Source organism: Pseudomonas sp. NFIX49 (assembly GCF_900115915.1).
Classification (GTDB): domain Bacteria; phylum Pseudomonadota; class Gammaproteobacteria; order Pseudomonadales; family Pseudomonadaceae; genus Aquipseudomonas; species Aquipseudomonas pharyngis.
Genome location: NZ_FOYE01000010.1, coordinates 226,403 through 312,380 on the forward strand (window position 1 = coordinate 226,403; position 85,978 = coordinate 312,380).

The 85,978-nt window shown below is 60.5% G+C and carries 97 protein-coding genes and 1 pseudogene (1 of these 98 only partly in view); 40 read left to right on the forward strand and 58 right to left on the reverse strand.

The annotated features are described in order from the left end of the window. The 13 genes from eutC to BMZ46_RS26645 form a co-directional block, all read left to right on the forward strand. On the forward strand, positions 1-165 hold the final stretch of the coding sequence (gene eutC, locus BMZ46_RS26585) for an ethanolamine ammonia-lyase subunit EutC (RefSeq protein ID WP_371855620.1). 669 nt of this gene lie to the left of the window's left edge; the window shows 165 of its 834 coding nt (coding positions 670-834); the start codon falls outside the window, past its left edge; the stop codon is at positions 163-165. 116 nt (positions 166-281) lie between these two features. Further along, complete coding sequence (locus BMZ46_RS26590; RefSeq protein WP_074691599.1) at positions 282-743, forward strand: GNAT family N-acetyltransferase; 462 nt, start codon at positions 282-284, stop codon at positions 741-743. A gap of 227 nt (positions 744-970) precedes the next feature. Next, positions 971-1,621, forward strand: a complete 651-nt coding sequence (locus BMZ46_RS26595) for a DedA family protein (protein ID WP_074691601.1) — start codon at positions 971-973, stop codon at positions 1,619-1,621. A 4-nt stretch (positions 1,622-1,625) separates the two neighbouring features. Then, positions 1,626-2,438 carry a M90 family metallopeptidase gene (locus tag BMZ46_RS26600; RefSeq protein WP_074691603.1) on the forward strand — a complete coding sequence of 271 codons (813 nt, stop codon included), beginning with the start codon at positions 1,626-1,628 and terminating at the stop codon, positions 2,436-2,438. A gap of 114 nt (positions 2,439-2,552) precedes the next feature. After that, positions 2,553-3,080, forward strand: coding sequence for an inorganic diphosphatase (gene ppa, locus BMZ46_RS26605; protein ID WP_007990564.1), 528 nt, complete (start codon positions 2,553-2,555; stop codon positions 3,078-3,080). A gap of 221 nt (positions 3,081-3,301) precedes the next feature. Beyond that, on the forward strand, positions 3,302-4,042 hold the full coding sequence (locus BMZ46_RS26610; RefSeq protein ID WP_039771890.1) for a S24 family peptidase: 741 nt from the start codon (positions 3,302-3,304) through the stop codon (positions 4,040-4,042). Positions 4,043-4,495: 453 nt separating this feature from the next. After that, positions 4,496-4,927: a hypothetical protein gene (locus BMZ46_RS26615; protein WP_080770657.1), complete on the forward strand. Its 432-nt coding sequence runs from the start codon at positions 4,496-4,498 to the stop codon at positions 4,925-4,927. 130 nt (positions 4,928-5,057) lie between these two features. Continuing rightward, entirely contained in the window at positions 5,058-5,978 is a 921-nt protein-coding gene (locus tag BMZ46_RS26620; protein WP_074691605.1) for a restriction endonuclease, read from the forward strand. Between the two features lie 185 nt (positions 5,979-6,163). Next, a complete protein-coding gene (locus tag BMZ46_RS26625) occupies positions 6,164-6,745 on the forward strand; it encodes a DarT ssDNA thymidine ADP-ribosyltransferase family protein (RefSeq protein WP_074691607.1) in 582 nt (193 codons plus the stop codon). Further along, positions 6,742-7,386: a type II toxin-antitoxin system toxin DNA ADP-ribosyl transferase DarT gene (locus tag BMZ46_RS26630; protein ID WP_074691609.1), complete on the forward strand. Its 645-nt coding sequence runs from the start codon at positions 6,742-6,744 to the stop codon at positions 7,384-7,386. The genes BMZ46_RS26625 and BMZ46_RS26630 overlap by 4 nt, the downstream gene beginning before the upstream one ends. Further along, positions 7,383-8,468, forward strand: a complete 1,086-nt coding sequence (locus BMZ46_RS26635; RefSeq protein ID WP_039771896.1) for a type II toxin-antitoxin system antitoxin DNA ADP-ribosyl glycohydrolase DarG — start codon at positions 7,383-7,385, stop codon at positions 8,466-8,468. Before BMZ46_RS26630 ends, BMZ46_RS26635 begins: the two co-directional genes overlap by 4 nt. Positions 8,469-8,655: 187 nt before the next feature. Then, positions 8,656-9,216 (forward strand): hypothetical protein, encoded by a 561-nt coding sequence (locus BMZ46_RS26640; protein WP_074691611.1) that lies wholly within the window; start codon positions 8,656-8,658, stop codon positions 9,214-9,216. Positions 9,217-9,231: 15 nt separating this feature from the next. Beyond that, a complete protein-coding gene (locus BMZ46_RS26645) occupies positions 9,232-9,666 on the forward strand; it encodes a hypothetical protein (RefSeq protein ID WP_039772002.1) in 435 nt (144 codons plus the stop codon). 23 nt (positions 9,667-9,689) lie between these two features. On the opposite strand, the gene BMZ46_RS26650 is transcribed toward BMZ46_RS26645, so the two are convergent. The 6 genes from BMZ46_RS26650 to BMZ46_RS26675 are packed head-to-tail and all read right to left on the reverse strand — an operon-like array spanning position 9,690 to position 19,863. Beyond that, positions 9,690-10,502: a YfaP family protein gene (locus BMZ46_RS26650; protein WP_039771899.1), complete on the reverse strand. Its 813-nt coding sequence runs from the start codon at positions 10,500-10,502 to the stop codon at positions 9,690-9,692. A gap of 3 nt (positions 10,503-10,505) precedes the next feature. Then, on the reverse strand, positions 10,506-12,125 hold the full coding sequence (locus tag BMZ46_RS26655) for a DUF2300 domain-containing protein (protein WP_074691613.1): 1,620 nt from the start codon (positions 12,123-12,125) through the stop codon (positions 10,506-10,508). 1 nt (position 12,126) lies between these two features. After that, positions 12,127-16,692, reverse strand: a complete 4,566-nt coding sequence (locus tag BMZ46_RS26660) for an alpha-2-macroglobulin family protein (protein WP_074691615.1) — start codon at positions 16,690-16,692, stop codon at positions 12,127-12,129. Then, a complete protein-coding gene (locus BMZ46_RS26665; RefSeq protein ID WP_041475438.1) occupies positions 16,689-17,354 on the reverse strand; it encodes a DUF1175 domain-containing protein in 666 nt (221 codons plus the stop codon). The genes BMZ46_RS26660 and BMZ46_RS26665 overlap by 4 nt, the downstream gene beginning before the upstream one ends. Further along, a complete protein-coding gene (locus BMZ46_RS26670; RefSeq protein WP_074691617.1) occupies positions 17,324-19,036 on the reverse strand; it encodes a DUF2138 domain-containing protein in 1,713 nt (570 codons plus the stop codon). The genes BMZ46_RS26665 and BMZ46_RS26670 overlap by 31 nt, the downstream gene beginning before the upstream one ends. 35 nt (positions 19,037-19,071) lie before the next feature. After that, entirely contained in the window at positions 19,072-19,863 is a 792-nt protein-coding gene (locus BMZ46_RS26675; protein WP_039771904.1) for a YfaP family protein, read from the reverse strand. Positions 19,864-20,140: 277 nt separating this feature from the next. Here BMZ46_RS26675 and BMZ46_RS26680 point away from each other — a divergent pair, with 277 nt between their 5' ends. The 5 genes from BMZ46_RS26680 (at position 20,141) to BMZ46_RS26700 (ending at position 26,514) form a co-directional block, all read left to right on the forward strand. Beyond that, positions 20,141-21,286, forward strand: a complete 1,146-nt coding sequence (locus BMZ46_RS26680; protein ID WP_074691619.1) for a Fic family protein — start codon at positions 20,141-20,143, stop codon at positions 21,284-21,286. Between the two features lie 88 nt (positions 21,287-21,374). Beyond that, on the forward strand, positions 21,375-21,617 hold the full coding sequence (locus BMZ46_RS26685; protein ID WP_007894317.1) for an exodeoxyribonuclease VII small subunit: 243 nt from the start codon (positions 21,375-21,377) through the stop codon (positions 21,615-21,617). Further along, entirely contained in the window at positions 21,614-22,501 is an 888-nt protein-coding gene (ispA, locus tag BMZ46_RS26690) for a (2E,6E)-farnesyl diphosphate synthase (RefSeq protein ID WP_074691621.1), read from the forward strand. The genes BMZ46_RS26685 and ispA overlap by 4 nt, the downstream gene beginning before the upstream one ends. A 91-nt stretch (positions 22,502-22,592) precedes the next feature. Next, a complete protein-coding gene (gene dxs, locus BMZ46_RS26695; RefSeq protein ID WP_074691623.1) occupies positions 22,593-24,491 on the forward strand; it encodes a 1-deoxy-D-xylulose-5-phosphate synthase in 1,899 nt (632 codons plus the stop codon). 139 nt (positions 24,492-24,630) lie between these two features. After that, positions 24,631-26,514, forward strand: a complete 1,884-nt coding sequence (locus tag BMZ46_RS26700; protein ID WP_074691625.1) for a TonB-dependent receptor domain-containing protein — start codon at positions 24,631-24,633, stop codon at positions 26,512-26,514. On the opposite strand, the gene BMZ46_RS26705 is transcribed toward BMZ46_RS26700, so the two are convergent. From BMZ46_RS26705 to nrdR, 12 genes are all read right to left on the reverse strand, one after another. Then, positions 26,511-27,311, reverse strand: coding sequence for a cobalamin-binding protein (locus BMZ46_RS26705; RefSeq protein ID WP_074691627.1), 801 nt, complete (start codon positions 27,309-27,311; stop codon positions 26,511-26,513). The genes BMZ46_RS26700 and BMZ46_RS26705 overlap by 4 nt on opposite strands. Next, positions 27,311-27,730 carry a hypothetical protein gene (locus tag BMZ46_RS26710; RefSeq protein ID WP_011336131.1) on the reverse strand — a complete coding sequence of 140 codons (420 nt, stop codon included), beginning with the start codon at positions 27,728-27,730 and terminating at the stop codon, positions 27,311-27,313. Before BMZ46_RS26710 ends, BMZ46_RS26705 begins: the two co-directional genes overlap by 1 nt. After that, positions 27,727-28,344, reverse strand: coding sequence for a GTP cyclohydrolase II (gene ribA, locus BMZ46_RS26715; protein ID WP_007955551.1), 618 nt, complete (start codon positions 28,342-28,344; stop codon positions 27,727-27,729). The genes BMZ46_RS26710 and ribA overlap by 4 nt, the downstream gene beginning before the upstream one ends. A gap of 132 nt (positions 28,345-28,476) precedes the next feature. Then, on the reverse strand, positions 28,477-29,202 hold the full coding sequence (locus BMZ46_RS26720; protein ID WP_074691628.1) for a substrate-binding periplasmic protein: 726 nt from the start codon (positions 29,200-29,202) through the stop codon (positions 28,477-28,479). 28 nt (positions 29,203-29,230) lie between these two features. Further along, positions 29,231-29,734 (reverse strand): phosphatidylglycerophosphatase A family protein, encoded by a 504-nt coding sequence (locus BMZ46_RS26725; protein ID WP_007910933.1) that lies wholly within the window; start codon positions 29,732-29,734, stop codon positions 29,231-29,233. Next, the gene (thiL, locus tag BMZ46_RS26730) at positions 29,731-30,696 is read right to left on the reverse strand and encodes a thiamine-phosphate kinase (protein WP_074691630.1); all 966 of its coding nucleotides are present in this window, start codon (positions 30,694-30,696) and stop codon (positions 29,731-29,733) included. The genes BMZ46_RS26725 and thiL overlap by 4 nt, the downstream gene beginning before the upstream one ends. A gap of 27 nt (positions 30,697-30,723) precedes the next feature. Further along, a complete protein-coding gene (nusB, locus tag BMZ46_RS26735) occupies positions 30,724-31,224 on the reverse strand; it encodes a transcription antitermination factor NusB (RefSeq protein ID WP_024014489.1) in 501 nt (166 codons plus the stop codon). Next, a complete protein-coding gene (gene ribE, locus BMZ46_RS26740) occupies positions 31,221-31,697 on the reverse strand; it encodes a 6,7-dimethyl-8-ribityllumazine synthase (RefSeq protein WP_003228649.1) in 477 nt (158 codons plus the stop codon). Before ribE ends, nusB begins: the two co-directional genes overlap by 4 nt. A gap of 91 nt (positions 31,698-31,788) precedes the next feature. Then, positions 31,789-32,880 carry a bifunctional 3,4-dihydroxy-2-butanone-4-phosphate synthase/GTP cyclohydrolase II gene (ribBA, locus tag BMZ46_RS26745; protein WP_039771922.1) on the reverse strand — a complete coding sequence of 364 codons (1,092 nt, stop codon included), beginning with the start codon at positions 32,878-32,880 and terminating at the stop codon, positions 31,789-31,791. A 16-nt stretch (positions 32,881-32,896) separates the two neighbouring features. Beyond that, the gene (locus tag BMZ46_RS26750; RefSeq protein ID WP_039771924.1) at positions 32,897-33,559 is read right to left on the reverse strand and encodes a riboflavin synthase; all 663 of its coding nucleotides are present in this window, start codon (positions 33,557-33,559) and stop codon (positions 32,897-32,899) included. Positions 33,560-33,606: 47 nt separating this feature from the next. Then, positions 33,607-34,740 carry a bifunctional diaminohydroxyphosphoribosylaminopyrimidine deaminase/5-amino-6-(5-phosphoribosylamino)uracil reductase RibD gene (gene ribD, locus BMZ46_RS26755; RefSeq protein ID WP_074691632.1) on the reverse strand — a complete coding sequence of 378 codons (1,134 nt, stop codon included), beginning with the start codon at positions 34,738-34,740 and terminating at the stop codon, positions 33,607-33,609. Then, a complete protein-coding gene (gene nrdR / locus BMZ46_RS26760) occupies positions 34,737-35,201 on the reverse strand; it encodes a transcriptional regulator NrdR (protein WP_003228656.1) in 465 nt (154 codons plus the stop codon). The genes ribD and nrdR overlap by 4 nt, the downstream gene beginning before the upstream one ends. A gap of 128 nt (positions 35,202-35,329) precedes the next feature. Here nrdR and BMZ46_RS26765 point away from each other — a divergent pair, with 128 nt between their 5' ends. The 3 genes from BMZ46_RS26765 to trxA are packed head-to-tail and all read left to right on the forward strand — an operon-like array spanning position 35,330 to position 37,359. After that, positions 35,330-35,794: a YbaY family lipoprotein gene (locus BMZ46_RS26765; protein WP_011336139.1), complete on the forward strand. Its 465-nt coding sequence runs from the start codon at positions 35,330-35,332 to the stop codon at positions 35,792-35,794. Beyond that, complete coding sequence (locus tag BMZ46_RS26770) at positions 35,791-36,447, forward strand: class I SAM-dependent methyltransferase (protein WP_074691634.1); 657 nt, start codon at positions 35,791-35,793, stop codon at positions 36,445-36,447. Before BMZ46_RS26765 ends, BMZ46_RS26770 begins: the two co-directional genes overlap by 4 nt. A gap of 39 nt (positions 36,448-36,486) precedes the next feature. Next, a complete protein-coding gene (gene trxA, locus BMZ46_RS26775; protein WP_039771930.1) occupies positions 36,487-37,359 on the forward strand; it encodes a thioredoxin in 873 nt (290 codons plus the stop codon). Positions 37,360-37,364: 5 nt separating this feature from the next. Here trxA and BMZ46_RS26780 read toward each other — a convergent pair whose 3' ends face one another. Beyond that, positions 37,365-37,724: a hypothetical protein gene (locus BMZ46_RS26780; RefSeq protein WP_074691635.1), complete on the reverse strand. Its 360-nt coding sequence runs from the start codon at positions 37,722-37,724 to the stop codon at positions 37,365-37,367. A gap of 135 nt (positions 37,725-37,859) precedes the next feature. On the opposite strand from BMZ46_RS26780, the gene BMZ46_RS26785 reads away from it, so the two are divergent. The 5 genes from BMZ46_RS26785 (at position 37,860) to BMZ46_RS26805 (ending at position 41,829) form a co-directional block, all read left to right on the forward strand. Continuing rightward, positions 37,860-38,453 (forward strand): DUF2796 domain-containing protein, encoded by a 594-nt coding sequence (locus BMZ46_RS26785; protein WP_064599741.1) that lies wholly within the window; start codon positions 37,860-37,862, stop codon positions 38,451-38,453. 14 nt (positions 38,454-38,467) lie between these two features. After that, positions 38,468-39,178, forward strand: a complete 711-nt coding sequence (locus BMZ46_RS26790; RefSeq protein WP_064599743.1) for an ABC transporter ATP-binding protein — start codon at positions 38,468-38,470, stop codon at positions 39,176-39,178. Between the two features lies 1 nt (position 39,179). Continuing rightward, positions 39,180-40,445, forward strand: a complete 1,266-nt coding sequence (locus tag BMZ46_RS26795) for an ABC transporter permease (protein WP_074691637.1) — start codon at positions 39,180-39,182, stop codon at positions 40,443-40,445. 11 nt (positions 40,446-40,456) lie between these two features. After that, on the forward strand, positions 40,457-40,975 hold the full coding sequence (locus tag BMZ46_RS26800) for a DUF3299 domain-containing protein (RefSeq protein WP_039772003.1): 519 nt from the start codon (positions 40,457-40,459) through the stop codon (positions 40,973-40,975). Positions 40,976-41,130: 155 nt separating this feature from the next. Next, a complete protein-coding gene (locus tag BMZ46_RS26805) occupies positions 41,131-41,829 on the forward strand; it encodes an OmpW/AlkL family protein (protein WP_074691639.1) in 699 nt (232 codons plus the stop codon). Between the two features lie 177 nt (positions 41,830-42,006). Here BMZ46_RS26805 and BMZ46_RS26810 read toward each other — a convergent pair whose 3' ends face one another. Together BMZ46_RS26810 and BMZ46_RS26815 are read right to left on the reverse strand one after the other, a co-directional pair. Beyond that, a complete protein-coding gene (locus tag BMZ46_RS26810; RefSeq protein WP_074691642.1) occupies positions 42,007-42,936 on the reverse strand; it encodes an NAD-dependent epimerase/dehydratase family protein in 930 nt (309 codons plus the stop codon). Next, positions 42,929-43,813: a sugar nucleotide-binding protein gene (locus BMZ46_RS26815; protein ID WP_074691645.1), complete on the reverse strand. Its 885-nt coding sequence runs from the start codon at positions 43,811-43,813 to the stop codon at positions 42,929-42,931. The genes BMZ46_RS26810 and BMZ46_RS26815 overlap by 8 nt, the downstream gene beginning before the upstream one ends. Positions 43,814-43,991: 178 nt before the next feature. Here BMZ46_RS26815 and BMZ46_RS26820 point away from each other — a divergent pair, with 178 nt between their 5' ends. Then, entirely contained in the window at positions 43,992-48,287 is a 4,296-nt protein-coding gene (locus tag BMZ46_RS26820; RefSeq protein WP_074691648.1) for a DEAD/DEAH box helicase, read from the forward strand. Here BMZ46_RS26820 and BMZ46_RS26825 read toward each other — a convergent pair. After that, positions 48,281-50,386 carry a mechanosensitive ion channel family protein gene (locus tag BMZ46_RS26825; protein WP_074691651.1) on the reverse strand — a complete coding sequence of 702 codons (2,106 nt, stop codon included), beginning with the start codon at positions 50,384-50,386 and terminating at the stop codon, positions 48,281-48,283. The two genes, BMZ46_RS26820 and BMZ46_RS26825, sit on opposite strands and share 7 nt — an antisense overlap. 337 nt (positions 50,387-50,723) lie before the next feature. Between BMZ46_RS26825 and BMZ46_RS26830 the strand changes: the two genes are divergently transcribed. The 5 genes from BMZ46_RS26830 (at position 50,724) to BMZ46_RS26850 (ending at position 56,023) form a co-directional block, all read left to right on the forward strand. Beyond that, positions 50,724-51,935, forward strand: a complete 1,212-nt coding sequence (locus BMZ46_RS26830) for an MFS transporter (protein ID WP_074691654.1) — start codon at positions 50,724-50,726, stop codon at positions 51,933-51,935. Between the two features lie 101 nt (positions 51,936-52,036). Next, a complete protein-coding gene (locus BMZ46_RS26835) occupies positions 52,037-52,963 on the forward strand; it encodes a DUF72 domain-containing protein (protein ID WP_039771950.1) in 927 nt (308 codons plus the stop codon). Next, the gene (locus BMZ46_RS26840; protein ID WP_039771952.1) at positions 52,960-53,757 is read left to right on the forward strand and encodes an endonuclease/exonuclease/phosphatase family protein; all 798 of its coding nucleotides are present in this window, start codon (positions 52,960-52,962) and stop codon (positions 53,755-53,757) included. Before BMZ46_RS26835 ends, BMZ46_RS26840 begins: the two co-directional genes overlap by 4 nt. Beyond that, the gene (gene clsB / locus BMZ46_RS26845; RefSeq protein ID WP_074691657.1) at positions 53,754-55,040 is read left to right on the forward strand and encodes a cardiolipin synthase ClsB; all 1,287 of its coding nucleotides are present in this window, start codon (positions 53,754-53,756) and stop codon (positions 55,038-55,040) included. The genes BMZ46_RS26840 and clsB overlap by 4 nt, the downstream gene beginning before the upstream one ends. Then, complete coding sequence (locus tag BMZ46_RS26850) at positions 55,037-56,023, forward strand: lysylphosphatidylglycerol synthase domain-containing protein (protein WP_074691660.1); 987 nt, start codon at positions 55,037-55,039, stop codon at positions 56,021-56,023. The genes clsB and BMZ46_RS26850 overlap by 4 nt, the downstream gene beginning before the upstream one ends. A gap of 29 nt (positions 56,024-56,052) precedes the next feature. Here the strand turns inward: BMZ46_RS26850 and BMZ46_RS26855 are convergent, their stop codons facing one another. From BMZ46_RS26855 to BMZ46_RS26865, 3 genes are all read right to left on the reverse strand, one after another. Next, positions 56,053-56,811 (reverse strand): alpha/beta hydrolase family protein, encoded by a 759-nt coding sequence (locus tag BMZ46_RS26855; protein ID WP_074691663.1) that lies wholly within the window; start codon positions 56,809-56,811, stop codon positions 56,053-56,055. Next, a complete protein-coding gene (locus BMZ46_RS26860) occupies positions 56,801-57,907 on the reverse strand; it encodes a DUF3182 family protein (protein WP_074691665.1) in 1,107 nt (368 codons plus the stop codon). Before BMZ46_RS26860 ends, BMZ46_RS26855 begins: the two co-directional genes overlap by 11 nt. Before the next feature lie 178 nt (positions 57,908-58,085). Continuing rightward, positions 58,086-59,081 (reverse strand): GlxA family transcriptional regulator, encoded by a 996-nt coding sequence (locus BMZ46_RS26865; protein ID WP_074691667.1) that lies wholly within the window; start codon positions 59,079-59,081, stop codon positions 58,086-58,088. Between the two features lie 100 nt (positions 59,082-59,181). Between BMZ46_RS26865 and BMZ46_RS26870 the strand changes: the two genes are divergently transcribed. The 7 genes from BMZ46_RS26870 to BMZ46_RS26900 all read left to right on the forward strand — a co-directional run bounded on the left by BMZ46_RS26870 (position 59,182) and on the right by BMZ46_RS26900 (position 64,357). Further along, complete coding sequence (locus BMZ46_RS26870; RefSeq protein ID WP_039771964.1) at positions 59,182-59,736, forward strand: cysteine hydrolase family protein; 555 nt, start codon at positions 59,182-59,184, stop codon at positions 59,734-59,736. 153 nt (positions 59,737-59,889) lie between these two features. Next, positions 59,890-60,558, forward strand: coding sequence for a YjfI family protein (locus BMZ46_RS26875; RefSeq protein WP_007955624.1), 669 nt, complete (start codon positions 59,890-59,892; stop codon positions 60,556-60,558). Positions 60,559-60,575: 17 nt separating this feature from the next. Further along, positions 60,576-61,274, forward strand: a complete 699-nt coding sequence (locus BMZ46_RS26880) for a PspA/IM30 family protein (protein ID WP_064382239.1) — start codon at positions 60,576-60,578, stop codon at positions 61,272-61,274. A 123-nt stretch (positions 61,275-61,397) separates the two neighbouring features. Next, a complete protein-coding gene (locus BMZ46_RS26885; protein WP_074691671.1) occupies positions 61,398-62,048 on the forward strand; it encodes a DUF2491 family protein in 651 nt (216 codons plus the stop codon). Between the two features lie 13 nt (positions 62,049-62,061). Next, positions 62,062-62,487 carry a DUF350 domain-containing protein gene (locus tag BMZ46_RS26890; protein ID WP_074691674.1) on the forward strand — a complete coding sequence of 142 codons (426 nt, stop codon included), beginning with the start codon at positions 62,062-62,064 and terminating at the stop codon, positions 62,485-62,487. Positions 62,488-62,504: 17 nt separating this feature from the next. Further along, positions 62,505-63,197: a DUF1190 domain-containing protein gene (locus BMZ46_RS26895; RefSeq protein ID WP_039771974.1), complete on the forward strand. Its 693-nt coding sequence runs from the start codon at positions 62,505-62,507 to the stop codon at positions 63,195-63,197. A gap of 2 nt (positions 63,198-63,199) precedes the next feature. Then, the gene (locus BMZ46_RS26900; RefSeq protein WP_074691677.1) at positions 63,200-64,357 is read left to right on the forward strand and encodes a glutathionylspermidine synthase family protein; all 1,158 of its coding nucleotides are present in this window, start codon (positions 63,200-63,202) and stop codon (positions 64,355-64,357) included. 76 nt (positions 64,358-64,433) lie between these two features. Here the strand turns inward: BMZ46_RS26900 and BMZ46_RS26905 are convergent, their stop codons facing one another. Together BMZ46_RS26905 and BMZ46_RS26910 are read right to left on the reverse strand one after the other, a co-directional pair. Continuing rightward, a complete protein-coding gene (locus BMZ46_RS26905) occupies positions 64,434-64,952 on the reverse strand; it encodes a single-stranded DNA-binding protein (RefSeq protein ID WP_003228709.1) in 519 nt (172 codons plus the stop codon). Between the two features lie 9 nt (positions 64,953-64,961). Next, positions 64,962-66,359 carry an MFS transporter gene (locus BMZ46_RS26910; protein ID WP_039771979.1) on the reverse strand — a complete coding sequence of 466 codons (1,398 nt, stop codon included), beginning with the start codon at positions 66,357-66,359 and terminating at the stop codon, positions 64,962-64,964. Between the two features lie 191 nt (positions 66,360-66,550). Between BMZ46_RS26910 and uvrA the strand changes: the two genes are divergently transcribed. Continuing rightward, positions 66,551-69,385: an excinuclease ABC subunit UvrA gene (gene uvrA / locus BMZ46_RS26915; protein WP_074691680.1), complete on the forward strand. Its 2,835-nt coding sequence runs from the start codon at positions 66,551-66,553 to the stop codon at positions 69,383-69,385. Positions 69,386-69,450: 65 nt separating this feature from the next. On the opposite strand, the gene bfr is transcribed toward uvrA, so the two are convergent. The 31 genes and pseudogenes from bfr to BMZ46_RS27070 form a co-directional block, all read right to left on the reverse strand. Next, entirely contained in the window at positions 69,451-69,918 is a 468-nt protein-coding gene (gene bfr, locus BMZ46_RS26920) for a bacterioferritin (RefSeq protein ID WP_007955633.1), read from the reverse strand. Positions 69,919-70,067: 149 nt separating this feature from the next. Then, entirely contained in the window at positions 70,068-71,522 is a 1,455-nt protein-coding gene (locus tag BMZ46_RS26925) for a catalase (RefSeq protein WP_074691683.1), read from the reverse strand. Between the two features lie 238 nt (positions 71,523-71,760). After that, on the reverse strand, positions 71,761-72,147 hold the full coding sequence (gene rplQ / locus BMZ46_RS26930) for a 50S ribosomal protein L17 (protein ID WP_007955635.1): 387 nt from the start codon (positions 72,145-72,147) through the stop codon (positions 71,761-71,763). Between the two features lie 42 nt (positions 72,148-72,189). After that, positions 72,190-73,191 carry a DNA-directed RNA polymerase subunit alpha gene (rpoA, locus tag BMZ46_RS26935; RefSeq protein ID WP_003186012.1) on the reverse strand — a complete coding sequence of 334 codons (1,002 nt, stop codon included), beginning with the start codon at positions 73,189-73,191 and terminating at the stop codon, positions 72,190-72,192. A 26-nt stretch (positions 73,192-73,217) separates the two neighbouring features. Further along, on the reverse strand, positions 73,218-73,838 hold the full coding sequence (rpsD, locus tag BMZ46_RS26940; RefSeq protein WP_011336168.1) for a 30S ribosomal protein S4: 621 nt from the start codon (positions 73,836-73,838) through the stop codon (positions 73,218-73,220). An 18-nt stretch (positions 73,839-73,856) separates the two neighbouring features. Beyond that, positions 73,857-74,246, reverse strand: coding sequence for a 30S ribosomal protein S11 (gene rpsK / locus BMZ46_RS26945; RefSeq protein ID WP_002555466.1), 390 nt, complete (start codon positions 74,244-74,246; stop codon positions 73,857-73,859). 30 nt (positions 74,247-74,276) lie between these two features. After that, positions 74,277-74,633, reverse strand: a complete 357-nt coding sequence (gene rpsM / locus BMZ46_RS26950) for a 30S ribosomal protein S13 (RefSeq protein WP_009045849.1) — start codon at positions 74,631-74,633, stop codon at positions 74,277-74,279. Between the two features lie 130 nt (positions 74,634-74,763). Continuing rightward, positions 74,764-74,880, reverse strand: coding sequence for a 50S ribosomal protein L36 (gene rpmJ / locus BMZ46_RS26955; RefSeq protein ID WP_002555468.1), 117 nt, complete (start codon positions 74,878-74,880; stop codon positions 74,764-74,766). Between the two features lie 27 nt (positions 74,881-74,907). Further along, complete coding sequence (secY, locus tag BMZ46_RS26960; RefSeq protein ID WP_003228718.1) at positions 74,908-76,236, reverse strand: preprotein translocase subunit SecY; 1,329 nt, start codon at positions 76,234-76,236, stop codon at positions 74,908-74,910. Continuing rightward, positions 76,237-76,674 (reverse strand): 50S ribosomal protein L15, encoded by a 438-nt coding sequence (gene rplO / locus BMZ46_RS26965; RefSeq protein ID WP_003228720.1) that lies wholly within the window; start codon positions 76,672-76,674, stop codon positions 76,237-76,239. A gap of 3 nt (positions 76,675-76,677) precedes the next feature. Continuing rightward, entirely contained in the window at positions 76,678-76,854 is a 177-nt protein-coding gene (gene rpmD, locus BMZ46_RS26970; protein ID WP_003176408.1) for a 50S ribosomal protein L30, read from the reverse strand. 2 nt (positions 76,855-76,856) lie between these two features. Continuing rightward, complete coding sequence (rpsE, locus tag BMZ46_RS26975) at positions 76,857-77,357, reverse strand: 30S ribosomal protein S5 (RefSeq protein WP_039771985.1); 501 nt, start codon at positions 77,355-77,357, stop codon at positions 76,857-76,859. 3 nt (positions 77,358-77,360) lie between these two features. Beyond that, a complete protein-coding gene (gene rplR / locus BMZ46_RS26980) occupies positions 77,361-77,711 on the reverse strand; it encodes a 50S ribosomal protein L18 (protein WP_003186037.1) in 351 nt (116 codons plus the stop codon). Between the two features lie 10 nt (positions 77,712-77,721). Then, entirely contained in the window at positions 77,722-78,255 is a 534-nt protein-coding gene (gene rplF / locus BMZ46_RS26985) for a 50S ribosomal protein L6 (protein WP_011336170.1), read from the reverse strand. A 12-nt stretch (positions 78,256-78,267) separates the two neighbouring features. Beyond that, positions 78,268-78,660 (reverse strand): 30S ribosomal protein S8, encoded by a 393-nt coding sequence (gene rpsH, locus BMZ46_RS26990; RefSeq protein ID WP_003228724.1) that lies wholly within the window; start codon positions 78,658-78,660, stop codon positions 78,268-78,270. A 209-nt stretch (positions 78,661-78,869) separates the two neighbouring features. Then, entirely contained in the window at positions 78,870-79,175 is a 306-nt protein-coding gene (gene rpsN, locus BMZ46_RS26995; protein WP_007955639.1) for a 30S ribosomal protein S14, read from the reverse strand. A gap of 13 nt (positions 79,176-79,188) precedes the next feature. Then, positions 79,189-79,728, reverse strand: a complete 540-nt coding sequence (gene rplE / locus BMZ46_RS27000) for a 50S ribosomal protein L5 (protein WP_003210069.1) — start codon at positions 79,726-79,728, stop codon at positions 79,189-79,191. A 20-nt stretch (positions 79,729-79,748) separates the two neighbouring features. After that, the gene (rplX, locus tag BMZ46_RS27005) at positions 79,749-80,063 is read right to left on the reverse strand and encodes a 50S ribosomal protein L24 (RefSeq protein ID WP_003186046.1); all 315 of its coding nucleotides are present in this window, start codon (positions 80,061-80,063) and stop codon (positions 79,749-79,751) included. Between the two features lie 11 nt (positions 80,064-80,074). Then, the gene (gene rplN, locus BMZ46_RS27010) at positions 80,075-80,443 is read right to left on the reverse strand and encodes a 50S ribosomal protein L14 (protein WP_002555479.1); all 369 of its coding nucleotides are present in this window, start codon (positions 80,441-80,443) and stop codon (positions 80,075-80,077) included. Positions 80,444-80,466: 23 nt separating this feature from the next. Next, positions 80,467-80,733 (reverse strand): 30S ribosomal protein S17, encoded by a 267-nt coding sequence (gene rpsQ, locus BMZ46_RS27015; protein ID WP_003194644.1) that lies wholly within the window; start codon positions 80,731-80,733, stop codon positions 80,467-80,469. A 2-nt stretch (positions 80,734-80,735) separates the two neighbouring features. Next, positions 80,736-80,927 (reverse strand): 50S ribosomal protein L29, encoded by a 192-nt coding sequence (gene rpmC / locus BMZ46_RS27020; RefSeq protein ID WP_002555481.1) that lies wholly within the window; start codon positions 80,925-80,927, stop codon positions 80,736-80,738. Next, on the reverse strand, positions 80,927-81,340 hold the full coding sequence (gene rplP, locus BMZ46_RS27025; RefSeq protein ID WP_003228729.1) for a 50S ribosomal protein L16: 414 nt from the start codon (positions 81,338-81,340) through the stop codon (positions 80,927-80,929). Before rplP ends, rpmC begins: the two co-directional genes overlap by 1 nt. A gap of 12 nt (positions 81,341-81,352) precedes the next feature. Further along, entirely contained in the window at positions 81,353-82,039 is a 687-nt protein-coding gene (rpsC, locus tag BMZ46_RS27030) for a 30S ribosomal protein S3 (protein ID WP_003176422.1), read from the reverse strand. Positions 82,040-82,052: 13 nt separating this feature from the next. Continuing rightward, positions 82,053-82,385 (reverse strand): 50S ribosomal protein L22, encoded by a 333-nt coding sequence (gene rplV / locus BMZ46_RS27035; protein ID WP_003103908.1) that lies wholly within the window; start codon positions 82,383-82,385, stop codon positions 82,053-82,055. A gap of 11 nt (positions 82,386-82,396) precedes the next feature. Next, positions 82,397-82,672, reverse strand: coding sequence for a 30S ribosomal protein S19 (gene rpsS, locus BMZ46_RS27040; RefSeq protein WP_011336172.1), 276 nt, complete (start codon positions 82,670-82,672; stop codon positions 82,397-82,399). A gap of 16 nt (positions 82,673-82,688) precedes the next feature. Further along, on the reverse strand, positions 82,689-83,513 hold the full coding sequence (gene rplB, locus BMZ46_RS27045; protein WP_003186055.1) for a 50S ribosomal protein L2: 825 nt from the start codon (positions 83,511-83,513) through the stop codon (positions 82,689-82,691). A gap of 14 nt (positions 83,514-83,527) precedes the next feature. After that, a complete protein-coding gene (gene rplW, locus BMZ46_RS27050; protein WP_002555488.1) occupies positions 83,528-83,827 on the reverse strand; it encodes a 50S ribosomal protein L23 in 300 nt (99 codons plus the stop codon). Beyond that, positions 83,824-84,426, reverse strand: coding sequence for a 50S ribosomal protein L4 (rplD, locus tag BMZ46_RS27055; RefSeq protein ID WP_003228735.1), 603 nt, complete (start codon positions 84,424-84,426; stop codon positions 83,824-83,826). The genes rplW and rplD overlap by 4 nt, the downstream gene beginning before the upstream one ends. Positions 84,427-84,438: 12 nt before the next feature. Then, positions 84,439-85,074, reverse strand: coding sequence for a 50S ribosomal protein L3 (rplC, locus tag BMZ46_RS27060; RefSeq protein WP_007955641.1), 636 nt, complete (start codon positions 85,072-85,074; stop codon positions 84,439-84,441). An 80-nt stretch (positions 85,075-85,154) separates the two neighbouring features. Continuing rightward, the gene (gene rpsJ / locus BMZ46_RS27065; RefSeq protein ID WP_003186070.1) at positions 85,155-85,466 is read right to left on the reverse strand and encodes a 30S ribosomal protein S10; all 312 of its coding nucleotides are present in this window, start codon (positions 85,464-85,466) and stop codon (positions 85,155-85,157) included. Between the two features lie 157 nt (positions 85,467-85,623). Continuing rightward, positions 85,624-85,978, reverse strand: a pseudogene (locus BMZ46_RS27070) (elongation factor Tu); the annotation flags it as partial.

Here is an 85,978-nt window from a genome sequence, read left to right on the forward strand (position 1 = left end):
AGCTATGGCATGGCGGCGCATCGCTTGCTGTATCTGATGCGCGAAGCCTGTCGGCGCCAGCTGTCGGGCGTCAATCTGAAGGACGAGGCGCAGGTTCAGACGCTGGAATCGGAAGCCGGTGCAGACATGAAGAGTAATTTCCTACTCGATCCGCCCCCAGCCTGAACCGTTTCCGCATTGCCTTTCTGCGCCGGTTTCAGGCAGGATCGATGCACGGCCGCCCGGGTTTCCCATCGCCGTCAGAGCACGTGAAGACAGCCACTTGAAGGACGAGACCTACCATGCGGATTATCCAAGCGACCCTCGAACACCTGGATTTGCTGACCCCGTTGTTCGTTAAGTACCGCGAGTTTTACGGCTCCCTGCCCTATCCGGACTCGTCCCGGGCCTTTCTCGAAAAGCGCCTGCGACGCAAGGAATCGGTGATCTATCTGGCCCTGGCCGATGACGACGACAAGAAGCTCATGGGCTTCTGCCAGCTCTACCCGAGCTTTTCCTCGCTGTCGCTCAAGCGCGTGTGGATTCTCAACGACATCTATGTCGCCGAGGACGCCCGCCGCCAGTTGGTAGCCGACAACCTGATCCGCACCGCGAAGAAAATGGCCAAGGAAACCCAGGCCGTGCGCATGCGCGTCTCCACCAGCGCCGACAACGAAGTGGCGCAGAAAACCTACGAATCCATCGGGTTCAAGGAAGACACCGAGTTCAAGAACTACGTGCTGCCGATCAGCGAAGAACTCTGATCGCGGGGTGCCCTGCGGGGAGGGAGCAGACTCCCTCCTCAAAATGAATGCCAACCCGACATTTCTTCACACCGACATCCCCCGCTACAAAACCAACGCGCTTTTCACCCCTCTGCCCGTATAATCCCGATCTTTCCGGCTTGTAAGAAAAACTACACCCGCTTGTAGGCTTACACGAAGTCATCCGCACAGGTCTGCCGAGTCAGGCCGTCACCACAGGTGCCTCCATGGATTTCAACCCGCTCGATCTTGTCCTGCATCTCGACGTTTACCTCGACCTGCTGGTGAATAATTACGGGCCATGGATCTACGCCATCCTGTTTCTGGTGATCTTCTGCGAGACCGGCCTGGTGGTGATGCCATTCCTGCCGGGTGATTCGCTGCTGTTCATCGCCGGCGCGGTCGCTGCGGGCGGCGGCATGGACCCGGTATTGCTGGCGGGCTTGCTGATGCTCGCGGCGATTCTCGGCGACAGTACCAACTACGTGATCGGACGAACGGCGGGTGAAAAGCTGTTCAGCAACCCGAACTCAAAAATCTTCCGCCGCGACTATCTGCAACAGACCCACGATTTCTACGACAAGCACGGCGGCAAAACCGTGACCCTGGCGCGCTTCCTGCCAATCATCCGCACCTTCGCACCGTTCGTCGCCGGTGTCGCGAAGATGCCTTACCCGCGGTTCTTCGGCTTCAGCGTGTTCGGCACCGTTCTGTGGGTTGGCGGTCTGGTGACGCTGGGTTATTTCTTCGGCAACGTGCCGTTCATCAAGAAGAACCTGTCGCTGCTGGTGGTCGGCATCATCCTGCTGTCGCTGGTCCCGATGATTATCGGTGTAGTCCGCAGCCGCTTCGGCGGCACCAAAGCCCAATCGCACTAAGCCGATGTGGTCGCTGAGCGCCTGGCGCCGCCGGCGCATTCTGGCCAGGCACCCGATTGCCGACGAACTGTGGCAGCGGGTGCGCCATCACCTGAGTTTTCTCGATGGCATCACGCCCGCTGAAGACCAGTGGCTGCGTGAAGCCAGCGTGCTGTTCCTCGAAGACAAACACCTGACCGCCCTGCCCGGCGTCGAGCTGCACCAGGAACAACGCCTGCTGCTCGCCGCCCAGGCGCAATTGCCGCTTTTGCATCTTGGCGATCTGAACTGGTATCAGGGTTTCCACGAAATCGTCCTCTACCCCGACGATTTCCTCAGCCCCCAGCGCCATCGCGATGCCAGCGGCGTCGAGCATGAGTGGGACGGCGAACACAGCGGCGAAGCGTGGCAACAAGGGCCGATCATCCTCGCCTGGCCCGGCGTGATGGCCAGTGGTGGCTGGGAAGGCTACAACCTGGTGATCCATGAACTGGCGCACAAGCTGGACATGCTCAACGGTGACGCCAACGGCCTGCCGCCGCTGCACGCCGACATGCGGGTCAGCGACTGGGCCGAAGTGATGCAGGCAGCGTACGACGACCTCAATCGCCAGCTCGACCGCCATCCTGACGCCGAAACCGCCATCGACCCGTATGCCGCCGAGAACCCGGCCGAGTTCTTCGCCGTCACCAGCGAGTACTTCTTCAGCGCCCCGGATCTGCTGCACGACGCTTATCCACAGGTGTATGCGCAGCTGCAGCTTTTCTACCGCCAGGATCCGTTGACCCGCCTGAAGCAACTTCAGGCCAGCGACCCGGTCTATCAGGCTCACGAGTAAAGGTCTGCACGACTTCCGGTACATGGCGTCCACGACAGAATATGCCTATAATCGCCGCCACTTTTTGGTCAATCCGGCCAAGTGTTTTTGGTCAACTAACGGGGGCAACGCCCAATGAGCTACAGCAAGATTCCGGCTGGCAAAGACCTGCCGAACGACATCTACGTCGCGATCGAGATCCCGGCCAACCACGCGCCGATCAAATACGAAATCGACAAAGACAGCGATTGCCTGTTCGTTGACCGTTTCATGGCCACCCCGATGTTCTACCCGGCCAACTACGGTTACATCCCGAACACCCTGGCTGACGACGGTGATCCCCTGGACGTGCTGGTCGTGACCCCTTACCCGGTTGCTCCAGGTTCGGTGATCCGCGCGCGTCCGGTCGGCATCCTGAACATGACCGACGACGGCGGCGGCGATGCCAAAGTCATCGCAGTCCCACACGACAAGCTGTCCCAGCTGTACGTGGATGTGAAGGAATACACCGACCTGCCAGCCCTGCTGATCCAGCAGATCGAGCACTTCTTCGCGAACTACAAGGATCTCGAAAAAGGCAAGTGGGTGAAAATCGAAGGCTGGGCGGGCGCAGACGCCGCCCGCGAAGCGATCACCAAGTCGGTTGCTGCCTACAAAGGCTAAGCCTCACGACCTGCGACACGCTTGAAGAAGACCCCGGTTGATCCGGGGTTTTTTGTGCCTGCCCGAAAGGCGCTTAAACAGCTTGTTTATGTCGGCCTACAGAAAAGTTTTAGTGTGTGTAATTTCCCACAAGGACGTCTTACATCCCGTCGCAAAATTTGCCCTGATTTTGAACGCAAGGTTTATTCAAACCGCTCTAGGCCGGCCGTAGACTCGTGTTTATGAGAAAGAACACTAGCGGTCCAAGATTCAAGGCACTCCTGGAAGCTGCGAACATCACCACCACGGGATTCGCAAAGTTCTGGGGCACGGAAGCCCAAAACGTTCATAACTGGTACACCCGGGGCGTACCCGCGTACCGCCTGGAAGAGGTCGCACGCCTGCTGTCCGTCAACAGCCAATGGCTGAAGACCGGCGAAGGCCCGAAAGAGGCCCCGCACCTGCATACGGACTCGGGCGACATCCTCGATGCCCATGCCATTCGCGGCGTCTACACGGTGCTCGAAACCAACGACATCGAACTGCCTCTCTACAAGGAAGCCCCGACTGCTCCTGGCTCCGACAAGACCCACGTCATCAAGGACCCGGACCAAACCATTCGCCTGCCCCGCAGCCACCTCGAAGCCCTGGAAATCCGCCCCACCGATGCCATCTGTACCCAAATGATCGGCAACAGCATGGCCGAAAAAATCGAAGACGGCTCCACCCTCGCCATCGACCGCGGCCTCACCCAGGTGGTGGACGGCGAAATCTACGCCATCGAACATGACGGCATGCTGCGCATCAAATACCTGCACCGCATGCCCGGCAACGCCCTGCGCCTGCGCAGCCACAACAGCGCCGAATACCCGGACGAGATCTTCCGCGCGGCGCAAATTGAGGAACAGCGGATTCATGTATTGGGGTGGGTGTTCTGGTGGTCGACGCTGGGCAAGCGGCGGCCGGTGGTGCCGTTTCTCTGAGCCAGCTTCTGTCGTGAGGGGCAACCGGCCCGGATAGTCGGTACAAATACGGGATTTTTCCTGGATAGAACGCTCTATCCCGCACTTCGCACTGGGAATCCCCAACAAAACTCAGTATCCTGCGCCCCACATTCGCGCATCGACCCGCCAAGCGGCCCAGATGACGCCTGACGCGGCAGACCACTGTCTGACCAAGTCCCGCAGCCGGACGCAAGATCCGGATGTACGTTTTGAAGGCTGGCGCGGTTTACCAAAAATAAACCAAGCCAGTCCCCGAGAAGCCGGCCACAAGCCGGCTTTTTAATGCCTGCTGAAAAACCGGCCGGGGGTCGGTTTACGGGCAGAGCGCTGTGTAATGGTGCTTGCACAACTCATCGCATAACAGAGCCCCACCTGCTGGAAGCGACGGCAACTTAGATTGCTCAAGTCACCCCACAAGGACGTTCAACATTGATGCCCAAAACCATCACTTCAAACATGAAATCAGTTGGCCTGACAGCTGCCTCGTGCCTTTGTCTTTCAGGATGTGTTGGAGCAATCGTATCGCTCCCGGAAAAAACAACCGTCAAGACAGACGCTTACAAAGCGCAAAGCTATCGATCAATCACACCGCAAATCAGCAGAACGGTCACGTCGACGCCTACACGGGAATGGTGCGGGATCACCGTTTGGGCACTGATCATTCCGGTGCCATTGAAACTACCGGTGTGCACATCGTATTTCGAGCAGTCCTTCGGCAACGACGAGTTCGGAAACGAAGCCGTTCTGCTCGACTCGCAGCAAAAAGTCCCATCCCCTTTCTACGCTTGCGGCCCATTCATGATGTTGGGACCGATCGTTCATGGTTACCAAGGCAATGCGCTTTGCGGTGTTTTTGCGGATTGATGGTGAAACTGACATAGCGACTTACGCTTTCACCTGCAGACGCTTTAGTCGCGAAGCCCTCCATATCCACCGTTGATTTACAATCGCCATCCGATCGGCACGAAAACAATTTCAGCACAGGGATGCGCCCATGTCCGTTCCAACCTACGATCAGTTCATTGAGCCGATCCTTCGCTTTCTCGCCACAAAACCCGAGGGTGCAATCGCTCGGGACGCTCATGAATCAGCAGCAAAAATGCTGCAACTGAGTGAAGCTCAGCGCGAAGAACTGATCGCCAGTGGTCAGGCTACCTACAAGAACCGATCAGGCTGGGCGCACGATCGACTCAAGCGCGCAGGTCTTTCCAGCAGTGCCAAACGCGGTTATTGGAAGTTGACCGACGCAGGCGTGCAGTACGCCAAGGAGCATGCATTTCCACTGTCGACCACGGATGTGGAGCACATAGCAATCGGCTACATGAATGTGAAGCTGAAAGTCGCGCCTGACGCCGAGCCACTGGATGACCAACCAAATGTGGAGCCCGATCTAGCCTCCGCCACCGAGAGCCCCGACGACCGACTGGAGCGAGCGCTTAAGGAATTACGCGATGCCACGGCGGCCGACCTTTTGGACAACTTGCTGCAAGTAAGCCCTAACCGTTTTGAAGTAATCGTGCTGGATGTTCTTCATCGCTTGGGTTACGGCGCCAGTCGCAACGACTTGCAACGTGTCGGAGGTTCCGGTGATGCCGGCATCGACGGCATTATCTCGCTCGATAAATTGGGGTTGGAGAAGGTTTACGTACAGGCCAAGCGTTGGCAGAACACGGTTGGCCGACCTGAGTTACAGGCGTTCTATGGCGCGCTCGCAGGACAAAAGGCCAAGCGCGGTGTGTTCATTACCACCTCTGGTTTTACGGCGCGCGCCGTCGACTTCGCCAAATCGGTGGACGGTATTGTGCTGGTAGACGGGACGCGACTGGTGCATCTGATGATGGATCATGAGGTGGGCGTGACATCGCGTTTGTTGCGGTTGCCGACGCTGGATCGCGATTATTTTGATGAAGAGTGAGTTCGGGCGTGTTGCTGCTTGACCCTGCTAACCAATTTCCTTAGTGGGCTTGTGGCCAAAAGTGATGGCACACTAGAATCACAGCGATTGTTCTACCAACCCCTACGGATCGAGGGTTACATCAGCACGGGGCGAGGCCGGAACTGAATCCAGTTTAGGTTGATGTGCAGGTCAAGGAGACCACTATGGCGGACGTTAAAAGCATCAAGGATCAGAAGCTTCTCTACCATCTCACTTCAGTTGAAAACCTGGATGGAATTTTCAAGGATGGTTTGAAACCTCGCGCTGGCCTCTCGGGTTTCAAAGACGTCGCAGATGCTGAAATCCTGAAAAAGCGGCAGGCTCTGCAGCTCGACAATTACGTGTCCTTCCACTGGTTTGCGAAGAATCCATTTGACGGAAGCGTCCAGCGCAACAGGCCAGAGGCCCAATTTGTACTGATCTCGGTCTACAGATCAACGGCCAGGCAATACGGCTGGAAAATCATTCCACGCCACCCGTTAGCAGGCGACTCAATACAGCTACTTGATTACGAACAGGGTTTCGAAGCCATCGAGTGGGATGTCATGAGCAGTCGCGATTACCTGGACCCTCATTGCAAAAGCATCTGCATGGCCGAGTGCCTCGCACCGGGGGTTGTTAAACCTGAGGCCTTCTTCAAAATCTTTACCCCCAGCGAAGAAGTCGATGCACTTTGCGTAGCTAAATTGCAGGCAGCGGATGTTAATGTGCAGACCAGCGTGAATCAGAGAATGTTTTATCAATGAACTACACCAGCCTGAATCCAGAGAAAGCTCTGATTTGGCGTATCGTCCATCGCGATAACCTGCCCTGGATTCTGGACAACGGCCTGCATTGCGCAAACTCGGAAGTACAGGCACCTCATTACGTGAACATCGGCAACGTCGACTTGATCGACAAGCGCCGTTCCCGTCAGGTGCCTATCGCACCCGAAGGCGTCCTGGCCGACTACGTGCCCTTCTATTTCACGCCCTTCTCGGTGATGATGCAGAACATCCACTCCGGGTGGAGCGTGCAGCAACGCAGCAATGACGAGATCGTCATTCTGGTCTCAAGCCTCCATCGCGTTGAAGAGCTCGGCCTACCGTTTGTCTTTACAAACGCACATGCCTATCCGAGTTGGACAGACTATTACAGCGATCTGGCGAATCTCGACCAGATCGATTGGACTATCCTTCAACGGCGCGACTTCAAGCGCGATCCTGATGACCCTCGTAAAATAGAGCGTTATCAAGCGGAAGCGCTGATCCACCATCACTTACCGATTACGGGACTACTGGGCATCATGTGCCACACCGATGCAATGAAAGAACGCATAGAACAAGACGTCGCCGCTCGAGGCCTGACGTTGTCTGTCCATGCGCGTCCCAAATGGTATTTCCAATGATCAGATTTACCCAAGGCAACCTGCTGGAAGCCAAGACCGAAGCCCTCGTCAACACGGTGAACACCGTGGGCGTGATGGGAAAAGGCATCGCGCTGATGTTCAAAGAACGCTTTGCACAGAACTATCGCCTGTACGCAGCGGCGTGCAAGGCCAAGGAAGTTGAAACCGGCAAGATGCACGTGACCGCCACCAACGAACTTGAAGGACCTCGCTGGATCGTCAATTTCCCGACCAAACGTCACTGGCGTTCACCTTCGCAAATGGCCTGGATAACAGAAGGTCTGCACGACCTGCGTCGTTTTCTAATTGAGAATGACGTGAAATCCGTCGCTATCCCGCCACTGGGTGCTGGTAACGGTGGATTGAGTTGGCCTGAAGTCCGCGAACAGATCGTTGAGGTTTTGGGGGATCTGGATGTCGACGTGCTGGTGTTCGAGCCGACCAATCAATATCTGAATGTCGCCAAGCGCAACGGTGTAGAGACGCTCACGCCGGCCCGTGCCCTTATCGCTGAACTGGTTCGACGCTATTGGGTGTTGGGCATGGAATGCAGTCTGCTCGAGATTCAAAAACTGGCTTGGTTTCTTGAGCGGGCAATTGAAAAACTTCCAAGTACAGAGAACCCGCTAAACCTGAAATTTATCGCTCATAAATTCGGGCCATACGCCAATCGACTGGAGCATCTGCTCAACAATCTGGATGGTAGCTATCTACATTGCGACAAGCGTATCAGTGATGCGGAAATCACCGATGTGATTTGGTTTGATCAAGATCGCAAGGCTTTTTTGCAGACCTACCTAAAGACTGAAGCCAGGGAATATTCCCAAGCTTTAGAGCGCACAGCTGAATTAATCGATGGCTTTGAATCCCCCTTCGGAATGGAATTACTCGCGACCGTCGATTGGTTGCTGATTAAGGAAGGGGTTGTTCCGACCGTTTCTGCGGTACGTGAAGCACTGAGAAACTGGGACGGCGGGGGTGGAGCTGCGGTGCGCAAAAATAAACTATTCGATGATCAAGCTCTTGAAATTGCGATTAATCGCCTGATCTCCAGCAGTTTCAGCCCGAAAATAGCGGCCTGACGCAGACAATAAATGCGAGTTTGCCTGTCCGCTTGGCACGTGCAATGAGTAGACGGCTCAGGCGATTATTGAACCATCGCAATAAGCCATTAGCACATCCGCCCTAATTGCCGCTCACCCAACCTCGCCACTAAATTTCCATTCTGTTTTTGTGCATTGCAAAAGCACCAAGGAATGGAGCAACACCATGTCGTCGTTTTTCAAACTCAATCAATCCCTTGTTCTAGCAACCGCACTTCTGACCGCCACTACTTGCGCGCAGGCAGAAGAACCGAACCCCGTCGGTGACTGGTGGATCATTTACGGCAACGGCATTCCCAACAAGAACATCATGTATGTAGCCGACAGCACTTCAGTCGTGCCGTCGAACCATACCAAGGGTGCGAAATTGGTGGCCGTGACGCTGGTGTATGAAGAACCCGGCAAACAGATGATCGATGCCTACAACCTCGAAGTGCAGTGCTCCACGAACAAGGTCCGCTTTCTTAATGGGCAATCCATAGATCGCATTGCCTACATGATGCGGCACCTGAAAGTTAACGACCAATGGCAACAACCGAAGGAGTTCTGGGTACAGCGCGCCGCCGAGTTTGTTTGCTCCCCCGCTAAAAAGGACATGATCGCGCTGGGCAAGATGGAGCCCTTGCAGATGATTCAGGGCATGCAACAGATGTTCTTCAAGCTGGCACCGATTCAGGAGAAGGGGCAGATGATGGACAACCTGGATTCGATCCTCGGTAACAAGTAAGCGGCGGAACGCATGATGAATCAATGGACTAAAACGTTACTGGCGGTGCTGCTGACACCCACACTATTGCTGCTGCATGGCTGCCACCTGATTGCTCAGTCTCGCTGGGAAGGACGCGATGTCCAGGAAGCACTCGACCTGTTCGGCAAACCTGACTCGATGAAAAAACAGACCGGTGCCAACGGTGAGAATCTGGCGGTTCTCACCTGGTTCAAATCCTCCAGCTGGACCACTACAGAAGCGGCCGGGACTTCAATGAACCATACCGGCAACGGCATGGTTTACACCGAGTACTACGAGACGGTCGGTCACAGTTCGGATTGCAAACTGGAGGCCACCGTCAATAAGGCCAAGAAGATCGTGCTGTTCAGGATTGAAGACGGGAAGATCATTCACGGGAAGTGCATCAACGTCCCGTTCGTGCCCGGCTATATTCCGCCCGGCTTCTAATGCATCCCTGAGCAGGCTTCTGCTCAGGGATAACTAAACGACTTCACCAACGTCAATTCCCCCACCGCCCGCATCGGCACCAGGAACGTCTCCATCTTCTCGCTAGGCGTTCCTTCCTCGGTAATCACCGTCACCTGCGCGGTCGTCAGCGGCTGCACCGCCTCTTCCCCACCCTCATCATCCCCGCGATACCCACCACCAAAATAATTCACATACACCAGATACTGCCCCTTGATCGGCGCCGGCATGGCGAAGATTTCCGGGCCGTAGCCGGTGGTCACGTCGACGTCCAAAGCAGCGCCATTGGGGGCGACGCGGTCGCCGTACCAGATGTGCGCGCCGTCGGGTGTGATCAGGTGCAAATCGAGGTCCGTGCCGTCACTGTCCCACGCCAACAACACCCGCAGTTTCGCCGGAGTAGCGCCGCCGCTGGTGTTGAGAAATTGCGTGCGGTGCCGTTGCTGGCCGTCCGGGCTGCGGACTTCGACGCTGTTGCTGCCGTTGGGAAAGGAGAACGGGCGGTCGAAGCGGCCGCTGTCGTCGATTTTCAGCGGCATGCTGACGCCGTTGACGATCAGGCGGCCGGGCTCTTTGTTTTTTGGTGTGGCTTTGATTTCGCCGCTGATACGGGCGGTGTTGGCCTGGCCGATCGGTGTGTTCACCGAGGAGGCCGGGTAGTTGACGGTCTGGCGGAAGCTCTCGCCCTCGCCTTCGGGCGCGCCACTGCGCCAGCCGCCGACCGGGGTGTCGAGTTTGACGCTGTCGGCAGCCATCGCCATTGGCAATGCATTAAGCGCGCAGAGCAACAGCAAGACCTGTGGATAACGGAGTGTCATGGTCTATTCCAGCAAAAGGTGACGGGCGAGCCCTTCGATATAGGTTTCATCCTGGCCGTTGGGGTGAGCTTCAAAGGCCAGGTGCAGGTATTCGTGAGTCAGGTCCAGGCGATCCTGCAAGGACAGCACGCCGCGCACGTAGATGCGCTGGCGTTCGCGGTCGACGAAGGGGCGGCCGAAGGCGAGTTTGCAAACGGCGAAGGTGCTGACTTCGTTGTAGCCGGTTTCGCTTTCCAGCCTGGGACGCCAGCCGCGCCGCTGTTTTTGCAGCCAGTCCTGCGCGGCGGGCAGTGCTTCGCAGGACGCCACCGGGTTGTCCCAGCGGCTGAGGCTGGCGCGCGGGTAGGCGTGCAGCAGAATCGCGTCGTAGCGCTGGCCGGCATTGGCTTGTTCGACGGCTTGCTGCCAGGCGAGTTTGTCGGGGCCGGGTTGATCGGAGTGATAGGTGACGGTGCTGCCGGCCAACACCAGATCCGCCGTCCATGCGGCGATGTTGCGGGATTCGGCGGAAGCAGGACGCGGTGCAACACGCTGGCGAGTGCTGCTGTCGTCGATGCTCAAACATTCGCCATTGCGCGTGGCGTTTTGCAGCAGATACGTGCGGATCGCCACGGCTAACGCTTTCGCGGCTTCGGCCGGTTCAGGTTTGGCTTCACGCTCCAGCACACGGGCGACGTACTCCTCGCGATCCAGCCGGGCGACCAGTTTGTCGTTGAGCAGAAACAGTTCGCCGTCGCTGTGGATATCCAGCGCATTGCCGTTGGCGAATTCAACGCGGTAATCGCCCTGCAACGGGCCGGAGGTCACCGCTTGATTACCGGCCAGAACCCGCGAAACCGGATATCGCGAGAACAGTCCGACCTCAACACAACGCCCCGCTTCCGCCGGCCATGATGCGGGCAACACCGTAGCCAACGCAGCACCGTAATGCCGCAGAACCATCTGACTGGTGCCCCGGCCACCGGCCCAGATCGGTGAGCCATCCGCCGTCCATCCAGCGAACCCGCCCTGACGTGATTGCGGGTCCTGATCGCCAAGCCAGCTCCAGGTTTTCACCCGCAAGCGTCCGCCAAGTTCACCGACGACATTGCCGTCCGCCGCGTTCAGCACCACATCGAGCAGCACCCGACGCATCTGCTCCTGAGCCGGCAGCAAAGCCAGAACCTTCAGCAAGTCAGCCACGGAAACCCGAGTAGCCGGTTGCACCGATGGCAAATCCAGCAACCACGACGGCGCCTGTCGCGCCTGCCAATAGGTTTTCCATTCGCCAGCGGTCATGCCTAACCGCGCCGGCTCGAAATACAACCCGCAGGATTTCACCAGCGCCTGATCACGCTCGATCTTCCCGCCCGCCGTGCAGCAATAAACCTCTTCCTTCGACTGCCCACGACATTCATAAGCCGGTTCCCGCGCACCGGTATCCACCAGCCACGCATAAACGAACACCTTCCACAGACTGCCCAGCGGTGTCTCCAGCGAAGAAGGCAACGGCTCGCGAGCAGTCAGTTGTGTGGTGTTCAGCGACAGCAACTCACCCTTGTAGGCCACGCGCAACGGCTCATCCTGCGCCGTCGCCAGCGCAGGAATCACACACATCAGCAGCCAGACCAGCAGCCGGGTCATGTCAGTTGACCGTGACCTGACCGAGGGCCGCTTTCGCTTCGCGGGCTTGATGCTGCGGCGCGTAGACCTGAGTGAAACGCACCGGCGGCAGGTTGAACTGGCCTTTCTGCGAGAACCGCACCAGATGCCGCAGGCGCAATTCACCGCTCAGCGCATCCACCGGCACCGCGTAGGCCAGTTGACCCGGTTCGAACCGTGCTTTTTCCAGCGCAGTGGGCTCGGTGCCTTCCTTGCCCTGCAACTTGATGCCCCACGTGGTGCGCTCGACATCCGCGCCCGGCGGCAGCGGTACTTCGAGCATGCCGTAGCGCAGCGGTTTTGGTGCTTTGCTGGTGAGGATCACCTCGTCCAGATACAGGCTGTCGCTGGACAGCGGTTTAGTGCCGACCGGCTCCAGTTTGAAGGTGAAGGCTTCGTCACCCGGCACCAGACGCGACAGGCGACGAGTGATAGTGACGGCCATCGGATCGACCGCCGGTTGCTGGGTCTGGAAGCTCAGCGCGGCGCGCAACGGACGCTCCTGAGTGCCCGATACCGACAACACGCTCGGCACCGGCGTAGCACCCTGCCACGTCCAGTACATCTCGCCGGTCGCGCCATAGTTTTTCTTCCAGCCTTCGCCCGGTGCCAGCGCGATGGTCGGTGATGCCTGGGCGATGCTGCGTTGCAGCCAGGTCAGCGCCAGCGCACGTTCGAGGGTCGATTGCTGCGGCAACAGGCGTTGCAACAACGCTGTCGCACGAGCCTGATCGAACGGTTGCAGCGACAGGTTCAGCGCTTCGGCAAACGGCTGCGAACTGACGGACAAGCGCTGTTGCGCAGCGCCCAGCTGACGATTGAACGCGTCCGGCAAAGCGACTTTCGACTGGGTGGCCAACGATGCGGCCAAGACCCGCGCCGCCGCGAGACCGAGCGCCGAATCCGGATCGCCCATCACTAGACTGTCTTCACCATCGTCCATCAGGGTCTCGGCATTGCCTTCCCCGGCCTTGGCCAGATCGTCCATCAAGCCGCTGAGCAGCGTGTTGACCGGCAGATGCATCTGCTTGGCGAACGACAGGATCAGCGCCCGTTGCAGCAATGGCGTGTTCGGCGCCTGCTTGGCGTAGACCTCCAGCACCCGCTGCCAGTGCTCCGGCGGCAAGGTCAGATCCAGCACCTGGCTGGCGTTCCAGTCGGCGTAATAGGCGTAAGCGGTGAGGAACGCATCCGGCTCGCCATCGAAGCCCCACCAGGTGAAGCTCGCCGACGGCCCGGCCATTTGCACCAGACGCAGACGGCTGTTCTGCATGATCAGGCGCAAGCGGTCGCGGATCTGCGGGCTCGACGCCAGCGACGGATAGGCGATGCTCAGCGGCAGCAAGCGGCTGGCGGTCTGTTCGACGCCGCCGTACGGATAGCTGAGCAGGTCATCGAGGGCAGAACGGAACAGCGCTTGCGGACTGTCATCCAGACGCAGGCGAATATCGGTGGCGTCTGCCGGCAGGCTCAACGGCGTGTCGCCGCTGGCCACATCGAGGCTCTGGGTCTGCGTTACTTGCCAGCCTTCGCCGGTGGCGGTCAGGCGCACCGCGAGGGCGTCGGCGGTCTTGCCGTCCTGCACCAGTTCGGCGGTCCATTTGCCGGAGGCCAATGCGAAGGCCGGCAGCGGCAGGTAGTTGATGCCGTTGTTGAGGGTCACCGGCAGGCGCTGTTCGGTACCGGCGTAATGCGTCACCAGCTCAGCCTTGACCGGTTTCTCGGCCTGGCTGAAGGCGAACACGCCGAGTTGCGGCTGATCGCCCTTGCGGAATTTGCTCGGGCCGCTCCACTTCAGGTACAGCGGTTTTTCCGAACGCACGAACTGCTTCTTCTGCCCGACCTGACCGTCGTCAGCGATCGCCCGCGCGGTGATGCGCCAGCGGGTCAGCGAGTCCGGCATCTTGAAGGTGAAGCGGGTCTTGCCGTCGGCGTCGGTCAGCAGCTCCGGTTGCCATGCAGCGGTGTCGACGTCTTCGCGACGCGGCCGCTCCAGCACTTTCACCCCACGCTCGCTGCGGTTGGCCTTGCCAGGTGCGCCGGTGCTGCCCGGCAACGCCACGTCGTAGCTGATGAACGACAGGCTGGCGCTGGTGCGCACGTTGTTGCGGCGCGGGTGGTAGAAGAACTGGTCGATGGTCGGCGCGACTTCCGGTTGCAACGCATAAACCATTTCATCAACCACGCTGACCGTCAGGTGGGCCGGCACTGCCTTGCCGGCGAACTGCGTGGTCAGATCGACCGTCACGGTATCGCCCGGCTGATAGGTGTCTTTGTCGGTCTTGATCGCCACGTCGATCTGCGGCGCAACAACCTTGATCCCGGCGTTCTGGAAGCTGTACTGACCGCCCTTGGTGTAGAGCACCGAGAACGTCAGGTTCGGCGCGAAGTTGTCCTTCACCGGGATGCGTGCGCGGAATTGGGTGTCGCTGAGTTTTTCCAGTTTCAGCCAGTCGCCGCCCTTGGCCAGCAGCGCGGTGGCTTCGACTTTGTCGCGCTCCAGCGACAGCAGTGCATCGCTGACCGGTTCCGGGAAAGTGATCAGCGCCAGCGCTTCGTCGCCGGCCTTGTACTCGGGTTTGTCGAGGACGATTTCCACGGTGCCCGGCACAGCCTTGACGCCATCGCCGGTGACCGAATGACCGGTCGCACCCAGCACCCGGCCGTGCTGATCTTTCAGCGACAGGTTGTAGGTGCCCGGGCGATCGAAAGCGACGCTGAAGCCTTTGTCTTTCGCCGCCAGTTTGCCTTCGCCGGTGGTCTGGTCTTCGAGGCGCACCCAGCTGTAGCTGCTCGGCACAACGGCCTGCGCCTGTTCGCTGCCACCCTCGTTGGCGTAGCTGAACGCAACTTTGTCACCGACCGCGCTGAAACGCTGCGGCGCGCTCAGGCGGAAGCTGGCGGCGCCGCGGTCGATGAGGATTTCCTTGGTGGTCTTGACCCGATACGCCGCGCCGTCGCTGGCAAACACGGTGAGCATGTAGCGGCTCGGTTTGTCGGCGGCCGGCAGGTCGAGGGTCGCGTTACCCTTGCTGTCGGTGGTCAGTTCGGTGCTGGTCAGCTCCACCGGGAATTGCCCGAGGTATTGCAGCTCATTGTCGACCATCGACAGTTGCTGGGCACGCAGGCTCAGGGTCAGCTTGGCGTTGGCCACCGGTTTGCCGTCCGGATACAGCAGCACCAGGCTGCCCTTCACCGGCTCGCCCGTGCGGTAATCCTGCTTGGCCAGATTCAGCGAGATTTCAAAGTGCGGCTTGATGTACTCGGCCACACGGAACGCGCTGCTGTAGGCCTGATCCTTGTAGTTGAAACGCAGCTCGTAACCACCGGCCACGGCGTTGTCCGGCAACTGGAAACGGCCCTGGGTGCCGGCCTTGGAATCAAGTTTCAGATCGAGGCGCTGCAACTCGGTGCCGGTGGCATCGAGCACGCTGACATTGACGTCCGCCGCGCCCGGCAATACCGAATCCCGCGCGTTCTTGAATTCACGGCCGACGATTTTCAGCGACACCCAATCACCCGGACGATACAGCGGCCGATCGGTGAAGGCGTAGAGTTTGGTGTCGTAGATTTCGCTGTCGTAATAGAAGTTTTCCGAGACGAATACACCGCCCTCTTCGTCCTCGCCAATCACGAACGAACGCTCCGGGCTGACGTGTTTCAGGCGCAGCAGACCATCGGTATCGGTGGCGCCGCTGCTCATCACGCCGAGGCCGTCGGTCCACAGCACGTTGACCTTCGGCACCGAGCTGCCTTCGTGTTTGCGCGCGGCCCACACCAGCAATTCATCACCGGCAATCTTGCTCACCGCCACGGTGTTGGAAACGAAAACCATGGTGGTCGCGCGGTACTTGCCAATCAGCGCTTCGACCAGATACAGGCCCGGTTTCAGATTGCCCAACGGGATGTAGACGTTACCCGGCGCGACGCTGACGAACTCGCTGGAAGACCCGGCCAGATTGACGCCGGTCGGCGGCTGGATCGGCTTCGCTTGCCACAGCGGATAACGGAACTGGCTGACCACCGGCAGACCCGGAATCAGGGCGAACTGCGGTTGCGCGTCGTACGGCGTCGGCGCAGCGATGGCGTTGCCCATTTTCAGCTCCGGCACCTCTTCGGTGACTTGCTGGCGCGACTCGTAGGAGAACGCACGCTGCATCACCCGACGGGATTTGCGGTACCAGTTGTCCCACAGGTACGCCAGGGTGTTCGACAGGCCTTCGCCCTTGAACTGGCCGTCGCTGACCACGCGGTGCAGGTTCTTCTGGCGCTTGAGGAAGTCCAGCGGCTTGTCGATCTTGTACACCCGGATATCGGCGCCGCCGTACGGCTCCATACGGAAGCGACGATAGTCACGGCCCGGCGCTTCGAGGCGCACCACCGCCTGTTCGTCGGCGGCGAAACTGCTGTCGGCCAGCAGGAAAAAGCTTTCACCGGACACCGGCGTGTAGCCGCTTGGCTCCACGGTGTCTTCGGCATTCACGGCCGAAAACGGCAGGGTCAACAGCAACAGAAAAGGCAGTAAACGCAGCATGCGGGCACCGGTCATTGGGAGAGAAAATTCAGTCGATAGACGCCGATGAAGTTGGGGTTGGCTGCGTCGGGTATCCATCGGGTGTCCTTCCATGTCATGAGTTGCTGCAGGCTTGCCGAACGCATGCCGTTGTCGGTTGGGGTGGTCGTGCCGGTGTGATAGGCGATGTAGCGGCCCATCCAGATCATCAGGTGCTGGTCGTCGCCCTGATCGAAAAACATCAGATCGCCGGGCCGTGCCTGGGACACGTCGCGGCCAATCAGATGGCTGTTGAACTGAATCAGTTTGATCGCGTTGACGTAGGGCCCGACCTTGCCGCCGCCCTGCTGCCATTGCTGGGCGAGCTTGCGCTGATCGGCGCTCAGGTCCAGCTCCGGCGGCAGGTAGCGATTGGACACGCCATTGCTGCGCAGCCACTTGTCGTCATGGACTTTCAGCGCTTCGTTGGCGGCGAAACGCACCAGCCCCGCGCAGTCCTGCTGATACCAGCGCGGGCTCGGACCTTTGCTCAATTGTTCCTGGGCGATGCGCACGAACCAGGCGCGAAAGACCTGGGACTGCTGCGGATCGAGGGCCGGAGTCTCAACGGCTCGGGCACCGGCGCTGAGCAAAAGCGCCAGCAAGCCGAGGCTGCGAATCAGTCCGGTCACAGCGCTTTCCACTCCAGCGGCAGCCATTGCCAGTGCCCGTCAGGCTCGCTGCCTTCCGGCAAAGTCAGGGCGTATTTGCCCATGCCGCCGAGGGTGCGCAGTTTCGGGATCAGGTAGGTTTGCGCGGCGTTGTAGAACACCGGCTCCATGTCCTGCGGCAGGCTGTCGAGGGTTTCCTGCTGGATCAGTTGCGCCATCGAATCCGGGCCGAAGTAGATCGGCATCAGCACGTCTTTCGGCAGTACGTCGGCCATCGGCGGGAAGCGTTTGTCGAGGGTGCCGAGGGCCTTGTCGACCAGTTTGTCGTCGAGGGAAAACAGCAGCGTCGAACCGTGGCGCGCCAGGCTGACTTTCATGAACGCACGGCCGGTGATCGCGTCCGGATTCTCGGCATCCTTGGCCGCGTAAGGGCCGAAGTTGGAACTGACCTGACGCTGCCAGAGGTGGCTCTGGCCTTCCTGCTTCTCGACCACCGGGAACGCGTGTTCGTCGACCTTGCCTTCGTAGGCGCCGACCATCGAATCGAACAGCGTGCCGATATCTGCGTCGAGTTTGCCGTTGTCTTCGTCGTTCAGACTGGCCACCAGCAACGGCGTGTACAGCCGCGAATCGGCGTACCAGCACAGACCCGCCGCGCCGGCCACGTGTTCGGTGAGCTTTTGCGCCACGGCTTCTTCGGCGCCGAGTTTCACCAGCAACGGTTTTTGCGGTTCGGCGGCCACCGGCAAGGTCACGCAGGCGCTGGCGCCCAGCGGCATGGCTTGCCAGACCGGTTTGAAATCGAAGTCCGGCTGGTTCTCCAGTTCGTCCATGGCGAGATAGCTGTGCCAGCCCTTGTCATCCATGTCGAAACGCAGGCCGGCGAAGTTCGGAATGAAACGCTGATAACCCATGGCCAGGACACTGGAATTGACCGACAGGCGCTGTTTGGTTTCAGGCGTTTTGGCCGCGAGCCCGAACGCTTCGGGGAACAGTTTTTCGCCGTTGAGCAGCGCAGCCAGAGCTTGCGGCGAGACGTGGCCGGACTCTTCGGAAGCACCACCTTCCGGGTCGTAGAATTTGGTCGGGTTGGACAGCACCACCAGTTTGTCGCCACGGGAGGCGAACAGCAGGGATTTGCCGGCGTTGTAGGTCAGTTGATACAGCGGCACTTCATCGCCACCGATTTTCAGGGTGCTGAACACGCTCAGTTGCGAATCATCCAGCGCGACTTTCGCCAGCGGCTCCAGCAATTTGGCCAGTCCGCCGCGATCCATCACCAGCAGGAAATCCTTCAGGCGACCATCGGCGCCACGCCACAGCGCTACATCCGCCGGTTGATCGAAGAGTTGCTCGATCAGGCTGTCCTGCAGCTTCAGGTCATGCTCGTAGATGATCCGCCGCAGACTGCCGATCAGCCCGAGACGATCGGCGTGGGTTTCGTAATAGAAGACGAAGTCCTCGGTGAGCGTGGCCTTGAGGAACGGCACCGTCAGCAGATCCTTGGGCAACTGGCTCAGGGAGCGGGTTTCCAGCAGCGCGTCCGGGCGGCTCAGGCCGAGCTTGTCGCTGGCCAGTTCCGCCGGCGGCGCCTTCGGTTTGTGCATCAGCCAGCCGAGCCCGCCCGCCACGCCGGCGACAAGGCACAGCCCGACCGCCAGTAACGGCCAGCGCCGGGAAGGTTTGCCGACAGGTGTTACGGCGGCCGGTGCAGCAGTGTTATCGCTCATCTTTCCAGAACCCGAGTTCATCCGTGGCGGGATGCTTAATAGTTGAAAGTCTTGACCAGCAGCAGATCACCGATGGCCCGCAGGGGCACGATGAACGTTTCGCGTTTTTCGTCGACGGTGTTTTCGTTGAGCACCAGCGTGATCTGCGAGGTGATGACCTCGTTCTGGTTGCTGGTCTCCTCGAAGTTATAGCCGCCGTTACCGAAGTTGCCCCAATAGTTGACGTAAACCAGATAGGTGCCGTGCAGCGGCGCGGTCATGGTGAACATTTCCGGGCCGGGGCCGTCGACACCGTCCGGATCGAGGCCGCCGCCATTGCTCATCGCCGGGCGCGCCCAGAAGGCGTGCTGGCCGTCAGGCGTAATGACGTGCAGGTCAAGTTCGGCTTTAGGGTCGTCCCAACCGAGCACCACGCGGATCCGCGCCGGCGTGCGCAGGTTATTGGCTTCGTAGAATTGAACGCGCTTGAGCGACTGGCCGTCGGCGCTGATCACTTCGACGCTGTTGGAGCCGGCGCCGAACGCATACGGCCGGGCGAAACGGCCCTGGTCGTCGGTGTACAGATTAAGTGGATTGCCATTCACCGCCAGGCTGTGGGGCGGGCGCAGATGCCCGATCGCCTTGAGCTGACCCTGGATCATTGTGCGATTGCGCTGGATGCCGCGATCGATGGGCGGCGTGGGATAGGCGACCTGCGGGTTTTCCGTGCGATCGAGCAGCCCGTGATAGCGCCAGCCGCCCACCGGCTCCGACAGCTCCGCACTCGGCGCTGCCAGCAGCGCGGGCGCGCAGGCCAACCCGATCAGCAGCAAAAGAAGTGAACGCATGTGATGCCTCCTGCCATGCCTGAACGAAACCTTGCACCCGATCCTCGGTACTTCACAGCGGTGAAAACTGCGTTTCGTCTTAAAGACCCGTGACTGTCGGGTCGTAGAAGGCGCGAAGGTTAGCGATTCGGCAGTTTTTTAACAATCGGATACATCTGGATTTGCGGTAGGAATCACGGCGACCAGTGGACGATGAGCCGATTAGGCGTCATATTCGGCTCACGAAATGAGCCGAATAGCGTTTCCAATCGGCTCACGCACTCAGGATCAGCAATTAATGGCGACTCAATGGATCTGGCAGCAGCCTGATTGGCCCGACTTCAACTGGCAGGCGGAATGCCTGGCACCGTTGTTGCGCGAGTGTGTTCAGGCACAAGGTCAATTGATGGGCATGGCGGGATCGGTGAGCCATTCACTGAGCGCGCAGACAGAGCTGGACGCTTTGCTGCAAAACATCGTGACCTCCTCGGCCATCGAGGGTGAGCAGTTGAATGTCGGATCCGTGCGATCTTCGCTGGCACTGCGCCTGGGGCTGGAATTACCCGATGGCGACAAAGTCAGTCAACGCAGCGAGGGGCTGGCGCAGCTCATGCTTGATGCGACCCGGCGCTTCGCCGAACCGCTGACGCTGGAGCGTCTGCTGGAATGGCATTCGTGGCTGTTTCCAGAACAGGAAAACGGATTCTTCGCGCGCGCGATCAATGTCGGCGCTTTACGCGGCGATGAGTCGATGCAGGTGGTTTCAGGGCGAATCGACCGCCCGACCGTGCATTTCGAGGCGCCACCGCGACAAGGCCTCGAGCGACAACTCGACAGTTTTCTCAAATGGTTCGACGCCAGTCAGCATCAGGCAGGCCTCGATCCTTTGCTGCGAGCAGGCATCGCGCATTTCTGGTTCGTCACCTTGCACCCGTTCGATGACGGCAACGGGCGCCTGACTCGCACCCTCACCGATCTGGCATTGGCTCAGGGCGAAGCGCAGGCCATTCGTTTTTATGCGATGTCCGCCAGCATTCTCGATGATCGTGCGGGCTATTACCGGATTCTCGAATCCAGCCAGAAAGCCACGCTGGACATCACCGACTGGCTCGCATGGTTCCTGCAAACCCTGCTGCGCAGTCTGCAACAGGCCATCGCGCGGATTGAAAGTGTGTTGGGAAAATCACGCTTCTGGCAGGCGCACCGGGAATCCGGGCTGTCGGCGGAGCAGATCAAAGTGCTCAATCGTTTGCTCGACGGTGGTGAGCGCGGTTTCGAGCACAGTATCAGCGCAGCGCAATACCAGAGTGTGGCCAAGGTCTCCAAAGCCACGGCCACCCGACATCTGGCGGAACTGCTGGAAAAGGGCTGCCTGCAACGTCTTCCGGGCGGCGGACGCAGCACTCGGTATCAGATTCAATATCCTGGCGAATTGACCGACTGACACCCTTGTCCGTCGGCCCGCTCATTTGCCCATACCCCCCCTATCTGCTAGTGTCGCGCCGGTTTAACGTCAACCGGAATTAGCCGCCATGGCCCGCAAAAAAGCTGCACTGGATTTCGAACAGTCCCTCGCCGACCTGCAAACGCTGGTGGAGCGTCTGGAGAACGGTGAATTGTCGCTGGAAGACTCGCTGACCGCTTTCGAGCAGGGCATCGGCCTGACCCGTGACTGCCAGGCGGCGCTGGCCCAGGCCGAGCAGAAGGTCCAGGTGTTGCTGGAGCGCGATGGCGAACTCGCCGAGGAACCCTTCGACGCGGATCAGCCAGAATGATTGCAGCGTATTCGGCCACCAGCCAGGCACGGGTCAATGCGGCACTGGAAACCCTGTTCAACGCCCCGCTGCCAGAACTGGCGCGTCTCTATGAAGCCATGCGCTACAGCGTGATGAACGGTGGCAAACGCGTGCGTCCGCTTCTGGCTTACGCGGCGTGTGAAGCCCTTGGCGGCAAGGCTGAACAGGCCAACGGCGCGGCGTGTGCGGTTGAGCTGATTCACGCGTATTCGCTGGTGCACGACGATTTGCCAGCGATGGACGACGACGATCTGCGTCGCGGCCAGCCGACCACCCACAAGAAATTCGACGAAGCTTGCGCGATTCTGGCCGGCGACGGCTTGCAGAGCCTGGCGTTCAGCGCCCTGCTCGACCCGCGTCTGAGCGACCTGAGCGCGGACATCCGCCTGCAACAGGTTACGGCGCTGGCGCACGCGGCGGGCCCGGCGGGCATGGTCGGCGGTCAGGCCATCGACCTCGGTTCGGTCGGCCTCAAGCTCGACCAGAAAGCGCTGGAACAGATGCACCGGCACAAGACCGGCGCGCTGATCGAAGTCAGCGTCAAGCTTGGAGCCCTGGCCAGCGGCCATGCCGAGAAGGATGAACTCAAGTCCCTGCAGACTTATGCACAGGCCATCGGCCTGGCATTCCAGGTCCAGGACGACATCCTCGACGTCGAAAGCGATACCGAAACCCTCGGCAAGCGCCAGGGTGCCGATATCGCCCGCGACAAGCCGACCTACCCGGCCCTGCTCGGCCTCGACGCCGCCAAGACCTATGCGCTGGAGCTGCGCGATCAGGCCCTGCACGCGCTGCGACCGTTTGACGCGGCCGCCGAGCCGTTGCGCGATCTGGCCCGGTATATCGTCGATCGGCGTAACTGAAGGCTAATCAGCCAAAAAAGACCAACGCGTGGGCAGGGGGCGATGCATCAGGTAAACTGCCGCATCTTTTATACCTATAACGATTCGCCTGATGCCCACGACGTTTCATGAGATTCCCCGCAAGCGCCCGACCACGCCCCTGCTCGACCGCGCTAACACGCCGGACGGCCTGCGCCGGTTAGGCGAAGCCGAGCTGGAAACCCTGGCTGATGAGTTGCGCCTGGAATTGCTCTACACGGTCGGCCAGACCGGTGGGCATTTCGGTGCCGGCCTGGGCGTCATCGAGCTGACCATCGCGTTGCATTACGTCTTCGACACCCCGGACGACCGGCTGGTGTGGGACGTCGGTCATCAGGCTTATCCGCACAAGATCCTCACCGGTCGTCGCGAGCGCATGGAGTCTTTGCGCCAGAAGGACGGCATCGCTGCCTTCCCGCGCCGCTCCGAGAGCGAGTACGACACCTTCGGCGTCGGCCACTCCAGCACCTCGATCAGTGCCGCGCTGGGCATGGCCATCGCCGCCCGCCTGCAGAACAGTGATCGCAAGGCGATTGCGGTGATCGGCGACGGTGCACTGACCGCCGGCATGGCGTTCGAGGCGCTGAACCATGCGCCGGAAGTCGACGCCAACATGCTCGTGATCCTCAACGACAACGACATGTCGATCTCGCGCAACGTCGGCGGGCTGTCTAACTATCTGGCGAAAATCCTTTCCAGCCGCACTTACGCGAGCATGCGTGAAGGCAGCAAGAAAGTGCTGTCGCGCCTGCCCGGCGCCTGGGAAATCGCCCGTCGTACCGAAGAATACGCAAAAGGCATGCTGGTCCCCGGCACCCTGTTCGAAGAACTGGGCTGGAACTACATCGGCCCGATCGATGGCCACGACCTGCCGACCCTGATCGCCACCCTGCGCAACATGCGCGATCTGAAAGGCCCGCAGTTCCTGCACATCGTCACCAAGAAAGGCAAAGGCTTCGCCCCGGCGGAAGTCGACCCGATCGGTTACCACGCCATCACCAAACTCGAACCGCTGGACGCCCCGGCCGCTGCGCCGAAAAAGGCCGGCGGGCCGAAGTATTCCGGCGTGTTCGGTGAATGGCTGTGCGACATGGCCGCTGCCGACCCGCGTCTGGTGGGCATCACCCCGGCGATGAAGGAAGGCTCGGATCTGGTGGCGTTCAGCGAGCGTTTCCCGCTGCGCTACTTCGACGTGGCGATTGCCGAGCAACACGCCGTGACCCTCGCTGCCGGCATGGCCTGCGAAGGCGCGAAACCGGTGGTGGCGATCTACTCGACGTTCCTGCAACGCGGTTACGACCAGTTGGTGCATGACGTCGCGGTGCAGAACCTCGACGTGCTGTTCGCCATCGACCGCGCCGGTCTGGTGGGCGAAGACGGCCCGACCCACGCCGGCAGTTTCGATCTGTCGTTCCTGCGCTGCATCCCGGGCATGGTCATCATGACCCCGAGCGATGAAAACGAACTGCGCAAAATGCTCACCACCGGCCACCTGTACAACGGCCCGGCGGCGGTGCGTTACCCACGCGGCACCGGCCCGAACGCGACCATCGAAAAAGACCTCGAACCGATCGAGATCGGTAAGGGTGTGGTGCGTCGTCAGGGCAGCAAGGTCGCCCTGCTGGTGTTCGGCGTGCAAATGGCCGAAGCCCTGAAAGTCGCCGAGACGCTGGACGCGACCGTGGTCGACATGCGTTTCGTCAAGCCGATGGACGAAGCGCTGGTGCGCGAGATTGCCAACAGCCACGATCTGCTGGTAACCATCGAAGAAAACGCGATCATGGGCGGCGCTGGTGGCGCGGTCAGCGAATTCCTCGCCCGCGAGAACATCCTCAAGTCGGTGCTGCACCTGGGCTTGCCGGACGTTTACGTCGAGCACGCCAAGCCGGCGCAGATGCTGGCCGAGTGCGGGCTGGATGAGGCCGGGATCGAAGCGGCGGTGCGTGAGCGCCTGGAACTGCTTAACAAGTAAAACGCAATGCCCATGTGGGAGCGAGCCTGCTCGCGATAGCGCACTGTCAGTCACTTAAATGCCGATTGACACACCGCAATCGCGAGCAGGCTCGCTCCCACATTTGATTTGTGAACACCTCAAGTACCAACGGACTCCGATGAACCTCTCGCGTCTCGCCCTGCCCCTCCTGCTGCTGCCATCCGCCAACACCCTCGCCGACACCTTCGAACGCGACCAGGCCCTGAAGCTGCCGGACGTGCTGATCAGCGCCAACCGCCAGGTCGAAGCGCGCAACGACAGCAGCGCCGCCAACACCGTGTTCACCCGCGAAGACATCGAACGCCTGCAACCGCGCAGCGTCACCGACCTGCTGCAGCGGGTGCCGGGCGTGCAAGTGGCGCAAACCGGCGGGCGCGGCAGTCTGCCGGGGATCTACATTCGTGGCACGCAATCGGCGCAAAGCCTGGTGCTGGTCGACGGCCAGCGCATCGGCAACTCCACCTCCGGCGACAGCAACCTGCAACACCTGAACATCGAGCAGATCGAGCGCGTGGAAGTGCTGCGCGGTTCACGCTCGGTGATTTACGGCAGCGATGCGATTGGCGGGGTAATTCAGATCTTCACCCGGCGCGGCGGCGAACAGGGCTTGCAGCCGCGGATGCATGTGGGCTTCGGCAGCCACCAGACCTGGGAGCGCAGTGTCGGCCTCTCCGGCGGCGATGAGAAAACCCGCTTCAACCTCGGCGCCAGTCTCGATGAAACCGCCGGGATCGACCGCACCCACGAGTCCTATCCCAGCGACAGCGATCACGATGCCTACCGCAACAAATCCATCAGCCTGAGCCTCAGCCATGCGCTGACCGATGACATCGAAGTCGGCGCCAACCTGCTGGATAACCGTGGCAAAAGCGAGTTCGACAACCCGTTCGGCCGCTTCGACCCGGTGACTTTCGACTCCCTCCAGCAGCAGCCCTACAGCGATTTCACCGTCAGCAGTTTCAGCAGCTACATCGACGCTCGGCTCAACGAGCGCTGGAAGTCGCGCCTGGAACTCGGCCACAGCGAAAACCGCGAGAAGTCCTTCGACAAGCTCAGCGACGAACGCTCGGTGTTTAACACCTACCGCGACTCGGTGACCTGGCAGAACGACCTGACCCTCGATGCGCGCAACAGCCTGATCCTTGGCGGCGACTGGTACGAAGACCGGGTCAACAGCAGCACCGCGTTCGACGAAGACAGCCGCTGGAACCGCGCCGCGTTCATCCAGCATCGCTTCCAGGCCGACAGTTTCTCCACCGAACTGGGCCTGCGTCGTGATGACAACCAGCAGTTCGGCGGCCAGAACAGCTGGAGCGGCACGCTGACATTGCCGGTCAACCCGGACAACGATCTGCTGCTCAGCTACAGCGAAGGCTTCCGCGCGCCGACCTTCAACGATCTGTATTACCCGGACTTCAGCAACCCCGACCTGAAACCGGAAACCTCGAAAAGCTACGAGCTGCAATGGCGCAGCCAGTTGAGCGACAGCACTCGCCTCGAAGCCTCGCTGTACCGGACCGATCTGGAAGACGCGATCATCTTCGGCAGCAACTCACGCCCGGAAAACGTCGCCTCGGCGCGAATCAACGGCTTCGAAGCAGCGCTGAAACAGGAGCTGTTCGGCTGGCAGAGCAACCTCGGCGTGGCGATCATCGATCCCCGCGACCGCGACACCGGCCACACGTTGGCACGTCGAGCACGGCGGACATTGAGCTGGGATCTGGATCGACAGTTCGATCGCCTCGGCCTCGGCGCCAGTTGGCAGGCCGTCAGCAGCAGTTATGACGATCTGAACAATCAGCAGCCATTGGGCGGTTATGCACTGCTCGGACTGCGCAGCAGTTGGGCGCTGAACCGTGAGATCAAACTGGATTTCAAGGTCGATAACCTGCTGGACAAGGGTTACAGCCGGGCGCTGTACAGCCATGACGGCAGTCAGTATGGATATCGCGAGGAAGGTCGCGCGTTCTTGTTCGGCGTGACCTGGACGCCGCAGCTCTAACGATCTGGCGCAATCAGCTGGCAGAGCTTGGCAGTCGCCTCGATCATCTGCCCGCTCGGACGCTCAAGGCCTTTGTCGGTGACCAGCAGCAACTGCCCGTGCTTGACCGCTGTCACCTGTGGCCAGGCGTTCCACGCATCCAGTTGCGGCTGATCGCCAGCCAGAATCACTTCGGGATCACGCTGTAAAACCGCTTCGATGCTCACCTGTGGCGCTGGCAGGCTCAGGTCGGCGAACACATTGCGTGCGCCACACACTTCAAGCGCATCGCTGATGATCTGCCCGCCACCGACGGTGTACAGCGGCTTGTCCCAGACCTGGTAGAACACCCGCAGCGGTACTTCGCGGCGGTAGCGCTGGCGCAGCTTATCGAGTTTTTGCCGCAACTCGCTGGCCCGCGCGATCCCACGCTCAGGACGACCGAGCTGTATCGCGATGCCCTCAATCTGCGCAGTCAGCTGTTCGAGACTGTGAGGCTCGGCAACGAACGTCGGGATGTTCAGACGCTTGAGCTGATCCCGCTGGGCCGGGCCAACACTGCCGGGCCATAGCAGCAACAAGTCAGGTTTGAGGCTGAGCAGCCGTTCCATGTCGAGCTGGCCGTAACGGCCCACCGAAGGCACGTCCTTGATCGCGGAAGGACGCTCACCGGCATCCAGCACGCCGACCAGCAGATCGGCCGAATCCAGTTCAACCACGATTTCAGACAGGGATGGCGCGAGGCTGACCACCCGCAGGGCGGCCAGCGTTTCACCGCTGACGGCCAACAGCAGAACCGCCAGCCAGAGACGCCGCATCAAGCGAGTTGACGCGGGATACGGTAGAGGTAGAACAGCACCGCCGTGGACAGCGCCAGCAACATCAGCGGCACCGCTTCAAGGCCGACGAACACCGCCAGCGCGCCGATCCATGCCGGCAGCGCCGCGACCACGAATGCACTGCGAAGGCAGGCCGCCAGGGCGATCCAGGCAGCGGGTTCTTCAGGGGTATCGAGGGCTTTTTGCGTGGCGATCAGCGCATGTTTGTAGCGCCCGAAAAACTTCAGGCTGACAAACATCGACGCCACGCCAGCGATAAACAAAGGCATCGCCAAGACCGGCAGAATCGCCTCGCCCTGGCCGAACACTCCGTTGATCACGAACAGCGGCAACAGCGCCAGTGCCAGGTATTTCCACCAGGCGATCGACAGACGGCGCCGCACTTGCCCGCGGGTCACGCCCGGTCTACCTCGCCCTGATGCTCGTTGCCCATCATGTGGTCGAGCTTGCTGGCCTTGGTCGCCAGATAGAGTTTGTTGTGCGGATTGTGGCCGGTGTGCAGCGGCACGCGCTCGGCGACGACGATGCCCATGTCGGTCAAGGCTTTGACCTTGCGCGGGTTGTTGGTCATCAGACGCAGGGATTTGACGCCCAGATGCTCAAGCATCGGCAGGCACATGGCGTAGTCACGCTGGTCGGCGGCAAAGCCCAGACGCTCGTTGGCTTCAACGGTGTCGGCGCCGCCGTCCTGCAATTCGTAGGCACGGATCTTGTTCAAAAGACCGATGCCGCGCCCTTCCTGACGCAGGTACAGCAACACGCCACGGCCTTCGCGAGCGATGGCCTTGAGGGCGCCTTCGAGTTGCGAACCGCAGTCGCAACGCTGGCTGAACAAGGCATCGCCGGTCAGGCATTCGGAGTGCAGACGGCCGAGTACCGGGGCACCGTCGGCAATCTCGCCCAGGCTCAGCACGACGTGCTCGCGGCCGGTGGCTTCGTCGAGAAAACCGTGCATGGTGAATTGCGCAAAAGGCGTTGGCAGCTTGGAAGCGGCGACAAAAACGACAGGCACCGGTGTGCTCCTGATCTGAAAAGTCCGAGATTCGCTGGGCGGCATTGTAACAGCAGGTTCCCAGAGGCGCTTAGGCTGAATTATCGGGGATAACTATCAAAAAGTTTGATGACAGGCTCGTCGCTATCGCCTTTACTCGAACGGATACGGCTGCTTCCAGCGCTCGAAGATCGGCTTCAACTCGCCGCTTTTCACCAGTTGCTCCATGCGCTGGTCGTAGATCGACATCAGCGCCCGGCCTTGCGGGGTGTCGGCGAAGCCGAGGTACAGCGGCAACTCGGCCAGATGCGAATAACGGTATGGCGAAGGATCGGCGGCGTTTCGCAGCACCGCTTCGATTTCCGTCAGCGCATCGATGTAGTAATCCGCCCGCCCCTGCTTGAGCATCGACAGGATCCCGGTGCGGCGCTCGATCTGGTTGAAGCGTTTGACGTTCGGCAGATAGGTTTCGTAGCGATAGCCGCGCACCCAGGCCAGTCGGTACTTGCCCAGCGTTGCCTGGGTTGGCGGCGGATTGCTGGCCAGGCCGAGCGCGTAGATGTGGTCGGAATCGAAATTCCATTTCGGGTACAGCACCTGCTCGGCTTCGCCGCGATAGGAACCGACCAGTGCGTCGGCTTCCTTCAACTGCACCAGCCCGACCGAGCGCGTGTAGGGCACGGTGCGAATATCCAGGGTCACACCGGCCGGCTCGAAGACTTTGCGCAACACATCCCAGGCCAGGCCATGGCCGTCGGCGGCGGTGTAGTCTTCCCAATCTTCACTGGCCAGGTGAATGACCGACGGCGGTGCGTCCTGTGCCTGGGCCACGGCGCCAAGCAAGGTCAAAACCACTATCGCCAACCAGCGTCGAGTCATCCCTGTGCCCCTCATCCACGCCTGGAAATCAGGCGAAAATCCACACCAGTCCCTGCATCGCCAGCCAGGCAAACACGCCGGCCAGCACGTCGTCGAGCATGATGCCGACGCCGCCGTGAACATGCCGGTCGATCCAGCGGATCGGCCACGGCTTGAGAATGTCGAAGAAGCGGAACACCAGGAACCCGGCGAGCAACCAGTACCAGCCTTCCGGCACCAGCCACAGGGTGATCCACATCCCGACCATTTCGTCCCAGACGATGCCTTCGTGGTCGTGCACCCGCAGATCGTCCGCCACTTTGCCGCACAGCCAGAAGCCGAACAGCATGGTGATCCCGAGCATCAGCCAGTAACCCCAGTCCGGCAGCATTTGCCACAACGGAATAAAGGGTAGCGCAACTAACGAGCCCCAAGTGCCCGGCGCCTTGGGCAAGGTGCCCGAGCCGAAACCGAACGCGAGGAAATGCCAGGGATTGCGCCAGACCGACGGCGGAACGAATTCGGCCGGAACCTGTTTCGGGTGATCTGTCACGGTGACTCCTGAAAATGTTGATAACCCCTGATTTGCGGGGTGATGTCGTGCCCGTCGCGATCCAGCAGCACCACGCCCTGGCCCTGCGTCACACGACCGATCACATGGATCGACCAGCCATCGGCGAGCAGCGCCGGCAACTCGACGGCCGGCAGGGTGAAGGCCAGCACGTAGTCATCGCCACCGCTCAACGCCGCACGTTCGGCGCCGCGCTGACCGAGAAACGCCACCAGCGCCTCCGACAACGGAACGCGCTCGCGCTCGACTTCGAGGCGGACCTTCGAGGCCAATGCGATGTGACCGCAATCGGCGAGCAGCCCATCGGAGATGTCCAGCGCCGAAGTGGCCTTGCCACGCAGGGCCTGACCGAGAGCGAGTTGCGGTTGCGGCGACCAGTAATGATCAAGCAGCGGCTGGGCGATGTGAGGTTCGGCGTCTCGCTGACCCAGCACCAGCGGCAAGGCCCCGGCGGCATTGCCCAGCTCACCGCCGACACACAGCAGATCGCCCGGCTGCGCGCCGCTGCGGGTCAGCGCTTTGCCAGCCGGGACACGGCCGAACACGGTGACGGTCAGGCTCAACGGCCCGCGCGTCGTGTCGCCGCCCACCAGTGCCACGCCGCAGCCCTGCGCCATGCGGTTCAAACCGCGGGCATAGGCTTGCAGCCAATCGGCAGTCACCGTCGGCAGAGTCAGGGCAAGGGTAAAGGCGACGGGCGTGGCGCCCATGGCAGCGAGGTCGCTGACCGCCACGGCCAGCGAGCGCTGACCGAGCAGAAACGGATCGCAGGGGTCGGCGAAATGCACACCGGCCACCAGCGTATCGGTGGAAACCGCCAGCTGTTCCCCGGAAGGGACCGCCAGCAAGGCGCAGTCGTCACCGATCCCCAGTGCAACGCCTTCGCCGCCCTGCGCACAAGGCGCGGCGGCGAAGAAATTGCGGATCAGCTCAAACTCGCCCATGGCTGAGAAAAAGTATTCAAGCGCCGATCAGCGCTTGAACGCCTTCACTTCAGCTTCACGCAGGCGCGGAGCCAGCTTGTCGAGCACGCCGTTGACGAACTTGTGGCCGTCGGTCGAACCGAACACCTTGGCCAGCTCGATACCTTCGTTGATCACAACGCGGTACGGCACGTCGACGCGCTTGAGCAGTTCCCAGGTGGACAGGCGCAGAACCGCCAGTTCAACCGGGTCCAGCTCTTCGATCGCCAGGTCCAGGCAAGGCGTGAGCGCGGTGTCGATTTCAGTCTTGAACTGCGGAACCCCGTGGAGGATTTCGCGGAAGTAAGCCCCGTCGACATCGGTGAAATCGTTATCGACCCGGAACTGCGCTTCGATCTCGTTCAACGACTGCCGAGCCATGTGCCACTGATACAGGGCCTGGGTCGCGAGCTGACGGGCTTCGCGGCGCTTGGCGCTTTTCGATGGCTTGCCGGCATCCGCAGGTTTCGGATCGCGCGGGTTGAAACGATCGCTTTCGTCGCTAATCACTTGGCCTCCAACTGCGCCAGCAGGCTGACCATTTCCAGAGCGGACAGGGCAGCTTCAGCACCTTTGTTGCCGGCCTTGGTGCCGGAACGTTCGATGGCTTGCTCGATGGAATCAACGGTCAGGACGCCGAAAGCGACCGGTACGCCGAATTCCATGGACACCTGGGCCAGGCCCTTGGTGCACTCGCCCGCCACGTATTCGAAGTGCGGAGTACCGCCACGAATGACCGCGCCCAGGGCGATGATTGCTGCGAACTCGCCTTTCTGGGCGACTTTCTGCGCAACCAGCGGGATTTCGAAGGCGCCAGGTGCGCGGATGATGGTGATGTCGCTTTCGCTCACGCCGTGGCGAACCAGGGCATCAACTGCACCGCTGACCAGGCTTTCAACCACGAAGCTGTTGAAGCGGCCCACTACCAAAGCGTAGCGGCCTTTAGGGGCGATGAAGGTACCTTCGATGGTCTTCAGGGTCATTCGTCAGATCTCTTAAAGAGCCGGGACGCGTCTGTTTCGCGTCCCTCAGTGATTTATTTGCCGCGAATACAGGGCCGGAAACAACCGGTCATTATTCGGAGGGCACGTATTCTACAACTTCCAGATCGAAACCGGATATCGCATTGAACTTCATCGGTGCCGACATCAAGCGCATTTTGCGCACACCGAGGTCACGCAGGATCTGCGAACCGGCACCGACAATGCTGTAGGTGGTCGGTTTTTTCGGTGCGGCCTGATCGCCGGTTTCGCGGATGTGCGCCAGCAACACATCGCCATCCAGTGGGTGACCGAGCAACAGCACCACACCGCTGCCGGCCTCGGCAACCGCGGCCATGGCGGCGCGCAGGCTCCAGCGGCCCGGTTGCTTGACCATCAGCAGGTCGCGCAGCGGGTCCATGTTGTGCACGCGAACCAGGGTCGGTTCTTCGGCGCAAACGGTGCCCAGGGTGAGTGCCATGTGCACGTCGCCTTCCACGGAGTCACGATAGGTCACCAGGTTGAATTGGCCCAGTTCGCTGTCCAGCGGCTGCTCGGCAATCCGCTGAACGGTACGTTCGTGGATCATCCGGTAGTGAATCAGGTCGGCGATGGTACCGATCTTGATGTTGTGTTCAGCGGCGAAGGCTTCCAGCTCGGCGCGACGGGACATGGTGCCGTCATCGTTCATCACTTCGCAGATCACGCCGCTCGGCTCGAAACCGGCCATGCGCGCCAGGTCGCAGGCGGCTTCGGTGTGGCCAGCGCGCGCCAGGGTGCCACCGGCCTGGGCCATCAGCGGAAAAATGTGGCCCGGGCTGACGATGTCTTCGGCCTTGGCGTCTTTCGCGGCGGCCGCTTGCACGGTGCGCGCACGGTCAGCGGCGGAAATGCCGGTGGTCACGCCTTCGGCCGCTTCGATCGAGACGGTGAACTTGGTGCCGAAACCGGAACCGTTGCGCGGAGCCATCAGCGGCAGCTTCAGGGTTTCGCAGCGCTCGCGGCTCATCGGCATGCAGATCAGGCCACGGGCGTATTTGGCCATGAAGTTGATGTGCTCGGCCTTGCAGCATTCGGCGGCCATGATCAGGTCGCCTTCGTTCTCGCGGTCTTCGTCATCCATGAGAATGACCATCTTGCCTTGGCGGATGTCTTCAACCAGTTCTTCGATGCTATTGAGCGCCACAAGGCACCCCCTTCAGTCAGGATTTGAGGTAGCCGTTGGCGGCCAGAAAGCTTTCAGTGATGCCGCCGGACGTTGGCTCTGAAGCCTTGTCGCCCAACAGCAGACGCTCCAGATAACGCGCCAGCAGGTCGACTTCCAGGTTCACCCGGCGACCTGGCTTGTAGGACGCCATGATGGTTTCGCTCAGGGTGTGCGGAATGATCGTCAGCAGGAATTCGGCGCCATCGACCGCGTTCACGGTCAGGCTGGTGCCGTCGACGGTGATAGAGCCTTTATGGGCGATGTACTTGGCCAGCTCTTTCGGCGCGCGGATGCGAAATTCAACGGCGCGGGCATTGTCGCTGCGCGAAACCACTTCGCCGACACCGTCGACGTGACCGCTGACCAGATGACCGCCGAGACGGGTGGTCGGGGTCAGGGCTTTTTCCAGGTTGACCGGGCTGCCGCTTTTCAGGTCATTCATGGCGGTGCAGTCGAGGGTTTCGCGACTGACGTCGGCGGCGAAGCCGTTGCCCGGCAGTTCAACCGCGGTCAGGCACACGCCGTTGACCGCGATGCTGTCGCCGAGTTTGACGTCGCTCAGGTCGAGCTTGCCGGTTTCGACATGCACCCGCACATCACCGCCCTTTGGGGTCAGTGCGCGGATACTGCCGATGGATTCGATGATGCCGGTAAACATGGGGTTCTCCTTGAGAACGAAGCCAGCGCTAACGCGATGGCCGGGAATTATACGCTCGCCGATGGGACAGGGATGGCAGTGACTCGCCAGTCATCGCCAACCGCGCGAATTTCAGTGATTTTCAGCTCCGGCGCATCCTTCATACAGGCCAGCGGCCAGTCCAGAAGCGGACGCGCCGTGGAGCCGAGGAACTTGCCGGCAATGAAGATCACGAACTCGTCGACCAGACCAAGCTGGGCAAATGCGCCGGCCAGTCGCGGACCGGCCTCGACCAGCACTTCGTTGACGCCACGGTTGGCCAGTTCGATCAGCAGTTGATGCAGATCGACCTGACCGTCATCGCCCGGCACGATCAGGCATTCCGGACCGTGGGCGTACTGTTCTTCGATGGCCACGCAGGTGGCGACCAGCGCCGGGCCGGCCTTGAAGAACGGCGCATCCAGCGGCACCCGCAGACGACCATCGATCAACACCCGCAGCGGCGGACGGCTCAGGGCCAGCGCGGTTTGTTCGGCATCCAGCCCCAGCTCATCGCCGCGAACGGTCAGGCGTGCACCATCGGCCAGCACCGTGTCGGCGCCGGTCAGCACCACGCTGGCTTGGGCGCGCAGACGCTGCACCGCCGAACGCGCGGCAGGGCCGGTGATCCATTGGCTCTCACCGCTTTCCATCGCTGTACGGCCATCGAGGCTCATGGCCAACTTGACCCGCACGAACGGCAAGCCGTGTTCCATGCGCTTCAGAAAACCTTGATTGAGCTTGCGCGCCTCAGCTTCCAGCACACCGCTTTCGGTGGCGATGCCGGCATCGGTCAAGCGCTGCAGGCCGCGTCCGGCGACTTGAGGATTCGGATCACGCATCGCCGCAACCACCCGGCCAATACCGGCATTCACCAGCGCATCGGCGCACGGCGGCGTACGGCCGTGGTGGCTGCAAGGTTCGAGGGTGACGTAAGCCGTGGCGCCCCGGGCCAGTTCACCGGCGGCGCGCAGGGCGTGGACTTCGGCGTGGGATTCGCCGGCGCGCTCATGCCAGCCTTCGCCGACAATCTGCCCGTCGCGCACGATCACGCAGCCGACCCGTGGATTGGGGTGAGTCGTGTAATGCCCCTTGCGCGCCAGCTCCAGGGCCCGGGCCATGAAGTGAGCGTCGAGAATGGCCTGCTCGGCGGCGGTGGTCATTCTTTCACCGGCTCACGGGCGAGGCGGTCGATCTCTTCGCGGAACTCGTTGAGGTCCTGGAAGCGGCGGTACACGGAAGCGAAACGGATGTAGGCGACTTCATCGAGCTTTTGCAGCTCGGCCATCACCAGTTCGCCGACCACGAGGGATTTGACCTCGCGCTCGCCGGTGGCGCGCAGCTTGTGCTTGATATGGACCAGCGAGGATTCAAGGCGCTCGACGCTCACCGGACGTTTCTCCAGGGCGCGTTGCATGCCGGCGCGGAGTTTTTCTTCGTCGAACGGTTGGCGGCTGCCGTCGGTTTTGATCAGGCGCGGTAACACCAGTTCGGCCGTCTCGAACGTCGTGAAACGTTCGCCGCAGGCCAGGCATTCACGCCGGCGGCGCACCTGTTCGCCCTCGGCGACCAGACGCGAGTCGATGACCTTGGTGTCGTTGGCACCGCAGAAGGGACAGTGCATGGTGGCTGGCAACAAAAAAAGGGAGGGCCATGGTAGCGCATCCCGGTGGCAAGACAAGCCATAGGCTTTGCGGTATACAGACTGCCATGATCGATTGATCCATGGATTTCATTTTGCTGGAGCCACCAATGTCCCTACGACCGCTCGTTTTGCTCAGTGTTTTCAGCCTGCTGGTGGCCTGTGGCAGCGACGCGCCCAAGCCTCAGCCGCCTACGCCGGGCCCGGCGCCGCAACAGGCGCAGAAAAAAGCCCGGGAAGCCGCCGACCTCGGCCCGCTGCCGGCCTATCAGCGCGAACTGAGCGGCACCCTGCAAGGCGTGCCGGCCGGCGCCGAAGTCGAACTGGCGCTGCTGGTGATCGACGAAAAGGATCGCCCGCAACAATTGCTCGCCAGTTCCAGCCTGATCGGCAACAACCAGATTCTGCCGTTTCACTTGCGCTTCAACCCCGAATCCTTCCCGGTTGGCGCGCGGGTTGAATTGCGCGGCCGCGCCAGCCAGTCCGGCCAGTTGATCCTGCACCTGCCGTCGCAGACCATCACTCAGCCAACCACCCAGGCGTTGGGCCAGCTGCAATTTGTCAAAGCCCCATGAATGCCCCGTCAGACCTGCAACAGTCGCTGGGCGAGTTGCTCGGCGACGCTCGACTGAAAGCCTGTACGTTGCCGGACACCGATTTGCAGCTGTGGCTGATCGATGGCGACAACATGGCCCGCGAATTCAGCCAGGAAGAAACCCAACGCATCCTGCATGAACCGCCCTACTGGAGTTTCTGCTGGGCCAGCGGTCTGGCGGTGGCGCGCTATCTCGCGCAATTCCCCGAGTGGGTCCGGGGCAAACGGGTGCTGGATTTCGGCGCCGGTTCCGGAATCGCCGGCATCGCAGCGGTGAAAGCCGGGGCGCTGGAAGTGGTGGCCTGCGACCTCGACCCGCTGGCGATTGCCGCCTGTCGGGCGAATGCCGAACTCAATGATGTGCAGATGAGCTATTCCACGGATTTCTTCGCCGAGGCCGATCGCTACGATCTGATCCTGGTGGCCGACGTTCTCTACGACCGGGAAAACCTGCCGCTGCTCGACGCCTTCCTGAGCCGTGGCCGCGAAGCGCTGGTGGCGGATTCGCGGGTTCGGGATTTCCGTCATCCGTTGTACCGGCGCATCGAAATGCTGGAAGCCATGACCCTGCCGGATCTGGCCGAACCGGAAGAGTTTCGCCATGTCAGCCTCTACCACGCGGCCCGCGCCTGACCGTATAGTTGCCCCATTCACGCTTTTACGAGATACCCCATGAGTCAGCAAACGCCGTACATCTTCGACGCCACGACGGCCGACTTCGACCAGTCGGTGATCGAGGCTTCCTTTCAAAAACCGGTGCTGGTGGATTTCTGGGCCGAATGGTGCGCGCCGTGCAAGGCGCTGATGCCGATGCTGCAAGGGATCGCCGAGAGCTATCAGGGCGAGTTACTGCTGGCCAAAGTCAATTGCGATATCGAGCAGGACATCGTCGCCCGTTTCGGCATCCGCAGCCTGCCGACTGTGGTGCTGTTCAAGGACGGTCAACCGGTAGACGGCTTTGCCGGAGCGCAACCGGAATCCGCCGTGCGCGCCCTGCTCGAACCCCATGTGCAGATGCCGGCGCCGTCCGCCGCCGATCCGTTCGAACAGGCTCAGGCACTGTTTGACGAGGGCCGTTACGCCGACGCGGAAGCAAAGCTGGTCGTGCTGTTGGGCGAGGACAATACCAACGCCAAGGCGCTGATTCTTTACGCTCGTTGCCTGACCGAACGCGGTGAGCTGGGCGAAGCGCAAACCGTGCTCGACGCGGTCAAGAGCGACGAACACAAGGCTGCACTCGCCGGTGCCAAGGCGCAGATCAAGTTCCTCGGCCTGGCCCGTGACCTGCCGGACCCCGCCGACCTGAAGAGCCGTCTGGCGCAAAACCCGCAGGACGATGAAGCGGTGTATCAACTGGCGATCCAGCAACTGGCCCGCCAGCAATACGAAGCGGCGCTGGACGCACTGCTCAAGCTGTTCATCCGCAACCGCAGCTACGGCGAAGGTCTGCCGCACAAGACCTTGCTGCAAGTGTTCGAACTGCTGGGCAACGATCACCCGCTGGTGACCGCTTACCGGCGCAAGGTGTTTGCCGCGCTGTACTAACCCCCTTACTCGATCCAGCTGTAGAGCGGCGTATCCCCGCCGCTCGCCACTTTCACGTCGGATGAATGACGCAGGCGCACCAGCAAGCGCTTGCCCGCCGCTGCGCTGCCGGTCAGCCCTTCGAGCTGATCCAGCAGATCCGGGCCGCTGAGCTGCCCGGCCTTGCGCAAAAGATCCCTCGCGACCTGCCACAACGCATCGTCCTGACTCACCGGTTTCGCCATCGGCGCCGCCGCTGCTGCCTGCGGCTGGGCCGTCTGCACCTGCACGCCAAACTGCGCACCGAGCCGCGCCCAGTCGCTTTCATCCAGTTCCAGGGTCAAATCCACCGGCAACTCGCCGACGGTTCCGCGTATCCGCAACATAAGCTTCGCTCCCGCACATTTCTGACCTGCATGCTCCCATGGGACTTGTGTAACGCCAAGCGGGCGGGCAAACTCTGCGCACTTTCGTTATAAGATTACATAACAAACTCTTCACTTTACTTCCCGGAGACCATCATGCGTCGTCTGCTGCTCGCTTTGCCGTTTGCCCTGTTGCCGCTGGCCATCGCCCAGGCTGCCGATGAGCATGATCACGACCATGAGCACGGCAGCCTCGCTGCCCACGAACATGGCGTTGGACGCCTGAACGCCGCGCTCGACGGCCAGACCCTGGAGCTGGAGCTGGAAAGCCCGGCGATGAACCTTGTGGGTTTTGAACACGTCGCCACCAGCGATGCCGACAAGGCCAAGGTCGCCGCCGCCCGCGCGCAACTGGAAAAACCGCAGGCTCTGTTCAGTCTGCCGGCCGCCGCCGGTTGCAAAGTCACCAGCCAGGAGCTGGAAAGCCCGCTGTTCGGCGACAAGCCGGATGCCGACGACCACGACGAAGAGGAGGCCGGCAAGGACGGTCACGAGCATCATCACGACCACAGCGAAATCCACGCCCACTACCAGTTCAGCTGCGCGGCGCCGGGCGCGTTGAAAACCCTGGATCTGGCGAACCTGTTCACTACCTTCCCGGCCACCCAGAAAATTCAGGTACAACTGATCGGCCCGAGCGGCCAGCAAGGCACGGAAGTGACGGCCAAGGCCGCCGCCCTGAAGTTCTGACACGAAACGGCGCCATGACCCAAGCACTCATCGAACTGTCCGACCTGGGCTTCAACTGGCCCGGTCACCCGCCGCTGCTGGACATCCCGGCGTTTCGCCTGGAAGCCGGCGAAACCCTGTTCCTCAAGGGCCCCAGCGGCAGCGGCAAGACCACCCTGCTCGGACTGCTTGGCGGGGTGCAGAAACCCGGTCGCGGCAGCATTCGCCTGCTCGGCCAGGAACTGACCGAACTGGGTGCCGGCGCCCGGGATCGCTTTCGGGTCGACCACACCGGCTACATTTTCCAGCAGTTCAACCTGTTGCCCTTTCTCTCGGTGCGCGAGAACGTCGAGCTGCCGTGCCACTTTTCGAAGCTGCGGGCCGAGCGAGCGAAACAGCGTCACGGCAGCGTTGATCAGGCCGCCGCCACCCTGCTCGCCCACCTGGGTTTGAAGGACGAAAGCCTCCTGAGTCGCCGCGCCGATTCGCTGTCGATCGGTCAGCAGCAACGGGTCGCCGCTGCCCGCGCCTTGATCGGGCAACCGGAACTGGTGATCGCCGACGAACCGACCTCGGCACTGGATTACGACGCCCGGGAAAACTTCATTCGTCTGCTGTTCGCCGAATGCCGCGAAGCCGGGTCGAGCCTGTTGTTCGTCAGCCACGACCAGAGCCTCGCGCCCCTGTTCGACCGTCACCTGTCCCTGGCCGAACTCAATCGCGCCGCCACGTCTGCCGAGGTCTGAGATGTATCTGTTCCGTCTGGCCATGGCCAGCCTCGCCAACCGGCGTTTCACCGCCCTGCTCACTGCTTTCGCCATTGCCCTTTCTGTCTGCCTGCTGCTGGCAGTCGAGCGGGTGCGAACTGAAGCCAAAGCCAGTTTTGCCAGCACTATCAGCGGCACCGACCTGATCGTCGGCGCCCGCTCGGGCTCGGTGAACCTGTTGCTGTATTCGGTGTTCCGCATCGGCAACGCCACCAACAACATTCGCTGGGACAGCTTCGAACACTTCGCCAGCAACCCGAAGGTGAAGTGGGCGATTCCGATGTCCCTCGGTGACTCCCATCGCGGCTACCGGGTGATGGGCACCACCGAAGCCTATTTCGAGCATTACCAGTACGGTCGCCAGCAGCATCTGGAACTGGCCGACGGCCGCGCCTTCGCCACCGATCCGTTCGAAGTGGTGCTCGGTGCCGAAGTGGCCGAGGCGCTGCATTACAAGCTCGGCGACAAACTGGTGCTGGCCCACGGCGTGGCGGCGATCAGTCTGGTCAAGCACGACGACAAACCGTTCACCGTGGTCGGGATTCTCAAGCGCACCGGCACCCCGGTGGACCGCACGCTGCACATCAGCCTCGGCGGCATGGAGGCGATCCACATCGACTGGCACAACGGCGTGCCGGCCCGTGGCAACGGACGGATCAGCGCCGATCAGGCGCGCAACATGGACCTGACGCCGCAAGCGATCACCGCGTTCATGCTCGGCCTCAACAGCAAGATTTCGACCTTCGCCCTGCAACGGGAAATCAACGAATTCCGTGGCGAGCCGATGCTGGCGATCCTGCCGGGCGTGGCCTTGCAGGAGTTGTGGAGCCTGATGAGCACCGCTGAAAAAGCGCTGTTCGTGGTCTCGCTGTTTGTGGTGCTGACCGGGTTGATCGGCATGCTCACGGCAATTCTCACCAGCCTCAACGAGCGTCGCCGCGAAATGGCGATCCTGCGTTCGGTGGGCGCGCGACCGTGGCACATCGCAAGCCTGCTGGTGCTGGAAGCGTTCGCTCTGGCGCTGACCGGGGTGATCGCCGGGCTGGCATTGCTGTACCTCGGCATCGCCGCTGCTCAGGGTTATGTGCAGGCCAATTACGGGCTGTATCTGCCGCTGGCCTGGCCAAGCGAGTATGAATGGACGCTGCTCGGTGGCATTCTGGCGGCCGCGCTGCTGATGGGCAGCGTGCCGGCCTGGCGCGCGTATCGCCAATCTCTGGCCGACGGCCTGTCGATACGTTTATGAGGATGTTCACCATGCCCCGCGCCGTGCTTGCGCTGTTGTTGCTGGTCGCCCTGCCCGTGTGGGCGGCGGCGCCGAAAGACCTGACCTGGTCGGAAATGATCCCGCCGGACGCCGCGCCCGAAGTGCCGAACATGACGCCGCTGCATGACCTGTCGAAGATGGGCGATGCGCTTTCCGCCGAGTCCGCGCCGGCCGCCAAACAGGACATGCCCAACGCCCCCGTGGTGCAAAGCCTCGACGGCCAGAACATCCGCCTGCCGGGCTACATCGTGCCGCTGGAAGTGAGCGAAGAGGGCCGCACCACGGACTTCCTGCTGGTGCCGTATTTCGGCGCCTGCATCCACGTGCCGCCACCGCCATCGAACCAGATCGTGCACGTGAAAAGCGAACTCGGCGTGAAGCTCGACGAACTGTATCAGCCGTACTGGGTGGAAGGGCCGTTGCAGGTCAAGCAGTCCACCAGCGAACTGGCCGATGCCGGGTATCAGATGGAAGCTGACAAGATTTATGTGTACGAACTGCCGGAGTAAATCTGCTGGTTCTTTATTGCTTGTCAGCGATGAGGCCATGAAAGTTCCACAAAAATCCGGGGCATCACTGTTTCATTGAGCTGAGTCAAAAGACCGTATCAGACGGATTCGTACCATAGGACATCAAACATTTTTAACGTCCTTTGGGAGCTTCCATGAACAAGTCCTTGCTCAGCGCCTCGCTGTTTGCCCTCGCGCTCGCAGCCCCGCTCGCCCACGCCCACGAAGCCGGCGACATCATCGTTCGTGCCGGTGCGATCACCGTCAACCCGAAGGCCGACAGCTCCAGCGTCAAGGTCGATCAGGGTCCGCTGAGCGGCACCAACCTGGGCGGCAAGGCGACCATGAGCAGCGACACCCAACTGGGCCTGAACTTCGCCTACATGCTGACCAACAACATCGGTATCGAGCTGTTGGCCGCCTCGCCCTTCGAACATGACGTGAAGCTCAAGGGCACTGCCCTGCCAGCCGCCAACGGCAAGCTCGGCACCCTCAAACACCTGCCGCCGACCCTGAGCGTCGTCTACTACCCCCTGGACGCGAAGTCGCCGTTCCAGCCGTACATCGGCGGCGGCATCAACTACACCTGGATCTACGACGAGCACGTCGGCAGCGAAGCCCAGTCCAACGGTTTCAGCAACTTCAAGGCGAAAAACTCCTGGGGCCTGGCCTGGCAGGTCGGCGCCGACTACATGCTGACCGACAACATCATGCTCAACGCCCAGGTGCGCTACATCGACATCGATACCCGCGCCACCGTCGAGAACAACGCCGTGGCCCCGGGCACCCGTGCACGGGTGAATGTGGACGTTGATCCCTTCATCTACATGGTTGGTCTAGGCTACAAGTTCTAAAGAACGTTCACGTGGTGGTGAATGAGGCTTGGTGGCGGGCAGCTCAGAACTGACGGCGATGTTACGCCATCGACCGGGGAGCAAGCTCCCTCGCTACAGGAAACCGGTTTGAAAGCCGAATTCCGGCCGTGAAAAAGGCGCCTGTCAAAAGGCGCCTTTTTCATGTCTGCAAGAAGCTCAGCGGCCGAGCAGACGGGCCAGGCCGACGCTCATCGGCGTTGGCGTCGGGCACTTGAATCGCTCCAGCAACCGGCTGTTGTTCGCCCGCGAGTGGCGGATGTCACCGGAGCGCGCCGGGCCATAGCTGACGGGCGGCAACTCGCCGACCACCGCTTCGAGCGCGGCCAGCATCTGCTTGAGGTTGGTCGCCTGATTCCAGCCGACGTTCACCGCACCGACGTCCACTTGCGGCGTCTCGATCGCCTGCACCAGCACATCGACCAGGTCTTCGACGTACATGAAATCCCGGGTCTGCTCGCCATCGCCGAACACGGTGATCGGCAGGCCTTTCTGCGCGCGTTCGCTGAAGATGCTGATCACCCCGGAGTACGGCGAGGACGGATCCTGGCGCGGGCCGAAGATGTTGAAGAAACGGAAGATCGCCGGTTCCAGACCGTGCTGGCGGCGGTAGAAATCGAAGTACTGCTCGCCGGCCAGTTTGTCCGACGCGTAAGGCGTCAACGGTGCCTTGGGCGTGTCTTCGTCAATCGACTCGCCTTCGCCATTGTTGCCGTAGACGGCCGCGCTGGAAGCATACAGCACGCGTTTGACGCCGGCCTCGCGCATGGCTTCGCAGACGTTCAGCGTGCCGATGAAATTGCTCTGGTGGGTTTTCACCGGATCGTCCACCGATGCCTGCACCGAAGCGACGGCGGCGAGGTGTGCGACCGCGCTGCAACCCTGCATTGCCTGTGCGACCAATGCGGCATCGGCCACATCGCCGACGATCAGTTCGACCCTGGGATTATCCAGCGGCAGATTGCTGCGCTTGCCGGTCGACAGGTCATCGAGGATCCGCACCGAATGGCCCTTGGCAAGCAGCGCGTCAGTCAGGTGCGAGCCGATGAAACCGGCACCGCCGGTGATGAGAACAGGGCCTTCAGCCATGACGATAAAACCTATCCAGTAAGCCCGGGAGTGCGGCACGCCAGGCGCGCGGCTTGATCCCGAAAGTGTGCAGAATTTTCTTGCAGGCGAGTACCGCGTGTTGCGGTTCTTCAGCCGCATCCGGCCGCGCGGCGTGGGCCTGGGCGGTCGGCGCTTCGATGGCCAGCGGGTGCAGGCTGCGCGCTTCGGAGAGAATCGCCTGGCCCAGCGCCAGCGGCGTGGTCGCCTCGTGGCCGGCGTAGTGGTACGTGCCCCACAGCGGCGCGGCGCAATCGAGTTGTTTGAGCACCGAAATGATCACCCGTGCCGCATCGTCGACCGGCGTCGGATTGCCACGCCGGTCATCGGCCAGCAGCAGTTCTTCCGGCTGTTCGGCACGGGCCAGGAAGCGCCCGAGGATCCCCTCCGGGCTGTCGTCGAGCAACCAGCCAAAGCGCAGCAGCACATGTTGCGGGCAAGTGGCGCGAACGCTCTGTTCGATCCGCCACAACGCCTGACCGCGCAGGCCCAATGGCACCGGTTCGTCCTTTTCGCTGTAGGCAGTGGCGCGGGAACCGTCGAACACCCGATAACTGGACGGCTGCACCAGCACGATGTTGTGGTGCTGGCACAGTTCGGCCAGGCGTTCGATGGCGCGTTCCTGCCCGGCCAGACGGCTTTCACTGACGACCTCGGCCTGGAACCAGTCGAAATAGTAGGCAAGGTTGATCAATGCATCGGGACGGGTGTCGTCGAGCAATTGGGTCAGGCTCGCGGCATCCCAGCCGTCTTCGGGCGGGCGGGGGGCGAGGAAACCGATGTCTTCCTCCGCACCGAGGCGAATCAGCGCCTGCCCAAGGGCATTTCCGCCGCCCAGTAACATAAGGCGCATTCGCATAGAGTCAGCAGGCCCAGTCTGATTGGAACGATGGCTTTGGCGACGATGCTTGTGACACCGTCGTCGATAATTGCCGGAATCGTTGCATTTTGCGGGTTTAGTGCGCAACCGTCACCCGTAAAGTGTAGATCCCGAGCGGTACTTGCAACTTCGCCCACCCACCCGCATAACTGGAGCCATGAATCTGCCCCTTCCCACGGACGCGGCGCTGGCAGGCTTTCACCCCGCCGTCAGCGCCTGGTTCAGCAGCACCTTCCCGACGGTAACCGCCGCCCAGGCCCGCGCATGGCCGTTGATCCGCCAGCGCCGTTCGACGCTGATCGCCGCGCCCACCGGTTCCGGCAAGACCCTCACCGCGTTCCTTGCCGTGCTCGACGAACTGGTCCACCGCGGCCTGGAAACGCCTGACGGCCTGCCGGACGAAACCCTGGTGGTCTACGTTTCGCCGCTCAAGGCACTGTCCAACGACATCCGCATCAATCTGCAGAACCCGCTGGCCGGGATTACCGAGCAGTTACGCCAGATGGACCTGCCGGCGCTGGAAATCACCACCGCCGTGCGCACCGGCGACACCCCGCAGAAAGACCGCGCCGCCATGCGCAAGAGCGCGCCGCACATTCTGGTGACCACCCCGGAATCGCTCTACGTGCTGCTCGGCTCCGAGTCCGGGCGCAAAATGCTCGGCACCACGCGCACGGTGATCGTCGATGAAATCCACGCCATCGCCGCCGGCAAACGCGGCAGTCACCTGGCCTTGAGTCTCGAACGCTTGCAGGCGCTGTGCGCCGAACCACTGACCCGCATCGGTCTGTCGGCCACGCAAAAACCGATCGATGCCGTCGCGCGGTTTCTGGTCGGCCATGGGCGCCCGTGCGAAATCATCGACATCGGCCACGCGCGCCCACGGGATCTGGGCATTGAAGTACCGCCGGTGCCGTTGTCGGCGGTGATGGCCAATGACGTCTGGGAACTGGTCTACGACCGCCTCGCGGCACTGGCCCGTGAACACCGCACCACGCTGATTTTCGTCAACACCCGACGTCTGGCCGAGCGCCTGAGTCGACACCTCAGCGAACGCCTCGGAAAAGACGCCGTGGCCGCGCACCACGGCAGTCTGGCCAAGGAGTTTCGCCTCGACGCCGAACAACGGCTCAAGCGTGGCGAGCTGCAAGTGCTGATCGCCACCGCCTCGCTGGAGCTGGGCATCGATATCGGCGAAGTCGACCTCGTCTGTCAGATCGCTTCACCGCGCTCGATTGCCGGTTTTCTGCAAAGAGTCGGCCGCTCCGGGCACCAGGTCGGCGGCACGCCCAAGGGCCGCCTGTTCGCCACCACCCGCGACGATTTGATCGAGTGCGCCGCCCTGCTCGACTGCGTGCGCCGGGGCGAACTCGATACGCTGCACATCCCCAAGGCGCCGCTGGATGTGCTGGCGCAGCAGATCATCGCCGAGGTCAGTTGCCAGGAATGGGCCGAAGACGATTTGCTCGCGCTGTTCCGCCGGGCCGAGCCCTACGCCCGCCTCGACGAAAAACATTATCAGGCGCTGCTGGGCATGCTCGCCGAAGGCTACAACGGCCGTCAGGGCATCCGCAGCGCCTACCTGCACCGCGACGCCGTGAGCCGAACCCTGCGCGGACGACGCGGCGCACGGCTGACCGCAGTCACCAGCGGCGGCACCATCCCCGACAATGCCGACTACAGCGTCTTGCTCGAACCCCAAGGGCTGAACATCGGCAGCGTCAACGAAGACTTCGCCGTGGAAAGCATTGCCGGCGACGTGTTCCAGCTCGGCAACGCCTCTTATCGGATCCTGCGGGTGGACTCCGGCAAGGTGCGGGTCGAAGACGCCCAGGGCCTGCCGCCGACCATTCCGTTCTGGCTCGGTGAGGCGCCGGGACGCAGCGATGAACTGTCGGCGGCCGTGGCGCGCCTGCACGCGCAACTCGATCAACTGTTCAGCGCCAGCCCCGGCAACCTGCAACCGGCGCTCGATTGGCTGACCGACACCCTCGGCCTGAACCTGGCCAGCGCCGAACAACTGGTGGATTACCTGGCCCGCGCCCGCCTCGCCCTCGGCGCCTTGCCGTCGCGCGACACGCTGCTGATGGAGCGGTTTTTCGACGAGTCCGGCGGCACCCAGCTGATCATTCACTCGCCGTTCGGCAGTCGTATCAACCGCGCCTGGGGCCTGGCCCTGCGCAAGCGTTTCTGCCGCACCTTCAACTTCGAATTGCAGGCCGCCGCCAGCGAAGACGCGATCGTGCTGTCGCTGTCCACCAGCCACAGTTTCGAACTCGATGAAGTCTGGCGTTACCTGAACAGCAACAGCGCCGAGCACATCCTGATTCAAGCGGTGCTGGATGCGCCTCTGTTCGGTGTGCGCTGGCGCTGGAATGCCGGCGTGGCGCTGGCCTTGCCGCGCTACACCGGCGGGCGCAAGGTCGCGCCGCAATTGCAGCGGATGAAAAGCGAAGACCTGATCGCCAGCGTGTTTCCCGATCAGATCGCCTGCCTGGAAAACCTCGCCGGTGAACGGGAAATTCCCCAGCATCCGCTGGTGGAACAGACCCTCGACGACTGCCTGCACGAGGCGATGGACAGCGAAGGCTGGCTCGAACTCCTGCGGCGCATGGAGCGCGGCGAAGTGCGGCTGATCGCCCGCGACCTGCCGGCGCCCTCGCCGCTGGCGGCGGAAATCCTCAGCGCCCGGCCCTACACCTTTCTCGACGATGCGCCGTTGGAGGAACGTCGCACCCAGGCCGTGCTCAACCGCCGCTGGAGCGATCCCCAATCCACCGATGACCTCGGCGCGCTGGACGCCGACGCGATCAACGCCGTGCGCGAAGAGGCCTGGCCGACGCCGAACAGCGCCGATGAAATGCACGAAGCATTGATGAGCCTGGCCTGCATCAGCGACCGCGAAGTCGAGGCAAATCCGCAGTGGCGCGATTGGCTGAATACCCTGGCAGAAACCGGACGAGCCTGCCGATTGCAGATCGATCCCGAGCACTCACTGTGGCTGGCGAGAGAACGCCTGACCTGTCTGCAAGCGCTTTATCCAAAGGCGCATTCTGAACTGGCCGCGTTGCCCGGTTTCGACGAAGCATGGACCGCCGATGAGGCACTGATCGAAGTGATCCGCGCGCGGCTCGGCGCATTCGGCCCGCTACCGCTGGTGGCGATTGCCGAGCCGCTGGCCCTGATGCCGGCCGCTGTTCATCAAGCCCTCGCTCATCTGGAGCGTGAAGGTTATTTACTGCGCGGCCGCTTCACGCCGGGATCGACCGTTGAAGAATGGTGCGAACGGCATCTGCTGGCGCGAATTCACCGCTACACCGTCAAGCGTCTGCGCCGGGAAATCGAGCCGGTGGCGTTGCAGGATTTCATGCGGTTTCTGTTCGACTGGCAGCATGTGTCCCCGTCCACCCGTGGTCAGGGCAACGCCGTATTGCCGGTGATTGTCGGCCAGTTCGAAGGCTACCCGGCCGCCGCTTCGGCCTGGGACAGCGACATTCTTCCGGCGCGGCTCAAGGATTATTCACCGAGCTGGCTGGATGATCTGTGCCGCAGCGGCAAGGTGGTATGGACGCGCCTCAGCGCCCGGCAAAACAGCAGTGGCACGGCATTGCGCAGCACCCCCATCGTGTTGCTGCCGCGCAGTCAGGTCGGCTTGTGGAGTGCGCTGGCCGAGCAGACGCTAATCAGTGAACTGTCGCCCAAAACCCGCAAGGTGTTCGACGCACTGAGCCAGCACGGCGCGTTGTTTTTCGATGAGCTGATTCATGAAGCACACCTGCTGCGCACCGAGCTGGAAATCGCCTTGCAGGAACTAGTCGGCGCCGGGCTGGTGAATGCCGACAGCTTTGCCGGATTGCGGGCGCTGATCACCCCGGCGAGCAAGCGCCAGCAGCGCAGCAGTCGACGCGGGCGCGGGGCGTTTGTCGGTGGCATGGACGATGCCGGGCGCTGGGCGCTTTTGCGTCGCGGGCCGGTGGTGGAAAACCGTCAAACGGCGTCGCCCGAAACCCTCGAACACATCGCCATGACCCTGTTACGCCGCTATGGCGTGGTGTTCTGGCGCCTGCTGGAACGCGAGGCCGATTGGCTGCCGAGCTGGCGCGAACTCCTGCGCACGTTCCATCGACTGGAAGCGCGGGGCGAGATTCGTGGCGGGCGCTTTGTCAGCGGTCTGGCCGGCGAGCAATTCGCCCTGCCCGAGGCGATTCCGTTGCTGCGCGAAGTCCGCCGTCGCCCCCATGACGGCAGCCTGATCGCGGTGTGCGGCGTCGATCCGCTGAACCTCGCCGGCACCTTGTTGCCGGGGGCGAAAGTGCCGGCACTGGCGAGCAATCGGTTGGTGTATCGCGACGGATTGCCGGTCGCTGCCGAGGTCGCGGGCAAGCCGCAATTCTGGGTGGAACTGGACTCCGCCGCCATGAGCGAAATCCGCAACAGGCTCACCCGTCACTGAGTGCGCGCCTGCTCCGGCAACACCACCGACGAATGCGCCGGCGCCACCTCTTCTTCCTGGCGCTTGGGCAGCAAAACCTGCTGTGGATAAGTCTGGGCGAAATGCACCCACGGGCTGTTATCCACAAGCTTTTTCAGACGCTGATTGAACGCGCGGCTCACCGCATACTGCCCGCCCGACACCGTGCGGAATTGCGCGGTCAGCACCACGCCGTTCAGGTCCATCCTGTCCACCCCGAACACATCCAGCGGCCCTTGCAGGTTGTACTTGAGGAACGGGTCTTCGCGAATCGAATCCCCCGCCTCGCGGATCAGCTCAATGGCCTTGTCGACATCAGTGTCATAGGTGAACTGCACCGAGAAAAAGGCGAACGCAAACTGCCGCGATTGGTTGGTCACGGCCTTGATCTGGCCAAACGGCACCGAATGCACGAAGCCCTTGCCATCGCGCAGGCGCAGGGTGCGAATGGTCAGGCCTTCGACCGTGCCGGCATGCCCGGAATCGAGCACCACCCAGTCGCCGATCGACAGGGTGTCTTCGATGATGATGAACAGCCCGGTGATCACGTCCTGCACCAGTTGCTGCGAGCCGAAACCGATGGCCAGGCCGACTACCCCGGCACCGGCCAGCAGCGGCGCGACGTTGATCCCGAGATTGGCCATGGTGGTGATCGCGCAGATCACCACCAGGATGATTTTGATCGCATTGCGCAGCAGCGGCAGGATGGTTTTCACCCGGGTGCTGGGCTGACGCGCCGAGCGTTTGCTGACCGGTGGCTTCAACGCTTCCTGAATCGCCGTGTCGAGCACCACCCACAACAGCCACGTCACGAGGAAGATCAGACCGATGCTGCTCAGGGCATTGCTGATCGCCCGACCGACCGTGCTGCTTTGCGCAAAATCGAGCAGCGACACACCCCAGATCCGCCCGAGAATATCGATGAACACAATCGCAATGACGATCCGCAGCAAGGCGTGCAACAGGCTGAGAAAGCGTTCCTTGTAGGCACTGCTGCGCTGGATCGCCTCGGCCCTGCGCGACTTGAACAGGTGTTGCAGCACTGTGCTGAGAAACACCGTACCGATCAACAGCACCGTGGTGAACAACGCGCAGCGCAGGGCCTTTTGATTGTCCTCGCCAATGCCGATCAGATTGACCGCCGAGACCAGCACCATCAGCACGATCGGCCAGTACCAGAGCCCGGAAAAAATCCTCAGGGACTCCTGCAGCGACGGTTGCTTCAGGCGCTGGGCCAGCGGGCGATTGCGGATCAGGTGCGCCACCGGCCGACGCAGGCGAATCACCAGCAGACCGAAGATGATCGACGCCAGCAGACCGGTGAACACCGCGATGCTGCTGGTGATGTTGCCGCCCAGTTGCCGGGCGATCTGCGGGCTGGTCAGGGCGTCACTCAACGCGGCGAGAAAGCCGATCAGGAACAGCGGTTTCGGGCAGTAGTCGCGGATGATCTGCACGGCGCGGCGCTTGTGGCCGACATTGAACATCACCACCACGCACAACAGCATCGACGTGGAAAATATCCCGCTGCTGGTGGCGTAGGCAAAACACAGCGCCAGCGCTCGCCCCACCGAGGCCGACAGAAAATGGCTGACGTACAGGGTCAGCGGCAGGCAGATCAGCGCGGGCAGCGTGTAGGGCAACAGGTAACCGAGCAAATCCTGGCTGCGCTGGCGAGTGCGCAGCCAGCGCCCTTCCCGCAGTCGCTTGCCCAGCACACTGCCGAGTACCGTCAACACGGCAAACGTGCCCAGCCACACGCCGGACAGCATCATGAAATCCCCCGCCACGCTCCAGCCCGAGCGGTTCGAAGGTTGATTGACCAGCCTGTCGACTTCATCCGCCGCCCGATCGGCGCGCAGGCGCCAGGCGTCGACCAGATGTTCGTTGAGGTCGAGCTTGTCCTGCACGTCGTCGATGCTGGAACTGATGGCGCCGAGCAGTCCGCCCTGCACGATGGGCTCCGGTTTGGCCGGCTCTTCACTGGCCGCCGCAACGCCCGGCAGGCTGGCGGCTTGCACTGCATGGCCGCCGAACAACAGCAATGCCCCCAATAGAATCGCGATCCTGAACCTGGTCAAAACGCAGAGCTCCCTTGGTTGAACCTGTAAGGAACTGATCGGTTTTGGCCCGGCAAGTTCGGTTTTTGCGGTTGATCGTTCCCAAGCTCCACTCCCCTCGTTGATCGTTCCCACGCTCCGCGTGGGAATGCAGCCAGAGACGCTCCGCGTCTCGAAGAGCGGACGCAGAGCGTCCACGGAGGCATTCCCACGCAGAGCGTGGGAACGATCACCTTGCGATCACCTTAGGGGCTGATATTTGCGTCGCACGCAAATATCAAATGCCCACCCCTGTATTTTTCCACCCCCACCAAACCCTGACACTGCGCTCCATTCAATCCTCAACCGGAGTGCCGTCATGCCCATTGCCCTGCTCGCGCTGACCCTCAGCGCTTTCGCCATCGGGACGACCGAGTTCGTCATCGTTGGCCTGCTTCCCACCATCGGCGCCGATCTCGGCGTCAGCCTGCCGTCCGCCGGTCTGCTGGTCAGTCTGTATGCCCTCGGCGTAGCCATCGGTGCGCCGGTGCTGACCGCCCTCACCGGCAAGGTCCCGCGCAAACTGTTGCTGCTGTCGCTGATGGTGCTGTTCACCCTCGGCAACCTGCTGGCCTGGCTGGCGCCGAGTTATGAATCGCTGGTATTGGCGCGGATCGTCACGGGTCTGGCCCATGGCGTGTTCTTTTCGATCGGCTCGACCATCGCCACCAGCCTGGTGCCCAAGGAGAAAGCCGCCAGTGCGATTGCGATCATGTTCACCGGCCTGACCGTGGCGCTGGTCACCGGCGTGCCGCTGGGCACGTTCATCGGTCAGCATTTCGGCTGGCGTGAAACCTTCCTCGCCGTGTCAGCACTGGGCGTGATCGCGTTTATCGGCAGCCTGCTGTATGTGCCGAACAACATTGCCCACAGCAAACCGGCGTCGCTGTTGCAGCAATTGCAGGTGCTCAGGCAACCACGCCTGTTGCTGGTGTACGCCATGACCGCCATTGGCTACGGCGGCTCGTTCATCGCCTTCACGTTCCTGGCGCCGATCCTCCAGGACATCTCCGGTTTCAGCGCCGGCACCGTCAGCCTGGTGTTGCTGGTGTACGGCGTGTCGGTGGCGGTCGGCAACCTCTGGGGCGGCAAACTGGCCGACAAACGCGGGCCGATCAGCGCGCTGAAAATCATCTTCGCCCTGCTCGCCGCCGTGCTGTTCGTGCTCACCTTCACCGCCGCCAACCCGTGGCTGGCACTGGCCACCGTGCTGGTCTGGGGCGCGGTCGCCTTCGGCAACGTGCCGGGCTTGCAGGTGTACGTGGTGCGTCAGGCTGAACATCACACTCCGCACGCCGTGGACGTGGCCTCGGGGCTGAACATTGCCGCGTTCAACCTCGGAATTGCCGGTGGCGCGTGGGGTGGTGGTCTGATCGTCGAGCACATCGGCCTGATTCACACCGCGTGGATCGGCGGCCTGGTGGTGCTGGTCGCGTTGGCCCTGACGGCATGGAGCGGTCGCCTCGATCGCCTGGGCCCGGTGTACGCCGAACCCGCCAAAGGCTCGGCCCGGATCGTCACCGGGCACTGATCAAGCCAGCCCGACCGTCCGTAATCCCGTCGAAACTTTCCGCGACCGCCCGCAGTCATCCACAGACAGAGGCCGTATGGGGACTTTCGACGGGAGGCGGCATGGCTACGATTCATATCGGCATTTCAGGCTGGCGTTACGCCCCGTGGCGCGGGGACTTTTACCCGAAGGGGCTGGCGCAGAAACGCGAATTGCAGTTCGCCTCACGGGCGGTCAACAGCATCGAAATCAACGGATCGTTCTATGCCCTGCAACGGCCGGAACGCTACGCCCAGTGGTACGCCGAAACGCCGGACGATTTCGTGTTCAGCATCAAGGCACCCCGTTTCATCACCCACATCCGCCGTCTGCGCGATATCGAAAAACCCCTGGCCAATTTCTTCGCCTCCGGGGTGCTGGAACTGAAGGAAAAACTCGGGCCGGTCCTTTGGCAATTCCCGCCCAACTTCACTTTCGACCCCGAGCGTTTCGAAGCCTTTCTCGACCAGTTGCCCCACGACACCCAGGCCGCTGCCGCCCTCGCCCGTCAGCACGACTCACACCTGCACGGCCACGCGAGCCTGAAGGCCTACGGCAAAAAAACGCTGCGCCATGCCGTGGAAATCCGCAACGACAGTTTCATCGATCCCGACTTCGTGCGCCTGCTCAAGCGCTACAACACTGCGCTGGTGATCGCCGACACCGCCGGGAAATGGCCGTACCGCGAAGACCTGACCAGCGATTTCGTCTACCTGCGCCTGCACGGTGCCGAAGAGCTCTATGCCAGCGGTTACACCCGCGCCGCGCTGCAACGCTGGGCCGAACGGATCGACGCCTGGCACCACGGCAGGCAACCGCGCGACGCCCATTTGATCGCGCCGCGCCTGAAGCCTCGGGCCCGTAAATCCCGCGAGGTTTTCTGCTACTTCGACAACGACATCAAGGTTCGCGCGCCTTTCGATGCCCGCAGCCTGTTGCAGCGTTTCGATCTGGATAAAAACCTTGAAACCGTGCCCGGTGAGCCAGCCGCCGAAGGGGTACTCGCATGAGCATTCCCGAGCCGCTCGGCTTCACCGACGAGCAGTCCACGGTCATCACCACCGAGCGCCGTTTCACTGTGCTGACGGTAAACACCCACAAGGGTTTCACCGCCCTGAACCGGCGCTTCATCCTGCCGGAATTGCGCGAAGCGGTGCGCAGCGTGTCCGCCGACGTGGTGTTTCTTCAGGAAGTTCACGGCACCCACGAACATCATCCCAAGCGCTACAACAATTGGCCGACGATGCCGCAGTACGAATTTCTCGCCGACAGTCTCTGGCCACAGTTCGCGTACGGCCGCAACGCCGTGTACCCGGAGGGCGATCATGGCAATGCGGTGCTGTCGAAATTCCAGATCGTGCGCCATGACAACCTCGACGTGTCGATCAGCGGCCACGAAAACCGCGGGCTGCTGCATTGCGTGCTGCGCCTGCCGGGAGACGACCGTGAGGTGCACGCGATCTGCGTCCATCTGGGCCTGCGCGAAAGCCATCGCAACGATCAGTTGGCTCTGCTGAAAAAGCGCCTGGCCGAACTGCCTGAGGATGCGCCGGTGATCGTCGCCGGCGATTTCAACGACTGGCGCCAGCGCGCCGATGCCTTGCTTGAACCCTGTGGCCTGCGTGAAGTGTTTGCGGCGCATCACGGCAAACCGGCGCGCAGTTTTCCGGCCCGCATGCCGTTGCTGCGCCTGGACCGGATCTACGTGCGCAACCTCAAAGCCAGCCAGCCCAAAGTGCTGGCGAACCGTCCCTGGTCACACCTTTCCGACCACGCACCGCTATCGGTGGAGATTGAACTATGAGCAGTGCACCGTTGGAGAAATCCGCCGTAGAGCCGGTCAGCATCAACCCACCCGTGCGCCAGCCCGGCACCGTCGATGTCGAGTATCGCTGGCAGGGTAACAACCGCGTCGAGTTGCTGGAAAACGGCGAAGAGTATTTCCCCCGGGTGTTCGAAGCGATGCGCGCAGCAAAAAGCGAAATCCTGCTGGAGACCTTCATCGTCTTCGAAGACAAGGTCGGGAAAGAGTTGCAGGAAATTCTGATCGATGCCGCCCGCCGTGGCGTGCGCACCACCGTCAGCCTCGACGGCTTCGGTTGCGGCGAATTGAGCACCGGTTATCTGGCCGCGCTGAGCGAAGCCGGCGTCCACCTGCAGATCTTCGATCCGGCCCCCAAGCATCTGGGTATTCGCACCAACTGGTTCCGCCGTTTGCACCGCAAGATTGTGGTGGTCGACGGGCTGGTTGCGTTCATCGGCGGGATCAATTTTTCCGGCGATCATCTGGCCGATTTCGGTCCTGAAGCGAAGCAGGATTACTCGGTGGAGATTCAGGGCCCGGCGGTGACCGACATCCATCATTTCGCCCTGCTGCAAAGCGGCCGTCCGGGACGCGCAAGGTTCTGGTGGCAACGGCGCCGGCAGCGTCGCGCCGAGATGGCGTTTGACGATCACGACGGTCAGGTACGTCTGGTGTTCCGCGACAACGATCGCCACCCCACCGATATCGAAGATGTCTATTTGCAGGTACTGCGCCGCGCCCAACGGCGGGTGGTGATTGCCAACGCCTACTTCTTTCCCGGCTATCGCCTGCTGCGCGAAATCCGTAACGCTGCCCGGCGCGGGGTCGAGGTGCGGCTGATTCTGCAGGGGCAGCCGGACATGCTGGTGGCCAAACTCGCCGCGCGCATGACCTACGACTACCTGCTCAAGGCCGGGGTGCAGATTCACGAATATTGCGAGCGGCCGTTGCACGGTAAAGTGGCGCTGGTGGACGAGGAATGGAGCACCGTCGGCTCAAGCAATCTTGATCCGCTGAGCCTGTCGCTGAACCTGGAAGCCAACGTGCTGATCCGCGACCGCGCCTTCAATCGCCACCTGTTCGAACGCCTCGAAGACCTCAGCCACAACCACTGCAAGGCGATGGACGCCGCGAAGTCGCCGCGCGGGCGGATCTGGCACATGACCGTGGGCTTTCTGGTGTTTCACTTCCTGCGGCATTTCCCGGCGATGGCCGGCTGGCTGCCGGCGCACAAGCCACGGCTCAAACCCTTTTCCCATGCCGCCGGGAGCGATCCTTCATGAGCCATTCCGAAGCCCACGCAGCCGTGCATCCGGCACCGGCGAGCAAGTCCCGCTGGAGTCGCTGGAAACGTCCGCTGACCCTGTTGTTCTTTCTGGCGCTGATCGTTTTGCTGACGATGTTCGCCAGTCGCATCGAATGGGCCGAAGTGCTGCAAACCCTCGCCGACTTCAAGGTGCGCACGCTGATCATCGCCTCCAGCCTGACCTTGCTGAGCTTTCTGGTGTACGCCAGTTTCGACCTGATCGGCCGCACTTACATTCGTCAGGACCTGACGTGGAAACAGATCCTGCCGGTGGGCGTCATCAGCTATGCATTCAACCTCAACCTCAGTGCATGGGTCGGCGGGATCGCCATGCGTTATCGGTTGTACTCGCGGCTCGGGGTGAGCAAAAGCAACATCGCCAAGATCCTCGGCCTGAGCCTGGCGACCAACTGGTTCGGCTACATGACCATCGCCGGCGTGGTGTTTGCCAGTGGACTGGTGCGCATGCCACCGGGCTGGAAGGTCAGCAGCGGCGCGTTGCAGGGCATTGGCGTGTTGCTGCTGTTGGTCAGTGTCGGTTATCTGGTTGCCTGCCAGTTTTCCCGGCGTCGCGAGTGGTCGATTCGTGGGGTGGAAATCAACCTGCCATCGCTGCGCATGGCGGTTCTGCAATTGCTGCTCGGGGCGCTCAACTGGTCGTTGATGGCGGCGGTGATTTTCACCTTGCTGCCGAGCAAGCTCGACTATCCGCTGGTGCTCGGGGTGCTGCTGATCAGTGCGATTGCCGGGGTCATCACCCACATTCCCGCCGGGCTGGGCGTGCTGGAGGCAGTGTTCGTGGCGCTGCTGCAACACGAGGCCTCACGCGGCAGTCTGGTGGCGGGGCTGCTGGCGTATCGGGCGATTTATTTCCTGCTGCCGCTGCTGATCACCGTGGTCATGTATCTGGTGGTAGAAGCCAAGGCCAAGGCGTTGCGGATCGAGAAGAAACCCAAGTGATCCTTAGCGCCTGACCGGCCGACGCGAACTCATGTGGACTGAATGATGCTCAACCGCTCACCCACCACCATCTCGGTGATCCAGTCGACCAGGATTGAGGTGTAGGCCTGCTGAGAGGTCGGATCGCTCAGGGCATGGTCGGCGCCGTCGATGATGCGGTGGGTCAGCGAATGGGTCTGCTGGCACGCGGCGCGGTAACTCATGATGGTCGCGTGGGGCACGTACTCATCGGTTTCCGACTGCACCAGCAGCACGTCGCCAGTAAATTGCGAGCAGGCGTGCAAGGCGCGGTTACTGTCGGCGCGGATCAGCGTGCTGCGATAATCGCGCAGATCGGCCTTGTCCAGATCGCGCTTGGGCGTGTGCCATTGCTCGTCGCGGTACAGCGCCGGCACCCGCAGCGCCAGCCAGCGCACCGGGCGCAGCGAGGTGAGAATCGAGGCGAGGTAACCGCCATAGCTGGTGCCCACCACCGCGATGGCCGAAGTATCCAGCGCCGGGTGGGCGAGCAGCCGGTCGTAGGCCGCCAGCAAGTCACGCAGGTTGTCTTCGCGGGTGACCCGGCTCAGCGGAATGCCGGTGCCGCCGGTGTGCCCGCGCAGGTCGAACGTCAGGCACACACAACCCAGGCCGGCGATGCCTTTGGCCCGTTCCAGATCCCGCTCCTGACTGCCGCCCCAGCCGTGCACGAACAACACGCCGGGGACTTTCGATTTGGGACTGAGAAACGTCCCGCTCATCTGTTCATCATCAATGTCGATTTGAATGCTTTCGCTTCTAGCCGTCATAGGATTTGACCGTTACGTATTTGAGGAGAAAGTCGCTGTTCTCTGCCGGCCCGCGATACACCTCGATGGCATCCGCCGGCAGGTCCTGATCGGTATAGGTTTCCACCGACGACACGCGGATCGCGCGCATCGAGGGATCGTTGACGAAACTTTGCAGCGCCGCCACTTCCGCGCTGCTGGCGCCGCCCATGCGCCAGGACTGCTCGAGCACGCCACTGCGCGGCCGGCCTTCGCTGTCCAGGCCCTGGGCGATGTCGTAATTGCGCCGCGAGGCATAGAAATGCGGATAGGCTTCGTCCGCCGCCCGGTCGAACACCTGCGCCTGCTGGATCGCCAGACGCACGTCGTCGGGCAGATCCAGCGTCAGCAGATCCTCGTAACCGCCCTGCACCACCAGCAGGTTCGAGCCGCCGTACACCTCTTCGCCGTGGGCGTCCTTGGTCAAGTATTGATCACCGCAGTAACTCAGCACCCTGCCGCCGATGAACGACTGACCGACGCTATGGGTAACCACCTGACTCAAGTCCTGCTCCAGCACCACGCCATCGCTGAACAGTTCTCCGGCCTCGGGTCGGGCGAGAATTTCGTCGAACGCATCCAGGCTCTTGATCACTTCCTGCCCACGCCCGGCACAGGCGTGAATCGGCTTGATCCGGATCGGTCCGCTGTACAACAGATGTTCGGCGGCGGGCCGCGCATCCTCCAGCGCAAAGACGCTGAGCCCGTCCAGCACCACGGTGCGCACCCGCTCGGAAAACAGCGGCGACCAGCCTTGCGGCGCATGGGCCTGATGGCTGCGCAAACCGTGGCTGATGGCTTTGGTGCAGATGAAATCGTGCTCGACGAAACCGCCCCACAGATCGTCCGGGCCACTCACACCCAGTTCGCGGGCCGCCGCGCCGACGAGGGTCTGGGTCGGCAGCAGATAAATATCCCGGCCGCGATGTTTTTCGGCGTCGTAACTGCCGCCGAACTTGAGGCCGAGGATCTGCGCCAGCCATCGCGCGAGGGCCTTGTTGGTCTGCACTTCATGCTGTGGCGCGCCGGGTCGAACCGAGTGGGCGACGACCACTTTCCTACGGGATGTCGGGGTCATGCGTCCCCCTTCCAACGGCGGGTTGAATGTAGGTCAGAGGGTGCAGAGATCAGGCCAACCGGGGCTCGCCTGAAACGCCCTGAAAATCAGCGACTTGAAAAACCCGTGCTGGCACCGCGCCTGTTTCAATCTGCACGACTGCGCTCTGGGCTCCGGCATTTTGCACGACGGGTGCGTATTACTTCGCCACGGCCGGTGGCGGACTCACGCCAAATCGCGTGCGGTATTCACTCGGCGCCAGCCCGGTGATTTTCTTGAACGTCGCGCGAAAGGCGCCCGGATCCTGATAGCCCACCGTCCACGCGATGTGATCGATGGTGCCGTTGGTGAACTCGAGCATTTCCCGGGCCTTGCCGACCCGCAGGTGCTGGCAGTATTCGGTGGGTTTCAGGCCGGTCGCCGCGCGGAACCGGCGCAGAAATGTTCGCTCCTCCAGACCCGCACGTTCGGCCATTGCCGTCAGCGAGACATCGGTCGCGCCGGTGCCCTGCAGCCAATGCTGAACCTGAAGAATCGGCCCGTCGCCATGATTGAGGATCGGCGCAAAATTGCTGCCGCACGCACTGGCGCTGTCGCTGTGCTCCACCACCAGAAACCGCGCGGTGCTGCTGGCGATGCTCGGCCCGAGCAATCGGTCCACCAGACGCAAACCAAGCTCTGACCAGGCCATCAGCCCCGCCGTCGTTATCAGGTCACCGTCGTCGACAATCGGCGTGTCGGCCTTGAGCCTGATCTTCGGGTAACACTCGGCGAAGGCCTTGGCCGAAGTCCAGTGCGTGGTAGCGCTGCGACCATCGAGCAACCCGCTCTCCGCCAGCAGCCACGAGCCGACACAAACCCCGCCAAGCGTCGCGCCACGAGCATGTTGTTCACGCAGCCAGGGCAGCAGCCCGGCCGGCATCTGTGCCGCGGAAAAACCGGCAATCGACGGCGGGATCAACACCGCCAGCAAACCGTAGTCGGCTCCGGGATGACTGTCGTAAACCCGCACGGGCGGGCGGTCGTCATCGACCTGCCAGTGGCTGATCCGCAGCAGCGGCAATTGCGTGGCCTGGTGTTCGGCGGCGATCCGGTTGGCGACCCCGAACAGGTCGGTCAGGCCATGCACCGCCGCCATCTGCGCCCCGGGATACATCAGCACGCCCAGTTCCGCGACGGTCCTTTCTGCACCCATTGTCAGTTTTCCCCTGTGTATTGTCGGTGCGGCCAATCCTCGAAACCGTGGCCAGCGCCAATACTGAACCCACGCCAACCCACACTTCGAGGACACACCCATGGCCAAGCAAGCGCTCATCGTAGTCGATATCCAGAACGACTACTTCCCCCAAGGCAAGTGGCCGCTGGTCGGTGCCGACGCCGCCGCCGACAACGCCGCCCGGCTGATCGCGGCCTTCCGTGAAGCCGGTGATTCGGTGGTGCACATCCGCCACGAATTCACCTCGCCCGAGGCACCGTTTTTCACCCCGGGCTCCGAAGGCGCGAAACTGCATCCGAAAGTGCTCAACCGCACCGACGAGCCGGTGGTGCTCAAGCACTTCGTCAACTCGTTCCGCGAAACCGAGCTGCAATCGATCCTCGACGAACAAGGCATCAACGAGTTGGTGGTGGTCGGCAGCATGAGCCACATGTGCGTCGACGGCATCACCCGTGCGGCGGCCGATCTGGGTTACACCGTTACGGTGATCCACGATGCTTGCGCCAGCCGTGACCTGGAATTCAACGGTCTGACCGTGCCCGCCGCCCACGTGCATGCGGCGTTCATGTCGGCGCTGGGGTTTGCCTACGCCAGCGTGGTGTCCACCGACGAGTTCCTCGCCGCCAGCCGCTGAGCTCTGCTCTGATACAACTGGAAATACCTGCGCCCGCCTCGCTGCGGGCGTTTTTTTGTGGCTCAAGAAAATCTCACGCGTGAGCCATTGATGGCATTTTGATTTGGTTGTAGTGTGGCTCACGCGTGAGATGTTCATAACGGAGTCATCGCCATGAAAAGCCGCTCCCCTGCCACCAAGTCAGAGAGCCCAAAGGGAGTGCGCTCGACACCGTCCGCGAAAAAACCGTCGAGCTTCTACATGAAGCAGATGCGCGCGGGCCTGGCTGCCGCCGGTTATGTGAAACACGAAACTTGGGTGCTTCCGGAAAACCGAAGCTTGCTCAAGCAAATGGAGCAACAGCTACGCCAACCGATTCTGGCTGGCTCTTTCATGTCGGAGAATTACATGAGCGCAGGCAACAACTGGAACATCGATAGCCTCTACAACGCTTTCAAGGCGCTGGACGAGGTGGCTTCGCAAGAGATCACGCTGTCTCTGATCCAGAGCTCCGAACCCAGCCTCAAGCTGGAAATGAACGAATTCGGCGGTCTGCCGATTCACATCGCCCTCGCCGGTCAGCAGATCATCGTCGACACCGTGCTGGTGGACATCGATTCGATCACCGATGTGCGCGCCTTCAACGACGCGGTACTGCGCAGCCGGGAAATGTTCCCGCTGTCGTCGATCGGCATCGAGACCATGCCCAACGGCCAGACCGTCTACAACATGTTCGGTGCACTGAGTGCCGACTCGAGCCTGACCAACGTGGTCACCGAGGTGAAAACCCTGGTCGACAACGTGCAGCGCGCCAGCGAAGCCTTCGAACACTTCTTCAAGTAATCAACAGGGAATATCCAATGACTCAGTCCATCTGGAGCAAGTTGTTCACCGCGCTGCGCGGCGGCGCCAACGAAGTCGGCGAAGCGATCGCCGACCAACAGGCCCTGCGCATCCTCGATCAGGAAATCCGTGACGCCGACAGCGCGCTGTCCAATGCCCGTCGCGAACTGGTCACCATCATGGCCAAGCACAAACTCTCCGCCGACCGCGTGAGCGAGTACGAAGCCAAGATCAGGGACCTGGAAGCCAAGGCCGTTTCCGCCCTGAACGCCGGCCGTGAAGACCTGGCGCTGGAAGTGGCCGAAGCGATCTCGACCCTGACCAACGACCTGGGCGTCGAGAAAAAGCAGACCGACGAATTCGGCACCTACGCCGACAACATGCGCAAGGACATCAACAAGGCCGAAGCGCGGATCAAGAGCCTGCGCCAGCAAGTGGACATGGCCAAGGCCCGTGAGAGCGTGCAGAAAGCGCAGGTCAGCGCCTCGATCGCCAGCGGCGGCGCCAACGGCAAGCTGGAAACCGCCGTCGGTACCCTGAACCGCCTGCAAGCCAAACAGCAGCAACGCGCTGCCGAGCTGAGCGCTGCCGACGAACTGGCCGATGCGTCGACCGGCAACGACCTGGATCGCAAGCTGCGCGAAGCCGGCATCACGCCGAACGAAGGCAGCGCCAACGCCATCCTCGAGCGTCTGAAGCAGAAGTCCGCCCAGTAACGGCGGCGAGAAAACAGAAGGGCACCGGGTGCCCTTCTTTTTTGCCTGCTCGTTTGTCACGAGGCCGGTACACTAGCGGCGTTTTGCCAACGAATACCTCCACCCGCTTCAAGGAATGTACCCATGGGATGGTTCAAAGATTTGCTCGGCACCAGCAACTGGCAGTCGGCCGCGCCAGCGTCCGAGTCTGCCGGCGGCCCGCTCGGACTGGCGCAGGGCAAGGCGATTCGCTTCGACACGACCCTCGGCCTGTTGCTCGACGGCAGCACTTCAGTGCGGGTTCCCGACGCCCAGGCCATCTGGAGCGCCGGCTGGATCGACCTCGGTCAGTCGAACAAACTGCATCGCTACTATCTGAACGATGAAGAATTCTGGGTACAGATCCATGTCACCGGTGATGACCAGATCGAGTCGGTGACGCTGTTCAACTACGTTAGCTACGTGACGGTCAACAGTGACGCCGAATTGCAGCGTCTGGCCGGCCCGAACAGCCTGATCGGCCTACCGACCTATCGCCACGAAGGCGTCGAATACACCCGTGAGTGGGGCACCGAATGCGGTCAGACCGAACTGGTGCCGCTGACCGAACAGGTGATCAACCCGGACGAGTCCTACACCATCAACCATCACTCGATGCTCTACGCCCGGGAGACCGGCCTGACCGATCGCCGCGAACTCTTGCTGTTCTCCGTCGAACAGGACGAAGAAGGCACCGTCAGCCTGAGCACTTCGCTGGGCATCTCGCTGTACACCACCGATTTGAGCACCATTTAAAAGGAAGTTTTCCATGCTGGAAGCGTTGTCCATTTCCCTGAACAAAGCCGCGCTGGTCGGTTTCGTTGCCTACCTGATCGGCGCCGTGCTGCTGTTCATGCTGTTTCAGTTCGTCTACACCCGCGTCACGCCGCACAAGGAATTCGAGCTGATCCGTTCCGGCAACGTCGCCGCCGCCATTGCCCTGTCCGGCGCGATCATCGGTTTCGCGATTCCGGCCAGCAACGTGATCGCTCATTCGATCAACGTCCTCGACTTCGTCCTCTGGGCGGTGATCGCGGCCGCGGTGCAATTGCTGGCGTTCCTGGCGACCGGGTTGGTGCTCAAGGGCACGTCCCAACGCATCGCCAACGGTGAAATCGCCGCGGGCATCTATGTGGCGGCGGTGGCGATCAGCGTCGGCATGCTCAACGCCGCGTGCATGACCCCGTCCTACTGATCGGCAGGAAGCCTGAGATGAAACGAAGCAAGTACGTTCAACTGTCGCTGGCCGCTTCGGTGGCTCTGGCGATTTCTGGTGAAGTGGCCGCCCAGGAACAGCAACGCAACTTCCAGAGCGTCGAACAATGCGTCGATGCCGAAGTGGCGCCGGATGTCTGCTCGAATGCCTACGTCGCCGCCCTGGCCGAACACCGGCGGATCTCCCCGGCCTACGACGACAAGGCTGCCTGCGACGCGGACTTTGCCGCCGACTGGTGTCAGAAAAATTCCGCCGGCCGTTTTGTGCCAAAACTCGGCGGCTTCAAGGTGCCGCAGGACGGTGAGCCGGCGCAAAACCTCGATGCGATCGCCAATGCCCAGATGCCCGCCGGCGACGCGGCCGCCGTGCAGAGCAATCAGACCAGCACTTCGCACTCGTCCAGCGGTGCAGGCAATGGCTGGCTCACCGGATGGCTGATCGGCAATGCCATGAGCAACAACCGCGCGATCGACTCGCGGCCGGTTTATCGTGAGCGCAATACCCGCCAGACCTACGACACCTCGACGCTGAACCGTCGCATCGAATCGGCGCCGAGCCGCAGCCAGCGGGACTACGACAGCGATTACCGCAAACCGGTCAACGTCGCTGCGTCCACCTCCCGTGGCGGCTTCGGCAGCCAGTCCAGCGCCCGCAGCGGTTGGGGCGGCTGGGGCCGTTCGAGCAGCTGACCATGAAGAAGATCCACTGCGCCGAGCGCCACGACTGGAAGCAGACCGCCGAAAGCCTCGGCTTTCTGTTTCACACCATCGACGACGAGCCGTACTGGGACGAGCGCGCCTACTATCAGTTCACGCTCGCGCAGATCGAAAACGATCTGGAGGATCCGACCACTGAACTGCACGAGATGTGCATGGACCTGGTCGACCGCGTCGTACACAGCGAAGAACTGCTGGATCGCCTGAGCATTCCGGCGCCGTACTACGACATGATCCGAACGTCCTGGCTGGAAGGTCATCCGCATCTGTACGGGCGCATGGACTTCTCCTACAGCGGCAACGGCCCGGCGAAGCTGCTCGAACTCAACTACGACACGCCCACCAGTCTTTACGAAGCGGCGGCGTTCCAGTGGGGCTGGCTGGAGCAGTGCATCGAGCGCGGGCTGCTGCCGCGCCATGCCGACCAGTTCAACAGCATCGACACCCGGCTGCACGAAGCCTTTGCCCATCTGAAACTCACGCGGCCGTTTTACTTCGCCTCGATGAAAGACTCGGTCGAAGACAAGGGCACCACGGATTACCTGCGGCTGATCGCAGAAAAGGTCGGCATCGAATCGCGGCACATCGACATCGAAGACATCGGCCTGAGCGCTGACGGTCGTTTCGTGGATCTCGAAGATCGCTGGATTCCGCACCTGTTCAAGCTGCACGCCTGGGAGTTCATCTTCCACGAACCGTTCGGCGCGGCGATTGCCGAGTGCGACACCCAGTTTTTCGAACCGGCGTGGAAGTCGATCCTATCCAACAAGGGCGCCCTGCCCCTGCTATGGGAGTTTCATAAAGGCCACCCGAATCTGCTGGCTGCTCACCTCGATCCGAACCCGGGCAGTGCGGTGCCCAAGGGCTGGGTGCGCAAACCGTACTTCTCCCGGGAAGGCGCCAATATCGAGTTGCAGACCGCTGAAGGCTTGATCGTCAAAGAGGATGGGCCCTACACCGATGCGCCCTTCATCCTGCAGGAATTTGCCCCTTTGCCGAAGTTCGACGACAGCTACACGCTGATCGGCTCCTGGGTGATCGGCGATCAGGCGGCGGGGATTGGCGTGCGCGAAGACAACAGTCTTATCACCAAGGATTCGAGCCGGTTTTTGCCACATCTGATTCTTGATTAAAAAACCTGCGCGCATGAAAAAGGCCCGTCGTGTTCAGCGACGGGCCTTTTTTATTTAGCGCAGATACAGCAGCGAATCAGAACGGAATGTCGTCATCGAAGCTGTCGAAATCCGGAGCCGGTTGCGGTGCGGCCTGCTGTGGAGCCGGGGCCGAACGCTGCTGAGGTGCCGACTGCTGCGGACGCGGAGCCTGTTGGCGTGGCGCCTGCTGCTGATAGTTGTTGCCACCGCCTTGTTGGTCGCCTTGTTGTGGACGGCCGCCGAGCAGTTGCATGGTGCCTTGCATGTCGACCACGATCTCGGTGGTGTAACGCTTGATACCGTCTTTTTCCCACTCACGGGTCTGCAGCTTGCCTTCGATGTAGACCTGCGAACCTTTGCGCAGGTATTCGCCGGCGATTTCGGCAACCTTGCCGAACATCGATACGCGGTGCCACTCGGTCTTCTCGACCTTCTGACCGGTCTGCTTGTCGGTCCACTGCTCGCTGGTCGCCAGACTCAGGTTGGTCACGGCGTTACCGTTGGGCAGGTAGCGTACTTCGGGATCCTGGCCGCAAGTACCGACCAGAATGACTTTGTTAACCCCACGGGCCATAACGTTCTCCTAGGCTTCGCACGCAGTCTGCGCCGGGTTGTTCACCAGGCGTTCGAGAGTGGTGCGATCCATTAATTCGGTGTCCAGTTTGATGTAGATCGCCGCTTCATCAGCGACTATCACTGCATCAGTTACCCCTACGAGGGCCTTGAGACGCTCGACCAGACCCGCTTCGCGGATCGCTTCGGGCGACAACGGCAGGCGCAGGCTCGTCACGTAGGGAGGTTCGCGCATGGTAACAGCAAAGGCCAGCCAAAGTGCAGCCAGCCCGGCACATCCGAGGAACACAACCGACAGACCGCCATGCTGGAACATCCAGCCGCCGAGAATACCGCCGAGTGCCGAACCGAGGAACTGACTGGTGGAGTACACGCCCATGGCCGTGCCCTTGCCACCTGCCGGTGAAACCTTGCTGATCAGCGACGGCAGCGATGCCTCCAGCAGATTGAACGCGGTGAAGAACACCACCGTCCCGATCACCAGAGCCCGCAGGCTGTCGCCGAACTGCCAGAAGAATAGCTCAGTCAGCATCAGCGTCATCACGGCGCCGAGCAGAACTCGTTTCATTTTGCGTCTCTTCTCGCCGTAGATGATGAACGGAATCATGGCGAAGAAGGAAATCAGCAGTGCGGTGAGGTACACCCACCAGTGCTGCTCCTTGGGCAGACCGGCCTTTTCGACCAGCGCCAGGGGCAGTGCGACGAAGCTCGACATCAACATCGCATGTAACACAAAAATGCCCAGGTCCAGCCGCAGCAGGTCCGGGTGCTTGAGCGTCGGCATCAACGCCTGGCGTGCAACGCCGGACTCGCGATGACTCAGCGGCCCGGTGGACTTCGGCACCATGAACATCACGATCACGATCCCGACCAGGGCCATGCCGCCGGTGGCGAGAAACAGGCCGGACAGGCCGAACGCACGGGTCAGCAGCGGGCCGACCACCATGGCCACGGCGAACGACAGGCCGATGGTCATGCCGATCATGGCCATGGCTTTGGTGCGGTGCTGTTCGCGGGTCAGGTCGGAGAGCAGGGCCATGACCGCCGCAGAAATCGCCCCGGCGCCCTGCAGAATCCGCCCGGCGATCACACCCCAGATCGAATCGGCCTGAGCCGCCAGCACACTGCCGAGGGCGAAGACGATCAGCCCCAGGTAAATCACCGGACGCCGGCCGATGCGGTCGGAAATGATCCCGAACGGAATCTGGAAAATCGCCTGGGTCAGGCCGTAAGCGCCGATCGCCAGCCCGATCAGGGCCGGGGTCGCTCCCGCCAGATCCATGCCGTAGGTCGCCAGTACCGGCAACACCATGAACATGCCAAGCATACGGAAGGCGAACACCAGGGCCAGACCGCTCGCCGCGCGGGTCTCGCTGCCACTCATGCGTTCGCTGTGGGGATCGTGCATGGAAAAACCTCGTGTGAACCGGCGGCGATTCTACCAGTCCCATCGAGAGACGGGGTATATCGCGACGCTTTGACGCGTACAGATGAAACTCTCTTCATGTAAGGCAAAAAACCCTTCACTTGATAGTGTGCATCCATCCAGTATTTGGCCGTATACTCCTGTGTTTTCGACGCCCGCCGAGCGAGGCCATTTTGGACAAGATCCTGATTCGTGGGGCCCGCACCCACAACCTGAAGAACATCGACCTGACCCTGCCACGGGACAAACTGATCGTCATCACCGGCCTGTCCGGATCCGGCAAGTCTTCCCTGGCTTTCGACACGCTGTACGCCGAAGGTCAGCGCCGCTATGTCGAATCCCTGTCGGCCTATGCCCGGCAGTTCCTGTCGATGATGGAAAAACCCGACGTCGACACCATCGAAGGCCTGTCGCCGGCGATCTCCATCGAACAGAAGTCGACCTCGCACAACCCGCGTTCCACGGTCGGCACGATCACCGAAATCTACGACTACCTGCGTCTGCTCTATGCCCGCGTCGGTACGCCACGCTGCCCGGATCACGACATTCCGCTGGAAGCGCAGACTGTAAGCCAGATGGTCGACCTGGTACTCGCCCAGCCGGAAGGCAGCAAGCTGATGCTGCTGGCGCCGGTGATCCGCGAGCGCAAGGGCGAGCACCTGTCGGTGTTCGAAGAACTGCGTGCCCAGGGCTTCGTCCGGGCCCGGGTCAACGGCCGGCTCTGTGAGCTGGACGAACTGCCGAAACTGGATAAACAGAAGAAGCATACGATTGAAGTCGTTGTCGACCGTTTCAAGGTACGCGCCGACCTGCAGCAGCGTCTGGCGGAATCCTTCGAAACCGCACTGAAGCTGGCCGACGGCATCGCCCTGGTGGCGCCGATGGACGACGAGCCGGGCGAAGAGATGATCTTCTCCGCGCGCTTCGCCTGCCCGATCTGCGGCCACGCAATCAGCGAGCTGGAACCCAAGCTGTTTTCCTTCAACAACCCGGCCGGCGCCTGCCCGACCTGCGACGGTCTGGGGGTGAAGCAGTTTTTCGACATCAAGCGACTGGTCAACGGTGATTTGACCCTGGCCGAAGGCGCGATCCGTGGCTGGGACAGGCGTAACGTCTATTACTTCCAGATGCTCGGATCACTGGCCGCGCATTACGGCTTCAGCCTGGAGCAGCCGTTCAACGAGCTGCCGGCCGATCAGCAGAAGTTCATCCTGCACGGCAGCGGTTCGCAGAACGTCGATTTCAAATACCTCAACGACCGGGGCGACATCGTCAAACGCTCGCACCCGTTCGAAGGCATCGTGCCGAACCTTGAGCGCCGCTACCGCGAAACCGAATCGGCCAGTGTGCGTGAAGAGCTGGCGAAGTTCCTCAGCACCCAGTCGTGCCCGGATTGCCGTGGTACCCGCCTGCGTCGCGAAGCGCGACACGTGTGGGTCGGCGAGAAAACCCTGCCGGCGGTAACCAACCTGCCGATCGGCGACGCCTGCGATTACTTCGGCGCGCTGAAGATGACCGGCCGCCGTGGCGAAATCGCCGACAAGATTCTCAAGGAAATCCGCGAGCGCCTGCAGTTTCTGGTCAACGTCGGCCTGGACTATCTGTCCCTGGATCGCAGTGCCGATACGTTGTCTGGCGGCGAGGCGCAGCGGATTCGTCTGGCCAGTCAGATCGGCGCGGGCCTGGTGGGTGTTCTGTACATCCTCGATGAGCCGTCGATTGGTCTGCACCAGCGCGACAACGATCGGCTGCTCGGCACCCTCAAGCACCTGCGCGACATCGGCAACACGGTGATTGTGGTCGAGCACGACGAAGATGCGATTCGACTGGCCGACTACGTAGTGGATATCGGCCCGGGCGCCGGTGTTCATGGCGGACAGATCGTCGCCGAAGGCACGCCGGCCGAAGTCATGGCGCACCCGGATTCGTTGACCGGTAAATACCTGTCGGGCCGGGTCAAGATCGAAGTGCCGGCCAAGCGCACGCCACGCAACAAGAAGCAGGTGCTGTCGCTCAAGGGCGCGCGGGGTAACAACCTGCGCAACGTCGACCTGGAAATCCCGATCGGCCTGCTGACCTGCGTGACCGGCGTCTCCGGCTCCGGCAAATCGACGCTGATCAACAACACGCTGTTCCCGCTGAGCGCCACGGCACTCAATGGCGCGACCACCCTGGAAGCGGCAGCCCACGACAGCATCAAGGGCCTGGAACATCTGGACAAGGTCGTCGACATCGACCAGAGCCCGATCGGCCGCACGCCGCGCTCCAACCCGGCGACCTACACCGGCCTGTTCACGCCGATTCGCGAACTGTTCGCCGGCGTGCCCGAGTCCCGCTCCCGTGGTTACGGGCCGGGGCGTTTCTCGTTCAACGTCAAGGGCGGGCGTTGCGAGGCCTGCCAGGGCGACGGTTTGATCAAGGTGGAAATGCATTTCCTGCCGGACATCTACGTTCCGTGTGACGTGTGCAAGAGCAAGCGCTACAACCGCGAAACCCTGGAGATCAAATACAAGGGCAAGAGCATCCACGAAACCCTCGAGATGACTATCGAGGAAGCGCGGGAGTTCTTCGACGCGGTGCCGGCGCTGGCGCGCAAGCTGCAAACGCTGATGGATGTGGGCCTGTCGTACATCAAGCTCGGGCAGTCGGCCACGACGCTGTCGGGTGGTGAGGCCCAGCGGGTCAAGTTGTCCCGCGAACTGTCCAAGCGCGATACCGGCAAAACCCTGTACATCCTCGATGAGCCGACCACCGGTCTGCACTTCGCGGATATCCAGCAACTGCTCGACGTACTGCATCGCCTGCGCGACCACGGCAACACCGTGGTGGTGATCGAGCACAACCTCGACGTGATCAAGACCGCCGACTGGCTGGTGGATCTCGGCCCCGAGGGCGGTTCGAAAGGTGGCCAGATCATCGCCACCGGTACGCCGGAGGAAGTGGCCGAGATGAAGCAGTCTCACACCGGGCATTACCTCAAGCCGCTGTTGATCCGCGATCGGGCCTGATCGCCGGGCATGAAAAAGCCCCTGTCACTTCATCAGTGACAGGGGCTTTTTTGTACCGGCTGCAATCAGGACGCGTGGGACTGCAGGTAGTTCTGGATACCGATCAGTTTGATCAGGCCCAACTGCTTCTCAAGCCAGTAGGTGTGATCTTCTTCGGTGTCATGCAACTGAAGCTTGAGGATATCGCGGCTTACATAGTCGCCATTCTTTTCACACAGCTCGATGCCTTTGCACAGTGCAGCACGAACCTTGTACTCAAGGCGCAGATCCGCTTCGAGCATGGTCTCTACCGTGGTACCGACATCCAGGTCATCCGGGCGCATGCGCGGAGTGCCTTCGAGCATCAGAATCCGGCGCATCAGCGCATCGGCGTGACCGGCCTCTTCTTCCATCTCGTGGTTGATTCGTTCGTAGAGCTTGGTGAATCCCCAGTCCTCATACATCCGCGAGTGAACGAAATATTGGTCACGCGCGGCCAGTTCGCCGGTCAGCAACGTGTTGAGGTAATCGATAACGTCTGGGTGGCCTTGCATCGCCCTACATCTCCCTGCTTGAAAGTCTGTAGTTTGAACCAACCTGACTGGAAGGTCACTCACTTCGCGCAATAAAAGCGAAGATATTCTGAGAAAAGCAGCCTAAATAACGCAAAAACCGCCCAAATGAGGGCGGTTCTGCTTCTCGTTTAGACTTCGTTAAGCTGTACGTTGAGCAGCTTTGCGATTGCTTCTCCGTACGCCGGATCGGCCTTGTAGAAATGCTGCAGCTGACGATCGACGACGTCACTCGACACCCCCGCCATCGCCCCGGCGATGTTGCTGACCAGCAACGCTTTCTGTTCGTCGCTCATCAAGCGGAACAGCGCGCCAGCGTGGCTGTAGTAGTCGGTGTCTTCGCGGTGATCGTAGCGATCAGCCGCGCCGTTCAGGGCCAGTGCAGGCTCGGCATAGTGCGGCGCTTGTTTCGGCGACTCTACGTAGCTGTTCGGCTCATAGTTCGGCGCTGCGCCACCGTTACTGCCAAATGCCATCGAACCGTCGCGCTGGTAAGTATTCACCGGGCTGCGTGGGGCGTTCACTGGCAGTTGCTGGTGATTGGTACCTACGCGGTAGCGGTGGGCATCGGCGTACGCGAATACCCGACCTTGCAGCATGCGATCTGGCGACAGACCTACGCCAGGCACCATGTTGCTCGGGCCGAACGCGGCTTGCTCGACTTCGGCAAAGTAGTTGAGCGGGTTACGGTTCAGTTCCAGTTCACCCACTTCGATCAGTGGAAACTCCTTTTGCGACCAGGTCTTGGTCACGTCGAACGGATTCTCATAGTGCGCAGCGGCCTGGGCTTCGGTCATGATCTGGATGCATACGCTCCATTTCGGGAAGTCACCACGCTCGATGGCTTCGAACAGGTCACGCTGTGCGTAATCCGGATCAGTGCCCGCCAGGCGTGCAGCGTCTGCCGGCGCAAGGTTCTTGATCCCTTGCTTGGTCTTGTAGTGCCACTTCACCCAGTGACGCTCGCCCTGAGCACTGATCAGGCTGTAGGTGTGGCTGCCGAAACCGTGCATATGGCGATATCCGTCCGGAATACCGCGATCAGAGAACAGAATCGTGACCTGGTGCAGCGCTTCAGGCGAATGCGACCAGAAGTCCCACATCATCTGCGCGCTTTTCAGGTTGCTTTGCGGCAGTCGCTTCTGGGTGTGGATAAAGTCAGGGAATTTCAGTGGATCACGGATGAAGAACACCGGGGTGTTGTTGCCAACGATGTCCCAGTTGCCTTCTTCGGTATAGAACTTGAGGGCGAAACCACGCGGATCGCGCTCGGTGTCAGCCGAGCCACGCTCACCACCGACGGTGGAGAAGCGCAGGAATGTCGGGGTTTGCTTGCCGACGGCAGAAAACAGTTTGGCGCTGGTGTACTGAGTAATGTCACGGGTAACGGTGAAAGTGCCGTAGGCACCCGACCCCTTGGCGTGTACACGACGCTCAGGAATGTTTTCCCGGTTGAAGTGGGCAAGCTTCTCGATCAAGTGGAAGTCATCGAGCAGCAACGGGCCACGAGGGCCAGCGGAGCGAGAGTTCTGGTTATCGGCGACAGGTGCGCCACTGGCGGTCGTAAGCGTCTTGTTCTGGCTCATGCGATCTTCATCCTCTATCGGTCTTGAACTGCCGGCTAATCGGCTTGTTGGGGAGTATCGATCATCAGTATGACAGCCACAAATTCATTAACTTATGGTCATCAATAGAGAAAAACTAACACCGAATCCCCGCACATAGTGCAGACCCAAACAGGGTAGAAGCTTGTACGAACAGCGCATTTCTTACAGGCACAAAAAACCGGGCACTAGGCCCGGTTCCTTGTTTAAGACTGACGTCTTACTCAGCGGATACAGCTTCACCGCCGACAGCACGATCAACCAGTTCGACGTACGCCATAGGCGCGTTGTCGCCAGCGCGGAAACCGCACTTGAGGATGCGCAGGTAGCCACCCTCACGGGTAGCGTAACGCTTGCCCAGGTCGTTGAAGAGCTTACCAACGATAGCTTTCGAACGAGTACGGTCGAAAGCCAGACGACGGTTAGCAACGCTGTCTGTCTTGGCCAGAGTGATCAGCGGCTCGGCAACGCGGCGCAGTTCTTTGGCTTTTGGCAGAGTAGTTTTGATCAGCTCGTGCTCGAACAGCGACACCGCCATGTTTTGGAACATGGCCTTGCGGTGCGAGCTGGTGCGGCTCAGGTGACGCCCACTTTTACGATGACGCATGGTTCATTCCTTACCAAACACTACGTTCGGTGATTACGACGATCAGGCAGTCGCCTTGTCGTCCTTCTTAAGACTTGCAGGCGGCCAGTTGTCGAGGCGCATGCCGAGGGACAGACCGCGGGAGGCCAGAACGTCCTTGATTTCAGTCAAGGATTTCTTGCCCAGGTTCGGAGTCTTCAACAGCTCTACTTCGGTACGCTGAATCAGGTCGCCGATGTAGTAGATGTTTTCCGCCTTAAGGCAGTTAGCCGAACGTACAGTCAGTTCCAGATCGTCAACCGGGCGAAGCAGGATCGGATCGATCTCGTCTTCCTGCTCGACAACCACTGGCTCACTGTCACCTTTGAGGTCGACGAACGCAGCCAACTGCTGTTGCAGGATGGTTGCAGCGCGGCGGATAGCCTCTTCAGGATCCAGGGTACCGTTGGTTTCCAGATCAATAACCAGCTTGTCCAGGTTGGTACGCTGCTCGACACGGGCGTTTTCCACCACGTATGCGATACGGCGAACCGGGCTGAACGAAGAGTCAAGCTGCAAGCGACCGATGCTGCGGCTTTCGTCTTCATCGCTCTGACGCGAGTCGGCTGGTTCATAACCACGACCACGAGCTACAGTGAGCTTCATGTTCAGGGCGCCGTTAGACGCCAGGTTAGCGATTACGTGATCGGGATTAACGATCTCGACATCATGATCCAGCTGAATATCGGCAGCGGTAACCACCCCCGAACCCTTCTTCGACAAGGTCAGCGTAACTTCGTCACGACCGTGCAGCTTGATGGCCAGACCTTTAAGGTTCAACAGGATTTCAATTACGTCTTCCTGTACACCTTCGATGGCGCTGTACTCGTGGAGCACACCGTCAATCTCGGCCTCGACTACTGCGCAGCCGGGCATTGAGGACAACAGGATGCGGCGCAGCGCGTTGCCCAGGGTGTGGCCAAAACCACGCTCGAGAGGCTCGAGAGTGATCTTGGCGCGGGTTGGACTGACAACCTGCACATCAATGTGGCGGGGTGTCAGGAACTCATTTACCGAAATCTGCATGGATGCACCTATTTTCTAGCCCTTACTTACTTGGAGTAGAGCTCGACAATCAGGCTTTCGTTGATGTCGGCGGACAGATCACTGCGAGCAGGAACGTTCTTGAAAACGCCCGACTTCTTCTCAGCATCTACCTCTACCCATTCTACGCGACCACGTTGGGCGCACAGCTCGAGAGCTTGGACAATGCGAAGTTGGTTCTTTGCCTTCTCGCGAACAGCAACCACGTCACCAGCACGAACCTGGTAGGACGGAACGTTTACGGTCTGGCCGTTAACGCTGATCGACTTGTGCGATACCAGCTGACGGGATTCGGCACGAGTCGAACCGAAGCCCATACGGTATACAACGTTGTCCAGACGGCATTCGAGCAGTTGCAGCAGGTTTTCACCAGTTGCACCTTTCTTGCTGGCAGCAGCTTTGTAGTAGCCGCTGAACTGACGCTCGAGAACGCCGTAAATACGACGGACCTTCTGCTTTTCGCGCAGTTGGGTGCCGTAATCGGACTGGCGACCGCGGCGTTGGCCGTGGATACCAGGTGCTGCTTCAATGTTGCACTTCGATTCGATCGCGCGCACGCCGCTCTTCAGGAAGAGATCGGTGCCTTCGCGACGAGCGAGTTTGCATTTTGGACCAATGTAACGAGCCATTCTTTACAATCTCCTGGATTACACGCGGCGCTTCTTCGGCGGACGGCACCCGTTGTGCGGGATTGGCGTCACGTCGGTGATGCTGGCGATCTTGTAGCCACAGCCGTTCAAAGCGCGGACTGCGGATTCACGACCTGGACCTGGGCCCTTGACATTCACGTCGAGGTTTTTCAGGCCGTATTCCAGCGCAGCTTGACCAGCACGCTCAGCAGCTACTTGAGCAGCGAACGGGGTGGACTTGCGGGAACCGCGGAAACCCGAACCACCGGAGGTAGCCCAGGAAAGAGCGTTACCTTGACGGTCGGTGATGGTCACGATGGTGTTGTTAAAAGAGGCATGGATGTGGGCGATGCCATCAACCACTGTCTTTTTAACTTTTTTACGAGGACGAGCAGCAGGTTTTGCCATGATTAAATTCCTGTCGATTCGCTGGGGCGATTACTTGCGGATCGGCTTACGCGGACCTTTACGGGTACGCGCGTTGGTCTTGGTACGCTGACCGCGTACTGGCAGACCACGACGATGACGCAGACCGCGATAGCAACCGAGGTCCATCAAGCGCTTGATTTTCATGTTGATTTCGCGACGCAGGTCACCTTCAGTGGTGAACTTCGCCACTTCGCCACGCAGCTGTTCAATCTGCTCGTCGCTCAGATCCTTGATCTTTGCGGCTGGGTTTACCCCAGTCTCTGCACAGATCTTCTGTGCAGTAGTGCGACCAACACCATAGATGTAGGTCAGCGAGATAACAGTATGCTTGTTATCTGGAATGTTAACGCCTGCAATACGGGCCATTCAGTGGGACTCCAATTGACAGCTACCTACGCCCCGGAAGCCAAGAAATAGGGCGCGAGATAATATCGCTGTAATAACAAATAATCAACCCGGTAGCGCACTAGCTACCGGGCTTGAAGCACAATCACACTCAGCCTTGGCGCTGTTTGTGACGCGGTTCCGCGCTGCAAATTACTCGAACAACACCTTCGCGGCGAATAATCTTGCAGTTACGGCACAGCTTTTTCACCGATGCACGAACTTTCATCACCAACTCCTCGAACCTTATGGGTACTCAGCGCAACATGCCGCTGCCGTAACCCTTCAGGTTGGCTTTCTTCATCAGGGATTCGTACTGGTGCGAAACGAGGTGCGATTGTACTTGGGACATGAAGTCCATCACAACCACGACCACGATCAGCAACGAGGTCCCGCCAAGGTAGAACGGAACGTTTGCTGCAACCACCAGGAACTGGGGCAACAAGCACACGGCCGTCATGTAAAGAGCACCGAACATGGTCAAGCGAGTCAGAACGCCATCAATATAGCGTGCGGACTGCTCACCTGGACGGATGCCCGGAATAAAGGCACCGGACTTCTTCAGGTTTTCCGCTACGTCTTTCGGATTGAACATCAACGCCGTATAGAAGAAGCAGAAGAAAATAATCCCTGCACTAAACAGCAGAATATTCAACGGCTGACCAGGAGCGATCGACTGCGAGATGTCCTGCAACCAGCCCATACCTTCAGACTGACCAAACCAGGCACCCAACGAAGCCGGGAACAGCAAAATGCTGCTCGCGAAAATAGCCGGAATAACACCGGCCATGTTCACCTTCAGCGGCAAGTGGCTTGTCTGCGCAGCAAAAACCTTGCGGCCCTGCTGACGCTTGGCGTAGTGAACAGCGATACGACGCTGACCACGCTCAATGAACACCACGAAACCGATAATCGCTACTGCCAGCAAACCGATGGCAACCAAGGCGAAGATGTTGATATCGCCCTGACGCGCAGACTCAAAAGACTGCCCGATTGCTCTCGGAAGACCGGCGACGATACCCGAAAAAATCAACATCGAGATACCGTTGCCTACACCACGCTCAGTAATCTGCTCACCCAGCCACATCATGAACATCGCGCCAGCCACAAACGTGGAGACCGCGACGAAATGGAAGCCAAAGTCACCAGTGAACGCAACGCCCTGCCCTGCCAGACCAATGGACATGCCAATGGCCTGAACGAGAGCGAGGACGACGGTGCCGTAGCGGGTGTACTGGCTGATCTTGCGACGGCCAGCTTCACCTTCCTTCTTCAACTGCTCCAGCTGCGGGCTGACGGCGGTCATCAGTTGCATGATGATCGATGCCGAAATATACGGCATGATCCCCAGTGCAAAGATGCTCATCCGCTCCAGCGCGCCGCCGGAAAACATGTTGAACAAGCTAAGAATGGTCCCCTCATTCTGTCGAAACAGGTCTGCGAGTCGGTCCGGGTTGATACCTGGAACCGGGATGTGTGCGCCTATTCGGTAGACGATAATCGCCAGGAACAGAAAACGCAGACGAGCCCAAAGTTCAGACATACCGCCTTTGCCGAGCGCAGAGAGAGCACCTTGCTTAGCCATTTATTCCTCGAACTTGCCGCCAGCTGCTTCGATAGCCGCACGCGCACCTTTGGTGGCGCCGATTCCCTTGCCGATAGTGACAGCGCGAGTCACTTCACCGGACAGCATGATTTTCACACGCTGTACGTTGACGTTGATCACGTTGGCATCTTTCAGGGACTGCACGGTGACGATATCGCCTTCCACTTTAGCCAGCTCGGACAGACGCACTTCTGCGCGGTCCATGGCTTTCAGGGAAACGAAACCGAACTTCGGCAGGCGACGATGCAGCGGCTGTTGACCGCCTTCAAAGCCTGGAGCAATGGTGCCACCGGAGCGGGAAGTCTGACCTTTGTGACCACGGCCACCAGTCTTACCCAAACCACTACCGATACCACGGCCCGGACGATGCTTTTCGCGACGGGAACCCGGCGCTGGACTCAGATCATTGAGTTTCATCGATTAACCCTCGACACGCAGCATGTAGTAAGCCTTGTTGATCATCCCGCGATTCTCGGGAGTATCCTGGACTTCTACAGTGTGACCGATGCGACGCAGACCCAGACCCTTAACGCACAGTTTGTGGTTAGGGATGCGGCCGGTCATGCTTTTGATCAGCGTAACTTTAACGGTAGCCATGATTACTTGATCTCCGATACAGACAGGCCACGCTTGGCAGCGATGGACTCAGGAGATTGCATAGCCTTCAGACCCTTGAAAGTGGCGTGAACCACGTTTACAGGGTTAGTCGAGCCGTAGCACTTGGCCAGAACGTTCTGAACGCCAGCAACTTCGAGGACAGCACGCATAGCGCCGCCAGCGATGATACCGGTACCTTCAGAAGCAGGCTGCATGTACACCTTCGAAGCGCCATGGGCGGACTTCATTGCGTACTGCAGAGTGGTGCCGTTCAGATCAACCTGGATCATGTTGCGGCGAGCAGCTTCCATTGCCTTCTGGATCGCAGCAGGCACTTCACGCGACTTGCCACGGCCGAAGCCAACACGCCCTTTACCATCACCAACCACGGTCAACGCGGTGAAAGTGAAGATACGGCCGCCTTTAACGGTTTTGGCTACGCGGTTAACTTGAACCAGCTTCTCGATGTAGCCTTCGTCGCGCTTTTGGTCGTTATTTGACATAACTTAGAACTCCAGCCCAGCTTCACGAGCAGCATCAGCCAGCGCTTTCACGCGGCCATGGTACTTGAAGCCAGAGCGGTCGAAAGCCACCTGCGAGACGCCAGCGGCCTTAGCACGCGTAGCGACCAGCTGGCCAACCTTAGTGGCCGCGTCGATGTTGCCAGTGGCGCCATCACGCAGTTCTTTATCCAAAGTCGAGGCGCTTGCCAGGACTTTGTTGCCGTCGGCCGAAATGACCTGGGCGTAGATGTGCTGCGAAGAGCGGAACACGCAGAGACGCACGACTTCGAGTTCGTGCATTTTCAGGCGTGCTTTGCGAGCGCGACGCAGTCGAGTAACTTTTTTGTCGGTCATTTGCTATGCCCTACTTCTTCTTGGCTTCTTTACGACGGACGACTTCGTCCGCGTAGCGCACACCTTTGCCTTTGTACGGCTCTGGTGGACGGAAGTCGCGGATCTCGGCGGCCACTTGACCTACCAGCTGCTTGTCGATGCCCTTGATCAGGATATCGGTCTGGCTAGGAGTCTCAGCGGTGATGCCTTCCGGCAGTTCGTAATCCACTGGGTGCGAGAAGCCAAGAGCCAGGTTCAGCACCTGACCTTTTGCTTGCGCTTTGTAACCAACACCGACCAGCTGGAGCTTGCGCTCGAAGCCTTGGCTTACGCCCTGGACCATGTTGTTTACCAACGCACGAGTGGTACCGGCCATTGCGCGAGTCTGTTGATCGCCATTGCGAGCAGCAAAACGCAGCTCACCAGCTTCTTCAACGACTTCAACGGACGAATGGACGTTCAGTTCAAGAGTACCCTTGGCACCCTTCACCGAAAGCTGTTGGCCTGCGAATTTTACTTCGACACCGGCTGGCAGCTTAACGGGGTTCTTAGCGACGCGAGACATGCTTATCCCCCCTTAGAACACAGTGCAAAGAACTTCGCCGCCGACACCGGCAGCGCGCGCAGCACGATCAGTCATCACACCTTTGTTGGTGGAGACGATAGACACACCGAGACCACCACGTACCTTTGGCAGATCTTCGACGGACTTGTACTGACGCAGGCCTGGACGGCTAACGCGCTTCACTTCTTCGATGACCGGACGGCCTTCGAAGTATTTCAGCTCGATGGACAGCAGCGGCTTGGTTTCGCTGCTGATCTGATAACCCGCGATGTAACCTTCGTCCTTCAGGACTTTTGCTACAGCCACCTTCAACGTGGAAGACGGCATGCTTACGACGGACTTTTCAGCCATCTGGGCATTACGGATTCGAGTTAGCATGTCCGCTAACGGGTCCTGCATACTCATGGGCTAGACGCTCCTAATACAGAAAAATTAGCCTTGCGGCTACTACTTGTCGCCGAGGAATTCCGGGCGTAAAAAACACGGGCTCAGGCGAGCCGGTCATTCTAGACACACCCCAGAAATGAATCAAGCCCCAAAAGGGGCTTGATTCAAGTTCAAGGCCACCGATGGTCAGGTTCTTGCGACCCCGACCATCAAGGCTTTGACAGCAATTACCAGCTGGCTTTAACCAGGCCTGGTACGTCACCACGCATTGCCGCTTCACGCAGTTTGTTACGGCCGAGGCCGAACTTGCGGTAAACGCCGTGCGGACGACCGGTCAGACGGCAACGGTTACGCATGCGCGAGGCGCTTGCGTCACGCGGTTGCTTCTGCAGAGCTACGGTAGCTTCCCAACGCGCTTCTGGACTTGCGTTCAGATCGACGATGATAGCTTTCAGCGCTGCACGCTTGACGGCGTATTTAGCAACGGTGAGCTGACGCTTCAGCTCACGGTTTTTCATGCTCTTCTTGGCCATTTTCCTACTCCAATCAGTTGCGGAACGGGAATTTGAAAGCACGCAGCAGAGCGCGGCCTTCGTCATCGTTCTTAGCAGTGGTGGTCAGGGTAATGTCCAGACCGCGGAGAGCATCGATCTTGTCGTAGTCGATTTCCGGGAAAATGATCTGCTCTTTCACGCCCATGCTGTAGTTGCCACGACCATCAAAGGACTTGGCATTCAGGCCGCGGAAGTCGCGAACCCGAGGCAGGGAGATCGACAGCAGACGATCCAGGAACTCGTACATACGCTCACGGCGCAGGGTCACTTTGACGCCGATCGGCCAACCTTCACGGACTTTAAAGCCAGCGATGGATTTGCGAGCGTAGGTCACAACGACTTTCTGGCCGGTGATCTTTTCCAGGTCAGCAACAGCGTGCTCGATGACTTTTTTGTCGCCGATCGCTTCGCCCAGACCCATGTTCAGGGTGATCTTGGTAACGCGCGGAACTTCCATCACGTTCGAAAGCTTAAGTTCTTCCTTAAGTTTCGGAGCGATTTCCTTCCGGTAAATCTCTTTTAGTCGTGCCATGGTCTTCTACCTAGCAGTGTTCAAGCATCAACCGCTTTTTGGGTCGACTTGAAGACACGAATTTTCTTACCGTCTTCTACTTTGAAACCAACGCGGTCAGCCTTGTTGGTTTCGCCGTTGAAGATGGCGACGTTGGAAGCGTGCAGTGGCGCTTCTTTCTCGACGATACCGCCCTGTACGCCCGACATCGGGTTAGGCTTGGTATGACGCTTGACCAGGTTCAGACCACCAACAACCAGACGGTTGTCAGCAAGAACCTTCAGCACCTTACCGCGCTTACCTTTGTCTTTGCCGGCGATCACGATGATCTCGTCGTCACGACGAATCTTTTGCATGTCGGATCTCCTTACAGCACTTCTGGGGCGAGCGAGACGATCTTCATGAACTTCTCAGTACGAAGTTCACGGGTCACTGGCCCAAAGATACGGGTGCCGATCGGCTCTTGCTTGTTGTTCAGAAGAACAGCAGCGTTGCCATCAAAGCGGATAATGGAGCCATCAGCACGACGTACGCCGTGACGAGTGCGGACTACAACAGCAGTCATCACTTGGCCTTTTTTCACCTTACCGCGAGGAATTGCTTCCTTCACGGTAACTTTGATGATGTCACCGATACCAGCGTAACGACGATGGGAGCCACCCAGCACCTTGATGCACATAACACGGCGAGCGCCGCTGTTATCGGCCACATCGAGCATGGATTGAGTCTGAATCATATAATTTCTCCGACCCCTAGCCCTTAGACTTCCACAGCGCGTTCGAGAACATCAACCAGCGCCCAAGACTTGGTCTTGGCCATCGGACGAGTTTCACGAATAGTGACTTTGTCGCCGATGTGGCACTGATTGGTTTCGTCGTGCGCGTGCAGCTTAGTCGAACGCTTAACGTATTTACCGTAGATCGGGTGCTTAACGCGACGCTCGATCAGAACGGTGATGGTTTTGTCCATCTTGTCGCTGACAACACGGCCAGTCAGCGTACGGACAGTTTTTTCGGCTTCAGCCATGATCACTTACCTGCCTGCTGGTTGAGCACAGTCTTCACGCGAGCGATGTCACGCTTAACTTGCGAGAGCAGATGAGACTGCCCCAACTGGCCAGTTGCTTTCTGCATACGCAGATTGAACTGGTCGCGCAGCAAGCCGAGCAGTTGCTCGTTCAGCTGCTGTGCGGATTTTTCACGAAGTTCATTCGCTTTCATCACATCACCGTCCGTTTAACAAAGGAGGTGGCGAGCGGCAGCTTTGCAGCAGCCAGGGCGAAAGCCTCACGCGCCAGCTCTTCAGAAACACCCTCGATTTCATACAGGACTTTGCCTGGCTGAATCTGGGCAACCCAGTACTCCACGTTACCCTTACCTTTACCCATACGAACCTCGAGAGGCTTCTTGGAGATCGGCTTGTCCGGGAATACACGGATCCAGATCTTGCCGCCACGTTTTACGTGACGGGTCAGTGCACGACGCGCTGACTCGATCTGACGAGCGGTGAGACGACCACGAGCTACAGACTTCAGCGCGAACTCGCCGAAGCTGACTTTGCTACCGCGCAGTGCCAGACCACGGTTGTGGCCGGTCATCTGCTTACGGAACTTCGTACGCTTAGGTTGCAACATTTGGCGTACCCCTTACTTAGCAGCTTTTTTACGAGGCGCTGGTGCTTGTGGCTTCAGCTCTTCTTGGCGACCACCAATTACTTCGCCTTTGAAGATCCAAACCTTTACACCGATCACACCGTAAGTGGTGTGAGCTTCGTAGTTGGCATAGTCGATGTCGGCACGCAGGGTGTGCAGTGGCACACGACCTTCGCGATACCATTCAGTACGTGCGATTTCAGCACCGCCGAGACGACCGCTCACTTGGATTTTGATGCCTTTGGCACCAATGCGCATGGCGTTCTGTACAGCGCGCTTCATGGCGCGACGGAACATTACACGACGCTCCAGCTGCTGAGCTACGCTCTGCGCAACCAGCATACCGTCGAGCTCCGGCTTGCGGATCTCTTCGATATTGATGTGCACAGGCACACCCATTTGCTTGGTCAGGTCCTGACGCAGTTTCTCAACATCTTCACCTTTCTTCCCGATAACAATACCTGGACGAGCGGTGTGGATGGTGATGCGTGCAGTTTGAGCCGGACGATGGATATCGATACGGCTTACGGACGCGCTTTTTAGTTTGTCTTGGAGGTATTCACGCACCTTCAGATCAGCGAACAAGTAGTCCGCATAAGTCCGACCGTCTGCGTACCAGACGGAGGTGTGCTCCTTGACGATTCCCAGGCGAATGCCAATGGGATGTACTTTCTGACCCATCTCTTCGACTCCGTTACTTGTCAGCAACCTTGACAGTGATATGGCAAGACCGCTTGACGATGCGATCAGCACGGCCTTTGGCACGTGGCATGATGCGCTTCAGCGAACGCCCTTCGTTGACGAAAACGGTGCTGACCTTCAGGTCATCAACGTCTGCGCCTTCGTTATGCTCGGCGTTGGCTACGGCCGACTCCAGCACTTTTTTCATGATCTCGGCGGCTTTCTTACTGCTGAAAGCCAACAGGTTGAGCGCTTCGCCCACCTTCTTCCCGCGGATCTGGTCGGCGACCAAGCGGGCTTTCTGGGCGGAGATTCGAGCGCCCGACAACTTAGCGGCTACTTCCATTTCCTTACCCCTTAACGCTTGGCTTTCTTGTCTGCCACGTGCCCGCGATAGTTGCGGGTACCGGCGAACTCGCCCAGTTTGTGGCCGACCATGTCTTCGTTAACGAGAACTGGGACGTGCTGACGACCGTTGTGTACTGCGATGGTCAGACCGACCATTTGTGGCAGGATCATCGAACGACGCGACCAAGTCTTAATTGGTTTGCGATCGTTCTTTTCCGCCGCCACTTCGATCTTCTTCAGTAGGTGAAGATCAATAAAAGGACCTTTTTTCAGAGAACGTGGCACTGTCGTATCCCTCTATTTACTTGCGACGACGGACGATCATTTTGTCGGTACGCTTATTACCACGAGTCTTCGCGCCCTTAGTCGGGAAGCCCCATGGCGATACCGGATGACGACCACCAGAGGTACGACCTTCACCACCACCATGTGGGTGGTCAACCGGGTTCATGGCAACACCACGAACGGTTGGGCGAACGCCACGCCAGCGCTTGGCACCAGCTTTACCCAGCGAACGCAGGCTGTGCTCGGAGTTCGAGACTTCGCCCAGGGTCGCACGGCACTCAGCCAGTACTTTACGCATTTCACCCGAACGCAGACGCAGGGTCACGTAAACGCCTTCACGAGCGATCAGCTGAGCCGAAGCGCCAGCGGAACGAGCGATTTGCGCGCCTTTACCTGGCTTCAGTTCGATGCCGTGTACGGTGCTACCAACTGGAATGTTGCGCAGTTGCAGAGCGTTGCCCGGCTTGATCGGTGCCAGAGCACCTGCGATCAGCTGGTCGCCAGCGCTCACGCCTTTAGGGGCGATGATGTAGCGACGCTCGCCATCTGCGTACAGCAGCAGAGCGATGTGAGCAGTACGGTTTGGATCGTATTCGATACGCTCGACAGTGGCAGCGATGCCATCCTTGTCGTTGCGACGGAAGTCGACCAGACGATAATGCTGCTTATGACCACCACCGATGTGACGAGTGGTAATACGGCCATTGTTGTTACGACCACCAGACTTCGATTTTTTCTCGAGCAGCGGTGCGTGAGGAGCGCCTTTATGCAGCTCCTGGTTGACCACCTTGACCACAAAACGGCGGCCAGGGGAAGTCGGTTTGCATTTAACGATTGCCATGATGCACCCCTTCCTTACTCAGCACTGCTGCTGAAATCGAGATCTTGGCCTGGCTGAAGGGAGATAACTGCCTTCTTCCAGTCATTACGCTTGCCCAGACCGCGAGCGGTGCGCTTGCTCTTACCCAGAACATTCAGGGTAGTAACACGCTCAACTTTCACGCTGAACAGGCTTTCGACGGCCTTCTTGATTTCCAGCTTGGTTGCATCAGTAGCAACCTTGAAAACGAACTGGCCTTTCTTGTCTGCCAGAACCGTAGCCTTCTCGGAAACGTGCGGGCCAAGCAGAACTTTAAATACGCGTTCCTGGTTCATCCCAGCAGCTCCTCGAATTTCTTCACGGCCGACACGGTGATCAACACCTTGTCGTATGCGATCAGACTAACTGGATCGGAACCTTGCACGTCACGTACATCAACGTGTGGCAGGTTGCGAGCAGCCAGGTACAGGTTCTGATCAACAGCGTCCGACACGATCAGAACATCGGTCAGGCTCATGTTGTTCAGTTTGCCCAGCAGGTCTTTGGTTTTCGGAGTTTCAACTGCGAAGTCCTGAACCACGACCAGACGATCAGTACGCACCAGCTCAGCAAGGATGGAACGCATTGCTGCGCGATACATCTTCTTGTTCAGCTTCTGGGAGTGATCCTGTGGACGAGCTGCAAAGGTGGTGCCGCCGCCGCGCCAGATTGGGCTGCGAATAGTACCGGCACGAGCACGGCCAGTACCTTTCTGACGCCATGGGCGCTTGCCGCCACCACGAACGTCGGAACGGGTCTTCTGCTGCTTGCTACCCTGACGGCCGCCAGCCATGTAGGCCACGACTGCTTGGTGAACCAGCGTCTCGTTGAACTCGCCGCCAAATGTCAGTTCGGAAACTTCGATCGCTTGAGCGTCATTTACATTTAATTGCATGTCAGCTTCCCCTTAACCGCGAGCCTTGGCTGCCGGACGTACAACCAGGTTGCCGCCAGTAGCGCCAGGTACAGCGCCCTTGACCAACAACAGATTGCGTTCAGCGTCCACGCGCACTACTTCCAGGGACTGCACGGTCACGCGCTCAGCGCCCATATGACCGGACATTTTTTTGCCCTTGAATACACGACCAGGAGTCTGGCACTGGCCGATAGAGCCTGGGACGCGGTGGGATACGGAGTTACCGTGGGTGTTATCTTGCCCGCGGAAGTTCCAACGCTTGATCGTACCCTGGAAGCCTTTACCTTTGGACTGACCGGTTACATCAACCAGTTGACCAGCAGCGAAGATTTCAGCGTTGATCAGATCGCCGGCCTGGTACTCGCCTTCTTCAAGACGGAATTCCATTACGGTACGACCAGCGGCAACGTTCGCCTTGGCGAAGTGGCCAGCTTGAGCAGCTGTAACACGGGAAGCACGACGCTCGCCGACAGTGACTTGCACTGCACGATAGCCATCGGTTTCTTCAGTTTTGAACTGGGTGACGCGATTCGGCTCGATCTCAATGACCGTGACCGGAATGGAGACACCTTCTTCGGTGAAAATACGGGTCATACCCGCTTTACGACCGACTACACCAATAGTCATGTTGTAAACCTCATGAGTGTACGGGGCTTTCACCCGCTATGGCCGCCCATTTCAGAGCGTTACACGACCAAGACCGAGTCTTAGCCGAGGCTGATCTGCACTTCCACACCGGCCGCAAGATCAAGCTTCATAAGTGCATCAACGGTTTTATCCGTTGGCTGAACGATGTCCAGAACGCGCTTATGAGTGCGGATTTCGTACTGGTCACGCGCGTCTTTGTTGACGTGCGGGGAAACCAGAACGGTGAACCGCTCTTTACGGGTAGGCAGTGGAATTGGACCACGCACTTGAGCACCAGTACGTTTCGCGGTTTCCACGATTTCCTGGGTTGATTGGTCGATCAGGCGATGGTCAAAAGCCTTCAACCTGATACGGATTTGCTGATTTTGCATTGGATTTCAGACTCCGGCTGCTATTCCCACCGGGCGCAATACGCCCGTTAAAAGGAGGCGCAATTCTATAGACGCCCCAGATAGGTGTCAACCCAATAAAAAAGCCCCCGCTAAGCGGGGGCTTTTTCAACTCATCAGAGCTGACTCAATAAAGAGATCACTCGATGATTTTAGCTACGACGCCAGCACCAACGGTACGGCCGCCTTCACGGATTGCGAAACGCAGACCGTCTTCCATCGCGATGGTTTTGATCAGGGTAACAGTCATTTGAATGTTGTCACCTGGCATTACCATTTCAACGCCTTCTGGCAGCTCGCAGTTACCAGTCACGTCAGTAGTACGGAAGTAGAACTGTGGACGGTAGCCTTTGAAGAACGGAGTGTGACGGCCGCCTTCTTCCTTGCTCAGAACGTAAACTTCTGCGGTGAACTTGGTGTGCGGCTTAACCGAACCCGGCTTAACCAGAACCTGACCACGCTCAACGTCGTCACGCTTGGTACCACGCAGCAGA

Excerpts from the sequence above, each read along its gene's own strand:
- BMZ46_RS26590 (WP_074691599.1), top strand. The coding sequence starts at position 282 with ATGCGGATTATCCAAGCGACCCTCGAACACCTGGATTTGCTGACCCCG.
- BMZ46_RS26595 (WP_074691601.1), top strand. The coding sequence starts at position 971 with ATGGATTTCAACCCGCTCGATCTTGTCCTGCATCTCGACGTTTACCTC.
- BMZ46_RS26600 (WP_074691603.1), top strand. The coding sequence starts at position 1,626 with ATGTGGTCGCTGAGCGCCTGGCGCCGCCGGCGCATTCTGGCCAGGCAC.
- ppa (WP_007990564.1), top strand. The coding sequence starts at position 2,553 with ATGAGCTACAGCAAGATTCCGGCTGGCAAAGACCTGCCGAACGACATC.
- BMZ46_RS26610 (WP_039771890.1), top strand. The coding sequence starts at position 3,302 with ATGAGAAAGAACACTAGCGGTCCAAGATTCAAGGCACTCCTGGAAGCT.
- BMZ46_RS26615 (WP_080770657.1), top strand. The coding sequence starts at position 4,496 with ATGCCCAAAACCATCACTTCAAACATGAAATCAGTTGGCCTGACAGCT.
- BMZ46_RS26620 (WP_074691605.1), top strand. The coding sequence starts at position 5,058 with ATGTCCGTTCCAACCTACGATCAGTTCATTGAGCCGATCCTTCGCTTT.
- BMZ46_RS26625 (WP_074691607.1), top strand. The coding sequence starts at position 6,164 with ATGGCGGACGTTAAAAGCATCAAGGATCAGAAGCTTCTCTACCATCTC.
- BMZ46_RS26630 (WP_074691609.1), top strand. The coding sequence starts at position 6,742 with ATGAACTACACCAGCCTGAATCCAGAGAAAGCTCTGATTTGGCGTATC.
- BMZ46_RS26635 (WP_039771896.1), top strand. The coding sequence starts at position 7,383 with ATGATCAGATTTACCCAAGGCAACCTGCTGGAAGCCAAGACCGAAGCC.
- BMZ46_RS26640 (WP_074691611.1), top strand. The coding sequence starts at position 8,656 with ATGTCGTCGTTTTTCAAACTCAATCAATCCCTTGTTCTAGCAACCGCA.
- BMZ46_RS26645 (WP_039772002.1), top strand. The coding sequence starts at position 9,232 with ATGAATCAATGGACTAAAACGTTACTGGCGGTGCTGCTGACACCCACA.
- BMZ46_RS26650 (WP_039771899.1), bottom strand. The coding sequence starts at position 10,502 with ATGACACTCCGTTATCCACAGGTCTTGCTGTTGCTCTGCGCGCTTAAT.
- BMZ46_RS26655 (WP_074691613.1), bottom strand. The coding sequence starts at position 12,125 with ATGACCCGGCTGCTGGTCTGGCTGCTGATGTGTGTGATTCCTGCGCTG.
- BMZ46_RS26660 (WP_074691615.1), bottom strand. The coding sequence starts at position 16,692 with ATGACCGGTGCCCGCATGCTGCGTTTACTGCCTTTTCTGTTGCTGTTG.
- BMZ46_RS26665 (WP_041475438.1), bottom strand. The coding sequence starts at position 17,354 with ATGGCTGCCGCTGGAGTGGAAAGCGCTGTGACCGGACTGATTCGCAGC.
- BMZ46_RS26670 (WP_074691617.1), bottom strand. The coding sequence starts at position 19,036 with ATGAGCGATAACACTGCTGCACCGGCCGCCGTAACACCTGTCGGCAAA.
- BMZ46_RS26675 (WP_039771904.1), bottom strand. The coding sequence starts at position 19,863 with ATGCGTTCACTTCTTTTGCTGCTGATCGGGTTGGCCTGCGCGCCCGCG.
- BMZ46_RS26680 (WP_074691619.1), top strand. The coding sequence starts at position 20,141 with ATGGCGACTCAATGGATCTGGCAGCAGCCTGATTGGCCCGACTTCAAC.
- BMZ46_RS26685 (WP_007894317.1), top strand. The coding sequence starts at position 21,375 with ATGGCCCGCAAAAAAGCTGCACTGGATTTCGAACAGTCCCTCGCCGAC.
- ispA (WP_074691621.1), top strand. The coding sequence starts at position 21,614 with ATGATTGCAGCGTATTCGGCCACCAGCCAGGCACGGGTCAATGCGGCA.
- dxs (WP_074691623.1), top strand. The coding sequence starts at position 22,593 with ATGCCCACGACGTTTCATGAGATTCCCCGCAAGCGCCCGACCACGCCC.
- BMZ46_RS26700 (WP_074691625.1), top strand. The coding sequence starts at position 24,631 with ATGAACCTCTCGCGTCTCGCCCTGCCCCTCCTGCTGCTGCCATCCGCC.
- BMZ46_RS26705 (WP_074691627.1), bottom strand. The coding sequence starts at position 27,311 with ATGCGGCGTCTCTGGCTGGCGGTTCTGCTGTTGGCCGTCAGCGGTGAA.
- BMZ46_RS26720 (WP_074691628.1), bottom strand. The coding sequence starts at position 29,202 with ATGACTCGACGCTGGTTGGCGATAGTGGTTTTGACCTTGCTTGGCGCC.
- thiL (WP_074691630.1), bottom strand. The coding sequence starts at position 30,696 with ATGGGCGAGTTTGAGCTGATCCGCAATTTCTTCGCCGCCGCGCCTTGT.
- ribE (WP_003228649.1), bottom strand. The coding sequence starts at position 31,697 with ATGACCCTGAAGACCATCGAAGGTACCTTCATCGCCCCTAAAGGCCGC.
- BMZ46_RS26750 (WP_039771924.1), bottom strand. The coding sequence starts at position 33,559 with ATGTTTACCGGCATCATCGAATCCATCGGCAGTATCCGCGCACTGACC.
- ribD (WP_074691632.1), bottom strand. The coding sequence starts at position 34,740 with ATGACCACCGCCGCCGAGCAGGCCATTCTCGACGCTCACTTCATGGCC.
- nrdR (WP_003228656.1), bottom strand. The coding sequence starts at position 35,201 with ATGCACTGTCCCTTCTGCGGTGCCAACGACACCAAGGTCATCGACTCG.
- BMZ46_RS26765 (WP_011336139.1), top strand. The coding sequence starts at position 35,330 with ATGTCCCTACGACCGCTCGTTTTGCTCAGTGTTTTCAGCCTGCTGGTG.
- BMZ46_RS26770 (WP_074691634.1), top strand. The coding sequence starts at position 35,791 with ATGAATGCCCCGTCAGACCTGCAACAGTCGCTGGGCGAGTTGCTCGGC.
- trxA (WP_039771930.1), top strand. The coding sequence starts at position 36,487 with ATGAGTCAGCAAACGCCGTACATCTTCGACGCCACGACGGCCGACTTC.
- BMZ46_RS26780 (WP_074691635.1), bottom strand. The coding sequence starts at position 37,724 with ATGTTGCGGATACGCGGAACCGTCGGCGAGTTGCCGGTGGATTTGACC.
- BMZ46_RS26785 (WP_064599741.1), top strand. The coding sequence starts at position 37,860 with ATGCGTCGTCTGCTGCTCGCTTTGCCGTTTGCCCTGTTGCCGCTGGCC.
- BMZ46_RS26790 (WP_064599743.1), top strand. The coding sequence starts at position 38,468 with ATGACCCAAGCACTCATCGAACTGTCCGACCTGGGCTTCAACTGGCCC.
- BMZ46_RS26795 (WP_074691637.1), top strand. The coding sequence starts at position 39,180 with ATGTATCTGTTCCGTCTGGCCATGGCCAGCCTCGCCAACCGGCGTTTC.
- BMZ46_RS26800 (WP_039772003.1), top strand. The coding sequence starts at position 40,457 with ATGCCCCGCGCCGTGCTTGCGCTGTTGTTGCTGGTCGCCCTGCCCGTG.
- BMZ46_RS26805 (WP_074691639.1), top strand. The coding sequence starts at position 41,131 with ATGAACAAGTCCTTGCTCAGCGCCTCGCTGTTTGCCCTCGCGCTCGCA.
- BMZ46_RS26810 (WP_074691642.1), bottom strand. The coding sequence starts at position 42,936 with ATGGCTGAAGGCCCTGTTCTCATCACCGGCGGTGCCGGTTTCATCGGC.
- BMZ46_RS26815 (WP_074691645.1), bottom strand. The coding sequence starts at position 43,813 with ATGCGAATGCGCCTTATGTTACTGGGCGGCGGAAATGCCCTTGGGCAG.
- BMZ46_RS26820 (WP_074691648.1), top strand. The coding sequence starts at position 43,992 with ATGAATCTGCCCCTTCCCACGGACGCGGCGCTGGCAGGCTTTCACCCC.
- BMZ46_RS26830 (WP_074691654.1), top strand. The coding sequence starts at position 50,724 with ATGCCCATTGCCCTGCTCGCGCTGACCCTCAGCGCTTTCGCCATCGGG.
- BMZ46_RS26835 (WP_039771950.1), top strand. The coding sequence starts at position 52,037 with ATGGCTACGATTCATATCGGCATTTCAGGCTGGCGTTACGCCCCGTGG.
- BMZ46_RS26840 (WP_039771952.1), top strand. The coding sequence starts at position 52,960 with ATGAGCATTCCCGAGCCGCTCGGCTTCACCGACGAGCAGTCCACGGTC.
- clsB (WP_074691657.1), top strand. The coding sequence starts at position 53,754 with ATGAGCAGTGCACCGTTGGAGAAATCCGCCGTAGAGCCGGTCAGCATC.
- BMZ46_RS26850 (WP_074691660.1), top strand. The coding sequence starts at position 55,037 with ATGAGCCATTCCGAAGCCCACGCAGCCGTGCATCCGGCACCGGCGAGC.
- BMZ46_RS26855 (WP_074691663.1), bottom strand. The coding sequence starts at position 56,811 with ATGACGGCTAGAAGCGAAAGCATTCAAATCGACATTGATGATGAACAG.
- BMZ46_RS26860 (WP_074691665.1), bottom strand. The coding sequence starts at position 57,907 with ATGACCCCGACATCCCGTAGGAAAGTGGTCGTCGCCCACTCGGTTCGA.
- BMZ46_RS26865 (WP_074691667.1), bottom strand. The coding sequence starts at position 59,081 with ATGGGTGCAGAAAGGACCGTCGCGGAACTGGGCGTGCTGATGTATCCC.
- BMZ46_RS26870 (WP_039771964.1), top strand. The coding sequence starts at position 59,182 with ATGGCCAAGCAAGCGCTCATCGTAGTCGATATCCAGAACGACTACTTC.
- BMZ46_RS26875 (WP_007955624.1), top strand. The coding sequence starts at position 59,890 with ATGAAAAGCCGCTCCCCTGCCACCAAGTCAGAGAGCCCAAAGGGAGTG.
- BMZ46_RS26880 (WP_064382239.1), top strand. The coding sequence starts at position 60,576 with ATGACTCAGTCCATCTGGAGCAAGTTGTTCACCGCGCTGCGCGGCGGC.
- BMZ46_RS26885 (WP_074691671.1), top strand. The coding sequence starts at position 61,398 with ATGGGATGGTTCAAAGATTTGCTCGGCACCAGCAACTGGCAGTCGGCC.
- BMZ46_RS26890 (WP_074691674.1), top strand. The coding sequence starts at position 62,062 with ATGCTGGAAGCGTTGTCCATTTCCCTGAACAAAGCCGCGCTGGTCGGT.
- BMZ46_RS26895 (WP_039771974.1), top strand. The coding sequence starts at position 62,505 with ATGAAACGAAGCAAGTACGTTCAACTGTCGCTGGCCGCTTCGGTGGCT.
- BMZ46_RS26900 (WP_074691677.1), top strand. The coding sequence starts at position 63,200 with ATGAAGAAGATCCACTGCGCCGAGCGCCACGACTGGAAGCAGACCGCC.
- BMZ46_RS26905 (WP_003228709.1), bottom strand. The coding sequence starts at position 64,952 with ATGGCCCGTGGGGTTAACAAAGTCATTCTGGTCGGTACTTGCGGCCAG.
- BMZ46_RS26910 (WP_039771979.1), bottom strand. The coding sequence starts at position 66,359 with ATGCACGATCCCCACAGCGAACGCATGAGTGGCAGCGAGACCCGCGCG.
- bfr (WP_007955633.1), bottom strand. The coding sequence starts at position 69,918 with ATGCAAGGCCACCCAGACGTTATCGATTACCTCAACACGTTGCTGACC.
- BMZ46_RS26925 (WP_074691683.1), bottom strand. The coding sequence starts at position 71,522 with ATGAGCCAGAACAAGACGCTTACGACCGCCAGTGGCGCACCTGTCGCC.
- rplQ (WP_007955635.1), bottom strand. The coding sequence starts at position 72,147 with ATGCGTCATCGTAAAAGTGGGCGTCACCTGAGCCGCACCAGCTCGCAC.
- rpoA (WP_003186012.1), bottom strand. The coding sequence starts at position 73,191 with ATGCAGATTTCGGTAAATGAGTTCCTGACACCCCGCCACATTGATGTG.
- rpsD (WP_011336168.1), bottom strand. The coding sequence starts at position 73,838 with ATGGCTCGTTACATTGGTCCAAAATGCAAACTCGCTCGTCGCGAAGGC.
- rpsK (WP_002555466.1), bottom strand. The coding sequence starts at position 74,246 with ATGGCAAAACCTGCTGCTCGTCCTCGTAAAAAAGTTAAAAAGACAGTG.
- rpsM (WP_009045849.1), bottom strand. The coding sequence starts at position 74,633 with ATGGCCCGTATTGCAGGCGTTAACATTCCAGATAACAAGCATACTGTT.
- rpmJ (WP_002555468.1), bottom strand. The coding sequence starts at position 74,880 with ATGAAAGTTCGTGCATCGGTGAAAAAGCTGTGCCGTAACTGCAAGATT.
- secY (WP_003228718.1), bottom strand. The coding sequence starts at position 76,236 with ATGGCTAAGCAAGGTGCTCTCTCTGCGCTCGGCAAAGGCGGTATGTCT.
- rplO (WP_003228720.1), bottom strand. The coding sequence starts at position 76,674 with ATGAAACTCAATGATCTGAGTCCAGCGCCGGGTTCCCGTCGCGAAAAG.
- rpmD (WP_003176408.1), bottom strand. The coding sequence starts at position 76,854 with ATGGCTACCGTTAAAGTTACGCTGATCAAAAGCATGACCGGCCGCATC.
- rpsE (WP_039771985.1), bottom strand. The coding sequence starts at position 77,357 with ATGTCAAATAACGACCAAAAGCGCGACGAAGGCTACATCGAGAAGCTG.
- rplR (WP_003186037.1), bottom strand. The coding sequence starts at position 77,711 with ATGACCGACAAAAAAGTTACTCGACTGCGTCGCGCTCGCAAAGCACGC.
- rplF (WP_011336170.1), bottom strand. The coding sequence starts at position 78,255 with ATGTCTCGCGTCGCTAAGAACCCCGTTAAGCTGCCAGCCGGTGTCGAA.
- rpsH (WP_003228724.1), bottom strand. The coding sequence starts at position 78,660 with ATGAGTATGCAGGACCCGTTAGCGGACATGCTAACTCGAATCCGTAAT.
- rpsN (WP_007955639.1), bottom strand. The coding sequence starts at position 79,175 with ATGGCCAAGAAGAGCATGAAAAACCGTGAGCTGAAGCGTCAGCTCACC.
- rplE (WP_003210069.1), bottom strand. The coding sequence starts at position 79,728 with ATGGCACGACTAAAAGAGATTTACCGGAAGGAAATCGCTCCGAAACTT.
- rplX (WP_003186046.1), bottom strand. The coding sequence starts at position 80,063 with ATGCAAAAGATTCGTCGTGACGACGAGATCATCGTGATCGCCGGCAAA.
- rplN (WP_002555479.1), bottom strand. The coding sequence starts at position 80,443 with ATGATTCAGACTCAATCCATGCTCGATGTGGCCGATAACAGCGGCGCT.
- rpsQ (WP_003194644.1), bottom strand. The coding sequence starts at position 80,733 with ATGGCTGAAGCCGAAAAAACTGTCCGTACGCTGACTGGCCGTGTTGTC.
- rpmC (WP_002555481.1), bottom strand. The coding sequence starts at position 80,927 with ATGAAAGCGAATGAACTTCGTGAAAAATCCGCACAGCAGCTGAACGAG.
- rplP (WP_003228729.1), bottom strand. The coding sequence starts at position 81,340 with ATGTTGCAACCTAAGCGTACGAAGTTCCGTAAGCAGATGACCGGCCAC.
- rpsC (WP_003176422.1), bottom strand. The coding sequence starts at position 82,039 with ATGGGTCAGAAAGTACATCCCATTGGCATTCGCCTGGGAATCGTCAAG.
- rplV (WP_003103908.1), bottom strand. The coding sequence starts at position 82,385 with ATGGAAGTAGCCGCTAAGTTGTCGGGCGCTCGAATCTCCGCCCAGAAA.
- rplB (WP_003186055.1), bottom strand. The coding sequence starts at position 83,513 with ATGGCAATCGTTAAATGCAAACCGACTTCCCCTGGCCGCCGTTTTGTG.
- rplW (WP_002555488.1), bottom strand. The coding sequence starts at position 83,827 with ATGAACCAGGAACGCGTATTTAAAGTTCTGCTTGGCCCGCACGTTTCC.
- rplD (WP_003228735.1), bottom strand. The coding sequence starts at position 84,426 with ATGCAATTAAATGTAAATGACGCTCAAGCGATCGAAGTTTCCGAACTG.
- rplC (WP_007955641.1), bottom strand. The coding sequence starts at position 85,074 with ATGACTATTGGTGTAGTCGGTCGTAAAGCGGGTATGACCCGTATTTTC.
- rpsJ (WP_003186070.1), bottom strand. The coding sequence starts at position 85,466 with ATGCAAAATCAGCAAATCCGTATCAGGTTGAAGGCTTTTGACCATCGC.